The sequence below is a fragment of the Pseudomonas sp. NPDC078700 genome, assembly GCF_044542375.1.
Lineage (GTDB): Bacteria > Pseudomonadota > Gammaproteobacteria > Pseudomonadales > Pseudomonadaceae > Aquipseudomonas.
In genome coordinates this window covers 517186-631708 of sequence record NZ_JBITUI010000004.1, presented here as the reverse complement: position 1 = coordinate 631708, position 114523 = coordinate 517186, and the positions used below count along the sequence as shown (strand labels likewise).

The following is a 114523-nucleotide window of genomic DNA, read 5'->3' as shown; positions in this document are numbered from 1 at the left end:
AGGTGTTTTTAGTCGGCGTCGAAGAGGGCTTGTTCCCGCACAAAATGAGCCTCGAAGAGCCCGGGCGTCTTGAAGAAGAGCGCCGCCTGGCCTACGTCGGTATCACCCGCGCGATGCAGAAGCTGGTGATCAGCTATGCCGAAACGCGACGCCTATACGGCAGTGAAACCTACAACAAAGTCTCGCGCTTCGTTCGCGAGATTCCGCCTGCATTGATTCAGGAAGTACGCTTGTCCAACAGTGTCAGCCGCCCCTACGGCAGTAGCACTCAAGGCACGAGCAGCAGCTCAATGTTCGCGGGCAGTGAAATCCCGCAAACTGCATTCAGCCTCGGCCAGCGCGTGCGTCATGCACTGTTCGGCGAAGGCACCATCCTCAACTTCGAGGGTTCTGGCGCGCAGGCACGAGTGCAGGTGAATTTTGAAGATGAAGGCAGTAAGTGGCTGATGCTTAGCTACGCAAAATTAGACGCGTTATAAAAATAACCGTACACAGAGGAAACAATTGATGAATCGCCGCAACTTGCTCGGCGCTGCCGTCGCCTTATTTGCCGCCATGGGTTTGGCTGGCTGCAAAGAAGAAACCAAGGCCACTGCCGCAGAAACCAGCGCAACCGCACAGAGCTTCCACTGGAAGATGGTCACCGCCTGGCCAAAGAACTATCCAGGTCTGGGTACTGCTGCAGAGCGTCTGGCTGAACGGGTTTCGACCATGAGTAACGGCCGCCTGACCATCAAGGTTTACGCAGCAGGCGAGTTGGTTCCAGCCCTTGAAGTGTTTGATGCGGTCTCGCGCGGTACGGCTGAACTCGGTCATGGCGCAGCGTATTACTGGAAAGGCAAAGTACCGGCTGCACAATTCTTCACCGCCGTGCCCTTTGGCTTATCGGCCAGTGAAATGAATGCCTGGCTGAGCAAAGGCGACGGTCAAAAGCTCTGGGACGAAGCCTACGCCCCATACGGTGTTAAGCCCATGGTTGTGGGCAATACCGGCATGCAAATGGGCGGCTGGTACAACAAAGAAATCAATTCTCTGGACGACCTCAAAGGCCTTAAAATTCGTATGCCGGGCCTCGGCGGCGAAGTCCTCAGCCGCTTGGGCGCGACTACGGTGAACCTACCGGGTGGCGAAGTGTTCACCGCGCTGGAAACGGGTGCGATTGACGCGACCGACTGGGTCAGCCCCTATAACGATCTGGCATTCGGCCTGAACAAGTCAGCCAAGTACTATTACTTCCCAGGCTGGCAGGAACCACAAGCCGTGCTGGAGTTGCTGGCCAACCAGAAAGCCCTGGACAGCTTGCCAGAGGACCTGCGCGCGATCCTCACCGAAGCTACGTTGGCGGCGAATCAAGACATGATGGACGACTACGTTTATCACAACGCCACCGCATTGGTTGAACTGAAAAAACAAGGCGTACAACTCAAGCGCTTTCCCGATGAAGTACTCAACGCCATGAAGCAGGAATCCGGCAAAGTGCTGGACGAACTGGCCGGGCAAAGCGAGCTGAACACCCGCATCTGGAACTCGATGAAGGCCTTCCAGGAGCAAGTAACCCCCATGCACGAAGTGTCTGAAAAAGAGCTGTACGACTGGCGGTGATTGTTAGCCACCCTGCTCTCTTGATCTTATGACTAAAGAGCAGGGTTAAACCCAGTGCATGGCGGACAGGAAAGTCGCCCCCCTACATCCGAAGGGTGCGGCAACGCGAAGCTTGTCCCCCATGGCCGTACCGTCAGGCAGAAAAAAGCCGAAACACAGTCTCGCTAGCCATCGTGCACCCGCTGGCGCAGTATCCCGCGCATAGCTTAATGACTTGTTTATCACCAAGAGACACGCCCTAATGCAACGTTTTCTTAGCCTCGCCATGGTGCTGTGCATGGCCATGACTTTCAGCTTACACGCCGACGCCAAACGTTTTGGCGGTGGCAAATCGTTCGGTTCAGCGCCGAGCCATCAAACCCGTCAGGCTGCGCCACAGTCCCAGCCTAATGCCGGTGCAGCGGCTGCTGGGCGTCCTGGCGCGGCCGCAAGCGGTGCGTCTCGCTGGCTTGGCCCGTTGGCGGGTTTGGCGGCGGGCGGTTTGTTAGCCTCAATGTTTATGGGTGACGGCTTTCAGGGCATGCAGATCTTTGATTTTCTGATCATCGGCCTGATCGCCTTTATGATTTTCCGGTTTCTCGCTGCACGTCGTCAGGCAGCTCAGCCGCATACGGCAAATGGTGCACCAATGCAGCGTGAAACAGCGCAGGCCCAGCCTCCTGTAGCGTCGATCTTCGGCAACAAAGCCGCAGCCAGCCAACCGGCGATGAATGCACCTGCGTGGTTCAATGAACAGAGCTTTATTGCCGCTGGCCGCGAACACTTTATGAGCCTGCAACAACATTGGGATGCCAATGAAATGGCGCAGATCAGCGAGTTTGTGACCCCGCAGCTGCTTGAGTTTCTCAAGCGTGAGCGTGCTGAGATCGGTGATGCCTTCCAAGCCACCTACATTGACGATCTGAACGTACAGCTTGATGGCGTCGATGATCAGAGCGACAAAACCATCGCCACCCTGACATTCAGCGGTATCGCCAAAACTTCACGCTTCGATCAAGGTGAAGCCTTTAGCGAAAGCTGGCGTCTTGAGCGCACCACAGGTGATAACCAACCGTGGATTGTGGCGGGCATTCGTCAGAACGCATAACCCGCATTAGTTGCTCCAGCCCATTGAAGCGTTGCTGATGTAATGACCTTCAATGGGCGACAGCCCTCTCGGCAGCACGACTCTAGCCATCCAGCATGCTGAGTCGCGGCAAGCGACTCCGCTCTGACTTCAAGATTCACGCCTCTTGGCTAAATTGCCCGGGCAACTGGGCTGTTTGCTTGCGCTTGGCTACTGTATAAAGCGCGCATAAGGCGAAATTGCTAGTGCGATCCTCGCACAGCAACTTCACTGCTCGTTACCTACCGTCCAGGAGCCCGCCTGTGGAAGAAGTTATTGATCAACTACGCGAACTCAACGAACCGGTTCCAGTACCGCTGGAGCTGCCGGAAGAAGAGGTGTTAGTCGAAATCCAGGAGCAAATCCTGATTCACTTGCCCTTTGAGCTACGCGAGTTCCTGCTCAAAGTCAGCGATGTGGTGTATGGCCGTCTTGAACCGGTTACTGCAACTGACCCGCAATCCCACACCTACCTGCCTGAGGTTGCCTCTGTCGCCTGGTCCCTTGGTGTGCCTCGTGAGCTTGTACCGATCTGCGAAGATCGCGGCGATTACTATTGTGTAGAAGAAGATGGCACAGTAGTTCTTTGGGAACAGGACACTGAAGAGCTCAGCGAAGAAAACTGGGAGTCGGTTTGGCACTGGGTTCGCGATGTCTGGCTGGAAAGCTAATTGAGCTGAATCTGTGTGTGCAGGCGCAATAACGCGCCTGCTGTGATTGACACCAAAGCCTTTACACACCGATTATGTGTGAAATAACGAACGACACGTTCTAAATAGCGCTCACCGTAGAATAAATCCTCGGCAGGCTGAACAAGCGAGCAGACTAAAGCGTCTCAACTCACAGCCCTGCTGCATTATCGCTCGGCAAGCCGCTAGCGTACTTACAGCGCACAACTACGCTTAATGGAAGACTAATCAACACCTGCAAATCACCACTGGAGTTAGCCTTATGAGCACACCTGTCGTACTTATCACTGGCGCCGCTGGCGGACTCGGCCGGGCCATCGCCAAGCGCTTTTCACAAAGCCATTGGCGCGTGACAGCCACTGATGTCGACAAAAGTGGTTTGCATTCACTGAATACACTTGTGCCACTGGATTACAGTGCTACCGCAGACCTGCGTAGCGCGAAAAACTGCCATGAGCTGATCGCTGCCGTGCTTGCCAGTGCCGGCCGGATTGATGCGGTGATCAACGCCGCCGGTGTCTGGCGTGAAGGCCCGGTTGAAAAGTTTAGCGAAGACGATTTCGACCTAGTGTTGGGCGTTAATCTCAAGGCCGCTTTCTACATGGGCCAGGCCGCAACGCCGTATTTGAAAGAGAGCCGTGGTTGCATCGTCAATATTGCCAGCGATGCTGGCCGCCAAGCCTACCGTGGCTCAGCTGCCTACTGCGCGAGCAAGGCGGGACTGGTGATGCTAAGCAAGACCATGGCGCTTGAGCTCGCTGAGTTTGGCGTACGGGTCAATGTGGTGTCGCCCGGCGACATTGCCACCCCCATGCTCGACTATCAAGCAGAGCGCTACGGCAACGGTAACCCAAAGGCTTACAAGCGCGAATTACTGAGCCAATACCCTCAGGGGCGAGAAGCACGCTTCTTGCGTCCGGAAGAAGTCGCCGAAATGGTCTGGTTTCTCTGCCAGCCGGGAGCTGAAGCCATTACGGGCGCCGACATGGCCATCGACTTTGGCATCTCTGCCGGTAAGTGATGACGACCGCGTGCGTGTGTCTGCTCCTAGTCGTAGGTATTGCGCGTGCGCGGATACCTACTGACTATTGATTCAATCCTGCAATATGCTTGAATCACTTCCCTTTACCGATACGGACACTCAGCCAATGGTTCCCGGAAACGCACAATTGTCGATGACAGTGCTGATGACCCCTGACATGGCGAACTTCTCTGGAAAAGTTCACGGCGGAACGCTACTTAAATACCTTGATGAAGTGGCCTATGCCTGTGCCAGCCGTTACGCAGGTTGCTATGTGGTGACGCTATCGGTGGATCAAGTGACCTTCCGCGAGCCGATTCATGTCGGTGAACTGGTGACCTTCCTTGCCTCAGTCAACTTCACCGGCACCACCTCAATGGAAGTGGGTATCAAGGTGGTGACGGAGAATATTCGCGAACGCTCAGTCCGCCATACCAACAGTTGTTTTTTCACCATGGTTGCCGTCGACGACCATGGCCGCTCGATGAAAGTCCCGCCACGCCAACCTGAAACCACAGAAGAACAGCGCCGCTTTACCAAAGGCCAGCAACGCCGTGCAATCCGTCAGGAGTTGGAGCATCGCTACAAGCAACTTAATGAGCAAGGTTAACCACCGCGACAGACAACACCATGCCCGGCTGGCAAGATATAAGCCTGTAGACCTTGCACTGCGCAACTGGAGCTGACCATGCTGACCCTTGGCAATATATTCGTGCTGATGCTACTCGCCACTGCTGGCGCATGGCTTTGGCATGCCCATGGGTTACGTGAACGCACGCTGATATTGGTCAAACAGTACTGTGAAAAAGCGGATATCGAACTGCTTGATGAAAACGTCGCGTTTCGCAAAATCACCCTGCTAAGAGATGGCAAAGGGCGCAAACGTATTGCCCGCATTTATGGCTTTGAGTTCACCGTCACCGGCGAGCAACGGCATGCCGGTCAAGTCACCATGTTTGGCGCAAGCCTTGGCGGTATTGAACTCGCACCCCATCCGTTTCGCGAGCCTCAAACAGAACAGCCCCAGGTTGTGCGCCAACCGCCACAGGTGATTGAGCTCGATCAATGGCGCCGTGAGCACCGCCCACCCCCGCAATAACGCCAGGCGCGATCAGCCACCAGCAGCGAGCAAGAACTGGCTGACGCGCTCGGCACTGGCTTGCGGATACTCCTGCATAAAGCAGTGACCGCCCTCTACAACTCGCCCATGCACATGCGCGTTGCTGGCACATAAACGTGCCACCGACTTTGCCACAAATGGATAACTGCTGTGACCGTAAAGAACCTCGGTCGGAGTCTGTATTTTTGCCAGTGAAGACCATAAGCGCCGTGGATAAGAGCTGAAAATATCAGCCTCGCGACTCGGTCGGCATTTGAGCTCGACGCCATCATCGGTGTCTTTGAGTGCATGCGCGATATAAGCGTCTAATGACTGAGCGGTCCATCCTCGAAACATGCCTCTGCCTTGCAACAAGCCCTGTGCAGTGGCGCGGTCAGGCCAGACCTTGCGGCGCTTAACAGCTTTTGCAGCCATGCCGGTGCGACGACTCAGGCCAACGACATCCGACAGCGCCATGACCCCAATCATCGACGCCGAAAACAGCACCGGATCGAGCAATACAGCGCGTTTGAACAGTTGCGGGTATTGCGCCAGGATCAGGCTGGTCAGAACACCTCCAAAGCTGTGGCCCACGGCATAAAGTTGCGCATCAGCAAAGTGTTCGCGTCCGACACTATTCCATGCTTCGACCGCCAGTTCAGCGTTGCGATTCCAACCGTGGAAACGACCGCCGTGATCACTTTCACCGTGGCCCTGAGCGTCACACAACCACAGGTCGAAGTCCTCAGCCAGATACCCCAGCAGCGGTTCATACACACGGCCGCAATAACCATTGCCGTGAAGGAAATGCAGCACTGGCTTACCTGAAGGTTTGGTGTGCCAGCCACGCGTGGTAAAACTGCAAGAGTTTGCGTGGGACCAAGGTAACAACTGCATCGGCTACTGCCTCACTGATTCAAGCCTGCAGTTTAGCGACTCACCTCGGCCGGGTGAACCGCTTGCCAGGCGATCCTCGCCAAAGGGGTATCCGATCTAAGGTCCGCTATCGCTGATTCTCGAGACACAAAGACGCAGGCTATGGTCGAGCGCATCGATGTTCTGCGCCTGATTGAAGATCAATTCAATACGCGTGTCTTTACGCCAAGGGGATGGCTGCCAGTGGATTGGCTGATTATTGAGCGCGTTGGCAGATAACCAACCGGTGTCACTGTGCACAATCAATTTGGCGCGCTGCCACTGCAGTGCTGATATCCACTGCGTAAGACACGACAACTCAAACTGCTGGCTCGGATGCCAACGCCAGCCAATACTCCAAGCGTCTGCTTGAGCATGAACCTGCCGAATAGGCTGATCGTGCTCACGCCATATCTCAGTCAACGGCAGGGTTCCCTGCGGCAATATAACTGCACTGCCATCCTTGGAGGCCTGAGTGGAGAAGCCCGGTAATTGCTGTAATTGCAGCTGTGCTTGCTCAGTCCAGATCAACGGACGATCAGGTAGCCGGCTCTGCACCCGGGCTTTATCAGCGCCGCTCAAAGACTCGGACTTATTCAGCAGTAACAGCCCAGCATCACTCAAGACAGCCTGCTGACTTTCAGGCAACTCAATGCCTTGAGCCAGGCGTTGCGCATCAAGCACCAGCACAGGCATTTGCACGGCCAAAACACCTTGCCAAGGCACGGCGCGTAACTGCTCAAGCAACTGTAGTGGATGACCCAGGCCTGAAGGCTCGATAAACAGGCGGTGCGGCTTGGCTTTGCGCAACAAGCGCGCCAGCCCCACCTGAAACGGCACACCGTTAACGCAACACAAACAGCCGCCTGCAACTTCTCCGAGCGCAACGCCATCATCGTCAAGGGTTAACAAGGCTGCATCCAGACCGATTTGCCCAAACTCATTGATCAGCACTGCCCAACGTTCTGACGTTGGCTTTTGCTTCAACAACTCGCGGATCAAGCTGGTCTTGCCTGCTCCCAAGGGGCCTGCAATCAGATGCGTAGGAATGTTTTTCAGCATAATGTGGTTGAATCCAAACCCTGCATGAATACTTAACCATTATGCTCACGCTGACGCATAAAAGGCAGCGTGATAAAGTCACCCGCCTATTGATTCGGAGGTTTCAGATGCGTTGCCTAGCCGCCTTTTTGTTGTGCGCAGTATCCAGCGTGGCCTGGGGTGAGGCCTGTGTGGTGCATAGCCAGGCGGAGCGACTGGACGTCAAAGTCTGTCAGCAAAACCGCAGCATCCCCGAAAACTTGTTTCGCACCGGTTTTTGCAAACCAGAGCTAAAGGGCCAGAAAGTCGCTGTCGCCTTTGTCGAGCAATGCCCCGCTGGCGCTTATGGCATCTGCCGGAACTCAACCACGGGCGGCACACCGTACAAGCAAGACATTTACTACTACGGCGTGGCGAGCGACAGCGCATTCCTGAAGCCTTTTTGCGAGAAACAGAACAAAGGCGTGTGGATGGCCCGTTAAGCCTGTAATCAATTGGTCATGTCAGTTGTGTTTAATGCCCACAGGTACCAACACTCCCTGTGTCAGATCACGCGCTGGCGCATTTTAGGTGCTTAAGGCTGCTCATAAAGCAGCCTATTTTTTTGCCTGAAATTCAGTGCTCATGGAAGTTGGGTGACGCTTTTTTCACCCACCATTTGCGGCGGCGATATTCAGGGGTGTATGGGCCAGCGTATTGTCACTCCCGCCGGCTTTAAGCCACCTCTTCAAACCAGGGGCCAAATGGGTCGGGTAGCTGCAGCCATGCCTCACTGCCCAAAGCCATTTCGGCATCAGTCAGCAAACAGGCATCGAGTTCGGCATTGAGCTTTTGCAGATCAATGTTTTGTCCGATGAAGACTAACTCCTGGCGACAATCACCACAGCTGCTATCCCAGCTTTTCAGGATCGCCTGGGTTGAGTCATCATCGCTGGGCCATTGATTTTTAGGCACGAATCGCCACCAACGCCCGGCAAAACCATGGCGTAACAACCCTCCTGCTTGTGACCAGCTACCCGCCTCCTGAAACTTGCTGGCGAGCCAGAAATAGCCCTTTGAACGCAATAATCGGCCATTGGTCCATTCACCGCTGACGAACTCAAAGAACCTTTGTGGGTTAAATGGTCTGCGAGCGCGATAAACTGTCGAGACGATACCGTACTCTTCTGTTTCCGGGCTGTGTTGACCGCGCAACTCTTTCAGCCATCCGGGTGCCTGCGCTGCACGCTCAAAGTCGAAGCGCCCGGTGTTTAAAATTTTGTTTAGCGCTATGGCCCCCATGCTCATAGGTAAAATTTCAGCTTGGGTATTGAGGCCACGCAAAATCGCGGTCAGTTCTTCTCGCTCAGCTTGGCTAATCAGGTCCGTCTTGCTGATCAGAATTACATCGGCGAACTCGACCTGCTCCACCAACAGGTCAGTGATGGCTCGCTCATCCTCCTCACCCAATGACTCGCCACGGCTGGCAAGGCTTTCGGCTTGGTGAAAATCACTAAGAAAGTTAACCCCATCGACCACGGTGACGAGGGTATCCAGGCGCGCCAGATCGGCCAGACTTTGCCCTTGCTCATCACGGAACGTGAAGGTTTCAGCAATGGGCAGCGGCTCTGAAATGCCGGTGGACTCAATTAGCAAATAATCAAAACGACCATCACGGGCTAGACGTGCAACCTCCTCCAGCAGGTCCTCACGCAGTGTGCAGCAAATACATCCGTTACTCATTTCGACTAATTTTTCGTCGGCCCGATTGAGGCTGACATCGCGTTGAACCTCGCCGCCATCAATGTTGATCTCACTCATGTCATTGACGATCACCGCAACGCGCAGGTTTTCGCGGTTCTTCAACACATGGTTAAGCAAGGTACTTTTACCTGCTCCTAAAAATCCGGATAAGACAGTCACAGGTAGACGATTTGGCATGTTCTGGCTCCTCATGATTCAAGCTGACCTTTTGCGTCCAAAGTGCGCGCAAATGTCGGTCTTTCTAATAATGCATTATATGTTATAACATAACTATATCTAATCAGCAGCACGAAATACAGTATTGGGGCGAACCTTGGCAGGCACCCTCTGTAAAGCCTTGATTCATAGGGGTTCCACGTGGAACCAAGCTGTCTTAATGAATTATCTGCATGGACAGGCACGGCTGCCCCGCTGCTACAGAAACAAGTTAATTACAGGTTGAACAGGTGCTTGTTCTAGAATGTCTAGTGCCTACACAGGTAGCGCAGATGATGCTGCCTGTACTCAAGCCACCCGAAGCAAGAAGGACAATGCCGAGGTTTGCATGCAAGTTGAATTATTGGAAATACGTGACCACCTAAGTCGCTTCCCGCCGTTCGAAGGACTGCCGGATGAAAGCCTTGATGAGCTGGCACAAAATACCGAGGTTGGCTATTACAAAGCCGGCACTGACATTTTTACATTTGGTTCAGAAATCAAAGACTTACATTATGTCCGCAGTGGGGCTGTTGAGGTCTATCGACGTAGTGGGGAGCTTTATAATCGCCTGACCGAGGGCGATATATTTGGCCAGTTTGGCCTGCTGCGTAATCACAAAGTCCGCTTTCCTGCTCGGGCAATTGAAGACAGTCTGATTTACTTCATTTCTGGCCAAGTGTTCGAAAAACTCTGCGAGAACAACGATAGTTTTGCCGACTTTGTCGAAGCTGAAGGTCAATCTCGATTAAAAGCGGCGGTAAGTTCCCAGGGCAAGACCCATGATCTGATGAAGCTCAAGGTGCGCAAACTCGTCGACCGCCCCGCTGCGACAGTCGATATAAACGCAACAGTACGTGAAGCTGCACAAGTGATGGACGCGCATAATGTGTCCTCGGTGCTGGTAGTAGACCCGAATGTTGAGTGGCCAAACTCGCGCCTGACTTCAGTTGCCAATCAGGCAATGCACGTAATGGTTGGGATTATCACCGACCGCGATTTTCGGACCCGCGTTGTCGCCCAAGGCTTGTCAGCCGATACCCCTGTTACCGAAGTAATGACCAAAAACCCAATCACCCTGCAGTCAGATGACTCGGTGTTTGAAGCCATCCTGTGCATGCTGCGCAACAACATGCATCACCTACCGCTAGTCCATCGGCGTCGCCCTGTCGGTGTGGTCACCTTGGCTGACATCATCAAATACGAGTCGCAGAGCAGTCTGTATCTGGTCAACAACGTGTTCAATAAACAGTCTGTTGATGAGATGGAGAAGCTACTCCCCGATATCCGCGCGACCTTTATTCGCATGGCAAACGAAGATGCCAGCGCGCACATGATCGGCAGCGCAATGTCCGGTGTGGGCCGCAGCATTACCCAGCGCCTACTGGAATTGGCTGAACTGGACCTGGGGCCAGCGCCTGTGCCCTATAGTTTTATGGCGTTAGGCTCGATGGCGCGTGATGAACAACTGATTGTTACCGATCAAGATAACGCCTTGGTACTCGACGACAGCTTCGATGCGAAGTTGCATGATGAGTATTTCCTCAGGCTGGCGACCTTTGTCAGTGACGGCTTGGCCGCGTGCGGCTACTCCTATTGCAAGGGCGGCATCATGGCCACCAACAGTAAGTGGCGCCAACCTTTGCGAGTGTGGAAAGATTATTTCAACGACTGGATCGATAACCCTAATCCAGAGAAGCTGCTTAACAGCAGTATTTTCTTTGACCTCGACAGTATTTACGGTGAGGCAGAGCTGGTTGAAACGCTCAAAGACTTGCTCTCAGAACGCGCCAGCGAAAGCCCGGGCTTTCTTGCAGCACTGGCTCGCAATGCCTTGAACCGCACCCCGCCACTTGGTTTTTTCCGTCAGTTCGTAATGGAAACCGATGGCCAACAAAAGCATATCATCAACCTCAAAGGGCGCGGAACAGCCCCGCTAACCGACCTTATTCGTGTGCACGCCTTGGCTTGCGGCTCGAAAACCCAGAACTCGCTGGACCGCCTGGACGCTATCGCCGCTACAAAATTGATGACCCCGGAAGCTATTAGTCATCTGCGCTATGCCCTCGAATTTTTATCCTTGGTTCGGATCCGCCACCAAGCCCTGGCTCTGACCGAAGGCAAAGAGGCAGACAACTATATTGAGCCCGAAAAATTCTCATCAACAGAACGGCACAATCTCAAAGAGGCATTTCAAGTACTGAGCCAAGCACAAAATTTTATGCGTTTTCGCTACCCCTACAATGCGCCGCAAAAACCTAAACCGTCAGCACCCGATGGTAAATCTCGATGAGCGTATTTGTGCCTCGTCAAACGCCGCCAAAGATGCCAACCCCGCATTGGCAAGAGCAATTCCAGGTACTGGCAGATAGCGCCCGCGACCCAAGGTTGCAGCGGTTTTACAAGGCCGGTGCCGTCAATGCTGATACACCGCTTGAGGATGTGCAGTTACTCGCACTTGATGTCGAGACTACAGGCCTCGATGCGCAAAACCACTGCATCGTCAGCCTTGGTTTGATGCCGTTCAACCTCAAACGAATTGAGTGTCGCAAAGCTCAATATTGGGTGGTCAAGCCAAAGTCCGAACTGAGCAGTGAGTCCATTACCTTCCACCATATTACCCATTCAGACATCCGCTACGCGCCGCGCCTGGAACAGGTGCTGGGCGAGCTGCTGGAGGCCATGGCGGGTTCTGTAATGGTTGTGCATTACCGCAATATTGAGCGCTCATTTCTAAATCAGGCGCTGCAACAAGCCACTGGCGAAGGCCTGCAATTCCCCGTCATTGACACCATGGAGCTGGAGGCCAGAATTCATGGCAGCCAGCGCAAGCCGAGCTGGTGGGATCGTATACGGGGTCGCCAGCCAACCTCCATTCGCCTTGCTGACAGCCGTCTACGTTACAACCTGCCCCACTATCAGGCGCACCACGCCCTGACTGATGCATTGGCCACTGCCGAGCTCTTACAAGCCCAGGTTGCCACACATTACTCAGGACAAATCACCATTGCCGATTTGTGGAGTTAAACCTGCTTGGCTGAATCACCCCAGCAAAAATCGCCCATTAAAAAGGCGCCACCGTTACCGGGGGCGCCTGGGTACTTGAAGCTTTTTTCGCTTAACGCGGTTCGGACATCAAGCCTTTGACAATGGCAATACAGCCCACCAATAACACCAAGGTGAACGGCAGCCCCGTCGACACAGCCATGGCTTGCAGTGCGCCCAGCCCACCCCCGAGCAAGAGGGCAATTGCGACAACACCCTCGGTGATCACCCAGAACACGCGCTGCGGAACAGGTGCATTGACCTTACCGCCTGCGGTGATGGTGTCAATCACCAACGAACCGGAGTCCGATGAGGTGACAAAGAACACGATGACCAAGATGATGCCGATGAATGAGGTGATCTCTGCCAAAGGCAAATGCGCCAGCATGGCAAACAACTTCAGCTCAAGTGCGGCATCGATAACACCGGTAAAACCTTCATTCACAAACTGGCCAATTGCAGTGCCACCAAACGCCGTCATCCACAAAACCGATACCAACGATGGCACCAGCAGTACAGAGATCAGGAATTCGCGCACGGTACGACCACGGCTGACACGGGCGATAAACATACCCACGAATGGTGACCAGCTAATCCACCATGCCCAGTAAAACGCCGTCCAACCTTGGGTGAAGTTTGCATCCGCACGGCCGAACGGGTTCGACAACTGCGGCAGGTAAGTGGCGTACGCCGCCAGGTTGGTAAAGAAGCCCGTGAAGATCGCCAACGTCGGCCCGACCACAATGATGAAGCCAAGCAGCAGCAACGCCAGGCCCATGTTGATTTCGGAGAGGACTTTCACGCCCTTATCCAAACCGGCCAGAACAGACAGCAAGGCAATAGCCGTGATACCCACGATCAGCAGAACTTTGCTGGTGTCAGTAAGCGGCATACCAAACAAGTGATTAAGCCCTGCCAGCGCTTGTTCAGCACCCACACCCAAGGATGTCGCCAGGCCGAACAATGTGGCAAATACCGCGAGGATATCCACCAAGTGACCCGGCCACCCCCACACGCGCTCACCCAACAACGGATAAAAGATCGAGCGGATGCTCAGTGGCAGACCTTTGTTGAACGAAAACAGCGCCAGCGCCAGCGCCACAATCGCGTAGATAGCCCAAGGGTGCAGGCCCCAATGGAAAATGGTTGCCGCCATACCCAGCTTGGCGGCAGCTTGTGCATCACCCACTGCCCCGCCCAAAGGCGCCCAATCGGTGCGCACACCATCAGCCCCAACTGTCACACCAGCCATTGACGTATCGAAGTGGGTCATCGGCTCGGCAACACCGTAGAACATCAAACCGATACCCATGCCAGCAGCAAACAGCATGGAGAACCAACCGATGTAAGTGTAATCCGGCGTCGCCTCCTTGCCCCCCAAACGAACCTTACCCAGGGGCGAAACGATCAGTACCAGACAGAGCATTACAAAGATATTGGCAGCACTGAGAAAGAACCACGCCAAATGGTGTGTCAGCCAGTCACGCAAAGCGCTGAACAACGGCGAGACCTGATCCTGCAGTGCCAAGGTGAGAACCACGAACAACACAACTGCAAGCGCAGAAATGCTGAATACTTTGCCGTGGATATCTAGATTGAAAAAATATTTGCCGGTGATATTGTCTTGGCCAATTACGTAATCAGTATCGATCAGATTGGATTCACCAGATGGCGCAGGAATGCTGTCTAAGCGCTCTTCCTGCAAGGGCGTGTCATGCGAAGGGTCTTTCCCCATATTGAAATACTCCTTTTGTTACATCTCGCTGACTATTGATAAGGCTCCAATGCCTTCTTTCCCGATATAACAATACACCTCGACTTGCTGTGTCTGAGCGTCAGAGGGCGGCGCAAAAAGCGCTCCGAACTTGCGGCTGCAATAAGCCTCAAACGCATCAGACGACCCGGGAGAACCAACAAGTGTAACAGGTCGAGGCTACGGCTGCAGACGCCACACCCGCGAGCCCATTGGTGCAAGCCGAGCGAATAAGTCTTTTAACGCCTCATAATTACTGTAGCCGTGCTTTATTAATGCAGGGATATTTCGACAGGAATAAACATGGACATGGATATTGTTATTCCCGCGTTTATGACGTATTTACTCGCCGCGATTCATTTCTGCGGGCTAATTGCAGCCCTGCATGCGGTGCTTACCGTTAGAACATCTCAAGGCGCACTTGCATGGGCTACATCACTGGTTTTTATGCCTTATTTGACCCTGCTGCCTTACTTGGTTTTCGGCCGCAGCCGCTTTGATGCTTATGTAACGGCGCGGCGCGAAGCCGATACAGAGATGCATGCGGCCATGTCCAAGCTGAACTGGCGGCCTTGGGTAGAAGAAGCTGTATCAGCCAGTGAGTTACCCGTTTATCAACAGCTCAGAGCGCTACCGCGGCTGGGCGATATGCCGTGCCTAGCCAACAATCATGTGGCGTTATTGATCAACGGTGAAGCGACCTTCGCAGCAATTTTCAGTGCCTTAGCATCTGCGCAACAGGTCATTTTGATCCAGTTCTTTATCGTCAAAGACGATGATCTGGGTCGACGCCTGCGCGATGTCCTGCTTGAGCGCGCAGCCGCTGGGGTCAGTGTTTACTTTCTATATGATGGCATTGGCAGCCATGCCCTGCCCCGTCGCTACATCGACAGCTTGCGCGACGGAGGCGTGCAAATGCATGCATTCCCAACCGGAGGCGGCATCCTTAATCGCTTTCAGCTTAACTTTCGTAACCATCGCAAGATTGTGGTGATTGATGGCGAACGCGGCTTCATTGGCGGGCACAATGTCGGCGATGAATACCTTGGCAAAAGGCCACCGCTTTCCCCCTGGCGCGATACTCATATAGATATAAGCGGCCCTGTGGTTGCCTGCTTACAGGAGTCATTTGCCGAAGACTGGTACTGGTCAACCCGGCAGTTGCCACAGCTCCTATTGGCAGATGTGTTCAGCACTGATGGGGTGATGTGCAAGCTGATCACCAGCGGCCCTGCTGACGCTCAGGAAACCTGCTCACTGATGTTTGTAGAAGCCGTGCAATCGGCCAACGAGCGAATCTGGATCACATCGCCTTATTTCGTGCCTGATGAGTCGCTGGTATCGGCGCTGCGCCTAGCCGTGATTCGCGGCGTAGATGTCCGTATTTTGATTCCCTCACGGCGGGACCATCGCACTGTATTCGCCGCCAGTAACTTGTACGCCTTCGATGCCGTTCGCGCGGGGGTACGCGTGTTCCGCTACCAACCCGGATTTATCCATCAAAAAGTCATGTTGATTGATGATGTGGCCAGCGCCGTGGGCAGCGCCAACTTAGACAACAGATCATTCCGGCTTAACTTTGAAATCACCCTGCTAACCATCGACAAAGCCTTAGCCTTGGACGTCGAAAAGATGCTGCTCGAGGACTTTAGCAATAGCATTGAGGTACACAACGAAGATCGCAAGCACGTACACCGCCTGCAAAAGCTCGGTATGCGCATCGCCCGCTTGCTATCACCGATTTTATAGCCAGCGGCTTTACAGCATCCAGTCGATAGGCAGTAGCGACAAAAAGCCAACAGCCATACGCGCCCATAGACTGCTACCAGGCTCGGTCCCGTAGGTCACCTGCCGGGAGCCTCTTTGCTCAGTCCACTTCAGGTTTTCGTTTTCATCCAGGCTGACCTGATAGGCGCTATTCGGCAGGTCCCGGTCAAAGGCCGACTGAATATTTTGCGCCAAGACTGGGCTGTCGATGACAAAACCCAGTTCGGTATTCAGCTTGGCTGAACGTGGATCAAAATTAAACGACCCCACAAACGCCCGCTGACCATCGACGGCAAAGGTTTTGGCATGCAAGCTGGAACCACTACTGCCAAACAGTTTGTGTTTATCTGGCTGCCCATTGAGCTCTGACTGACGGCGCATCTCATACAGCTCAATGCCTGCCTTGAGTAAGGCTTTACGCGATTTGGCATAGCCTGCATGCACAGCCACAACATCTGTGGCCTCCAGCGCGTTGGTCAGGATGCGCACCTTAACGCCTCGCTTACTCATCTCGCTAAACGCGGCTACACCGCTTGCGGTCGGCACGAAGTAAGGTGAAACCAGTTCAACATGACGCGTCGGCTTAGCAATGATTGCACCGACTTTGTAGGTCAATAGCTGGGCTGGCTCAACTTTACCCAAGCCTTTTGCCGGGTCATCACTGACCATGCGCGTTTTCGCCCAAATCAACTCGAGCTGCCCATTGAGCAACTGGTTGATGAACTGCAATTGCTTTATCGCGGCCACATACTCAGTGGCCTTGGGGCTTTGTCTTAAGGTCTGCGCCGCAGTTGCAACGACGACACGCTCGGAGTGACTCGCGGGGGTAATCAAGCGATTGACCGGATAGGCCGAGTCACTGCTCCAGTAGCGGTCAAAATCGTCGGAAACCTGCTCAACCACCGGACCAACTGAAAGCACGTCGAGGTCGGCAAACAACACACCATCAGTCGCGCCAAAGTATTCATCACCCACATTGCGCCCACCAACGATGCTGGCCATATTGTCGGCAGTGAATGACTTGTTGTGCATTCTGCGATTAGCACGCGAGAAGTCGGTCAAAAACCCCAACCATTTGGCCGAGCGCGAAGGAAATGGATTGAACAACCGCACTTCAATATTCGAGTGACTGTCTAGCGCAGCCAATTGCGGATCAATACCCGACGTACCGTTATCATCAAGCAGTAAGCGCACCCTCACGCCGCGATCTGCAGCATCCAGCAGTGCTTGCAGTAACAGGGTGCCAGTGGTGTCGCCATGCCAAATGTAATATTGCACATCCAGCGTTCGTTGGGCCGCCTGAGCGAGTAATGCGCGCGCAGCGAAGGCATCTGCCGGGCTCGCCAGCGGATAAATACCCGATGTACCAAGGTGCGCCTCAGTCAGTGGCGTTATTGCCTTGCCCAGCTGGGTTTGTACCGCTTCGCTAGGCGGTAATGCGCTGGAATGGCTGCGCCCCTCCAATGAGGGCAATCCGCTGCAGCCGACGAGTAATGAGGCACACAAAGAAATACTCATAAAACGTATTCGCCGCCTTTTGTTATGGCTGAGGGTGAACAGTTGCTTGAGCGAAAAAAATGGATTCATTGAGCAAGCACAAAAAATTTCAGGAAAGACCCGCAAACGCAGGCTAGCAGCTTTTTTGCGCATAAAAAAAGCTCACCACCGGGGCGAGCCTTTGCACAACGATTGCAACTCGATTTTATTGCTGTGGTTTCAAGCCGCCGCAATCGGTGCCGACCCAGCGCGCGTTGGTTTGCATAGTGCCCTGCTGTTGCTTGCCCTGATTGTTAAAGGTGCTGGTGACGATGCTGGTGAATTGCTTGTCGTTAATGAAGCGCGTTTCACCTTGGCCCTTGGCTTGGGGGCAATCAAACTGGAACTTCCACATATTGTCAGAGCGCTCGGTGACCTCTTGCTTACAGCCTGACTGCTCTTGCAGTGGCAGCTGATCGGACTTCACCAGCGCCTCGCTCAAGCAAACCTGCACACCGTTATCCCCTAACTGCACACCTTGTTTAGCGAGCATTTGCTCCATCATTTCGCGTTGCTCAGGCGGCAAGGTTTTAAGCTTATTGATCATCACATCCATGGCCGGCATCTGTTGACCATCAACCGCCATATTGCTGGTACTGATTTCCCACAAGCCCGGCAATATGGGGGCTGCCGTGGCCAGCACCGGAGTGATGCTAAGGCCTAGCACCAAGGTTTTGATAAATCGCATGCGCATGGTTTGCTCCAGAAATCAGTCAGTAGTGATTGGGCAAGTTTAGTCGGCCTGAATCAATTAAGCCGACTCAGTTGTGACTTCTTGTTGATATATCTCAAACCCACGGGCTTGATAATTGTTCAGCGCGCTGGGGTGATCAAGCGTACAGGTATGTACCCAAACCCGCTTTACGCCTGGCCATGCCCAAGCAGACTGCAAAGCCTGGCTGAGCAACGGGCCGCCAAAGCCTCGTCCGAAGAAGTCTTCAACCAAGCCAAAGTAAAGAATCTCGACCTCACCGTCCGCGCTCATTTGCAATTCGTAATAGCCCGCAATTGCGCCTTGATAATATGCCACCCAAGTGCGGTGAAGATCACTGTTAATCAGCGCTTGCCACTGCTCGTCCGACCAGACCAGCTTGTCTGTCCACAACCAGGGGCCGCCGACCAATTGGTAGAGAAAACGATTGAACTGAAACTGCTTATGCTGACACTCGACGACATTCAACTCCGCGGGCAATGGCTTGGCGCGCACCTGCTCGGGGCTGAGCATCTGTAGGTAATAGGTGGTGTAGTTCACAATCAAATGCTCTTCAGGACTAATAACCGAGGCCATACTGCAGACGAACAAAACCCCCACAGGCAAAACCAAATGGGGGTTCTCTCCATCATACAGCCAGCACTTGTGGCACTGGGAGCAGGCTAACTAATTAACCCTTACCCCCACCTTTCGGTGCGGGGGAGTCGAGCTCACAACTCCAAAGTTCCAACGCGGGCTGGGACGCTTTTGGCGGGCCGAGCCATTCACTCGCAGAGTGACAACGCTGGTTAAAACACAGCTGATAATCCCCTGCCTCAGGGGTTCGCCCCAAGCGCAGAGGTTGTAAAGGCGCCATCTGGCGATGGTAGTGCCAGCTGCCTTCACGCAGTACGGCGTCATCCGGTATTTCCATACCGGCACCAGTACCCTTGACTCGCGCCTCACCGAGAACCAAGCCCTCGGCGGTGACGCGATAGTCTTCTTCCCAGCGGATGTGCTCGATGGTGTGCTTCCAGGCGAGGGTGAAGTCGCTCACAGGCAGTTGAGCCCATACCGCTCCAGCCAAGCCCATGCACAAACCAATCAAAGCGCAGCCACCGGCTTGTTGCGCGCACGCCACAAGTGCTGGGCTAAGAACACAGCAGCCAATCCAAAACCAATTTCATCACTGGCTGGAGTGGCCAGAATCAGGCTCGCACCCGCAGCAAAACCAAGCAGGCGCTCCCACCACGACAACTTAAAGTTAAGGAAGCCGGTAAACACCACACCCCACAAACCAATAGCTACAGCGGCTTTGACCAGGGCATAAATGATCGCCAGCCAGTTATCGCTCTGCATCATCAGAGCAGGGTCATAGACGGCCATAAACGGCACGATGAAACCGGCGATAGCAATACGAATGGCCCAGAGGCTGATCTTCAGGCCCTTCTCTTTGGCGATCGGCGCAGCAGCAAAGCACGCCAGCGCAACCGGCGGGGTCAGGTCAGCCATGATGCCGAAGTAGAAAACGAACATGTGCGAAACCACCAGAGGCACACCCAGTTCGAGCAGAGCAGGCGCAGCAATTGAGCTGGTGATGATGTAGTTGGGAATAGTCGGAATCCCCATGCCCAACACCAAACAGGTGAGCATCGTCAGCACCAGTGACAGGAACAGATTGTCCTGCCCGATCGCCAGAATATAACCCGCAAATGTGGAGGCCACGCCGGTCAGTGAAACCACACCGATGATCACCCCAACCAGCGCACAGGCAATACCCACCGGCACGGCATGACGCGCACCTTCAACCAACGCGTGCAAACACACCACCAATGTTTCGCGACCGCCCTTGATGAACCAGCATACCGCGACGAGCAGTGCCACAACGCCGAATACCACGGCAATGCCCATCTGGAAGAACCCCGCGCACAGCAGGCCCAGTGCCACCCAGAAGGCGATACGCAGGCCCACCGACGACACCCGCAGGATAATCGCCGAGCCGAGAATCACAATGGCGGTCAGAGCCAGACCTACCATGCCTGAATAGAGTGGCGTGCGACCCGAGAACAGCAGGTAAACCAGAATGAACAGCGGGATCAGCAGATACCAACGCTCTTTAACCGCAGCCCAAGGGTTCGGGCACTGATCTTTAGGCAACCCGTGCAGATTGGCACGGCGCGCCTCAAGGTGAACCATCCAGAACACCGAACCGAAGTAGAGAATCGCCGGTATCAATGCCGCTTTGGCCACTTCAAAGAACGGCACGTTGATGGTTTCAGCCATGATAAAGGCCACAGCGCCCATCACTGGCGGCATGATCTGGCTGCCCATGCTTGACGTCGCTTCAACGCCGCCAGCAAATGCTGGGCGATAGCCGAAGCGCTTCATCAGCGGGATAGTGAACTGGCCTGTGGTCACCACGTTGGCCACACCGGAGCCCGTGATGGTGCCCATGAGTGCAGAAGACACCACCGACACTTTAGCCGGGCCGCCCACCTTGTGCCCAAACAGGCCCATGGCGAAATCAGTGAACAGCTTGATCATCCCGGCTTGTTCAAGGAACGCACCAAACAGGATGAACAGGAAAATATAGGTCGCCGAAACATAGGTCGGAGTGCCGTACAGGCCTTCGGTGCCGTAGGCCAGTTGGTTAACTAACTGGTCGATGTCGTAACCACGGTGCATCAAATCGCCGGGCAAGTATTGGCCCAGCAGGCCATAGGCCAAAAACAGCGCACAGATGATGGGCAACGCAATGCCCATTACCCGACGTGCAGCTTCAAAAACCAACGCAATCAGGACCAGACCGACCACCATGTCCATCTGCGTCAGGTCGCCTGAACGATAGATCAGATCCGCCTCGAATACCCACTGATAAACCGCCGTGCCCATACCAGCCAAGCCCAGAATCCAGGCAGCGGGTTGCCAAGGCCGGCCTTTACCCGTCAGGGAGAAGCTTAGGAAAACGACAAGCAGCAAGAAGCCAACGTGAACAGCTCGCAGCACCTGGCTTGACACGGGGTGAAACGCCGCCGTGGTGATTTGAAAGATGGAAAACAGCAGCGCAACAAAAAATAGCGCTTTTGGCCATTCACTTGGATTTTCAGAAAGGCCTTGGTTGTTCTCACTCATGGCGATGACGCCCTCAATACGTAACGGTTGCGCAGAACCGCTAACAAAACCTACCGCTCCTTAGAGCACTGGTTTTATTAGCACCTCTGGTGCGCGAAGATCAGGTCGAAACTGACCGGGGCGAACACCTGTGCGCCCCGGCTCGTGATGGTTACAGCGCGCCGACTTCTTTGTAGTAGCGCTCAGCACCTGGGTGTAGCGGGATTGGCAGGTTCTTGGCTGCGGTTTCCAGCTTGATGTCCTTGGCCGCAGAGTGGGCATTGCTCAAACGCTTAAGGTTCTCAAACATCAGTTTGGTCATTTGATAAGCGGTTTCTTCAGAAACACCTTCATGGCTCACCAGGATATTGGTGATAGCAACGGTTGGTACGTCAGCATCTTGGCCGTCATAGGTGCCGGCTGGGATATTGGCTGGCTGGTAGGCGTCGTTACCAATCTTGGCAACTACATCAGCCGGAACCGAGACGAAGTTGATTGGCAAGGTAGCCGCCAGATCGCGAATAGCTGCCATGCCCAGACCCGAAGACTGCAGAGTGGCGTCCAATTGACGGTTTTTGATCAGCTCAACCGACTCGGCATACGGCAGAAACTCAACTTTGCTCATGTCTTCATAAGTCAGGCCAGCGGCCTTGAGGATTGCACGCGCATTGAGTTCAGTACCTGATTTCGGCGCACCCACCGAGATGCTTTTGCCTTTCAGGTCAGCCAAGGTTTTGATCCCTGACTCTTTGCTGGCAACGATCTGAATGTAGTTCGGGTAAGTACCGGCGATTGCCCGCAGCTTTTTCAGCGGCTTTTTAAAGCCCGCTTCTTCAACACCGTTCCAGGCATCAGCGACCGAGTCACCCAGCGCCAGCGCCAACTCACCGCGACCCGCTTCCAGCAGGTTCAGGTTTTCAACCGAAGCCTTGGTCGCCTGAACTGAAGTTTTCGAGCCTTCAATGCCGTTGCTGTAGATCTGCGACAGGCCAACACCAATTGGGTAGTAAACACCACTGGTGCCGCCGGTGAGGATGTTGATAAAGGTTGGGGCTGCCAGAACTGCAGTGCTTGCAGTCAAAGTTGCGGCAGCTGCGAACAGGCTTAAACGCTTGGTCAATCGCATGGATAAATCTCCGTCGTTGTTATGGCTTTATGCAGAGTTTTTCACTGTAGACGATACCCACCGCTCTGCGGTTGGCATGCGCCAGATCTTATTGGGGTGTCAGGTGAAAGCTTAGGCTGTCACGGGGCGTATTGCCCGGCGTACTGGAGGAGGTGCGCGATTGGCTCGCGAAAAGGGCAAGATAATTCATGGCAAACCTCGAGTCTTTCTTATTGGATTACCCGTAAACGGGATACAACGAAAACAGCTAAGTACAATCCACTGAATACAACTTAGCAGATGCCGTGCCAATGCATGAAAGCCCCACGCTAGAAGGGGTTTGATAAATCTGAAAGTGAATTTAGGCGACAATCCGCCGATAACCGATCATTAATCGGCGACAATCCGCCTATTCATCGTCCTGACTGCCTGCTGGCCGGTAGCTGCTGCGTTGTAAACCATGGCGCTGCATTTTCTCGTTGAGCGTACGCCGGGGTAGCTGAAGCAATTCCATGACTTGAGTAATATTGCCCTGACAGTGCAACAACGCGTTATGCAGGCATTGCGCTTCAAAGCTTTCCATCTGCTCAGCCAATGACTGACTGGCAAACGCCTCAACTGGCGCGCTCAAGCCCAAAGCATGGCGCTCAGCGGCGTTTATCAACTCACGCACATTGCCGGGCCAGTCATGGCCGAGCAGACGCGCAAGTTCAGTTGCCGGTAGTGGTAGCACCTCACGGCCATGACGCTGAGCAGCCTCTTGAGCAAAGTGTTCGAACAACAGCGGAATATCTTCTCGTCGATCGCACAGCGCCGGTATCTGCAGAGTTGCCACATTCAGTCGGTAATACAAATCCTCTCGAAAGCGACCCTTGCGTACTTCATCGAGCAGGTCAGGTTTAACCGCGCTAATAACCCGCAGATCCACTTGGATGCTGCGATTTGAACCCAGTCGTTCAAGGGTTTTCTCTTGCAGTACGCGCAAGAGTTTGACCTGCTGCGCCAGGGGTAGGCTTTCTATTTCATCCAAGAACAAAGTGCCGCCATCCGCATGTTCGATACGGCCAATGCGCCTACCTTGCGCACCGGTAAAGGCACCGCTTTCGTGGCCGAACAACTCACTCTCAAACAGATTCTCGGGGATCGCCGCGCAGTTCAGCGCGACAAAGGGCTTGCCCGCCCTTGCACTGAAGTCATGCAAGCAACGCGCAACCCGCTCCTTACCACTACCGGTCTCACCGCGAATCAGGATATTTACCGAGGTGCCAGCCAACTCAAGAATCTGCCGACGCAGGTTTTCCATCGGCCGCGACACGCCCAGCAACTGGCTTTCAATCCGGTCTTTATTGGCGAACTGCTGGCGCAGCTCACGGTTTTCGCAAACCAAGCGGCGTTTTTCCAGGGCGCGACGCACGCTGTCGAGCAGGCGCTCAGGGGTAAATGGCTTCTCGATGAAATCATAAGCGCCTTGGCGCAGGGCCTGTACAGCCATAGGTACATCGCCATGACCGGTGACCATAATCACCGGCAGATCACGATCAAGTTCGATGAGTTTTTCCAGCAGTTGCAGGCCGTCAGTGCCTGGCATGCGCACATCCGTGATGACGACGCCGGGAAAGTCCCGATCAACCAAAGCCAAGGCCTGGGTGGCGCTTGAGCACGTTTGCACACTGAAACCAGAAAGCTCTAACCACTGTTGCACGGCTTCGCGGATTGCTACTTCATCATCAACAACCAACACCTGACTGCTCATACGACCTCCAACTTGATCGCGCGCAGTGTAGCGTCATGAGCCTGACTTAGTAGTCTCGATTTGAACAAAGCGCCGAAAATGTGAGCCTCAAGCCTCTGGCGCAAGCGGCAGTTTCAAGGTGAATATTGCGCCAACCTTACTATTGGAAACCTCTAGCGTGCCACCTAACTCGCGCACGATGCCGTACGACACTGCCAAGCCCAACCCCAGTCCTTGGCCGACGGGTTTAGTGGTAAAAAATGGGTCGAATACATGGCTCAGGCTTTCTGCTGCAATACCGCCGCCATTGTCGGCGACCGTCAGTACGCACAGCTCAGCACACCGCTGAATAACCACGTCCAGCTGCGCATTTTCAGCTTCAGCCATGGCATCCAAAGCGTTATTAAGCAAGTTCAGCAATACTTGTTCAAGGCGGATTGCGTCACCCAGAACGTGCACGTTGTAATCTACTTGATTGAGAAGTTGCACATTTTCGCTGCGCATTCGCGGTGCTAACAGCTGCAGAGCCTGATCCAGCACCTCACCTAACTGCAAACGCTCACTAAGCCCAGCCGGTGTCTTGCGGGCAAAGGTCTTTAAATGACTGGTTAACGAAGCCATGCGCTCCAACAAACCATCAATACGTTGCAAACCCGCATACACATCCGTCTGGCGTCCACTGTCGAGAAGCAAGCGCAAACTGCCCAACTGCATGCGCATGGCGGTAAGGGGTTGATTAACTTCATGGGCCATTGCCGCAGACATTTGCCCCAAGGCGGCCATCTTCGCCGCATGCACTAAGCCATCCTGCGCCTCGCGCAACTCGGCCGTGCGCAGGCTGACCTCCCGCTCAAGCCGTTCGCGAATACTGGCTTGCAGGCGGTGGTTCTTGTGTCGTTGAAGCAGAAACAGCAGCAAAAACGCCAGGGTCATCCACACCCCCGCTGCCGCCAGTCGGTAACTGCGAACACTTTCAACCACAGTTTGCGGCTCAACCAACAGGAACAAATTCCAGCCTTCATCGGGCATTGGCTGGCTTTGCCACAGATAATCCTGGGCACCCTCCGGCCCATCGACCGTCCGCCACTGAGATTCAGGGTTAATTTGCAGGCGAAGCTTGCTCGGTAAAGGTTTTAGCGCTTGTTCGGCATATTTTCGCACCTCAACTAGCTCTTTTCGTGCCTGATCGCTCAGTTCACTCAATGTACGAAAGCGCCATGCTGGACGATTACTCAGAATAACGACGTTATAGGCATCAGCCACCAGCAGGATGCCCGACTGCTCGACCCATTCACGCTGCAACTCTTCAAGCTCCAGCTTGACCACCAAGACACCCAGTACTTGGCCATGGTCATCAAGCACCACGTGTGAGAGAAAATAACCGGGAATCCCCGTCGTAACCCCTACCGCAAAATAGCGGCCAGAGGACTGCTGTAATGCGTCGCGAAAGTAGGGCCGGAAGGCATAATTATTACCAACAAAGCTACTCCACTCACGCCAGTTACTGGCCGCCAAGGTGTCTCCCTCTGCGTTAAGCAGGTAAAGAACATTTGCCCCAGAGGCTCGATTCAGTTTTTCCAGTCGATGATTAAGCGCCGCACGCAGCAACAAGTCATCTGGCGAACTGAGCACCGCTTTGATGTCGCTATCCAGTGAGAGCACCTGTGGCACCGAGCTAAAACGCTCAACCAAGGTATGTATGGATTGCGCATAAAGTTTTAATTGGCCGCGCGCCTCGACGCTACGCTCCTGCCACGCGTGTTGCTGTGCATAGCGCCCAGCCAGCCACATGCTTGCTACCAAGCCGATGGCAATCAGCAGGACCGTAAAGCCGACGCGGTATCGAAGTAAAAAAGCGGGCATGCACCAATCATCTCAACAGGGTTGGCGCATAGTAAGGCAAACTCGCCGCTGGCGCTGTATCAGCAGCCGCGGCGACTGCCGACGATTATTGATAGATATCAGCACGCGACCAAGGCAAGTCGTGAGCGCCATCAGGCAGTGGTTTCACGGCCAAAATCTGATGCAGGTTCATCCAGCCTTGAGCAAAACCATAGGCACAGCCCGCCAGATACAAACGCCAAATCCGCAATGCTTGGTCTGGCACCATCTGCGCAGCTTTATCCAACTGCAACTCAAGCCTGTCACTCCAGAAGTTGAGGGTGCGTGCGTAATGCAGGCGCAGGCTTTCAACATCAACCACCTCCAAACCTGAATCACTCAAGGCAGCGCTCATGGTGGACAGATGAGGCAACTCGCCATGGGGGAAAACATACTTACCGATGAAGTCGCCGGCACCCAAGCCAACCGCACGGCCATCGGTATGGCGCGCGGTGATGCCGTGGTTCATCACCAAACCACCGGGTTTAACTGCGCCAAACAAGCACTGGCAATACTGCGCCAAATTGGCATAACCCACATGTTCAAACATACCGACGCTGACAATTTTGTCGAACCGGCCATCCTGAGGCAGGTCGCGGTAGTCCAGCAATTGCAAATCTACCTGTTGATCCAGACCTTGCTCTGTCACGCGCTGACGCGCCAGTTTCAGCTGCTCCGCACTGAGGGTGATACCGTAAACCTCTGCGCCAAACTCCCGTGCAGCAAGGCGTGACAGACCACCCCAGCCACAGCCAACATCAAGCAATTTGTCCCCAGGTTGCAGGCGCAGCTTACGGCACAACAAGCGCAGTTTGGCCAGCTGCCCTTGCTCCAGGGACTCGCTGCCGGTAGCAAAATAACCGCAGGAATAGACCATCTCCGGGTCGAGCCAGAGCGCATAAAATTCGTTGGATAAGTCGTAGTGGTAGCTTATGGCGGCGGCATCGGTGGCTTTGTCATGCAACTCATGCTCAACCTCTGCTGAACCATCATCAGGCATCAAGGCTTCACTGAGATCCACACCGATTTTGATGATGTCACTGATCTGGCCTTCCAGTTCTACACGACCCTCAACGTAGGCACCGCCCAGAACATCCAGACTAGGATTAGCCAGCTGCATGATCAAACTTGGGTCCTTGATAACCAAAGTAACGCGCGGCTGAGGGCCAAGATCTAGTTGTTTGCCGTCCCATAGTTTCAGGCGCAGCGGTAATTGCAGGCTACGTAATACCGGCGGTAGAGACTGAATCATGTGAACCTCCGCTTTTTGCTAACAACAAAAAGCGTAGTTCAGGTTAGGCGATATCGACTTGGTAGATAACAGGCTCACCCATGTAGCGTTGCAGGGTGCCATCAGCCAACCACTGACGGATCCAGGTAATGGCCTGGCCCATGGCGTTATCCCCCAAGGGCGCGAGATCAGCACAGAGCTCGGCAAAACTACCGCCCTGCACCGCCATTTTGTACAGCGCACTGGCTTCCTCAGGCCCAAGGGTCCGATAGCGGCTAATCAGGCCATCACGCCAAATCAAGCATACTGACCCCTGCTCTAGTGCGTGGCTGCCAGGAAACTCCGCGTCATCCTTGAGGGCGCGCCATAACGCCATCGTGTTGAAGCGCAGCGTTTGCCACTGCACGCTGGGTAACAGACGTGCTTGCAAGTTTGGCCACTCATCAGCCTGCAAGCTGGCCAACAGCGACTCTGTCAGCGGCTCACCTTCTGCTGCATCAAATGACAGGGTGAATGCCCATTCAAAACGCGCAAGCTCAGCCAAGGGTTCAGCTTGCTCAGGAATAAGATGGCCTTCAATAAACTCGGCAAAACGCGCGCCCAACCAACGCAAACTAAAGTGATCGGGTGGATAGGCGTTGATATACGCCAGCGCTAACGCATCAAACTCTTCATCGCCCATCCAGCCGTGTACAGCGGTGTAATCGCCACGCAGGGTTTCAATCAGTCGTGCACGATAGGCATTGTGATAAATCGCCAAGCCTAGTTCTACGTCGAGGTTCGGGCTGCCGACCAAAGTAGCGCGCAACTCAGGGTTGGCGACCGACTCAGCACCAAGCAAGTAGGCTTCAATCTCTTGCTGCCACTGACTCAGCCGCATAGTGACTCCGCCTGAAGGGCTTTGGCCCCTAGCTCGCGCGCTTTTTCCAACTCAGCCATCAACTCGGCAAAAGGTGGGTAGTGATCATCGCGCTCAATCATGGTCGCAACCGGACCCAGATGTTTAATGGTGCGCTCATAAAGCTGCCAAACAGGGTCACATACGGGGTGGTCATGAGTATCAATCACATAATTGCCGTAATCGGTATGCCCAGCCAAATGCAACTGGCGAATTTTATCCACAGGCAAGCTGGTGATGTAGGTCCATGGGTCAAAACCATGGTTGCGGGCACTGACGTAAACATTGTTCACATCCAACAGCAACTCGCAGCCAGTGATTGCTGTTAGCTCCGAAAGAAACTCCCACTCGGTAAATTTATCGCCCGCGCTGCGTATATAGGTTGAAGCATTTTCCAACACCAGAGGGCGCTCGATTACATCCTGCACTTGGCGCACTCTCGCCGCGACGTGATGCAAACTTTCATCGGTGAAAGGAAGAGGTAACAGGTCATGCAGGTGATGAGCATTACCCCGGCTCCAGCAAAGATGGTCAGAAATCCATTGCGGCTTAACCCGCTCTGCCAACTGCTTAAGGCGCTTGAGGTAATCAGGGTCCAGTTCATGTGGACCGCCAATCGACAGGGAAACCCCGTGCATGACAATTGGATAGTGCTCGGCGACCGCGTCCAGGTGATAAAGGGCTTTGCCGCCCTCAACCATAAAATTCTCAGAAATCACTTCAAACCAATCGACATCAGGTCGCTGCTCAAGGATTTCCTGATAGTAGGGAATTCGTAGTCCCAAGCCGTAGCCAAGACAGTCTGACTTAGCTGACATGCCAAGCTCCTTGGTTGGATCTGGAGAGTGTAGATTTACAGCGTCTAGATCCACAATGGCCAGATCCAAACAGAAAAACAGGGGCAGCCATCTGCCGATGGATGCCCCCTGCTACAGGATGCTTACTCGCCAACTTTACCTTTGGCAGCATTGCATTCAGCCAATGACATTGCTTTAAAGCCATGGCCCTTGCAGATGCCTTGACCTTTGCAAGCGTTTTCAGCGGTTTTGCAGTCATTCTGGCCTTTACAGGCGTTAACGCCATAGCAATGAACAGGCGATTCTTCTGCGACAACAACAGTGCTGGCCATGGTTGCAAACATGGTTGCAGCAGTGAACGCGATAGCAGCACCGGTTGCAGCAAGTGTAGTTTTGTTAGTCATGTGCACATCCTCGGATTGTTTGTAATATGCCCGTCGCACAACATTTGTGCGATACGACATATCACTAGAGAGGGATAGACCATATTCGTTACAGCGTCATTTAAAAATTGCAAAATCCAACTTTGACCTGCTACAGAACGTTGGATAGGCATACGCTTGTCGCTGCAGCCCCCGTCACCCAAACGCCCATCCCTTATACATCCTTGCTGAACTTATCCAACTACCTGCGCTCAGAGTAATAACTGCGTTTCTATCGCGAACGCCATGTGTAACAGCAATGAGACAGATCAATCTGCTGGCACCTAGTGTTTACGCAGTTCTGCTGAAGTTGTGGCATAACTGTTTCATCCATGAAACACCTCTTCTTAGCTCTGGCAAAGCTACGCAAAGCACGGACCCTCTTCGTAAATATGCCCCGCAGTGTCTCATCAATGAAACACTCAGCACCTCCCTGCTCACTGCATAAAACTCTAACCTCCTGATGTTTCTATAGAAATAAATTCCGGCACGACTCCTGCGAACCCTTCGCCACAAGCAACCGAAGTGTTGTTACTGCTAAGCACACAGCAAGGGATGTAGAAGGAATTTATGCCATGGAACCGAAAAACAGCTCAGGGCCATTACTTGCGCTCGCGCTAGTAATGCTTTCAAGCGTCTGCGCTACACCTGTACTCGCGCAGGACGGCATTATCGTACTGGGTCGCCAGGTTCAGCCACGCCTAGCAACGCACCCAACCGATATCCCAGACCCCAATCCAACGGTGGTCAATGCCAACATTTCCCGCCAAGTCGTCAGCACAGTTAATGGCAGCCTGAGCAGTGCGAACATGGGCGGCGAACTGGCTGACTCCGACTTTGCCAACATCACCACTGGTTCCAGCATTAATTCAATGGTTATGCCCAACGGCAGCCTTCCAGGTTTCAATACGCTCGGCACTGATCAATCTAACCACCAAGGCGCGACGAATACCGGCTCAGCGGGCCATTCAGGTGGCAACGCAGGCAGTGGTTTGGGCAACACCATCAACAGCACCGTGCAACGTGGTCTTGCCCCGCTGAACATGCTCACTGGAGGCCAGTGAGATGAAAAGCCTGCCATTGCTAATAGCCTTAGTTGTCTCTACCTCAGCGCTGGCCGATGGCGCGCTGGCACCAATGAGCCAGGCAACCATTGCCAACAGCGCCAGCCACTACGAGGGCGTTGTTTCGGTAAACCAGGCGGCGGGCGATTGGCAACAACAAAGCAATGCTAGAGCGCTGGCAATTGGTAACGGTGCCAGTGCTTCAACCTCGCAGACTCAAAGCCTGAACATCCAGAATATCGACCCCTCCCAAGCGGCCGGTGTAGCCATTCAGGCGGGCGCGTTTAGCGCGGGTAACGGCGTCCTCGGGATTAACCAATCCGCTGGGGCAGGAACTCAACAGGCCAATGCAATGAGTATCAGCGTTAGCTCCGGGCCCATCAGCTTGGATGACTCAGTGCTGTCGCAAAGCGTGGCCATTACACAAATCTCAGGAACAGTTGCACCCGCCACTGGGGAGCGACGCGTAGCAACCGATGACACTGCGTTTGTCGGGAGCCGTGGAGTGGTGCAATTGAACCAGAGTGCTGGGGTCGGGAACCGCATGGGGAACAACCTCAGTATCAGGGTGGCTGATTAGCCCTGAGCGCAACACAAGAGAGTAAGTCCTAAGTCCAACACAGCAAGGCAAGGAGATACACCATGAAAATCCAAATGGTAGTAACGCCGCTGGCAATCGCTTTGGCAGTCGCCATGGCAGCGACCTCAGCACACGCTGACTCAAAAAAAGGTAACAACAACTTCTGGATTCCTGAAACAGGCGCTTCGGCAACTGTTGACGATACCCAGATCATTAAAGGTAACAACGTACGCAACGAAGGCACTGAAAACGCTGCTGGCGTTGATGATGTTGGTGCGGGCGCCTCGGGTAACATCGGCGTCAACGTTGTTGCAGGTACCAACAACCAACAGGCCAACGCTGCAGCACTGGCCAGTGCTGATGCAAGCTTTGTGTTTGGCACCGCTGAAGCGTCAACCACTGTTAACCAGAAGTTGACTAACAACGACGTCAAAAATTTCTCCAACCCAAGCACTGCCGGGCTTACCAACTCGCTTAACGGCGCCAGTGGTAACGTCGGTGCCAACGTTGCATCTGGTACTTACAACCAACAGAAAAACGATATGGCTGCTGCCGTCTCTGCCGGCGCTTTCTCGACTGCCAGCAGCACAGCCACCCAGTCGATATCTGGCAACACCACCAACAACAATGCCACGCTTGATTATGGCAAAGAGAAAGTCACCTTGGGCATGGGCGCCATTGGGGGCTACAAAGGCCAATCTGACCAGATCGGCGACGTTTATCTCGACTCATGGCAAGGGGAAAAACATCCAGGTGCCAACAATACTGGCCACGTAGATCTGGATAGCAATGCCCAGGGCGCTAAGGACCTTAACGATGACGGCGGTGCACTGGCCTTCAACGAAGAGGGTGTGATCGGCCTGGTTGGTGTAGTCAGCGGTTATATCCCGGTAGTGGCCGGTTTCAACACTCCAGTGGTTAACACTGCTGTGCTGAGCGGCTCGCTGAACCGCGTTTCGGGTAACGTTGGTGTCAACGTGGCGGCAGGTGCTGGTAACCAGCAAAGCAACTCGCTGTCGATTGCTGCAGGTTGCACTTCGTGCCCAGCTGGCGGTACTGGCGGCGGCGAATCGCTTCGCTACTAAGCTAGCCCTGGAGGCTCCGGAAGTTTCGGAGCCTCTTTCTTTTCCAGGGACTGACTTATGCGCGCCCTTCTCGTTGTCCTGATCATGCTGATTTGCCCTGCATCCTACTCGGCTCAGCTGGGTTTTCCGGTACTACCGGGTGGTGCCTTGGCCTACAAGAAGGTCGAGAGTATTCGCGAACGACGCTTCAGCAACCTGATCGAACAGAAAACTGATTTCAGCTGCGGTGCTGCATCGCTGGCGACCATTCTTTATCAGGGTTATCGCTTTGATATCGACGAACAAACCGTGATTGAAGGGATGCTCCAACAAGCAGACCTCGACCTTGTTCGCAGCCAGGGTTTCTCGATGCTCGACATGAAGCGTTATGTAGAAGCCATTGGCTTACGCGCTCGCGGTTATCGCATTCCTGCTGAGCAACTTGAGCAAATTAAAATACCGGTGGTGGTTTTACTGGATGTACGCGGCTACAAGCATTTTGTAGTGCTGCAGAAAACCGAAGGCAATTGGGCCTACATCGGCGACCCGGTATTGGGTCACAAACGCTACAAACTGGATGAATTCAAAGAAGGTTGGAACGGTATTGTTTTCGCAGTGATTGGAGCTGGCTATGACCGCACCAATCCTTTAACAGAGCCGCCGCAGCCACTCACTGCGCGCAATCGCCTTGACCGCTTCAAGCCAGTAAATGATGCCGAGTTGATGGAGTTCGGTTTTATACAAAGTGACTTCTTTTAATGGAGCACGACATGAAGACTCAACTGTTTATGGCAACCTTTTGCCTTGTTGCCAGCCTGCCAATCCACGCCACAGGGCTCTTTGTCCCTGCAGAGCTGAGTGACCAGGAATTATCGCAACTGCGTGGCCGCTATGTACTGCCAGGGCGAATTGTTAATTTTGGTGTAACCATGGCCAGCACATGGCAAAACGCAAGCGGCCAGGTGCTGGGTGCCAAGGTCAATATGCAAATCCAGCAAAACATGCCCAAGCCAGTGTTCAACATCACTACCTTCAACGAAGGTAACAGTGATGCAGCTGCCGCGACTATCGCCTCTGGAATTGGAAATTCGCCAGCCACACCCAGTACGCCTACTCAAGGAACCGGCCAGCTAAGCGGCGGCAACAGCCTCAATGAGGTTCAGGGCGTTGTGCAATCAACTCGCTCAGCGGGTGATTTAAACACCAGCTACAACAACCTGAATATTGATGTCACCCATGGCAACAAGGCACCCGCAGTGATGCCTAGCTCACAGATAGTCAGCAATGTGCAACAGACCAGCGACATCGGCACTGTGAAAGTCAGCCCTATGGGCGGCGGCCTGCAACTGGCAATCGATGCCAATGGCCAGGGTGCGAGCCTGCAACAGCTCGGCGCTGGCGGCGCAGTGCAACGTACCGATATTTCTGGTTCACGGAACATCGTCACCAATTTCGCTGCGCTCAACGTCATGCTCAAAGAAAACATGCCGACGGCGAATGGTTTGAACTGCAACTGGAACCAACTTAACAATTTGCGTCCAACAGGGCTGTAAATATGGTCTAGGCTGGATTTGTTACTGACCTGAAACGGATGTCTTACCATGCCGAAGCACGTGTCTCTATGCTTGGTTATGTGTGCGACTAGCGTACTTGCTGCCCCCTCTTTGATGGCCGCTACCGACGCTGAAGTAGACGCATTAAAACAACAACTAGAATTACTCAAGCAACACTATGACGCACAACAAAAAGCTTTAATGGTACTTGAGCAAAGGCTCAAACAAGTTGAATCGCAGCCCGTGCAAAAACCACTGGTGCGCCCTATTCCTCCGACCGGTCGCAGCGAGACTGTGGCCAAGGCAGACAATAAAGCTGGAGAAGCGGGTTATGGCACCAGCCTGCAGGATGATGCCGCTCCCGCACGCAGCGTTGAGAATATCTACAACGAAGCCAGCGGATTTTTTGGCACGGGCACATTCAGCTTTGAAACAGGCCTGACTTACAGCCACTATGACAGCAGGCAATTGTTCCTCAATGGCTTCTTGGCTCTGGACACCATTTTTCTCGGCAATATTGGTGTCGACCAAATCAACTCTGACTCTTTAACCCTCGACTTGACTGGGCGTTACAACTGGCGCGACCGCTGGCAATTCGACCTGAACGTGCCTGTGGTGTACCGCGAGACCACATTTGAATCAGCTGGTGCAGGCGGATCAAGTACGTCTATCTCAGAAGAAACCGTAACCCGCGACCCAGAAATCGGTGATATCAGTGCCGGTATCGCTTATAAATTCCTGACTGAAACTGAAAGCCGGCCAGATGCGGTTCTGAGCCTGCGAGTCAAGGCACCAACAGGTAAAGACCCATACGGTATCAAGCTGCAACAGGTGCCTGGCAACGACAACCTAACCGTTCCGGAAGAGCTGCCTACAGGCAATGGCGTGTGGTCAGTCACTCCGGGCATATCACTGGTTAAAACCGTCGATCCAGCGGTGCTCTTTGGCAACCTGTCATACACCTACAACCTTGAAGAAGATTACAGCGACATCAGCTCAACCCGTGGGGTTAAACAACCGGGTACGGTGCAGTTGGGAAACTGGTTCCAGTTCGGCTTGGGCATGGCCTTTGCGCTGAACGAACGCATGAGCTTATCAATGTCCTACTCACAACTGCTCTCGCAGAAAAGCAAAGTCAAAGCTGAAGGTCAAAGCTTTCAATCAGTACCCAGTAGTGATGCCAATGCGGCGTATTACAACATCGGCATGACCTACGCAGTTGACCAAAACTTGAGCATCGTACCCAACCTCTCAATCGGCCTGACGCCTGATGCACCCGACTTCACGTTCAGCGTCCGCTTCCCTTATTACTTCTAACTAAAACTTATCCACAAGCGTGACCGGAATCTTTTCCGGGCACGCCTGTGCGACTAATATGCGGTAACTAGGTACACGGGCGAGGCGGTCGTGGATACACAAGGGATGCTCTGGGGATTGTTGTTTGGCTCAATCGGGCTGGGCTTTTTTATCTACGGCCGCAAGAACAGCAAAACCATGCCGTTTGTTTGCGGGCTAGGGTTGATGGTATTCCCTTATTTTATTAGCAATAACTGGCTGATGGTCGTGATCGGGCTCGCGCTGATGGCCCTGCCATACTTTGTCAGGCTTTAAGCGCAGGCCAGCTCAACGAATCTGATGCTTGTGCAGCAAGCGGTAAAATGTCGGCCGGGAAATGCCCAGGCCGCGCGCCGCTTGACTGCAGTTTTCCGGATACTTCGCCATGGCATCATTGAGCGCCTGAATCTCGGCTCGACGCTTGTAATCCTCCAGCGTGCCAAGCTGATCCATCAGCATGTTGCGTTGCTCAAGGCCAAGATCCTTGGCTTCTATCTGACGCCCTTCGGCCAGCACCAACCCTCGCCGGACTCGGTTCGCCAGTTCACGAACATTCCCCGGCCACCTGTGCTCAGTCAGCTGCTTCATTGCATCTTCACTGAAGCGCTTAGCCCGCCGACCTGTTTCAGCGCAATACAAGTTGGCAAAGTAGTTGGCCAACAGGGGAATGTCCGCCATACGTTCATGCAAAGCAGCCGTTTGCACCTGCAGTACATTGAGGCGGTAATAGAGATCTTCACGGAAGCTGCCAATATCGATCGCTGCTTCAAGGTCGATATGAGTTGCGGCCAAAACCCGGACATCAACAGATATAGGCTGGCTGCCACCCACGCGCTCGATTTGTTTCTCTTGCAGAAAGCGCAGCAAGTTTGCTTGTAATTCGAGGGGTAAATCGCCAATTTCATCGAGAAACAGAGTGCCACCGTCCGCCGATTCAATCCGACCGATTTTGCGTTGATGTGCGCCCGTAAACGCCCCTTTCTCATGACCAAATAGCTCAGACTGAATAAGGTGCTCAGGAATGGCTCCGCAGTTGATCGCAATAAAGGGTTTACCGGCTCGATTGGAGCGACGATGCAAAGTCCTTGCAACCAACTCTTTACCCGTACCGCTTTCCCCGCGAATCAATACGGGCGAATGGGTTGGTGCCAGTTTAGCCAGCAACTTACGCAGGTCTCGAATGGGTTTGCTCTGCCCCAGCAACTCATTTTCATGATCAACTATGATGCCGCTTTTGCGACCCCGTAACCTTGCCATACCATAGGCTCGGCCCAAGGTGACATGGACCCGGGACACGTCAAACGGCAAGGTGTGATAGTCAAAAAACCACTCACCGACAAACTCACCAATGGCATTAACCGAAGACAACAAATCAGGACTGAGCACTGCAATCCACTCAGTACCGCTTCGGCTTAAAAGTTGTTTGACCGCCGCCGGGCGACGCAGGTGCGATTCATTAAGCCGGATTAATCCGACATCACAACTACGCTCTTCCGCATGCTCAAGCATGCACCCTTCAACAGTCCACCCTGCCTCCCGAAGACTCGGTAACAGCGTGCGGCAATCATCACAAGGGTCTACAACTAAAAGGCGCCGTGGTGTACTCGTATCATTTAGCATAACTTTCCTTGACGCCAGAAAATTAACGTTTTTAATCAATGAGTTAGGCGCGAGTACAATTACCCTAGCAACGCTTTTGATGTCGGCTTGGAACAAATCACACTAAGGCGCTAGCGCTAAATAACTAGCAGATCAAAAACAGGGGGTTTAGCCCCTAACCCCCTGAAAAATCCTGCTATTTATGTGACACAGTTCCGCTAAGCCAAACCTTCAGCCAAGCCTCAATCGGCGCAAAACTTTAACTAGGCATCCAGCCTGATCAACTGACCCTAAGCCCCCTCAAGCCGATGAAAGCTTGGGCGAAGGTTATCCACAGCCCGTCGATAACCTCGCAGGTTTATCTGGCATGACGATCGGCACCACCGTTTACAAAGCAGCACCATCGGCTGGAGTTATATCAGGCTGATCGAAAGCAGTGAAAATGGCATCTACTGCTCACCGCGACGACAAAAAAGCATCACGCAGTCGCCCCGTATTCACGCCGATACTGAGTTTCACACCACTCAAAAGCCACGACTGAAACCTTATCCCAAGTGCCCAACGAGCTTAATCGTTGAGTGGGTCGATTCCGCACTGAGTAACCGCAGCGGTGAACAGCGGCTCGGATTACAAGCGCAGTCACTTGCACCTCACCCGCGCTAATCAAGCGCCTTGTTCAGCCCAGATATTCTGCTCTACCGTCGGCTGTTTAACGGATGCTAAACGTCGCAAGCTTGCTGCATTGTTTAATCGAGAAATCTGAACGCCGAAAATATCCACCAGACCTCAGCTATCACCGCCACAACTGCGAAACACAGGTGAAACAGCCTGTGCTTAACGCATGCAGCGACGATGCATAAGCTGCAGAGGCTGACCTGACGAAAAGGGTAGATAACCCCAAGCGCTAGGAAGTGCTCCATGCCTTTCATCATGGAGTCAAACATATCCATGATGAAAATTGAGCCAAGTAACGCGTAGAACCATCGTTGGCGCGAATGGAAATAATCTGCAAAGCCTAAGTACTCGCCCATGTGATCGGGAAATAGCAATGCAGAGGTGAAAAATATAAGCGCGGCATAGCCAAGAACGAAGAAATACTCCTCGAACTCCCAGTGTTCAACCCGGAACAGTGCGAATTCGAACCACCAGAAATGGATAACGAACAGTAAAAGAAAAGCGGTCCAGACAAGGTGCGGTAGATAAATCTGATGGAGCTCAGGGTGTTGGACGAATCTAGAAAGTCCGCTTAACAAGCGGGTGACGCTAAGACCCGTGACGACGCCAACCACGATGCGCACATGGACAAATGCTTGGGGATCAACAGCTGTCATTTCGCTGAGAGGCATCAAGCACTCCGGTCGTTGCGCTACTGTTCACTGCTATCAACGCTGGCCCCAGCATCAAAAAAGAAGCAAGTGAGGTGTTCTCGCAGCGTAGTTCAAAACCGACAGGTCGCTATGAAGCCTGTTGCGCTAAATTCTGGCTTGAGCAAAGAGCCCTATCCAACCCAGACTGGCCTACTGCTTAGCCAAGCGCGAAACTCAGGGCATGTGGATAAGTGAAGTTATCCACAGTGTAAATTCAATTTTGGCTGGAAAACCCACGAGAGTTTTCCGGCTGGTATTCGCGTTTTTACTCAACAGTCACGGACTTGGCCAAGTTACGTGGCTGGTCGACATCGGTGCCTTTGAGCACGGCAACGTAGTACGACAACAGTTGCAGCGGGATGGTGTAGAGGATCGGGGCCAGGGCGTCGTGGATGTGTGGCATGTTCACAACGTGGGTGCCTTCGCCGTTGCTCATTCCAGCTTTTTCATCGGCAAAGACAATCAACTCGCCGCCACGTGCTCGAACTTCCTGAAGGTTTGACTTGAGTTTCTCCAGCAGTTCGTTATTTGGTGCCACCGTGACCACAGGCATATCCGCATCTACCAAAGCCAATGGGCCGTGCTTGAGTTCGCCTGCTGGATACGCCTCAGCGTGAATGTAAGAAATCTCTTTGAGCTTCAATGCCCCTTCCATTGCGACCGGGTACTGCGCACCGCGACCCAGGAACAATGTGTGGTGCTTTTCGGCAAAGTGCTCGGAGACTTTCTCAACCACGGCGTCCATGGCCAATGCTTCACCCAAGCGGGTTGGCAGGCGGCGCAGTTCAGCAACTAGCTCGGCTTCTAGCTTGGCATCCAAGGTGCCACGTACGCGGCCCATGGCCAATGTCAGCAGCATCAGCGCGACCAACTGCGTGGTAAAGGCTTTGGTTGAAGCCACACCAATCTCGGGGCCAGCCAAGGTCAGCAAGGTCAGATCAGATTCGCGTACCAGTGAGCTGATGCCGACGTTACAAATTGCCAAGCTGGCCAGATAACCGCCTTGTTCAGGCGACAGGTGTTTGGCATTGCGCAGTGCCGCCAAGGTGTCAGCCGTTTCACCCGACTGCGAGATGCTGACAAACAGGGTGTCGGGCTGCACCACAACCTTGCGGTAACGGAACTCGCTGGCCACCTCGATCTGGCACGGAATACCGGCCAATTCTTCGAGCCAATAACGCGCCACCATACCGGCGTGATAGCTGGTACCGCAGGCGACGATTTGAATGTTTTTAACCTTGGCGAAAATGTCCGCAGCTTGCGGGCCAAAGGCTTGTACCAATACATGGTCTTCAGCCAGGCGGCCTTCCAAGGTACGCTGCACAACAGCTGGCTGCTCGTGGATTTCCTTGAGCATGAAGTGGCGATATTCGCCTTTATCAGCGGCCTCAGCACCTTCGTGATACTGCACCTGCTCACGTTTTACTGCTTGGCCGTCAACGTCCCAAATTTGCACTTCATCACGTTGAATCTCAGCGATATCGCCTTCTTCCAAGTACATGAAGCGGTCAGTCACTTGGCGCAGCGCCAATTGGTCAGAAGCCAGGAAGTTCTCACCAATGCCCAAGCCAATCACCAACGGGCTGCCACTACGGGCAGCAACAATGCGATCGGGTTGTTTGGCACTCATAACTGCCAAACCATAAGCACCGTGCAGTTGCTTGACCGCAAGTTTCAGCGCAGCCGTGAGGTCAGGTTCGGTCTTCATGGTGTGATCAAGCAAATGCACAATCACTTCGGTGTCAGTGTCCGAGCTAAAGCTGTAACCCAAGCCTTTCAGTTGGTCACGCAGGGCATCGTGATTTTCAATAATGCCGTTGTGCACAACGGCGAGCTGCTGACCGGAGAAATGAGGGTGTGCATTACGCTCACTCGGCGCACCGTGAGTTGCCCAGCGAGTATGGGCAATACCAACACGACCCGGCAGAGGCTCAGCCTTCAATGCCGCTTCAAGTTCACTGACTTTACCCACACGGCGGCGGCGATCAAGCTCGCCCGCTTCGTTCAGCAGTGCTACACCGGCGCTGTCATAACCGCGGTATTCGAGGCGCTTGAGGCCTTCAACCAGCACAGCGGTGATATTACGTTCAGCTACGGCACCGACGATTCCACACATAATTGTCTCCTTACGGCTCAATACTCGCGCAGATCAATTTGATCCCGCACGAAAGCAATTGGTCTCGAGCGTCTTGATTCAGGCGCTCATCAGTAATCAGGGTATGTACACGGGCCCAAGGCAATTCAAGGTTGGGAATCTTGCGGCCAATCTTGTCGCTCTCAACCATCACTATTACTTCGCGGGCTACCTCGGCCATGACTTGGCTCAAGCCCAGCAATTCATTGAATGTGGTTGTGCCGCGGGCCAAATCGATGCCATCGGCACCGATAAACAGCTGGTCAAAGTCGTATGAACGCAGCACCTGCTCGGCAACCTGGCCTTGGAAGGACTCAGAATGCGGGTCCCAAGTGCCGCCGGTCATCAACAGGACCGGCTCATGCTCCAATTCGCGCAATGCGTTTGCCACGTTCAGCGAATTAGTCATCACCACCAGACCCGGCTTACGGCCGAGCTCAGGAATCATTGCGGCGGTCGTGGTGCCGCTGTCGATGATAATTCGGGCGTGCTCGCGAATGCACTTAACCCCGGCACGGGCGATGGCCAACTTATAGCTCGATATCGGTTGGCTGACATCGACCATCAATTCTTGCGGCAACTGCACCGCACCACCGTATCGACGCAGTAATAGGCCGTTCTTTTCCAACGCGGCCAAGTCTTTACGAATGGTGACTTCAGAGGTCGAAAAGCGTTTGGCCAGTTCGTCCACGCTCACTTCACCCTGCTCGGTGAGCAAGGCAAGAATGGAATGACGACGCTGCGGGGTGTTGCGTTTCGACATGCTCTAAGTTTCGATTCGAAAGATAACGAAGGCAATCAAAACCTAATGAAGCTTTTAGGTCAAGCAAAACCACAAAAGGCCGCCAAACGGCAGCCCTTTGTTATGTTATCCACAGCCGAAACGAAACATAGTCGGACACCCGCTATTGAGAGGGTGAGTTAATCCCAATCCCGGTTCAGCTTGTAGATCAACTGGACGTGCGGATCATTCAAGCTCTCGTAACTGATACCTTCTTTATCAAGTCCATCAAGTCCCTCAATACCGCCAATGATTAAGGGCCACTCATCACGTCTCGTTATGCTAATGACATAAGGTGTCAGGTAGTTGTCAAGGTGGCCTTTACTTGGCTCGCGAATTTCGTCGCTAAGTGCCTGCAGATAGTCGCGTTTGTGAGTCCTCGACCAATCGATTGCGAATCCGGCTCGGTAACATAACTCCATGAATACCAGCAGAAGAGTTCGACCATTGCCGTCTAAAAAAGGATGTGCAAACGCCAGTTGGCCCATCACTTCGCCAAGCTTAATTTTGAACCTGTTCTTGTCTTTCGCGAGGTCGAAAGCATAATCGATAGCATGCCTGATGAGCTCGGGGCGTTCGAAGACGATGCTGTAAGGATCATTATCTGAACCCTTAAACACAGCTAGATGCGGAACTAGCTCATTTCTGTCTTTTCCCGCCCAAGGGTAAAACCCACTAAACAGAATCTTGTGGACCTCAAGCACGGCGTTGTAATTGAGAGATTTGCTTTTGGCTAGGTATGCCAAGGCCTCATCGATACTCAGCTCGAAGGCGAAATGCTCAGACTGTTTAACATCAGATGGACTTTTAAGGCCTTGAAAATTTTGCAAGTAGCCGGCAATTTCGAAATCGCCAAAAGGATCGAAACTCATGCGCTGAGCTTCTTGTTCAAACTCCTCTTTTCTATGAGGTAGCGTCCTTGAAGCGAAAGCGTTTCCCGTTTAGTCAAAACGCCTTTCCTGTTCAGGTTAATCAGCAACTGCTCTATGTAATCAAGCTCAACATCATCACCAGCAAGGCGAGTAATGTTCGAGGCCATGCGGCTCATTCCATCGCGCTCAGCGGTGACCTGGTGAACCTGAGCAAGCATGCGCACCTGTTCTTCGACACTAACAGTGGTGGTCTTGGTCATTAAAAGCCCTCCATTCACACCTCAATATAGCATCGCAGCCTATCCAGTGGTGCCAGAGCCTAATCTGCCAATGTAGCGGCAGAGTTCAGGCATGTGAATAGTCTGTTGTCCCTATAACAGACCATTCCAAGCAGATCGCTTGCTAGACAGTGTTGGTCAGCGAAGCAGCTCGATTTACTTCTTCGTCGGGCGCTTCCAGCCTTCGATATTGCGCTGCTTTGCACGGCCCACGGCTAAGTTATCCACAGGCACGTCGCTGGTGATAACCGAACCGGCACCCGTGGTGACACGATCCCCAAGGTTGACCGGTGCAACCAGCGCGCTGTTTGAGCCGATAAACACATCTTCACCGAGCACGGTTCGGTGTTTATTCACGCCATCGTAGTTACAGGTGATGGTGCCAGCACCAATATTAGTGCGCGCACCGACTTCAGCATCGCCCAAGTAGCTAAGGTGGCCAGCTTTAGCGCCTTCGCCCAGCACTGCGTTTTTCAACTCGACAAAGTTACCCACATGGGCTTTTTTGCCCAACACTGTACCCGGACGCAAACGTGCAAATGGGCCGCAATCTGCACCTTCGCCCACTTCAGCGCCATCGAGGTGGCTGTTGGCTTTGATGATTGCGCCTTTACGCAGCACGCTGTTTTTGATGATGCAGTTAGCGCCGATCTCAACGTTATCTTCGATCAGCACGTTGCCTTCGAGGATGACGTTGATGTCGATCATCACATCACGGCCCACGGTGACTTCGCCGCGCTGATCAAAGCGCGCAGGGTCACGCAGGGTCACGCCTTGGGTCATCAGCGCCCGAGCAGCGCGCTGCTGATAATGACGCTCAAGTTCGGCGAGTTGACGACGATCATTGGCGCCCTGTACTTCCATGGCGTCCAGCGGTTGCTCAGTGGCCACCACCAAACCGTCTGCGACCGCCATGGCGATTACGTCTGTCAGGTAATACTCGCCTTGAGCGTTGCTATTAGACAGACGTCCCAGCCAATCGCCCAGCTTGGTCGCTGGTACAGCGAGAATACCGGTGTTGCCTTCGTTGATAAGGCGCTGCGATTCGCTGGCATCTTTGTGCTCAACGATCGCTTCAACCTCGCCTGCTGCGTTGCGCACGATACGGCCATAGCCAGTTGGGTCATCGAGGCTAACAGTGAGCAGGCCGAGTTGCTGGTCATTGACCTGAAGCAGCAGGCGCTCAAGGGTGCTCTTCTCAATCAGCGGCACATCGCCGTAGAGAATCAGCACGCGATCGCTGGTCAAGGCAGGCAATGCTTGGGCGACGGCGTGACCGGTCCCCAGTTGTTCGGTCTGCATCACGAAGTTCAGATCATCTGCCGCGAGGCGTTCACGTACCGTATCGGCACCATGACCAATGACCACATGGATGCCTTGGGGGTTGAGTTCACGGGCGATGTCGATAACGTGACCGAGCATCGACTTGCCAGCAACCGGGTGCAGCACTTTAGGCAAAGCAGAACGCATGCGAGTGCCCTGACCTGCTGCAAGAATGACGATATCAAGTGACATAACGAAAGCTACCATTGGTTAAAGACGGAATTCCTTTCCATACACTGCATTGCGCAGTTTTTGGCGCAGCAAAGAAAAAGGGTAGCCTAGGCTACCCTTTTACTTATCTGCAAAAAAGTCTGACTGCGATTAGCCGCCGAACTTCTTACGCAATTGCTGGACCGTGCGCAGCTGAGCTGCCGCCTCGGCCAAACGAGCAGCAGCTGAGCCGTAATCGAACTCGGCACCTTGCTCGTGCAACGCTTTCTCAGCAGCCTTGACGGCTTCCTGAGCAGACGCTTCGTCAAGATCAGCAGCGCGCTGCACGGTGTCGGCCAAAACCTTAACCATGTTTGGCTGCACTTCAAGGAAGCCGCCAGAGATGTAGAACACCTCAGCTTCGCCGCCTTGCTTGATCAAGCGGATTGGACCCGGCTTCAGGTCAGTCAGTAAGGGCGCGTGGCCTGGAGTGATACCAATATCACCCAAGTTGCCGTGCGCAATTACCATCTCGACCAGTCCGGAAAACATCTCCGCTTCTGCGCTGACGATATCGCAATGGACTGTCATAGCCATAACCTTGCCTCAGTTTACAGCCTGGGTTTTATCCACAAGCTGATGCGCCCGTTGCCAGGCGCATAGGGTGATTACAGTTTCTTACCTTTCTCGACCGCTTCTTCAATGCTGCCGACCATGTAGAACGCTTGCTCTGGCAAGTGATCGTAGTCGCCCTTGAGGATGCCGCTGAAGCCTGCGATGGTGTCTTTCAGGGAAACGTATTTGCCTGGAGAACCGGTGAAGACTTCGGCCACGAAGAATGGCTGAGACAGGAAGCGCTGAATCTTACGAGCGCGGGATACCAACTGCTTATCGGCTTCGGACAATTCGTCCATACCCAGAATAGCGATGATGTCCTTCAGCTCTTTGTAACGCTGCAGTACGTACTGAACGCCACGCGCAGTGTCGTAGTGCTCCTGACCAATCACCTGCGGATCGAGCTGGCGAGAGGTGGAGTCCAACGGGTCAACTGCTGGGTAGATACCCAACGAAGCGATGTCACGGGACAATACGACGGTTGCGTCCAAGTGGGCGAAGGTGGTCGCCGGGGACGGGTCAGTCAAGTCATCCGCTGGTACGTATACGGCTTGGATCGAAGTAATCGAACCGGTCTTGGTCGAAGTAATACGCTCTTGCAGAACGCCCATTTCTTCGGCCAAAGTCGGCTGATAACCTACTGCCGACGGCATACGGCCGAGCAGTGCGGATACTTCAGTACCGGCCAAGGTGTAACGGTAGATGTTGTCCACGAAGAACAGAACATCACGGCCTTCATCACGGAACTTCTCAGCCATGGTCAGACCAGTCAACGCTACGCGCAGACGGTTGCCCGGCGGCTCGTTCATCTGACCGTAGACCAAGGCTACTTTGTCGAGAACGTTAGAATCCTTCATCTCGTGGTAGAAGTCGTTACCCTCACGAGTACGCTCACCCACACCGGCGAACACGGAATAACCGCTGTGCTCGATGGCGATGTTACGGATCAGTTCCATCATGTTTACGGTTTTACCAACACCGGCACCACCGAACAGACCAACCTTACCGCCTTTAGCAAACGGGCAGATCAGGTCGATAACCTTGATGCCTGTTTCCAGCAGTTCGTTGCTGCCCGCTTGTTCAGCGTAAGTTGGCGCAGGACGGTGAATGCCCCAACGCTCTTCTTCGCCAATCGGGCCAGCTTCGTCGATTGGGTTGCCCAGTACGTCCATGATACGGCCCAGGGTTTTAACCCCAACCGGTACCTGGATGTTTGTACCTGTGCTGTCAACGTCCAGGCCACGCTTGAGGCCTTCGGTCGAACCCATTGCAATTGTACGAACCACGCCGTCGCCCAGCTGCTGCTGAACTTCGAGGGTGGTTTCAGCGCCGACTACTTTCAACGCTTCATAAACACTCGGCACATGATCACGCGGGAATTCCACGTCGATAACGGCGCCGATGATTTGAACGATACGTCCGCTACTCATCTTTGGTTCCTCTGACTTTTTTCAACCGTTCTTGACAGTTGAACCGTTCTTAAACCGCGGCAGCGCCGCCGACGATTTCCGAAATCTCTTGGGTAATTGCTGCCTGACGCGCCTTGTTATAGATCAGCTGCAAATCACTGATCAAATCACCGGCGTTGTCGGTGGCGTTCTTCATTGCAATCATCCGTGCAGCTTGTTCAGCCGCGTTGTTCTCAACCACTGCCTGGTACACCTGCGACTCCACGTAACGCACCATCAAACCTTCTAGAAGCTCTTTGGCGTCGGGTTCATACAGGTAGTCCCAGTGATGCTTGAGCTCTTGATCCGGAGTCGCCACCAATGGAATCAACTGCTCCACTGTCGGCTGTTGCGTCATGGTGTTGATGAACTTGTTCGAGACCACGGACAAACGATCGATACGACCTTCTAGGTACGCATCGAGCATTACCTTAACGCTACCAATCAGATCATTGATCGATGGTTCTTCGCCCAGGTGGCTGATCGCAGCAACAACATTGCCACCAAAGTTACGGAAAAACGCCGCACCTTTGCTGCCAATCACGCAGAGATCAATCTCCACGCCTTGCTCGCGATTGCTCGCCATGTCTTTGACCAAAGCCTTGAACAGGTTGGTGTTCAGACCACCACACAGACCACGGTCACTGCTTACCACTACATAACCAACACGCTTAACTTCGCGCTCGATCATGAACGGGTGGCGGTATTCCGGGTTGGCGTTGGCCAGATGACCAATTACCTGACGGATACGCTCCGCGTAGGGACGGCTAGACGCCATGCGCATTTGTGCTCTGCGCATTTTGCTTACCGCCACCTTCTCCATGGCGCTGGTGATCTTCTGCGTGCTTTTGATGCTCGCAATCTTGCTGCGAATCTCTTTTGCGCCTGCCATTTGACACCTATCAGGTTAGCAAGCGAGGGCCGCTAAGCCCTCGCTGCGGCTTACCAGGTTTGGGTGGCTTTGAACTTCTCGATACCGGCCTTGAGGCTAGCATCGATTTCGTCGTTGAAGTCACCCTTCACGTTAATCTGCGCCAACAAGTCAGCGTGATCACGGTTGAAGTAAGCAATCAGGGCCTGCTCGAATGCGCCAACTTTGGCGACTTCGATATCCCGTAGGAAACCACGCTCAGCTGCATACAGCGACAGCGCCATGTCTGCGATAGACATAGGTGCATATTGCTTCTGCTTCATCAGCTCGGTAACGCGCTCACCGTGCTCAAGTTGCTTACGAGTGGCTTCGTCCAGGTCAGATGCGAACTGGGCGAAAGCCGCCAATTCACGGTACTGAGCCAGAGCGGTACGGATACCACCGGAGAGCTTCTTGATGATCTTAGTTTGAGCCGCACCACCTACACGGGATACCGAGATACCAGCGTTGACCGCTGGACGGATACCGGAGTTGAACATCGAGGTCTCAAGGAAGATCTGACCGTCAGTGATCGAAATCACGTTGGTTGGTACGAACGCAGAAACGTCGCCAGCCTGGGTTTCAATGATTGGCAGCGCGGTCAAAGAACCGGTTTTGCCAGTCACAGCACCATTGGTGAACTTCTCAACGTACTCTTCGGATACGCGCGATGCACGTTCCAGCAGACGGCTGTGGAGATAGAACACGTCACCTGGGTAGGCTTCACGACCTGGTGGACGGCGCAGCAACAGGGAAATCTGACGATAAGCCACTGCTTGCTTGGACAGATCGTCATAAACGATCAGCGCGTCTTCACCACGGTCACGGAAGTATTCACCCATGGTGCAACCGGAGTACGCAGAAATGTACTGCAGCGCTGGCGATTCAGAAGCCGAAGCTGCCACCACGATGGTGTTAGCCAGGGCGCCGTTCTCTTCCAGCTTGCGCACTACGTTAGCGATGGTCGATTGCTTCTGACCGATTGCTACGTAAACGCACTTAATGCCGCTGTTTTTCTGATTGATGATGGCGTCAACTGCCAAAGCAGTCTTACCGATCTGACGGTCACCAATGATCAGCTCACGCTGGCCACGGCCTACCGGGATCATGGCATCGACTGACTTGTAGCCAGTCTGTACCGGCTGATCAACCGACTTACGCCAGATCACGCCCGGTGCAACCTTTTCAACAGCGTCGGTAGCGACGTTGTTCAGCGGGCCTTTACCGTCGATTGGATTACCCAAGGCGTCAACAACACGACCCAGCAGTTCCGGACCAACCGGAACTTCGAGGATACGGCCGGTGCACTTCGCGCTCATGCCTTCTGCGAGCGTGGTGTATGCACCCAGTACGACTGCACCTACGGAGTCTTGCTCCAGGTTCAGTGCCATACCGTAGACGCCACCCGGGAACTCGATCATTTCGCCATACATAGCATCGGCGAGACCGTGAATACGCACGATACCGTCAGATACGCTGACGATAGTGCCTTCGTTTCGGGCTTGGGAAGAGACGTCGAGTTTCTCGATACGTCCCTTGATGATTTCACTTATTTCGGAAGGATTGAGTTGCTGCATAGCTCTGCTGCCCCTTCAAACTCAAGATTTCAATGCTTCGGCCAGTTTCGCGATTTTACCGCGAACTGAGCCATCGATAACCAGGTCGCCGGCGCGAATGATGACACCCCCTATCAGGGCGGCATCCTCCGCGGCGTGCAGACGCACTTCTCGACCGAGCCGTGCACTGAGAACCTTGGCGAGTTTGTCTTGCTGTTCGTCGTTCAACGCAAAAGCACTGGTCACATCAACGTCTATCGACTTTTCCTGTTCGGCTTTATACAGCTCGAACAGCTCAACGATTTCCGGCAACAAAGCCAGACGGTCGTTTTCAGCCAATACGTGGATGAAATTGCCTACTTGGGCGTCAAACTTGTCACCACACACTTCAATAAAAGTGGTGGCCTTGTCTTTACTCGTCAAACGCGGGGCCTTGAGCACGCGCTGGATGGTATCGTCTTGCGATACCGCAGCAGCCAGGCCGAGCATGGCTGACCAATTGGCCAGTTGCTGGTGGGCCTGGGCGTACTCAAAGGCAGCCTTAGCGTAAGGTCGGGCCAACGTGGTCAATTCTGCCATGATCGCGCCCTCGCTTAAATTTCCGCTGCCAGTTTAGCAACCAGCTCCGCATGCGCGTTTTGGTCGATCGAAACACCCAAGATCTTCTCAGCGCCGCCGACAGCCAGAGCACCCACTTGGGCACGCAGCGCGTCTTTAACACTGTTCATTTCTTGTTCGATCTCAGCCTGAGCTTGAGCCTTCACACGGTCAGCTTCGACGTGAGCCTGTTCACGGGCTTCGTCGACAATCTGGGTACCGCGTTTCTTGGCTTGCTCAATAATTTCTGCTGCCTGTGTTTTAGCTTCGCGCAGTTGTTGACCCGCTTTCTCTTGGGCCAACTCCAAATCACGAGCTGCACGGTTGGCAGCGTCCAGACCTTCTGCGATCTTCTTTTGACGTTCTTGCAGAGCAGCGATGACCGGAGGCCATACGTACTTCATGCAGAACATCACGAAGATGAAGAAGGCAACGGCCTGGCCAATCAGGGTTGCATTAATGTTCACGCCAACACCTCGCTCGTTCGTTGTCTATCACACCGTATCACTCGAATTAACGAGTGATTAGCCTGCGATTTGACCAACGAAAGGGTTCGCGAAGGTGAAGAACAGTGCAATACCAACACCGATCATGGTCACGGCGTCGAGCAAGCCGGCGACGATGAACATTTTCACTTGCAGCATTGGAACCATTTCTGGCTGACGCGCAGCGCCTTCCAGGAACTTGCCGCCCAGCAGGCCGAAACCAATGGCAGTACCAAGGGCGCCCAGGCCGATTAGCAGAGCAACAGCGATCGCAGTTAAACCAACTACAGTTTCCATTTTTCCTCCCGACTTTTATGTCGTATTGGTTAAGTGTTTCTAAGGTTAAGCGGTAAAGCTAAATCGTTTGTCCAGCATGCCCTCACGGGCGTCCACCAACATCCCGCGCACCGTGTTTATACGGTGCGCTAAGGCTATTAGTGGTTGTCTTCGTGAGCCATCGACAGGTAGACGATGGTCAGCATCATGAAGATGAACGCTTGCAGCGTGATGATCAGGATGTGGAACACAGCCCACGCCCAGCTCAGGGCAACGCCCAAAGTGCTGAGCAGGAGCATGCCACTGCCGAACATCACGGCAATCAGAATAAAGATCAGTTCGCCGGCATACATGTTACCGAACAGACGCAGTGCCAGAGAGATTGGCTTAGCGATCAACGTTACGAACTCAAGCAAGAAGTTCACCGGAATCAACAGCGCTTGAACCAGAATGTTCTTGCTGCCGAATGGGTGCAGGGTCAGTTCGCCGATAAAACCGCCAATACCCTTAACTTTAATGCTGTAGAAAATGATCAGCGCAAACACAGACAAGGCCATGCCCAGTGTCGCGTTTGGATCGGTGGTTGGTACCACACGGAAGAACATATGCTCGTCACCGGCAATTTTCTGCGCCAGAACGGGCAGGAAATCAACTGGCACCAAGTCCATCAAGTTCATCAGGAAGATCCAGACGAAGATGGTCAAAGCCAAAGGTGCGATCAGCATGTTACGGCCATGGAAGGTGTCTTTGACACTGCCATCGACAAACTCGATCAGCACTTCAACGAAGTTCTGCAAGCCGCCAGGTTGGCCGCTGGTAGCACGTTTGGCTGCCATGCGGAAAATAAGAATAAAAACCAGACCAAGAACCACGGACCAACCCAAGGTATCCACGTGGAATGCCCAGAAGCCCATTTCTTTAGCTTGTTCTGCTGTGTGAGCGAATCCCCAATCACCTGTAGGCAGTTTCCCAAAAGTCAGGTTCTGCAAGTGGTGCTGGATGTAGCCCGAAGCGGTTTGCTCTGCCATGTTTGCCTCAAACGCCCTAAGGTCTCAAAAGTCTTGTTCTCGTTAGCAGGGGTGAAAACCAGTTGACCAATTGGGTCAGAAGGAAAATGCTGAAGACCGCCAGCGCATCCAATGGCTTCACACCTGCAAACGTCAGTGCAAATAGCACTGCCGTTAGAATTAATTTGCCCGCTTCACCGGCATAAAAAGACCGGACTATGGCTTGAGCAGCCCTGGCACCAGAAAACCGGAACGCCTTGTGGGCAAAATAAACATTCGGCAGCCATGCAATCAGGCCGCCGCACAATCCGGAATATCCGGAGACGCTACCCCGCCACTGCCAAAGAACAGCAGCCGCGATCAATACAACCATCAGTTGGACAACAAGCACCGGAAACACCGGTAGACGATGGAACGGCAGGCGATTCGGCGTGCGAACTTCCATCATTGCTTTCCTGAAATCTGACGTTTTACGTCAACAGCCCATGAACTAAGACTTGGCATAGTTTGTGCCGTCGAAATGCGCGCAGAGTATAGGGGCGCAAGCGCCCCCATTCAACTGTCAGGTAGTGATTTCCGACTAGTGCTACATTTTCAATTGTTTCAGCGAATGTGAGCGAGCACACCTTGCAGCTCATCGAGCGAGCTGTAGCGGATGACTAATTGGCCTTTGCCCTTCTGCCCGTGCTTGATTTGCACCGGAGAGCCTAGCCGCTCGGCGAGGCGTTGCTCAAGGCGACTGATATCGGGGTCAACCTTGGCGACTGATTTAGGCTGTTCTTTAGTGCTCAACCACTGACGAACCAAGGCTTCAGTTTGGCGCACGGTGAGGCCGCGTGCGACAACATGTCGCGCCCCCTCAACCTGCTGCTCAGCCGGTAGACCGAGCAATGCACGGGCATGGCCCATTTCCAGGTCACCGTGGGAAAGCAGCGTTTTGATCTCTTCTGGCAAAGCAATCAATCGCAGCAAGTTGGTGATTGTCACCCGCGACTTACCCACAGCTTCGGCCACTTGTTGTTGCGTCAGCTGGAATTCTTGCTGCAGACGTTGCAGGGCCATGGCCTCCTCAATCGGATTGAGGTCTTCACGCTGAATATTCTCAATCAGCGCCATGGCGATGGCAGCTTCATCGGCCAGTTCACGGACCATAGCCGGAATCGTGTCGAGGCCAGCTTGTTGGCTGGCACGCCAGCGACGTTCGCCGGCAACAATTTCAAAACGGCCTTGTGCGACTGGGCGCACCACAATGGGCTGCATTACGCCGTGGGATTTAATCGATTGTGCGAGTTCTTCAAGGGCAGCAGGGTCCATGTCACGGCGCGGCTGGTATTTACCCCGCTGAACCAGGTCTAACGGCAGGTACTGTAATTCGCTGCTATCGACCTTTGCCGCTTCTTCCTGCAATGCGTCGACACTGGTGCCACCCAGCAGTGCATCCAAGCCTCGTCCCAGCCCTCGTTTCTTGGCGGCCATGCAGAAATTCCTTATGCAGTAACTGTTCGGGCGCGTGAACGCTGACGGCGAACCAATTCGCCCGCCAGTGCCAAATAAGCGATGGCACCCCGCGATTGCTTGTCATAGACCAACGCCGGCATGCCATAGCTTGGAGCTTCGGCTAAACGCACATTGCGCGGGATTACAGTTTGGTAAAGCAGGTCACCAAAATGTTCCTTAAGCTGAGCAGAAACATCGTTGGTCAAGCTGATGCGCGGGTCATACATGGTGCGCAAAAGCCCTTCAATTTTCAGGGTCGGATTGAGTAGTTTGGCGATGCGCTGAATGCTGTTAACCAGATCACTCAGGCCCTCTAGCGCATAGTACTCACACTGCATCGGAATGATTACACCGTCGGATGCGACCAAGGCGTTAACCGTGAGCATCGACAAAGACGGTGGGCAATCAATCAGAATGTAATCGTAATTCTCGCGGATCGGCGCTAAAGCGTTAAGCAGGCGGCTCTCCTTCATTTTCATTTCGAGCAGACCCACTTCAGCAGCGGTCAGGTCACGGTTGGCTGGCAGCAGTTGATAACCGCCATGTTCCGAGAACTGCATGGCTTGACCCAGATCGCTCTCGCCAATCAACACATCGTAGATCGAGTGTTCGAGTCCGTGTTTATCCACACCACTGCCCATAGTGGCGTTGCCTTGCGGGTCCAGGTCGATCAATAGCACCCGGCGCTTGGTTGCAACCAGTGAAGCAGCCAGATTCACGCAGGTGGTGGTCTTGCCCACGCCGCCTTTCTGGTTAGCTATTGCGAATACTTTTGCCATGCTGCGTTCCCCTTAGACCGAGCGACGCAGTATCAACAGATGCCGCTGGCCTTGGCAACCGGGAACCTTAAGAACATGCGTTTTAATCAGCGTAAAATCGGTTGGCAATTCTTGCAGCTCATCATCCGGATGGACACCTTTCATGGCCAGCCACTGGGTTTTGTCGTCACCAAGATGGCGAGTCCAGTCAGAAAAATCTTTGAGCGAACTAAATGCCCGCGAGCTAATTCCGCTGAACGGTTGCTCAGGTGTGAATCCTTCAACGCGGCTGTGGATAACTTGCAGGTTTGCCAACTTAAGTTCGAGTTTAACCTGGGTCAGAAAACGGGTTTTCTTGCCGTTAGAGTCGAGCAGGGTAAATTGCTTGTTGGGGAACAGGATCGCCAGCGGAATCCCCGGCATGCCGCCGCCACTGCCAACATCCAACCAGTTATCCCCAGCCTCATGGACATAAGGCGCAACGCTCAGGCTATCAAGTAAATGCCGGGAAACCATTTCGTCCGGGTTACGCACCGCCGTCAGGTTGTAAGCCTTGTTCCACTTGATCAACAGTGCCAGATACGCCATCAACTGGGCTTGTTGCTCAGCCGAGACTTCAACACCCAGTTCAATTGCGCCTTGAGCCAATTCTGCAGCATGACCTTCGGTCACCAATGACGATCCCCCTGAAATCAAGCGCTCTGCTCCAACTGCTTACCGGCTCCGCGTTTTTTAAGGTTAATCATCAACAGCGAAATTGCCGCTGGGGTGACACCCGGAATTCTTGATGCCTGACCGAGGGTTTCTGGTCGCGAGTCGCCTAGCTTGTGCTGGATCTCTTTGGACAGCCCAGAAATCGTCGAATAATCGATATCCACAGGCAACTTGACGTCTTCACTGGCACGCAGTCTTGCGATTTCATCTTGCTGGCGGTCGATGTAACCGGCGTACTTGGTTTTGATCTCAACCTGCTCAGCCACTTGCGGGTCCAAAGCACCGCCACCCGTAACGTCTACCAGCCCAAGGTAATCAATTTCCGGGCGCGACAGCAGGTTAAGCAGATTGTATTCGTGAGTCAGTGGCGTGCCGAAGCGCTCAGCTACTGCATCGCCTTGCGGCGTGTTTGGTCGCACCCACGTGCTTTTCAGGCGCTGCTCTTCCTGAGCGATTGCCTCACGCTTGGTTTCAAACGCAGCCCAACGCTGATCATTGACCAGGCCCAGTTCGCGGCCCTTTTCAGTGAGGCGCAGGTCGGCGTTGTCTTCACGCAGGATCAAACGGTACTCCGCGCGTGAAGTGAACATGCGGTACGGCTCTTGGGTACCCAAGGTGATCAGGTCGTCGACCAATACGCCAATGTAGGCTTCATCGCGACGCGGACACCAGGAGTCCTTGCCCTGCGCACGCAGCGCAGCGTTTGCACCTGCGAGCAAACCTTGTGCACCGGCTTCTTCGTAGCCGGTAGTGCCGTTGATTTGTCCAGCAAAGAACAACCCGGCAATCACTTTGGTTTCCAAGCTGTATTTCAAATCACGCGGATCGAAGTAGTCGTATTCGATGGCATAACCTGGGCGCACGATGTGGGCGTTTTCCATGCCGACGATAGAGCGAACAATCTGAATCTGCACGTCGAATGGCAATGAAGTGGAAATGCCATTTGGATACAGCTCATGGGTATTGAGGCCTTCAGGTTCGATAAAAATCTGATGGCTTTGCTTATCGGCAAAACGATGAATTTTGTCTTCGATAGACGGGCAATAGCGTGGGCCAACCCCTTCAATCACGCCTGAATACATCGGCGAGCGATCTAAGTTGGCTGCAATAATCTCGTGTGTACGCGCATTGGTATGGGTGATCCAGCAACTGACTTGTTGCGGATGCTGTTCTTTCGAGCCCATGAACGACATCACTGGAATTGGCGTATCACCGGGTTGCTCAGTCATTACTGAAAAATCTACAGAGCGCCCATCAATGCGTGGTGGTGTGCCGGTTTTCAGGCGACCAACGCGCAGCGGTAATTCACGCAGACGCTGCGCCAATGCAATTGAGGGCGGATCACCGGCGCGACCACCGGAATAATTTTGCAGACCTATGTGGATAAGTCCGCCCAAGAATGTGCCGGTGGTTAAGACCACTGAGTCTGCGAAGAAGCGCAAGCCCATCTGTGTCACCACGCCTTTAACTTCATCGTTCTCAACGATTAAGTCATCAGCAGCCTGTTGAAAGATCCACAGGTTTTCTTGGTTTTCTAGGGTTTCGCGAATGGCCGCTTTGTACAGCACGCGATCAGCTTGTGCTCGGGTTGCACGAACGGCTGGGCCTTTACGGCCATTTAGCACACGAAACTGAATTCCACCTTTGTCAGTGGCTTCAGCCATGGCGCCGCCGAGTGCATCAATTTCCTTTACCAGATGGCTTTTACCAATCCCACCAATCGCAGGATTGCAACTCATCTGGCCGAGGGTTTCCACGTTATGGGTCAGCAGCAGAGTTTTCACACCCATGCGTGCAGCTGCAAGCGCAGCTTCGGTGCCGGCATGACCACCGCCGATAACGATCACCTGAAAACGGGAAGGGAAATCCACCACGCACCTCGTGTTTGTTCTGAACGCTCGCGTTCTGAAATGGGGGGCTTTTGATACGAGACTGACAGTGAGTCAGGCATAGAAAAGCTAGCTAGCCGATAAGTATAGGCAGTTAGGCGTGGGTAAAGAAGTCTTTTGCACAAAAAATAGCCAATCGGTCAGCGCTTTTATATGGGATTTCACTTAGGTACGAAGCGGTCGGTTAATAAAAATATAAAAGAAAGAATTTTTAAAGATCTTTATTTTTATGTTTATAAAGTAGGGCATCGATTTCTGTGGATACATTCATACAGGCCTTTACTCATCAACTGTACAGCGATGTATGGATCTGTGTGGAGCCTGGATTCAAACTGTCAGATAACAGTCATTATGCTGTGGATTAAACAGTGTGTTATCCACAACCTGGTTTATGCTCAGCTTTATCACCGGGTTATCGACTGGGCTCAGGTAGGGTTTTCCACAGGGTTTATGCACAGTGCTTTATTCTGTGGATTGAACCCTACAGGCTCCAAATTTAGTGGTTCTTAGTGAGGTATAAATAAGCTGTTGAGATAGAAACCGCCGACCATCAACAGCACAAATAAACTTGCAGCCAACAACATGGGCTTGAATCCCGCTTTTTTAATAACACGCCACTGGGTCTGGCTGCCTAGAGCCGCCATGGCCATGGCTAGGGTTAATTGGCTAAGGAGTTGCAGGCTGTGGATAACCTGGCTAGGCAAGGCAACCCAACTGTTGATGCAGGCTGCAGCAATAAAACCGAATACGAACCAAGGTACTGTGATTTTGGCCTTGGTTTGCCCACTTGATTGTTCATCACGAAAGAGCAATGTGCTCAGAATGAGAATGAAGGGTGCCAGCAGCATCACTCTGATCAGCTTGACCACCACGGCAGACTGCAGCGCCTCGCCTCCTACAGAGTCGCCTGCTGCCACAGCTTGGGCTACCTCATGAATGGTGCTGCCGATGTAGATGCCAAAGTTATGTTCAGTCATGCCGCTGAAGTGAAATATCAGTGGATAAATAAACATGGCCAAGGTGCCGAACAGCACCACGGTGGCTACAGCAATGGTCACGTACTGCTGTTTGGCTTTGAGCACCGGTTCACTGGCCAGGACTGCTGCTGCGCCACAAATTGCGCTCCCTGCAGAGATAAGCACCGCCATATCGCGTGGCAAGCCAAAGAGTCTTATCCCCAGCCAGGTACCCAATAACAAAATGCTGGTTGTGACTGTGATATCCAGCACTACCGCTTGCCAGCCGACCTGCACGATTTGTTGAAAGCTCAAGCTGAAGCCAAACAGGATGATGCCGGTGCGTAGCAACCGCTGTTGGCAGAACCTTGTGAATAACTTTTCCCGCTGGCTAGGTTCAGCCAGGTTGAAATGCCCGTAGATGGCACCCAGCAATATGGCCAAGGGTAAGGCACTCAGCCCAAAATGGCTGATGGCAGGTATTTGCGCGAGCAGTAAGGCGCTGATGGCGATAACTGGTAGGGCGATTAGTGTGCGCATGGGATTCACTTCTATCCATAACAATTGCTATGGACGACATACTCAACCAAGGCTAATGTTAATAAAAACGCATATTTCTTATCCTGTGCATAAGTAAAACCGAACGATGAGCATAAGTTTAAGGCAACTTAAAATTTTCGAAGCTACAGCTCGCTTAGGCCGTTTGACTGCAGCAGCAGATGACCAGGCCATCAGTCAGTCTGCGGCGAGCCAGGCCTTGCGCGAGCTGGAGTCAGGCTTGGGTTATCAGCTGTTCAATCGGGTAGGCCGAGAGTTGCTGATCACTGATGCTGGTCGTGAAGCCTTGCCCAAAGTCGGGCTTATATTGCAGACCTTAAATAACCTTATACACAGCCCAAGTGATGCCATCAGTGGAACCTTACGTGTTGCTGCCAGCCTTACCATAGCCAGTTATTTACTGCCCAAGCTGCTCAGCAGTTTTATCCACAAGCACAGTGAGGTTGATCCTGATGTACGCATCAGTAATACCGAGGAAGTGATAAGCGCTGTTGAAAAGGGACAGGTGCATTTGGGGTTGATCGAAGGACCGGCCTTGCACAGTCAACTGTGCATAACTCCCTGGTGCGAAGATCAGTTACAGGTGTTCTGCCGCCCAGATCATCCGCTGGCTGCTGTGGGTAAGTTATCGGCCGAGCAAATATGCGAACAACGCTGGGTATTGCGAGAACCCGGTTCGGGTACTCGGGCGGTATTTGATGCTGCTGTGCAGCAAGTCTCTGGCCAAGTGAAACTTGCGCTGGCGTTGAATCGTCAGGAGGCAATCAAACAATCGGTTAAAGCAGGGCTCGGAATTGGTTGTTTGTCCGGGTTGTCTATTGCTGATCAGGTGGCGGCGGGTGATTTAGTCATACTGCAAACACCGCTGGAGTTGCGCCGGCGTTTCTCCTTGATTACCCAGCCACTGCATGAAGGAAACGGCTTAGCCCAGGCTTTTATTATCCATTTGCAGCAAAGCATCAAGCCTGTGGATAACTGAATAGTTTGCGACCGCACACAATTATTTACCTATACAAAAGCTCGAGAAAATCCGACCCAGCAGGTCGTCAGAGCTAAATGCACCGGTAATCTCACCCAAGGCCTGTTGGGCGTGGCGTAAGTCTTCAGCAAGTAGCTCACCTGCGCCTGCAAGGGTGAGCTGTGCATAACCATGATCGAGATGAGCCTGGGCTTGATGGAGTGCATCGAGGTGCCTGCGTCGGGCGCTGAAGCTGCTTTCCGAGGTCTGTTGATAACCCATGCAGGCCTTGAGGTGATCACGGAGTAAATCTAAACCCTCGGTCGATTTCGCTGACAAGCTAATCGTGACGTGGCCATCATCACTGACTTCAAGTGCCACCGGCTCATCACTCAAGTCAGCTTTGTTGCGGATCAAGGTGACTTTTGCCGGGTCTGGGCGCAGGTCGAGAAACTCTGGCCACAGCATAAAGGGGTCTGCGGCTTCTGGCGCAGTAGCATCCACCACCAATAATATTCGGTCTGCTTCAGAAATCGCTTTGAGCGCGCGCTCAACACCAATTTTTTCCACATGGTCGTCGGTGTCTCGAAGGCCAGCAGTGTCGACCACATGCAACGGCATGCCATCTATGTGGATATGTTCGCGCAAGACATCCCGCGTGGTGCCAGCAATTTCGGTAACGATAGCCGCCTCACGGCCAGCCAACGCATTGAGCAAGCTTGATTTACCTGCATTGGGCCGCCCGGCAATAACTACCGTCATGCCGTCTCGCAGTAATGCGCCCTGGCCAGCTTCGCGAACTACATCGAGCAAATCAGCGCGGACTTGTTGCAGCAAGCTGAGGACATGCCCATCGGCGAGAAAATCGATCTCTTCCTCAGGGAAGTCGATTGCTGCCTCCACGTAAATTCGCAGACCAATCAAACGCTCTGTTAAGTTATGCACACGACGTGAGAACTCACCTTGCAAGGAGCGTAAGGCGTTTCGGGCAGCCTGTTCTGAGCTGGCTTCAATCAAGTCGGCAATGGCTTCAGCCTGAGCCAGGTCAAGTTTGTCATTTAGAAAAGCGCGTTCGCTAAACTCACCGGGCCTTGCTAAGCGCGCGCCCAGTTGTACACAGCGGCGCAGTAGTAGATCGAGCACCACAGGGCCACCATGGCCTTGGAGTTCGAGTACATCTTCTCCGGTGAATGAGTTAGGCCCCGGAAAGTACAAAGCCAAACCTTCATCAAGCACGGTTTCTGCATCGCTGTAGAAAGGCCCATAGTGCGCATAACGAGGCTTTAACACACGCTGACAAAATGCCTGTGCCATTGCCCCGGCCAGTGGTCCGGATACCCGAACGATGCCAACGCCACCACGACCTTGGGCGGTGGCAACTGCTGCAATGGTTTCACCGGCTACTTGCATGCTTATCTCCGAAATCTTATCCACAGCCAACATAGCAAAACGCCCCTGAAGAGGGGCGTTTTGTTTGCAGCTTAGCCAATAACGTTTAGCTACTTGGCTTCAGCTGCCTTCGTTGCGGCTTCAATCTTGCGTGTAATGTACCACTGCTGCGCAATCGACAAGCAGTTGTTCACAACCCAGTACATAACCAGACCGGCAGGGAACCAGAGGAAGAAGAAGGTGAAGATGATTGGCATCATTTTCATCACTTTTGCCTGCATCGGATCCGGCGGTGTCGGGTTCAGCTGCTGCTGAATGAACATCGAAGCGCCCATGATGATCGGCAGAATAAAGAACGGGTCTTTAATCGACAGGTCAGTAATCCAGAACATCCACGGGGCTTGGCGCATTTCCACGCTTTCCAGCAGTACCCAGTAAAGCGCAAGGAATACCGGCATCTGGACCAAGATAGGCAAGCAACCACCCAAGGGGTTGATCTTCTCTTTCTTGTACAGCTCCATCATGCCCTGAGACATTTTCTGGCGATCGTCACCAAACTGTTCTTTCAGTGCAGCCATTTTTGGCGCAACGGCACGCATGCGCGCCATCGACTTGTAACTGGCGGCTGACAGCGGGAAGAACAAGGCCTTGATGCAGCAGGTCAGAATAATAATTGACCAGCCCCAGTTACCCAGAATGCTGTGGATATGTTGCAGCAACCAGAAGATAGGTTGAGCGATAAACCACAGAATGCCGTAGTCGACAGTCAATTCCAGACCTGGTGAGAGGCTACCCAAGTATTTCTGGATTTTTGGGCCAGCATACAGGGTTGCGCCAATTTCACCGGTGCTACCCGCAGCAACGCTAACCGCTGGGCTGGTGTAACCGATGATGTAGTTACCTTGGCTGTCTTTGCGCGTCTGAATAACGTTGCTTTCGCTCTGATCCGGCACCCAAGCGGTGACGAAATAGTGCTGCAACCATGCAATCCAGCCACCGTTAACGGTTTCTTTAACGGGTTTCTTGTCGATGTCTTTCATCGACACTTTTTGATAAGTCGAATCAGGAGTCGACATGGCCGCGCCCAGATAGGTCGCAGTGCTGGTCGCAGTTGTTTTCGACGGATCATCGCTGTTGTCGCGCTTGAGCTGGGCAAACATGTTGCCGCTCCACGCTGCACCGCTCTGGTTGTCGATCAGGTATTTAACATCAACCTTATACGACGACGGATCGATACAACCTGGCTTCTTGAGCATTTGCTCTTTAGCCGAACACTCAGGATTCAAGCCACGCTTGAAGGTATAGCGCTTGATGTAGTTAACGCCGCTTTCGCTGAGCGTCAGGTCAACCACCAATTGCTCTTGGCCGTCGGCCAATTCGTAGCTCTTCTGCGCACTGCTCCACAATGCACGACCGCTGGATTTATCCGGTGCATTGCTGCCAATCAGGCCGCTTTGCGCCAAATACGTACGCTCATTGCCGTTATCAAACAGCTGGAAAGGCACGTCCGGACGATCTTGGCGACGTGGATACTGAGGCAATGTCAGTTGTACAACATCACCGCCACGTGGGTCGATTGCCAAGTTCAGCACATCAGTCTTAACCCGGATCAGATCATTGCTTTTGGCAATCTGAGTGGTGTCAGGCTTAAGTTGTGCGGTATTGGCAACAGCAGGGATATCACCAGCGCTGGTGTTCTCAGCGACAGGGGTATCGGGCAGATCGGCGGAGGTGTTGGAAGTTACTGTCGTATTCTGAGTCGGGTAGTCAGCTTGACCATAGTCTTGGTTCCACTTAAGAACCATCGTATAGGACACGACTGCCAGGGCGACGATCAGGATCGAGCGTTTGATATCCATGATTATTCGGCCATCGAAGAGGTACGGGATTTATTCGCAGGAGGAACCGGATCGTAGCCGCCGGAATTCCATGGGTGGCAGCGACCTAACCGACGCACGGTCAGCCAGCCGCCACGTATGACGCCATGTTGTTCAATGGCCTCATACGCGTAGCAAGAGCAGCTTGGATAAAAGCGACAATGACTCGCCATCAGTGGGCTGATGGCGTAACGGTAAAACTGGATTGGAGCTAGAGCCAGCTTACGCATTGGGTTTGTCACTCACCCCAGAAGGGACGGCTACTTCAGGGCTGGGTTTGCTGCGGGCAAGGCGCTTCCAGAGTTTATTGAACTGCTGTGCAAGTTCAACATTCTCTAAATCGCCCAGGCCCTTACGCGCCACAACCACGATATCCCAACCGGTCAGGTTATCCTGACTCTGGCGGAATGTTTCGCGGATCTGGCGTTTAAGGCGATTGCGCTCAACAGAGAGCTTTACGCTCTTTTTACCGATCACCAAGCCCAAACGGGGATGATCTAGGTCGTTGTTGCGCGCAAGCAGCAGGACATTTCTACCCGGAACTTTACCGCTAGGGGAGTCGAAGACTGCCTTGAATTGCCGGGGAGTTAGCAAACGCTTATCCCGGCTGAAGCCTCGACTCACCACAAGACAGAAAAATTAAACGGCGAGACGAGCACGGCCCTTGGCGCGGCGACGCGACAGGACAGCACGGCCGTTCTTGGTAGCCATGCGAGCACGGAAGCCATGGGTGCGAGCGCGTTTGATGGTGCTTGGTTGGAAAGTGCGTTTCATGGTGTGTTACCTGGTTGATCGACAACGGGCCGGAATGGCCCCCGTTTTAAGAGACCGGCGATTGTAGAGAAACAAGAGGGATAGGTCAATTTCCAACCAGCATGTCTTTTACATTGAGTTGCTTAGAGATAAATAAAGAGAAGAGATTATTTAAAGATCTTTAGATATGTTTGTAATGATTAGGCAGGTTATCGTCTGTGGATAAGTAATTCAACACCTTGAGAGCAGCAGGTTACAGCGGATGACAAGGCTGTCGAGAAACCGTGCTGCAACTGTGTGCTTGCAGCGCATAAGCTGAGGATGAAACCGTTATTTATCCACAGGCGCAGTTATCGAGTGCTTATGCTCAGGCTTATCCCGAGGGCTGATGATTAGTTATCCACAGAGTTTTTGCCATCCCGCTTGCCGCTTGGTTTTTCCAATAAGGCATTGATTTTATATAGCCACTGGCATTTTTACGTGTGGATAACTCAGCGCCTGACGGCTACAATAGCGACTGATTTTGCCTCACCGCCTTTCGATCTTAGGGGATGTCAGTGTCTGTGGAACTTTGGCAGCAATGCGTAGAACTTCTACGTGATGAGCTGCCTGCTCAGCAATTCAACACTTGGATTCGTCCATTGCAGGTCGAAGCCGAAGGCGACGAGCTTCGTGTGTACGCGCCAAACCGCTTTGTACTTGATTGGGTTAACGACAAGTACGTGACCCGCCTTCTTGAATTGCTTTCAGAGCGTTCCGAGGGGTTAGTGCCTGCGCTGTCCTTATTAATAGGTAGCAAGCGTAGCTCCAAGCCGCGAGCAGTCACTGTGCCGACACCTTCACCGGTATCATTGGCTCCTGTGGCCGCAGAGGCACCCGTTCAAGCTCAGGCTGCTGCGCAACCGGCTGTACAGGTCAATCCTGAGCGTTCGCGCTTTGATGGCTCCGCCAATGCTACGCCTGCGGCACAGCCTCCCCGCACTGAACGTGCCGTGCAGGTTGAGGGTGCGTTAAAGCACACCAGTTATCTGAACCGTACCTTTACCTTTGATAACTTTGTCGAGGGTAAATCCAACCAGCTGGCTCGCGCGGCTGCTTGGCAGGTGGCCGACAATCCAAAGCATGGTTACAACCCGTTGTTCCTTTATGGCGGCGTAGGCCTGGGTAAAACCCACCTTATGCACGCTGTGGGTAACCACCTGTTGCAGAAGAATCCTAATGCCAAGGTTGTGTACCTGCACTCCGAGCGTTTTGTCGCTGACATGGTTAAAGCCTTGCAGCTCAACGCAATCAACGAGTTCAAACGATTCTATCGCTCTGTTGATGCGCTGCTGATTGACGACATTCAGTTCTTTGCTAAAAAAGAGCGCTCCCAAGAAGAATTCTTTCATACTTTCAATGCCTTACTTGAAGGTGGCCAACAGGTTATCCTGACCAGTGACCGGTACCCCAAAGAGATCGAAGGGCTTGAAGAGCGTTTAAAATCGCGTTTCGGCTGGGGCTTGACCGTAGCGGTAGAACCACCTGAGCTGGAAACACGTGTAGCGATCTTGATGAAAAAGGCTGATCAAGCCAAAGTCGACTTGCCTCACGATGCTGCATTCTTTATTGCTCAGCGTATTCGTTCTAACGTGCGAGAGCTTGAAGGTGCGCTAAAGCGTGTGATTGCACACTCGCACTTTATGGGCCGTGACATTACGATTGAGCTTATTCGTGAGTCATTGAAGGACCTGCTTGCGCTGCAAGATAAGCTGGTCAGTATTGATAATATTCAGCGTACGGCGGCTGAGTACTACAAGATAAAAATTTCTGATCTGCTGTCCAAACGTCGTTCGCGCTCGATTGCGCGTCCGCGACAGGTGGCCATGGCATTGTCGAAGGAGCTGACCAACCACAGCTTGCCTGAAATTGGTGATGCCTTTGGCGGTCGCGATCACACCACTGTATTGCACGCATGCCGTAAGATTGCTGAACTAAGGGAATCCGACGCGGATATCCGCGAGGACTACAAAAACCTGTTGCGCACACTGACAACTTAATTCGCAACTCCACAAGGCAAGGGACTAGACCATGCATTTCACAATTCAACGCGAAGCCCTGTTGAAACCTCTGCAACTGGTCGCAGGCGTCGTGGAACGCCGCCAGACCTTGCCGGTTCTGTCGAACGTGCTGCTAGTAGTTGAAGGCCAGCAGCTGTCGCTGACCGGTACAGATCTCGAAGTCGAGCTGGTTGGCCGAGTAACGCTGGAAGATGCTGCTGAGCCAGGTGAAATCACTGTACCAGCACGTAAACTGATGGATATTTGCAAAAGCTTGCCGAGCGATACGTTAATCGACATACGTGTTGATGAACAAAAGCTTTTGGTAAAAGCTGGACGCAGTCGCTTCAGCCTTTCTACTTTGCCAGCCAATGACTTCCCAACTGTTGAGGAAGGCCCAGGATCGCTGACTTTCGACTTGGTACAAAGCAAACTGCGTCGTTTGATTGAGCGCACCAGTTTTGCCATGGCCCAGCAGGACGTTCGTTACTACCTGAACGGTATGCTGCTTGAGGTGCAAACTGGCATTCTCCGCGCCGTCGCTACAGATGGTCATCGCCTGGCTATGTGCTCGATGCAGGCTGAAATCGACAATGTTGAACGTCATCAAGTCATTGTTCCACGTAAAGGTATCCTCGAACTGGCTCGCCTGCTGACTGAGCAAGACGGTGTTGTCAGCATCGTCTTGGGTCAGCATCACATTCGTGCGACAACCGGCGAGTTCACCTTTACCTCAAAGCTGGTTGACGGCAAATTCCCAGACTACGAACGAGTTCTGCCACGTGGTGGTGACAAGGTGGTGGTTGCTGATCGCCAGGGCCTGCGTGAAGCCTTCAGCCGTACCGCCATTCTGTCTAATGAAAAGTACCGAGGCATTCGTCTGCAACTCGCCGCTGGATTATTGAAAATTCAGGCCAACAACCCAGAGCAGGAAGAAGCCGAAGAAGAAACAGCAGTTGAATACGACGGTAGCGCTTTGGAAATAGGTTTTAACGTAAGTTACTTGCTGGATGTTTTGGGCGTTATGACAACGGATCAAGTTCGTCTGATTCTCTCAGACTCCAACAGCAGCGCCTTGGTCCAGGAAGCTGATAACGACGATTCCGCTTACGTCGTAATGCCGATGCGTTTGTAATTCGTAAATGTCCCTAAGCCGCGTCAATGTCACCGCGGTGCGAAATCTGCACCCGGTGACACTCTCTCCTTCCCCCCGTATCAACATTCTCCACGGCGCTAACGGCAGCGGTAAAACCAGCCTGCTTGAAGCCATCCATCTGTTAGGCCTCGCGCGCTCTTTTCGCAGCACTCGTCTTCTTCCGGTTATTCAATACGATCAACCCACCTGTACGGTTTTTGGGCAGGTTCAGTTAGCTGATGGCCGACAAACCAATCTAGGTGTTTCACGCCAGCGCCAGGGCGATTTTAAAATTCGTATTGATGGTGAGAATGCCCGCAGCGCAGCACAGCTCGCAGAAGCCTTGCCCCTGCAGTTAATCAATCCGGATAGTTTCCGTTTACTTGAAGGTGCGCCGAAAGTACGACGGCAGTTTCTGGATTGGGGAGTGTTCCACGTGGAACCTCGATTTTTACCCGCTTGGCAGCGCCTGCAGAAGGCGTTAAGGCAGCGGAACTCATGGCTCCGACATGGTACACTTGACGCCGCGTCTCAGGCGGCCTGGGACCGCGAGCTGTTCTTGGCGAGTGATGAGATAGATGCCTACAGGCGAGCCTATATACAGGCTCTCAAACCGGTATTTGAACAAACGCTGAGTGAGTTACTTGAGCTCGAAGGTTTGAGTCTCAGTTACTACCGGGGCTGGGATAAAGATCGTCAGCTTATAGATGTGTTGACCTCTACCCTACCCCGTGACCAACAGATTGGTCATACGCAGGCAGGCCCTCAGCGAGCCGATCTTCGCTTGCGTTTGAATGGACACAATGCGGCTGACATTCTTTCAAGGGGTCAGCAAAAATTAGTTGTTTGTGCCTTGCGTATAGCACAAGGCCATTTGGTTGATCAGGCAAAGCGTGGTCAGTGTATTTATCTAGTGGATGACTTGCCGTCAGAACTCGATGAACACCACCGACGAGCGCTTTGTAAGTTATTAGATGATTTGAACTGCCAGGTGTTTATCACCTGTGTAGACCATGAATTGTTGCGGGAAGGCTGGCGCTCGGATACGCCAGTTGCAATGTTCCACGTGGAACATGGCAGTATCACCCAGACCCACGACCACCAGGAGTGAAGGCATGAGCGAGAATCAAACGTACGACTCCAATAACATCAAGGTCTTGAAAGGCCTTGATGCCGTACGCAAACGACCTGGTATGTACATCGGTGATACCGACGATGGCAGCGGCCTGCACCATATGGTGTTCGAGGTGGTCGATAACTCTATCGACGAAGCGCTGGCAGGCCATTGCAGCGAAATCACTATTATTATTCACCCTGATGAATCGATCACCGTCCGCGATAACGGCCGTGGCATTCCGGTCGACGTTCACAAGGAAGAAGGTGTTTCGGCTGCTGAAGTTATCATGACCGTGCTGCACGCAGGCGGTAAATTCGATGACAACAGCTACAAGGTTTCCGGCGGTTTGCACGGTGTCGGTGTTTCAGTAGTAAACGCACTGTCTAAAGAATTGGTAATGACCATTCGCCGTGCGGGCAAAGTTTGGGAACAAACCTATGTACATGGCGTGCCTCAGGCACCTATCGCGCCTGTAGGCGATACCGACTCAAGTGGTACACAGATTCATTTCAAGCCTTCTGAAGATACCTTCGCCAACATCCACTTTAGCTGGGATATTTTGGCCAAGCGTCTGCGCGAATTGTCTTTCCTGAACTCGGGCGTGGGCATCATGCTCAAAGACGAGCGCACAGCGAAGGAAGAGTTGTTCAAGTACGAAGGCGGTTTGCGCGCATTCGTTGAATACTTGAACCACAACAAAACAGCGGTTAACCAAGTATTCCACTTCACCGTGCAACGCGATGACGGCGTTGGTGTTGAGGTTGCTCTACAGTGGAATGACAGTTTCAACGAGAACCTGTTGTGCTTCACTAACAACATTCCGCAGCGCGATGGTGGTACTCACCTTGCTGGCTTCCGCTCTGCCCTGACCCGTAACCTCAATGCCTATATTGAGCAAGAAGGTCTGGCCAAGAAGCACAAGATTTCAACCACCGGCGATGATGCCCGTGAAGGTTTGACTGCAATTATTTCGGTCAAAGTGCCGGATCCAAAATTCAGCTCGCAAACCAAAGACAAGTTAGTCTCCTCCGAGGTTAAAACCGCAGTTGAACAAGAGATGGGTAAATACTTCTCTGACTTCCTGCTGGAAAACCCGAATGAAGCTAAAGCCGTTGTCGGCAAGATGATCGACGCAGCACGCGCCCGTGAAGCCGCGCGTAAAGCCCGTGAAATGACTCGCCGTAAAGGTGCTTTGGATATCGCAGGTTTGCCGGGCAAGCTCGCTGACTGCCAAGAGAAAGACCCAGCGCTATCCGAACTCTACATTGTGGAAGGGGACTCCGCGGGCGGTTCTGCTAAGCAGGGCCGTAACCGCAAGACTCAAGCAATCCTGCCACTTAAAGGTAAGATTCTGAACGTCGAAAAAGCACGCTTCGACAAGATGATTTCATCCCAAGAAGTGGGCACACTGATCACCGCACTTGGCTGTGGTATTGGCCGTGATGAATACAACATCGACAAGCTGCGCTATCACAACATCATCATCATGACCGATGCTGACGTCGACGGTTCGCACATTCGTACCTTGCTGTTGACCTTCTTCTTCCGTCAATTGCCAGAGCTGGTTGAGCGTGGCTACATCTATATCGCTCAGCCGCCTTTGTACAAGGTCAAAAAGGGCAAGCAAGAGCAGTACATCAAAGACGACGAAGCCATGGAAGAATACATGACTCAGTCAGCCCTTGAAGATGCCAGCCTGCACGTTAACGAGAATGCGCCAGGCCTCTCAGGAGAGTCTCTGGAGCGTTTGGTTAACGACTACCGCCTTGTGATGAAGACCCTTAAGCGTTTGTCGCGCCTGTACCCTCAGGAGCTCACTGAGCACTTCGTTTACCTGCCCGGTGTTAGCCTTGAGCAACTGGCTAATAAAGCCATGATGGAAAGCTGGTTGGCGCAGTTTGAGACACGTTTGAAGACCACTGAAAAATCTGGTCTGGTATACAAGACCCGTTTGCATGAAGACACCGAGCGCCATTTATGGGTCCCGGAAGTCGAACTGATCTCACACGGTAACTCGAGCTACATCATCTTCAACCGCGACTTCTTTGGCAGTAACGATTACAAAACCGTTACCAGCTTGGGCGACCAGCTCAACAGCCTGTTAGAAGATGGTGCTTACGTACAACGTGGTGAGCGCAAGAAGCCGGTCTCAACCTTTAAAGAAGCCTTGAATTGGCTGATGACCGAAAGCACCAAGCGTCACAGCATCCAGCGATACAAAGGTCTCGGTGAGATGAACCCTGACCAGCTCTGGGAAACCACCATGGACCCAGACGTACGCCGCATGCTGAAAGTGCGTATCGAAGACGCCATTGCTGCTGATCAAATCTTCAACACACTTATGGGTGACGAAGTAGAACCGCGCCGTGACTTCATCGAAACCAACGCCTTGGCAGTGTCCAACCTCGACGTGTGATTTTTTGTAGGTGGGCAAAAATTAGTAGCTAGACACAAACCCCAGTAGAACGCGTATCTGCTGGGGTTTTTCTTTGCTGGATTTTGGCTTTAGGCAGGTGCTGGTGGATTATGGGTAGTTGATCGTTACGACATATGAGCCTGTTCGAATCGTCTCTCCGGCAGCGTCAATCAACAGGTACTCAGAAATATGCGGCTCGTCTTTGGTGATCGGCCGGGTGCGGACGCTATAGTTATTTGCAGCTGTAGACTTGATAAGTGGCCCTACTGCTTCCACCGCAAGATGCTCCTGCCCCATCGTTGAAGAACATCCATGCAATCTCAAGGTGAGATTGGTTGATACTTCCGCAAAGCATGGGGGCTCAACGATAGTGCCTGTGATTTGGATTGCGCTTGAAATCGATGCAGGGACTACAGAGCATGGAGCAACTAACAGGCATAGTCCAAGCACCAACGCCTTCATGTTCATTTAAGCGACTCCTTAGGTTTACTAAGAAGTGAGTCGTCAGCCTGAGCAAATACTTGAGAAAAAAATACCTAGGGTTATGCAAAACCAACTTTTGGTTGGGGGCAGAGATCGCAGATTAATCTGAGACACCCACAATCTATGAAGATCTAAAGCAAGGCGCTTGAGGGTGTCTCTTGAGGGGGATTGCTTAAAGTACTTACAGGGGCTGTTCCGGCGTTGAGGCTACAGCGCCCTCTTTCAAGCAACCGATATCTCGCTGGGCTTGGCTGACCCAGGCGAAAGCCCGGTCGTTGAGTTCGGCGATGGCGCGGGGGCCAGTGCCTTCGGCATGCATCGGCGCGCCAATGATGACCTGAATAGTGCCCGGCTTCTTACCCCAGCCTTCTTTTGGCCAGTACTTGCCGGCGTCGTGGGCAATCGGCAACACCGGTAAATTGGCGTTAACCGCAAGGGATGCACCGCCGCGTGAGAACTTGCCAATTTGCCCGGTTGGGATGCGCGTGCCTTCAGGAAATACCAGTACCCAGCAGCCAAGTTTGAGTCGCTCATGACCCTGTTTCGCAAGCTGCTTGAGCGCGGCCTTGGGGTTGCTGCGGTCGATTGCAATAGGCTTGAGCATGGCCATGGCCCAGCCGAAGAATGGCACGTACAACAGCTCACGCTTGAGTACTTGGCTGAGCGGCTCAAACAAGGCTGAAAGAAAGAACGTCTCCCAAGTGCTCTGGTGCTTGGAGAGGATTACACAAGGCGTTTCTGGGATATTCTCTAGGCCTTTGACTTCGTATTTGATACCGACCATGGCACTGGTTAGCCAAACTGCAAAGCGGCACCAGTTCTGGTTAACGAAGCGGTAACGCGCGCGAAATGGCAAAAACGGCACGATAAAGAAACTTAGGGTGCACCAGAGAAATGAACTGGTTGCCAGCAGGATGTAGAAGCAGAAAATATTGATGGCCCGCAGTATCGACATAAATGCATTTACCGTCGCGGGCAAGCCGCGTTTTATTGATTGAGTAGTTGCCTAGCAACTGCTGCTAGATCATCGAATATTAAGGTATTGGCAGGTAATCCTTTGGCCAGTGTGCGCTCGCCTTTGCCGGTTTTTACTAAAACGGGCTGACAATCGACGTTTGTGGCCGCTTGCAGGTCACCACTGCTATCACCCACGAACCATACGCCCTTTAGTTCTACCGCATAATGCTCGGCAATGCTGTGGAGCATGCCGGGTTTTGGTTTACGGCAGTTACAACCTTCGTCTGGACCATGCGGGCAATACATGATCAAGCCGATTTCACCGCCCTGCTCTGCCACAAGTTGGCGCATGCGTTGATGCATGGCATCAAGTTCAGCCATGCCATAGTAGCCGCGGCCAATGCCTGATTGATTGGTGGCCACAGCAATGGTCCAGCCAGCTTTGGATAAGTCAGCAATGGCCGTGATCGAACTGGGGATGGGAATCCATTCTTCAACGGATTTTATATACGCATCGGAGTCATGATTGATCACTCCGTCGCGGTCAAGAATGAGTAGCTTCATGGCGCATCTCTCAGGTGTTTTAAGCATCGCCACGCGGTATGGTTGCCAAGGCAACCACTACCGCGTGGCTAACAGGCATCAGCTCAGCGCTGAGATGTCTGCAACACCGAGGAACAAACCACGCAGCTTAGCCAGCAAGGCATAGCGGTTAGCACGAACGTTGGCATCTTCAGCGTTGACCAAAACGGTCTCGAAGAAGCTGTCTACAGGTGCGCGCAGCGTCGCCAGCTTGGCCAGCGCTTCGTTGTACATCCGTGCTTCAGCCAGCGGCTGTACAGCCTGCTCAGCTTGCTGAATCGCTGCGTTAAGGGCGAACTCGCTTGGCGTGTCGAAGTAATGCGCAGCGATGCTCTTGGCGATGTTGCCATCGGCTTTGCTAAGCAGGTTCGATACACGCTTGTTGGCTGCTGCGAGTGCTTCCGCCTCAGGCAGTTTGCGGAACGCTTGCACCGCTTGTACACGCTGGTCGAAGTCGAGTGGCGATACAGGGTTCACGGCGCGAACGGCCTGGTAAACCGCAACCTCAACACCTTGGTCCTCATAGCGAGCACGCAGACGGTCGAAGATAAACTCCTGCACCTGCGCAGTAAGGCCAGCTGGTTTGATTTTGCTACCGAATTGCTTGATCGCAAATTCGACGGCATCCGTTACATCCAACTCAAGTTGCTTCTCGATCAAGATGCGCAGAACGCCTAACGCGGCACGACGCAGTGCGTACGGGTCTTTGCTGCCGGTTGGCAGCATGCCAATACCGAAGATGCCCACCAGTGTGTCGAGCTTGTCTGCCAACGCAACCGCAGCGCCTGTCAGTGTGCTTGGTAATTCGGCACCCGCGCCGCGCGGCATGTACTGCTCATTAAGCGCCAAGGCAACGTCTTCGGCCTCACCGTCATGCTTGGCGTAGTAGTAGCCGGCGATACCCTGCATTTCTGGGAATTCGCCAACCATTTCACTGGCCAAGTCGCATTTGGACAGCAAGCCCGCCCGCCCTGCTCGCTTGGCATCGCCACCAATTTTTTCGGCGATGTAAGCAGCCAGTGCCGATACCCGCTGGGCTTTGTCGTAGACCGAGCCCAGCTGAGCTTGGAATACCACGTTAGCAAGACGCTGGTTAAAGGTTTCGAGTTTTTGCTTTTTGTCTTGCTTGAAGAAGAACTCAGCATCGGTCAGGCGTGGACGCACCACCTTCTCGTTACCCGAGATGATTTGCGTCGGGTCTTTGCTTTCGACGTTGGCCACGGTGATAAAACGCGGCAGCAATTTGCCCTCAGCATCGAGCAGGCAGAAGTACTTCTGGTTGTCCTGCATGGTGGTGATCAACGCTTCTTGCGGCACGTCAAGGAAGCGCTCTTCAAAGGAGCACACCAACGGCACTGGCCACTCGACCAACGCGCTGACTTCATCGAGCAGCGCAGGCGGCACGATTGCAGTACCGTTTTGTTCAGCAGCGAGTTGCTCGATACGCTTGCTGATTTGCTCGCGACGCTCGGCAAAGTCAGCGACTACATAAGCTTTGCGCAGGTCTTCGGCATAGTTAGCTGGTGCGCTGATTGCAACGTCAGTGTTGTGATGGAAACGGTGGCCACGGGAAACGCGACCAGCTGTTTGCGCAAGGATCTCGCAATCGAGCACGGTATCGCCAAACAGCATCACCAGCCATTGGCTTGGACGGACAAACTCGGTGCGCCGTGCGCCCCAGCGCATGCGCTTGGGAATCGGCAGGTCATTGAGTGAAGTTTCGACAATTTCAGGCAACAGTTGCGCGGCCTTTTTACCGGCAATGGTCTGGCTGAAGCGCAGCTTAGGCCCGCTGGCATCTATTTCAGACAGGTCCACGCAGCACTTGTTGGCGAACCCCAGTGCCGCTTGAGTCGGGTTCCCCTCGGCGTCGAATGCGGCTTTAACCGGCGGGCCGTCAAGGTTCATGACGCGGTCAGGTTGCTCTGTGTCGAGTTGCTCAACCAGTACTGCTAAACGACGTGGCGCAGCGTAGTAACGGGCTTTGGCGTAGTTCAGGCCGGCAGCCTTGAGGCCTTTTTCAATCCCGGACAAGAACGACTCGCCCAGGTTTTTCAGGGCTTTTGGCGGCAGTTCTTCAGTGCCCAGTTCTACCAGAAAGTCTTGTGCACTCATTCTGCTGCCTCCAGCTTAGCCAGTACTTCATCACGCAATTCAAGGGTGGCGAGCGGGAAGCCGAGCTTGGCCCGAGCTTGCAAGTAGCTTTGGGCTACGGCGCGAGCCAGTGCCCTTACACGCAGGATGTATTGCTGACGCGCCGTTACCGAGATCGCCCGGCGCGCATCGAGCAAGTTGAAGGTGTGCGATGCCTTGAGCACCATTTCATAGGTCGGCAGCGGCAACTCAAGCTCGATCAGGCGGTTGGCTTCAGACTCATAGAAGTCGAACAGCTCAAACAGTTTTTCAACATTGGCGTGCTCGAAGTTATAGGTCGACTGCTCAACTTCGTTCTGGTGGAACACGTCGCCATAGGTGACTTTACCGAATGGGCCATCAGCCCATACCAGGTCATACACCGAGTCAACGCCCTGGATGTACATGGCTAGGCGCTCAAGGCCGTAGGTGATCTCGCCCGTTACCGGATAGCACTCAATGCCACCGACTTGCTGGAAGTAAGTGAATTGGGTGACTTCCATACCGTTGAGCCAGATTTCCCAACCCAGACCCCAGGCACCCAGTGTTGGCGACTCCCAGTTGTCTTCAACGAAGCGAATATCGTGCACCAGTGGGTCAATACCAATGGCTTGTAGCGAACCCAGATACAACTCCTGAAAGTTCTCCGGGTTTGGTTTCAAGACCACCTGAAACTGGTAGTAATGCTGAAGGCGGTTTGGGTTCTCACCGTAACGGCCATCAGCCGGACGGCGGCTGGGCTGCACATAGGCGGCGTTCCAAGTCTCAGGACCGATGGCACGCAAGAATGTAGCGGTGTGGAAAGTGCCAGCACCGACTTCCATATCGTATGGCTGCAAGACAACGCAGCCCTGCTCTGCCCAGTATTTCTGTAGGGCGAGAATCAAATCTTGGAAGGTGCGCACGGCAGGCGTAGTCTGGCTCACGAAAAATTCACCTGTTTTGGCTGCGACAGAAAGGGCGGGAGTATACCGCAAAGCACGTAGCCTAGACTCGCTGCGGGGGTGTTGATTTTACCCGGTAGCGCTGCTCGCGACGAAACGTCAACTGACCCAAGGGATTGCCTTATGACGCGTTGTTTCTGGTGTTCTGAAGATCCGCTGTACATGGCCTACCACGATGAAGAATGGGGGGTGCCCTTAACTGACCCCGATAAACTCTTTGAGTTGCTGATGCTTGAGGGTTTTCAGGCCGGCTTGTCATGGATCACTGTGCTGAAAAAGCGTGAACGCTATCGCCAAGTGCTGCATGGCTTTGACGTAAAACGCCTTGCCACGTTGACTGATGATGAAATTGAAGTGCTGATGCAAGACCCCGGCATCGTGCGTAATCGCCTTAAGCTCAAGGCGGTTCGGCAAAATGCACAGGCTTGGCTGAAGCTCGATGACCCGTCCAACTTCCTCTGGTCCTTTGTCGGGGGTAAGCCGCTGGTCAATCATTTCAGCGAGCGAGGCCAAGTCCCCGCCATTACTCCGCCAGCCGAAGCCATGAGCAAAGCCCTGAAAAAAGCAGGGTTTAACTTTGTCGGGCCAACCATTTGCTATGCCTTTATGCAGGCCAGCGGCATGGTGATGGATCACACCACAGACTGCTTTCGTTACACCCAGCTGACTAAAGCCTGAGTCGTAAATAAGCGTGCGGCTGTTTAGGGCGGTACAATAGCTCTTTTGATCTCAGGGGAGTGGCCTGTGGAGAAGTTCAAAGGTGCACTGGTTGTAGGCTTTCTGCGCTTGTTTGCCCTGCTGCCATGGCGTGCAGTGCAAGCGACCGGTGCGGCAATCGGCTGGTTGATGTACAAGCTGCCTAACGGCTCTCGTGAAGTCGCCAGCACTAACCTGAAGAAGTGCTTTCCGGAGTTGGATGACGCTGCGCATCAGAAACTACTCGCTGATGCCTTGCAGGGCATCAGCCAAACCCTGACAGAAAGCGCCTGCGCATGGATCTGGCCGGCGCAGAAGTCGCTTGGTTTGATCCGAGAAGTTGAAGGCCTTGAAGTGCTTGAGCAAGCCCTTGCTTCAGGAAAAGGCGTGGTTGGTATCACCAGCCACTTGGGCAACTGGGAAGTGCTTAATCACTTCTATTGCTCACAATGTAAACCAATCATCTTTTATCGCCCGCCTAAGCTCAAAGCGGTGGATGACTTGCTGCAGAAGCAGCGCGTGCAAATGGGTAATCGCGTAGCCGCCTCGACCAAAGAGGGAATCCTCAGTGTGGTAAAAGAGGTTCGCAAAGGCGGATCAGTGGGAATTCCAGCGGACCCGGAGCCGAGTCTTTCCAGCGGTGTATTCGTACCCTTTCTGGGAACTGTGGCCCTGACAAGCAAGTTTGTGCCTAACATGCTCACCGGCGGCAAAGCAGTTGGTGTGTTCTTGCACGCGCTGCGCCTTGATGACGGCAGCGGCTACAAAGTGATTCTGGAAGCGGCACCCGAAGCGATGTACAGCGAAGATATTACGGTGGGTGTGGCTGCGATGAGTGAAGTTATTGGCCGCTATGTACGGGCTTATCCGAGCCAGTACATGTGGACCATGAAGCGCTTCAAAAAGCGTCCTGAGGGCGAAGCCAAGTGGTACTGACGGCTCTTTCATGAAGGTGAAAAGGCGCAAGTAGAGCGCCTTTTTGCATTTAGCGACTGGCCATTCTTGGCTTTTAAGCTATTAAGAAGGGCAAACATATATAAATTGAGGGTTGCCAGAACAATGTCGAACAACCGCCAGCATCCGCGTACCACGATGAAGTGCATGATCAAAATCAGTCACCCCAGTTTTGGTGATGTTGTGGCGCAGACTCGCGATCTCTCCGACGGTGGTGTCTATGTGAAGCACGACGATTTGCTCGCGCTAAAACTAGGCGATCAGGTCAGCGGTCAAGTCCAGGGAATGCCGATTGAAGCACCTGTATTGCAGATGGTAGTGACCCGTGTTGATGCAGAAGGTGTGGGACTACGCTTCGTCACCGAATGACCAACTATCAGTAAATCGCTTAAAACCTATCTTGTGAGTCAAGTATTGGTTAGAATACGCCGCGCTGCATAACGCGTGGCGTTCTAGAAATGGGTTCCCTCACCCCATAAACTTAAAAAGGCTCACATGAACACGACTTTGACTTCGATTCGCCGACCGGCTTTGGTTGCGCTAATCGCCTTTCACATCCTGATTATCATCGCCAGTAACTACCTGGTGCAGTTGCCGATCACTATTTTCGGCTGGCACACCACCTGGGGCGCATTCAGCTTTCCGTTTATTTTTCTCGCCACAGACCTGACTGTACGTCTGTTGGGCAAGGCCCCGGCACGTAAGGTTATTGCGCGGGTTATGCTGCCAGCGCTGATTGCCTCGTATGTTGTCTCAGTGCTGTTTAAAGACGGCGCATTCTCAGGCTTTGCTGCCTTGCAGGAATTCAACGTATTCGTCGGTCGCATTGCCTTGGCCAGTTTCTGCGCTTATGTGCTGGGCCAATTGCTGGACATTCAGGTATTCGACCGCATGCGCCGACTGCGCCAGTGGTGGGTCGCTCCGACTGCCTCAACGATTCTGGGGAATCTGCTCGACACCTTTGTGTTTTTCTCCATTGCCTTTTGGCAAAGCAGCGATCCCTTCATGGCGGAGCATTGGGTCGAGATCGCCAGCGTCGACTATGCGATCAAACTGACGGTGAGCCTGGTGCTGTTTGTGCCGCTCTATGGTGTTTTGCTCGGTGCTATTGCCCGCTTACTTCAAGGGCGTGCAGCAGTAGCGAACTAGGCAAGCATCGAAAAAGCCCGGCGCGGGGAAACCATCGCCGGGCTTTTTCGTGACTGATTGAGGCTCAAGACGGGCTGTTTTGCTTATCCAGCTTGCGCAAAAACACGCCCATTTCCCTCTCGGCTTGCTTATCACCATGGGCTTGAGCAGCGGTTATGCCCTGCTCCCATGCCATGCGTGCGGCTTCAGGCTGGTCGCTATTGAGCAACGCCTTGCCCAGTAGCTTCCAAGCGGCTGAGTACTTGGGGTCTAGCTCAACACAGCGTTGCAAATGCTCGGCCGCCATTGCTGGGTCACCGGCATCGAGGTAACCCTTACCCAAACCGAAGCGCAGCAGTGAGTTATCCACACCCTTGGCGAGCATTTTTTCCAGTGACTCAAGCATACGACCTCTTGCCGTCAGGCACAGTTATCCACAGCGGGTCAGAAGAAGGTCAGCCCGACCTGGAACAAGCTCTCTGCATCGCGGATGTACTTCTTGTCGACCAAGAACAAAATCACATGGTCGCCGCTCTGGATCATGGTGTTGTCGTGGGCGATCAGCACTTCCTCATCACGAATGACCGCGCCGATGGTGGTGCCCGGTGGCAGGTTTATATTGCCGATCTCGCGCCCAACCACTTTGCTCGACTTGGCGTCGCCGTGGGCAATCATTTCGATTGCCTCTGCAGCGCCGCGGCGTAGTGAGTGCACGCTTTCGATATCGCCACGGCGTACGTGGGTGAGCAAGGTGCCGATGGTTGCCAGCTGTGGGCTGATGGCGATATCGATATCACCGCCCTGAACCAGATCAACGTAGGCCGGGTTGTTGATAATGGTCATCACCTTGCGTGCGCCCATGCGTTTGGCCAACAAGGACGACATGATGTTGGCTTCGTCGTCGTTGGTCAGCGCGAGGAAGATGTCAGCATCATTGATGTTTTCTTCGACCAGTAAATCACGATCAGAGGCGCTGCCCTGCAGGACAATGGTGCTGTCCAGGGTTTCCGAGAGATAGCGGCAGCGCGCAGGGTTCATCTCGATAATCTTGACCTGATAGCGACTTTCGATGGCCTCTGCCAGGCGTTCACCAATATGGCCTCCCCCGGCAATAACGATCTTCTTGTAGCTGTCTTCAAGGCGGCGCATCTCGCTCATTACGGCACGGATATGCGCTTTGGCGGCGATGAAAAACACCTCATCGTCCGCTTCGATAATGGTGTCACCCTTGGGCATGATCGGCCGGTTACGACGGAAAATCGCAGCAACGCGGGTGTCGACGTTAGGCATGTGTTCGCGCAGTTGGCGCAGCTGTTGGCCCACTAGCGGGCCGCCGTAATAGGCTTTGACTGCGACCAGCTGTGCTTTGCCTTCAGCGAAGTCGATAACCTGCAGCGCGCCTGGGTATTCGATCAGGCGCTTGATGTAGTTGGTGACGACCTGCTCAGGGCTGATCAGCACATCAACGGGAATGGCTTCATTGTCGAACAGGCCACTGCGGGTCAGATAGGCCGCTTCGCGCACGCGGGCAATCTTGGTCGGCGTATGAAACAAGGTGTAGGCGACCTGACAGGCGATCATGTTGATTTCGTCGCTATTGGTCACGGCGACCAACATGTCGGCATCTTCGGCTCCCGCCTGACGCAAAACAGTTGGGAATGAGCCGCGGCCTTGTACGGTGCGAATATCCAGGCGATCACCCAGATCACGCAAGCGGTCGCCGTCCGTGTCGACCACTGTGATGTCATTGGCTTCGCTGGCCAAGTGTTCTGCCAGTGTGCCGCCAACCTGCCCGGCACCAAGAATGATGATTTTCATCGGATTCCTTCCTCAGCCGCGGGGTGTCGCGGCGATCTTGATCAGCTTGGCATAGTAAAAACCGTCATGACCATCTTCTTGTGCAAGCAATTGGCGGCCATGGGGCTGTGGCAGGCCAAATGGCCCGGCAATATCGAGTTCGCGTGCGCCGGGTGTGCGCGCCAAGAAGGCTTCGATCACCTGGGTGTTTTCTGTCGGTAAAGTCGAGCAGGTTGCGTAAAGCATAATGCCGCCGACCGCCAGAGTTGGCCACAAAGCATCGAGCAACTCGCCCTGCAAGGTTGCCAGCGCGGGGATATCGTCTGCTTGACGGGCGATTTTGATATCGGGATGGCGGCGGATAACGCCAGTCGCTGAACAGGGTGCATCAAGCAGAATGCGCTGGAAGGGCTGACCGTCCCACCACTTATCCACAGCCCGGCCGTCGGCAGCGATCAATTCGGCATCTAACTTCAAGCGGGTCAGATTTTCGCGCACTCGCACCAGGCGTTTGGGCTCCAGATCAATGGCCACAACGCCTGCCAGCGCTGGCTCGGCTTCGAGAATGTGGCAGGTTTTGCCGCCCGGTGCGCAGCAAGCATCAAGCACTCTCTGGCCCGGCGCGAGATCGAGCAAGTCGGCAGCCAGCTGCGCAGCTTCATCTTGCACGCTAACCCGGCCTTCAGCGAAACCGGGCAAGGTGGTGACGTCGCAGGCTTGGCTCAGGCGAATGCCATCGCGGCTGAAGGTACAGGCCGTGGATTCAATCCCTGCCGCTTGCAGTTCTGCCAGGTAAGCATCACGACTGCCATGACGCCGATTGACTCGCAGTATCAAAGGTGGATGGGCATTATTGGCGGCGCAGATGGCTTCCCAGTGTTCCGGCCAAAAGGCTTTAAGGGATTTTTGCAGCCAGCGTGGATGGGCAGTACGCACCATCGGGTCGCGCTGCATTTCGGCCAATAACGGCTCGGCCTCACGCTGGGCGCGGCGCAACACGGCATTGAGCAGGCCTTTGGCCCAGGGTTTTTTCAGTTTATCGGCGCAGCCTACGGTTTCACCCAGTGCAGCATGTGCTGGAATGCGCGTGTAGAGCAGTTGATAAAGGCCAACCAGCAGCAGGGCTTCAACGTCTTTATCCGCCGCTTTAAAAGGTTTTTGCAGGAGTTTCTCGGCCAACGCCGATAACCGCGGCTGCCAACGCGCAGCCCCAAAGGCCAGCTCTTGAGTAAGGCCACGGTCGCGTGGCTCAACCTTATCCAACTGCGGCGGCAAGCTACTGGCTAACGAGGCCTTGCCAGAAAGCACAGCACTCAGTGCGTTGGCGGCGGCGAGACGCGGATTCATCGGTGAGCCCTCATCAAACCAGTACCGCGCCAACGCTGAATTGGTCGCGGCGGCTGTTGTACAGGTCAGCGAAGCCGAGTGCTTTACCGCCTGGCAATTGCAGGCGTGTGAGTAGAAGCGCGCCAGTGCCACACGCTACGGTCAGGCCTTGCTTGCTGGCGTCGAGGATTGTTCCAGGCACCCCATTGCCTTCACTGCACTCAGCGCTGAGCACCTTGATCGGCGCTCCATTGAGGGTGCTGTGACAGATTGGCGTCGGGTTGAATGCCCGAATCAGGCGTTGCAACTCATCAGCAGGACGCGTCCAGTCGATGCGTGCTTGTTCCTTGTTGAGCTTGTGCGCGTAGGTGGCCAGGCTGTCGTCTTGGACTTCACCAACCAGCGTGCCTGCGGCTAAACCGTTAATCGCCTCAAGCACTGCAACGGGACCGATACTGGCAAGGCGATCATGCAAACTGCCACCGGTGTCATCGTCACTAATTGCGGTATTCACCTTGAGTAGCATTGGGCCGGTATCGAGCCCTGCTTCCATCTGCATCACGGTTACGCCGGATTCAGCATCGCCGGCCTCAATCGCCCGCTGGATCGGCGCAGCGCCTCGCCAGCGTGGCAGCAATGAGGCATGGCTGTTGATGCAGCCTAAGCGCGGGGTGTCGAGTACCGCTTGCGGCAGGATCAAGCCGTAGGCGACCACCACCATCAGGTCTGCTTGCAGGTCAGCCAACTGTGCTTGGGCGTCGCTGTCGCGCAGGGTTTGGGGTTGAAACACCGGTATTTCATGTTGCAAGGCGAGTTGCTTGACCGGGCTCGGCATCAGTTTTTGCCCGCGCCCGGAAGGTCGATCAGGCTGGGTGTACACAGCGACGATCTGGTGCTCAGTGCCAAGCAACGCTTTGAGGTGTTCGGCGGAAAATTCCGGGGTGCCAGCAAAAATGATGCGTAAAGAGTCAGTCATAAGGTCTCGTCAAGCTCAGGCAAGTGGCACTTGTGCCCTCGCCTGGCAGCAATAAAAAGGCTTGCCGCAGCAAGCCTTTGAGTGTCGTCGATCAAGCTTGTTGGCGGTGCTGCTTTTCAAGCTTCTTTTTAATCCGGTCACGTTTGAGCGTAGACAGGTAATCGACAAACAGTTTGCCGTTCAGGTGGTCGCACTCGTGCTGAATGCACACGGCGAGTAAGCCTTCGGCAATTAGCTCGTAGGGTTTGCCATCGCGATCAAGGGCTTTGACCTTAACTTTTTGCGGGCGGTCGACATTCTCGTAAAAACCGGGAACCGACAGGCAACCTTCCTGATATTGATCCATCTCTTCGGTCAGCGACTCGAACTCGGGGTTGATAAAAACCCGTGGTTCAGAGCGATCTTCAGACAGATCCATAACCACCAAACGCTTATGAACATTGACTTGCGTGGCAGCAAGACCGATACCTGGCGCTTCGTACATGGTTTCGAACATGTCGTCGATTAGCTGACGCAAAGCGTCATCGACTACGTCCACTGGTTTAGCAATGGTGCGTAAACGTGGATCAGGAAATTCGAGGATGTTTAATATCGCCATATGAGTTGTGTGATGCACTTGTGGAATAAAGTCAAAATCCGCTGCTAAGATGATGAGCAGCATGGAAAAGCGGCCTATTGCCGCATTTCTATTGGGGTTAGGTTGCAGCGCTAGGGCGCTTCACAGAAGACACATAATAAAGGGATTCACCGCATGAGGAAATCACTACTCGCTATGCTGCTACTTGCAGTTAGCGGTTTGGCCCAGGCAGATGTGCAACTAAAGGACGGTCATCCGGATCGTTACACAGTGGTCAAGGGCGATACTCTATGGGATATCTCCGGTAGATTCCTGCGTGAACCCTGGAAGTGGCCAGAGATTTGGCACGCTAACCCACAGGTCGAAAACCCGCACCTGATCTACCCTGGCGATACGTTGAGTCTGGTTTATGTCGATGGTCAGCCACGTTTGGTACTTAATCGTGGGGCATCACGCGGCACCATCAAACTGTCGCCAAAAGTGCGCAGCACGCCAATGGCTGAAGCGATTCCGGCAATTCCGCTCGAAGCCATCAACAGCTTCTTGCTGTACAACCGCATTGTTGATGATCCAAAAGATTTCGAGCGTGCGCCTTATATCGTTGCCGGCGATGCCGAGCGCGTTGTGAGTGGCGCGGGTGACCGTATTTACGCACGCGGTAAGTTCAGCACCGCGACCCCGAATTACGGGATTTTCCGTCAGGGTAAAAGCTATTTCGATCCTGAAACCAAAGAGTTTCTAGGGATCAATGCGGATGACATCGGTGGTGGTGAGATTGTTGCCGAAGAAGGTGACATTGGCACCATGGAGCTACGCCGCAGCACCCAAGAAGTGCGCAATGGCGATCGTCTGTTTGTTAACGAAGAACGGGCAATCAACTCGACATTTATGCCGAGTGAGCCTGCGGGTGATGTCAAAGGCTTGATCATCGACGTACCGCGTGGGGTCAATCAGATCGGCCAGTTTGATGTGGTGACTATCAACAAGGGCGTCCGTGACGGTCTGGTTGTGGGGAACGTGCTCGCCGTCTACAAGACGGGTGAAACCGTACGTGACCGCGTAACAGGCGACTCGGTGAAAATTCCCGACGAGCGCGCAGGTTTGATGATGGTGTTCCGCACCTACAATAAGCTCAGCTACGGCTTGATCTTGCATGCCAGCCGCAACCTGGCGGTACTCGACAAAGTGCGTAACCCGTAACATCCAAAGGCCCAGTATTTACTGGGCCTTTAAGCCATACGCATAGGCGTATGGCGCGACCGATCAAGGATGATCAGTATGTCGCCACACCTTAGCTCAAAGGCTGCGCCCTCTCCTGCCGAACTCGAAGCACGCATCCGTTTGCATTGCCTGCCTGAACTCGGACCTAAACGTTTCCATAAACTGCTCAGTGCCTTCGACTCAGCCTCCTCTGCGCTCAGTGCACCCGCCTCTGCCTGGCGTGCGCTTGGTTTGCCGCAAGCCAGCAGTGATGCCCGGCGCAATAGCGATGTGCGTGAGCAGGTCGGTGCCACCTTGCATTGGTTGGATGAGCCTGAAAATCAACTGATCATGTGGGACTCAACTCAGTACCCGGCACTTTTGGCTGAGCTCAGTGATGCGCCGCCGTTGTTATTTGCTAGGGGTGATGCCGGCTTGCTGGAGCGGCCGCAATTAGCCATGGTTGGCAGCCGCCGTGCATCAAAACCCGGCTTAGCCACGGCGCAAAGTTTTGCCAGGCACTTGGCAGCGGGTGGTTTTGTTATCACCAGTGGCTTGGCCTTGGGGATTGATGGCGCAGCGCATCAGGGTGCGCTGGACGCACAGGGTAAAACGGTTGCAGTGTTAGGCACTGGCTTGCAGCACATCTACCCTGCCCGACACCGTCAACTGGCTGCCGATATCGTCGCGGGTGGCGGTGTGCTGGTTTCAGAATTACCCCTGAACAGCCCCGCTCATGCGAGTAACTTTCCCAGACGCAATCGCATCATCAGCGGCTTATCTCTGGGTGTATTGGTGGTTGAAGCCAGCCCCTCAAGTGGTTCGTTAATCACGGCACGTCTGGCCGCCGAGCAAGGCCGCGAGGTGTATGCGATTCCCGGTTCAATTCATCATCCGGGTGCCCGTGGTTGTCATCAATTGATTCGCGACGGTGCGACTCTGGTTGAGAGCATTGAGCATATTCTCGAGGCATTACGTGGTTGGCAGCATGGCGCTGTATCTGTTGAGCCTGCAGTGCTGGTCAGCCACCCTTTGCTCGACCTGTTATTCGCCGCGCCGCAAAGCAGTGAAGCCTTGGTGGTTGCCAGCGGTTGGCCGCTATCACAAGTGCTCGCAGCATTAACCGAGCTTGAGTTGGAGGGCCGCGTCAGCTGCGACGCTGGTCGTTGGTATGCAATATAGGACGCGCGAACACAGCAAAACGCCAACAGCATTTGGCATTTTCTGCAAAACCTTCCGGGATTCCGTAGGGATTCCTTAGTCAATTATTATCCGGCTTAGATACACTGCGCAGCATGAGTTAAATGGAGCACGATGGATGGTCAATAACTGGCAGGTACGGCAAGCCGCGCGGGTGGTGTTGCAAGGGGGCGTTATTGCCTATCCGACTGAGGCTGTCTGGGGGCTGGGTTGCGATCCCTTTGATGAATTGGCGGTTGCGCGCCTGCTGGCGCTGAAAAATCGGCCGATGCATAAAGGCCTGATTCTGGTCGCCGACAATATTCGGCAGTTCGATTTCTTGATTGAAGACTTGCCCGATATCTGGCAAGACCGCTTGGCCAGTATGTGGCCGGGGCCGACCACCTGGCTGGTGCCCCATCAGGACCGTTTACCTGAATGGATTACTGGCGAGCACAACAGTGTTGCCCTGCGTGTCAGCGATCACCCGCTGGTGCGTGAGCTCTGTGCCCTCACCGGCCCGCTGGTTTCAACATCCGCCAACCCTGCTGGTCGTCCTGCGGCGCGCAGTCGTTTGCGCATTGAGCAGTATTTCCCCGGCCAGCTCGACAAAGTGTTGAATGGCGCTTTGGGTGGCCGCAAGAATCCGAGTCTTATTCGCGACTTGATCAGTGGCGACGTGGTACGCCCTTCCTAAGAGAGCCACTCGCTCAGTTGCCTGAGCGAGTGCGATTACATGGGCTACGGCAACAAAATCGTCGAGCCAGTGGTTTGGCGGGCGCTCAAGGCAATTTGTGCCTGCGCGGCTTCTGCCAAGGCATAACGTTGGCTGATCTCAACCTCCAGCTTGCCACTGGTGATCATGTCGAAGAGCTCATCAGCCATGGCCTGTAGGCGCTCAGGGGTGTCGGCGTAATGCGCCAGGGTTGGCCGGGTGACAAACAACGCGCCTTTTTGCGCCAGAATCCCCAGGTTCACTCCGCTAACTGCGCCTGAGGCGTTGCCGAAGCTAACCAGCAACCCGCGCGGGGCTACGCAGTCGAGCGAGGTTGCCCAGGTGTCTTTGCCGACACCGTCATATACCACTGGGCACTTCTTGCCATCTGTGAGTTCGAGCACGCGCTCGGCGACATTCTCATGGCTGTAGTTGATGGTGGCCCAGGCGCCCTGCTGCATCGCTCGTTCGGCCTTTTCTTCGGTGCTGACGGTGCCGATAAGCTTGACGCCCAGCGCCTTGGCCCACTGGCAGGCGAAAGAGCCAACACCGCCTGCGGCGGCATGAAACAGAACGGTTTCGCCGCCTTGCAAGGCAAAGGTCTGGCGCAGCAAGTACTGCACAGTAAGGCCTTTGAGCATGACCGCAGCAGCTTGCTCAAAGCTGATTGCGTCAGGCAACTTCACCAGTTTACCGGCAGGTAATACATGCAGTTGGCTGTAAGCCCCCAGCGGCCCTGTGGCGTATGCGACGCGATCACCCACTTGAAATTGAGTGACGCCCTCGCCGAGTGCCTCAACGATTCCTGCACCCTCAGTGCCCAAGCTCGATGGTAAGGCCGGTGGCTGATACAGACCGCTGCGGAAATAGGTGTCGATAAAGTTAAGGCCAATGGCCTTGTTCTGCACGCGAACTTCACCGGCACCCGGTGCGGCAGGTTGATGGTCAACAAACTCGAGGACTTCTGGGCCGCCGTGACTGCTAAATTGTATGCGCTTGGACATTCCTGGCTCCGTATCAAAGTTATTTGTTAGTTGCCTAATGATGCACCTGGACGCATGTTTTGGCATCCGTTGAACGCCATCTATCGTCGAATTGACTCGAGTCAACTGCGATCACTGGGGTGCAAATGGTATGCTGGCCGCCGATTTCGTCGCACAACCAAAGTCGTGTGGCTTAACCCGCTTTTCAAGGTGGCTCCGTGAGTGATCGTACTGAGGCCGTAAAAGCCTATTTGCTTGATCTGCAAGACCGTATTTGTTCAGCCCTGCAAGCTGAAGATAGCAGCAGTCAATTCATCGAAGATGCCTGGCAGCGTCCGGCCGGCGGTGGTGGTCGCACGCGGGTAATCGAGAACGGTGACTTGATCGAAAAAGGTGGGGTCAACTTTTCTCATGTATTCGGCACCGGCCTGCCACCTTCTGCCAGTGCCCATCGTCCAGAGCTTGCAGGTCGCGGTTTTGAGGCCATGGGTGTGTCGCTGGTGATCCACCCCAATAACCCCCATGTACCGACGTCACATGCGAATGTGCGGTTTTTCATTGCCGAGAAAGAAGGTGAGGAAGCGGTCTGGTGGTTTGGTGGCGGTTTTGATTTGACCCCTTATTACGCCAACGAAGAAGACTGTGTGCACTGGCATCGCGTTGCGCAAAAGGCTTGCGAGCCGTTCGGCGCTGATGTCTATCCGCGTTATAAGGAATGGTGTGATCGCTACTTCCACATCAAGCACCGCAACGAGCCGCGGGGCATCGGCGGGCTGTTCTTTGATGATTTGAATGAATGGGACTTTGACACCAGCTTTGCCTTCTTGCGTGCCATCGGCGATGCCTACCTTGAGGCCTATTTGCCTATCGTGCAGCGCCGCAAGGCCATGGCATACACTGAGCAACAGCGCGAGTTTCAGGCGTTTCGCCGGGGTCGCTATGTTGAGTTCAACCTGGTCTACGACCGTGGCACGCTGTTTGGCTTGCAGTCCGGTGGGCGCACCGAGTCGATCCTGATGTCGCTGCCGCCCCATGTGCGCTGGGGCTATGACTGGAAAGCTGAGCCGGGTACCGAAGAAGCGCGTTTGACTGAGTATTACCTGACCGACCGAGACTGGCTGGCCAGCGCTTGAACATTATCGGGCAAGGACGCATCACCGCTTTGCTGGCAGCCTTAGCGCTGCTAGCGGGTTGTTCGACGGCTCCGCCAAGAGATCAAAACAACCTGTGCAATATTTACCGTGAGTACCCTGATTGGTACGAAGACTCGCTGGATATGCAAGACGCCTATGGCACGCCGATGAATGTGGCGATGGCAATTATCAAGCAAGAAAGCAGCTTTGTTGAGGATGCTTTGCCGCCCCGGGCGTATTTGCTCTGGGTGATTCCGTGGGGACGGGTCAGTTCGGCATACGGTTATGCACAGGCGCAGGATCCTGTTTGGGGTGAGTATAAAGACCAGACGGGCAACGGCGGCTCGCGTGACGATTTTGAAGATGCGATCATGTTTGTCGGCTGGTATACCAACGTAACGCAGCGCACGTTGGGCGTGTCTAAGTGGGACGCGTACAATCAGTACTTGGCCTATCACGAAGGACGCGGCGGCTATAGCCGCGGCACCTATCGCAGTAAGCCCTGGTTGATGCAAGTCGCGCGAAAAGTCGAACAGCAAGCAAAGAACTATGGCTGGCAACTGAAACAGTGCCGGGCCGAATTGGAGAGCAATCGCAGTTGGTGGTAACCCTTTTCTGCGTGATTGACAGACGTTAACAGCGGCACAAGCAAGGATTTCAACATGGACCGTTACGGCGTATTCGGTAACCCAATCGGCCACAGCAAGTCGCCTTTGATTCACAGGTTGTTTGCCGAGCAAACCAATCAACAGCTGAGCTATGAGAGCCTGCTGGCACCCCTCGATGGTTTTAGTGAGTTTGCCCAAGCGTTCTTCAGTGAAGGTAAAGGTGCCAACGTTACTGTGCCGTTTAAAGAACAGGCATTTGCTCTGGCAGACAGCTTGTCTGCGCGGGCCAAGCGCGCGGGTGCAGTTAATACGTTGAAGAAGCTGTTAGACGGCACGCTGGTGGGTGATAACACCGATGGAGCCGGGTTGGTGCGCGATCTGCAGATCAATGCCGGGTTCTTTCTGCGGGGTAAACGCATTCTAGTCTTGGGCGCTGGCGGCGCGGTAAGGGGCATTATCGAACCCTTTATGGCTGAACAGCCAAACAGCCTGGTTATCGCCAATCGCACCGTAGAAAAGGCCGAACATTTGGCCCGGCAGTTCGCTGATTTAGGTCCAATTGTGGCCAGTGGTTTTGATTGGATTGATGCTCCGGTAGATTTGATAGTCAACGGCACATCCGCCAGCTTGGCAGGCGACGTGCCGCCAATTGCAGGCAGTTTGATCAAGCCCGGTCACACGGTTTGCTATGACATGATGTATGGCAATGAGGCCACCGCGTTTAATCGTTGGGCCGCCGAACAGGGTGCTGCTCGTACCATTGATGGTTTGGGGATGTTGGTCGAGCAAGCTGCCGAAGCGTTCTTTGTGTGGCGCGGTGTGCGCCCGTCAACTGCGCCGGTTCTGGCTGAGCTACGACGCTTGCTGGCGCAGTGAAGCCTGCCGCCATTGGCTTAGTCTTCGAACACCACCGGGCACTGCTCCGCGCCCTCTAACTTCTGGATCTCTTCGATTACCTGTGGCCGGGCGCGGCGTATGATCAAATTGCGCTTTTGCCCGCGCAGGCGCCTGGCTTCTTGATGAAGCATCTCAATCCCGGCGTAATCAATAAAATTGACGTGGTGGGCATCAATAATCACCCGCTCGCCACGGCTGCGCTGAATGATCTGCTGCAGGTAGTGGCACGCGCCAAAGAAGATCGAACCTTCAACGCGCAATAATTCTTCATCACCGTCTTGCCAGAACTTCACCCTCGGTTGGGAGGTGCGTTTCAGGTAGAAAAACAGCGATGCCAGGACGCCGGCATAGATTGCCGTCTGCAACTCCATTATCAAGGTTGCAGTCAGGGTTAAGAGCATCACCAAGAACTCGGAACGGCTGACCCGATAGAGCGCTTTAACCCCAGCGATATCCATTAAACCCCAGCAGATCAGCAGAATGCCTGCTGCCATACAGGGCAGTGGTATGTGCTCAATCAACTGTGCCCCGAACAACGCAAACAGTCCCACCAGAATGGCCGAGAACACCCCGGCCAGCGGCGAGCGTGCGCCCGCCTGAAGGTTCAGGGCCGAGCGGGTAAATGAGCCTGCCGACAGCGAGCCAGAGAACCATGGGCCAATGATGTTCGATAAGCCTTGGGCGCGGACCTCTTGGTTGGCATCCAGGAACTGTTGTGATTTGGTCGCCAGCGAGCGGGCAATCGATAAGCTGGTGACTAGCCCGAGCATGCCGCACGCAATGGCTGCCGGAAGCAATTGCAGCACGCTTTCAAGGTCAAAATCGAGCACCACCAGTGGCGGCAGTTTGCCTTCGAATGCACTGACCAAGGTGATATGCCCGAGTTGCTGCGGCAGAGCGACTACCGCGAGGCTGCCGGCTACCAGGCTGATCAGCAGCGCCGGTCCACGGGGCCAGAACTGTTTGCATACAAGGCTTACAGCAATGGTGAATGCCGCCAGTGCCACCGAGCGCCAGTCACTCTCACCGAGGTGTTGGCCAATATTAACCAGTGAACTGAGGGCGGTTTTCTGGCTGGGAATATCGATGCCGAGCAGGTTGGGCAATTGCCCCAGTGCAATGACCAAGGCAGCACCCAAGGTAAAGCCCAGTACAACAGAATGTGAGACAAAGTTGACCAGTGCGCCAAAGCGCATCAGCCCAAGCGCCCACTGGAACAGTCCGGCGATAAAACTTAGCAGCAGGATCAGGGCGATAAAGTCATCGCTGCCAGGTTTGGCCAGTGGGCTGACGCTGGTGAACAAGACAATCGAGATTGCCGCCGTTGGCCCACAGATAAGATGCCATGACGAGCCCCAGAGTGAGGCAATAATTACCGGCACAATGGCTGCGTAAAGACCGTACTCGGGCGGCAGCCCGGCAATCAGTGCGTAAGCGATGGATTGTGGCAACGCCAGAATTGCGCCAGTCAAACCCACCAATGCGTCATTGCTCAAGGTTTCCCGGCTGGTGCTCGGCAGCCAGCGCAGAAACGGCAACAGGCTTTGCAAGCTGGGTCGGCGCATTCGCATCAGCGGAATCTGACGTCTGAGTTGCAGTGCATGGCAAACAGGGCCCCAAACAACTTATTGATGCGCATCAGTATGGCGTATTCCGGTGCAGCGAGTGGTGTTCGAATACATGGAATGTTAAATCGGCGACGGGCCTTGATGATTTAGGCCCGTCTGCTGAGTAAAGGATTACAGCTTGGCTTGCACCGCTTTAAGGCCATCGCCACCGTCGAGTGTTTTAACCCCGTCGAGCCAGCCTTTGACCACTTCGGGATTAGCGCTCATCCAGGCTTTGACCGCTTCAGTGTTGCTCGCTTGCTTGCTCAGGACTTTATCCATCACTGAGTTTTCCATCTCTTGAGTGAAGCTTAGATTGCTCAACAGCTTGCCAACATTTGGGCACTGCTGTGCATAACCCTTACGTGCGAGGGTGTTCACGCTTCCTGTTTCACCGAAGTAAGCTTCTCCACCCTTGAGGTATTTCATGTCGTACTGCACGTTCATCGGGTGCGGCGTCCAGCCGAGGAAGACGACGAATTGGTCGCGTTTTACTGCGCGACCAACCTGCACCAACATGGCTTGTTCGCTGGACTCAACCAGTTTCCAGTCCTTGAGGTTGAAGTCGTTGGTATCAATCATCTTGCGGATCGACTCGTTACCCGGTGAGCCAGAAGCGATACCGTAGAGCTTATGGTCGAACTTATCGGCAAACTTGTTCAGGTCAGCGAAGGTTTTCACCCCGGCGTCATAGGCGTAGGTCGGTACTGCCAGTGTGTATTCTGTGCCGCTGAGGTTTTGCTTGATGTTGTCGACTTTGCCATTGGCAACAAACTTGTCGTAGTTGCTCTGCTGGGCTGGCATCCAGTTGCCCATAAAGACATCAACCTGACCTTTTTGCAGGCCGGCGAAGATGATAGGTACTGCCAAGGTTTGAGTTTTGCTTTCATAACCAAGGCTGTCGAGGATAAAACTGGTGACGCCATTGGTTACGGCAATATCACTCCAGCCCGGATCACCTAGCTTTACTGTACTGCAGTTTGCGTCCTCTGCTTGGGCACCGATGCTAGCGGCCAATAACAGGCTACCTGCGAAAATGGGTGTGAGTGTTTTCATGCCTTCTCCTTTTTTATGGTTTTTCCTGCGTCAGCATTTAGCTGACGACAGGCAGTGATGGCAGTTCAATTTGATTTGGAAAAAGTCCTTGTTTGGTTTGTTATGCACCGACTTGAGGGTAACGTGCGCGCCGCTCGAGGTCGTCAAGGTCAATGTGGTTGCGCATATACTGCTGGCTGGCGTCGACCATCGGCTGGTGATCCCAGCTCTTGAGCTTGCCTTGGTTGAGTGCCTGCGCAACCAAGCGGCGGCGTCGTTGGCTGGCTAAGGTGGCACTGTGGATGGCCGGAATATCCCATTGGTTCCATGCTTCCTGAAGCAAACCTGAGAGTACCGCCTCATGGTCTTTGCTGTTGGCTAGGTTTTCACGTTCCAGTGGATCATTGCGTACATCGAACAGCATCAGCGGGTCGACTTCCGAGAAAATCAGTTTGAAGTCGCCACGGCGAATCATCATCAGCGGGCTGTTAGTGCCTTCAGCCATGTATTCGCCTAAGACGTGGTCGTGGCCAGAGCCGGTTTCCAGGTGTGGGAGCAGGGAGCGGCCATCGAGTGCTAAGTCTGGATTGACCTGGCCGCCCGCCAACTCGACGAAGGTCGGCAGTAAATCCATGGTTGAAACCGATTGGCTGATTCGCCGCGCGGCAAAGCGCTTGGGTGCGTGGATCAGCATGGGCACACGGGCAGACATTTCGTACCACTGCATTTTGTACCACAGGCCTCGCTCGCCGAGCATGTCCCCGTGATCGCCGGAAAAAACAATGATGGTGTTGTCGCCCAGGCCGCAGTCTTTGAGGGTTTTCAGTAACTTGCCGATGTTGCTATCGATATAACTGCAAGCCCCGTAATAGGCGCGTCGGGCATCTTTGATTTTGTCTTCTGGCAGGGGTTTATCCCAGAGGTCGATCACCTTCATCACGCGTTGTGCGTGGGGGTCTTGCTGATCCTGCTCGATAAACTGCTTAGGTAGATCAATATCGACGCCCTCGTACAGGTCCCAAAATTCGCGGGTTATGGTGTAGGGGTCATGGGGGTGAGTCATCGACACGGTCAGGCAGAAAGGTTGGTCTGCACCTGCGCGCACATGGTCGTATAAATATTGTTGGGCTTTAAATACCACCTCTTCGTCAAAGTCGAGTTGGTTGGTGCGCACACAAGGCCCGGCTTGCATCACCGACGACATGTTGTGGTACCAACTGAGGCGCTCATCGGGGGCATCCCAGTTTACCGACCAGCCGTAATCGGCCGGATAGATATCGCTGGTAAGGCGTTCCTCAAAGCCATGTAGCTGGTCTGGGCCACAGAAGTGCATCTTGCCCGACAAGGCGGTGCGATAACCCATCAAGCGCAAATAATGCGCATAGGTCGGCACATCAGCGGGCAGGTCTGAGGCGTTATCGTATGCGCCGATTTTGCTCGGCAATTGACCGCTGACCAAGGTAAATCGCGACGGCGCACACAAGGGGCTGTTGCAGTAGGCGGAGTCGAAAACCACTGCGGATTCAGCCAACTTCATCAGGTTCGGCATTTTAATCTGCGACTTGGCATCGTGCAGCGGAAGGATTGGCGCGGCCATTTGATCGGCCATGATGAAGAGAATGTTGGGTGCTGTCATGGCGGCCGGTATTCCATATATAAAATTTATGCGACATTGCTGTATCTATAATCAAGCCAACAAAAACTGGGGTAAACCCATATCAAACACATAGCTTGGATAACTTCAGCTTATGTATAACCGCTTCAATGACTTGTCTTTGGATGTGCTGCGGGTGTTTGAGTCCGCTGCCCGGCAGCTAAGTTTTACCGCTGCAGCCTCTGAGTTGGGCACCAGTCAGCCAGCCATAAGCCAGCAGATCAAACGCCTTGAACAGCGCTTGCATGTCCGGCTGTTTGACCGCGTGTACCGGGGTATTGTTCTGACCGAAGCCGGTGAGCATTTAATGCATTACGTGCAGGATGGTCTCAGTACCCTTGATGCGGGGCTGCAAGCGGTGACCTCGCAGCAGCAACATGAGGTGCTTCAGGTGGCAACGGACTTTGCCTTTGCCGCTTACTGGTTGATGCCGCGGCTAAAGCGCTTTAATCAGTTGTATCCAGAAGTGGATGTTAGCCTGCTCACGGGTGAACGGGATCTGGGAGCCTTATCCGCCGAAATTGATGTGGCAATTGTGTTTGGCGATGGCCGTGTGAAGAATGGCCAGAGCAAGCTGTTGTTTGCCGAAGAGGTTTACCCGGTATGCAGTGCGCAACTGCTCAAAGGCCATGCTCAACCGTTAACCTCAGCCATGTTGGCGCAATTACCTTTGTTGCATTTGCGCCCTGAAAGCCGTGCCAGCTGGTTGGATTGGCAAGGGTTGTTTACCGCTTTGGGGATTGTTGAAACGCCGAGCCCGGGCAGTCTGCGTTTTGACAACTACACTCTGTTGATCCAAGCAGCCATTGCCGGGCAAGGTGTGGCGATTGGCTGGCGTTATTTAGTCGATGAACTGCTTGAGCAGGGTTTGTTGTGTCGTCCCTGCGAAGGCGAAGCACGAACAGCGTTGGGCTATTATCTGGTGCTGCCTGAACGTAAACGCAGGCAACGCATAACCCAGCAGTTTGTGGACTGGCTACAGGGCGAGTTGGCCGCTGCTTAAACGTCCTTTGCTGACGAAAGGTAGGAACGTCATGAGGGATGGGGGCTCCAAGAACCCCAGATGAATTCCGTATACTTAGCGCGCTTGAACCTTGGGTTCAGGCTCTCTTCAACTTGCTCAGTGAGCTTCTCTTGAAAATTCGTCATTCGATAGTCAGTTTGTTGCTGGTATGCAGCAGCGTTGTAGCTACATCAAATGTGCAGGCTGCGAGCAAAACCACTGCTCGCCAGGAACTTGCGGCGGGCAGTGCATTGTTGGTCGATTTAAATACCAACAAGGTGCTCTACTCAAGTAACCCCAACATGATTTTGCCCATCGCCTCGGTGACCAAGCTGATGACCGCTGTGGTCACCCTGGACGCCAAATTACCGATGGATCAGATGCTCGACATCAATATTGCCGACACTCAGGAAATGCGTGGTGTGTTTTCACGGGTGCGCGTTGGCAGTGAAGTCAGCCGCCGGAATATGCTCCTGCTGGCGCTGATGTCATCTGAGAACCGTGCAGCAGCGAGTCTTGCCCACCATTACCCTGGTGGTCAGACGGCATTTATCGCCGCCATGAACGCCAAAGCGCGAGCACTGGGCATGAAAAATACCCATTACGTCGAACCGACGGGCTTGTCGCCGCATAACGTTTCGACGGCAACGGATTTGGTGCTGCTGCTCAAGGCCACGCGTAATTATCCACTGCTCAGTGAACTGAGTACTTCGGACGATAAAACCGTGGCGTTTCGTAAACCCAACTACAGCCTGGGCTTCCGTAACACCAATGGCTTGGTACGCAAAGCCAACTGGGATGTTAAGTTGACCAAAACCGGCTACACCGATGAAGCGGGCCATTGCTTGGTGATGCGCACGGTGATGAACAAGCAACCGGTGGCTTTTGTGGTGCTCGATGCATTTGGCAAATACACCCACATGGCCGATGCCAATCGCTTGAAGAAGTGGATGGAAACTGGCGCTATTACTCCTGTTCCCCCTGCCGCCATCGCGTATCGTCAGCAAAAGCAGGCGCAGCGCCAGATGCAAGCAACACGCTAAAAGGCTCCACGGGTGAGCAAGCGCAGCTTGTCTACCAAAGGCTGAAGCAAGGACGCGAATACCCGCAGCCACAGAGGCGAACAGAAAGTAAAAAGGCCAGCCCGGTTAACCGAGCTGGCCTTTTTAGTGTGCATCGTCAGTGTTTAGGCGAGCGCGGGTTGCGGCTCTGGCTCGCGTCGACGACGCTGCAGCCAGATCACCAAGGCGAACAGCAACAGCCCTGGAATCCACATCAGCTCTTTCTGCCAGTTCTCCGTCGGTGCGCGCACCAGCATTATCTGCTGGTCGAACTCAAGGCCCGCTTCAGCGGCGGGACTACCGAATGTGACGTTGTCGATCAGCACCTTGTCGCCATCCATATAGGTTTGCAGGCCCAGATTGGCCAAGCGCTCCTCGCCGGTCGCGCCTTGTGGCACAGGCAGCAGGATGGAGAACTCACGGGCATCACCCACAGCATCTTCACCGCGAATACGCATGCGCAGTTTACTGCCGGGTTCAACATTGGCCAGCGATTGCGAAAGCTCGGTTGGCGCGATAGTGCGATACGGATCATGCACGATGTCCATCCAGAAGCCGGGACGGAACAAGGTGAAGGCTACCAGTAGAAGCAGAATGCTTTCGTACCAGCGACTCTTGACCAGGAAGTAACCCTGGGTGCCAGCCGCGAATATCAACATGGCGCCCGTTGCGACAACAAAGATCAGCACGCCGTGCCAGAAGTCGACATTGATCAACAACAGGTCCGTGTTGAAGATGAACAGGAAGGGCAGCGCTGCCGTTCTGAGGCTGTAGTAGAAGGCGGTGATACCGGTCTTGATCGGGTCGCCCTTGGACACGGCAGCCGCTGCGAACGAAGCCAAACCCACTGGCGGTGTTACATCAGCCATGATGCCGAAGTAGAAGACGAACAAGTGCACAGCAACCAGCGGCACGATCAAGCCGTTTTGCTGGCCAAGGGTGACCACCACGGGGGCGAGCAGGCTTGAGACCACAATGTAGTTAGCCGTGGTCGGCAAGCCCATGCCCAGGATCAAGCTGAAGACGGCGGTCAGAACCAGCATCAGCAGCAGGTTACCCATCGACAGCAGTTCAACCAGATCAGCCAGAACCAAGCCAACACCGGTTTGCGAAACCGCACCGACGATGATGCCGGCAGCCGCAGTGGCAATACCAATACCAATCATATTACGTGCGCCCGCGATCAAGCCTTCGCGCAAGTCGATCACGCCATCTTTGAAGGTGCCGTGGTCATGGGTGCCATCGGTACGCAGCCAGCTCAGCAGTGGGCGTTGAGTCAGCAGGATAATGGTTAGCATGACGCTGCCCCAGAAGGCAGACAAACCGGGCGACAGACGCTCGATCATCAAGCACCACACCAGCACCACCACCGGCAGCAGGAAGTGCAGGCCGCTGAGCAATACCGCACGGGTTTTAGGCAGTGTTTCCAGAGGCGCATCAGGGTCCTCTGGCGGCAGCGGGGCAACGCTCGCAGCAATCTTCAACAGGCCCAGATAAACCACTGCCAACAGCACACCAATGCCGGGTAGGGCATATTCGCCCAGTGCAGGTTTAAGCCAGCCCAGACCGTAATAAACCACCAGGGATATTCCGGAAATCAAGGCAACGCCGAACGCAAAGCCGGTGATACGGCGCAACCAAGGTTTAGGCACATGGCCGCCGATTGGCTGTAGACCCAGTTTCAGCGACTCAAGGTGGACGATGTAGAGCAGGGCGATGTAAGAGATTGCAGCAGGCAAAAACGCGTGCTTGATGATCTCAACATAGGACATGCCGATGTATTCGACCATCAGAAACGCCGCTGCACCCATCACCGGCGGCATGATCTGGCCATTAACCGAAGAAGCCACTTCAACAGCCCCGGCCTTCTCTGCGGAGAAGCCAGTGCGCTTCATCATTGGAATGGTAAAGGTACCGGTGGTCACCACGTTGGCGATTGAGGAGCCTGAAATCATCCCGGTCAGGCCGGATGCCACAACCGCTGCTTTAGCAGGGCCGCCACGCAAGTGGCCGAGCATGCTGAATGCCAGTTGAATGAAGTAATGACCAGCCCCGGCACGTTCGAGCAAAGCGCCGAATAGTACAAACAGGAAAACGAAGCTGGTAGAAACCCCCAAGGCGATACCAAACACGCCCTCAGTGGTGATCCACTGGTGGTTAGCCATTGCACTAAAGCTGACACCGCGATGCGCCAACAGGCCCGGCATATATGGGCCAGCCAGACTGTAGACAAGAAACAGCAAGGCGATAATTGCCAGCGGCGGGCCAAGGGCTCGACGTGTGGCTTCGAGCAGCAACGGAATACCAATGCACGCCGTAACCAAGTCAGCGGTGGTTAAACTGCCGGGGCGTTGTGCCAATTGTTGATAGAAAATAAATAGGTAGGCCGCACTGGCTGCTGCAATCAGTCCCAAGGCGATATCAACTGCCGGGACATAATCACGCGGTGACTTTTTAAAGGCCGGATAAGCCAGAAACGCCAAGAGCAAGGCAAATGCCAGGTGAATCGCTCGGGTTTCAGTATCGTTAAGCACCCCAAAACCGAAAATGAATGGCAGCGGCGACGCAATCCAGAGCTGGAACAGTGACCACAACAGGGCTAAGCCTGTGATGACTGTCGCCATCGCTCCAATTGGCAAGCGCGCACCAACATCCTGGGCAATCAGTTCTTCAGTGGATAGTTGTTTTTCATCCATGGAGTGGAACCTGCTTTGAAGAATTCATAAACAGCAAAGCCCGCAGCCATTAGCTAGCGGGCTTGCTTCACATAAGGCTAGTTCAGTTACGCGTACTTCACGAATGAAGGAAACCTAACTAAAGCGTGTCTGCCTACCTCTCGAGGTGGGCAAACACCGGCTAATTACATCCAGCCGCGCTCTTTGTAGTAACGGATAGCACCTTCGTGCAGAGGAGCGGTCAGGCCAACTTTGATCATGTCTTCTTCTTTCAGGTCGGCAAATGCAGGGTGCAGACGTTTGAAGCGATCAATGTTGTCGAAGACCGACTTAACCAGCTGATAGACCACTTCTGGGTCAGCTTTAGCGGTGGTCGAAAGAACGGCTTTACCACCAATCGACTGAGTTGGGGCGTCGTTGCCTTTGTACATCCCGCCTGGGATCTCAGCTTTGGTGTAATAGGTTTTCTCAGCCAGCAGCTTGTCGATGTCTGGGCCAGATACGGGAACCAGTACAGCGTCAGTGGTGGTGGTCGCTTCTTGGATCGCACCGTTGGGATGACCGACAAAGTAAGTCATCGCGTCGATGTTGTTGTCACCCAATGCGGAGGCCTGCTCAGCAGGTTTGAGCTCAGCTGCCAGCGAGAACGCCGACTTGTCCCAGCCTTTAACGCGCATGATTTCTTCAAGGGTGTCACGCTGACCGGAACCTGGGTTGCCGATATTGACGCGCTTACCTTTGAGGTCATCAACGGTTTTGATGTTGGCATCGCGACGCGCCAAGATGGTGAAGACTTCACTTTGCAGGGAGAACACGGCACGGATGTCATCCATCGCACCTTCAGCTTCAAATGGCGGTAAGCCTTTGAGTGCTTTGTACTGGTGATCAGACTGCATAATGCCGAAGCTGAACTCACCACTGCGCAAACCATTTACGTTCGCTACGCCGCCGCCACTGGCAGGTGCGTTGCACTTGATGCCGTGGTCCGCATTGCCACGGTTAACAAAACGACAAATGGACTGACCAGCGACGTAATAAACGCCGGTTTGGCCACCAGTGCCAATGGTGATGAATTTATCTTCGGCCTGCGCTGCGCCACTCAAAGTAATGCCTGTGAGTGCTGCTGACAGAACCCATGCTAAGGATTTGCCTTTCATGGGGAGTTCTCCTTTCTTGGTTATTGTGATCCCTCTAATGCCTTTTGAGCATAGCGGAAGGATGGAAGTTTAACCGTTCTAGAGCACCTTGCACGGGGCAATTCATTTCTGGGCTTTTTTGGAGCGAACGTCCAACAAAAGAACCAGAGCTGCGGCGTTGAGCAGGTCATTGTTATTTGGGCTATCGCAAAGCACCCGCATTGGGCAAAATCCCCGGCATGAACAATTCCTCCGTTAACCACCCACATGCTTCCGTCAGCGCCAGCATTACCTTAGCCGTGCTGCATGCGGCTGTGCGCCTTGGCCTAGACCGTGAGGCGCTATTGGTTAACTGCGGCCTCACTGAAGCACAGCTTCTGGACCCCGATGCCCGTGTTCCTTTCACTGTTCAGGAGCACCTCTGGCAGTTGCTTAGCAGTGGTTTGCCGCTGGCTGAGCCCGGGCTGGCTGTTGGGATTAATTTGGCACCTGGGCCGTTCAGTGTGCTCGGCTACCTGTTGCAAAGCAGTCAAACCCTGAACGATGCGCTCAAAGCCGGCATGCGTTATCAGCGTTTGGTGGGTGAGGGTGGCGAGATGCATCTGCAGGAGTTGGCAGAAGGCCTGCAAATACAATATCGCCCCTTGCATCCAAGTCTTCCGGCTACGCGTACACGGGTTATGGCACTGATGGCATGCTGGGTACAGATGTTTGATCCGTTACTTGAGGACTTTCATCTGCGCTGTGCACAGTTTGCCCATGCTCAGCCTGAAGACCTTGGCCCTTATCAGGACGTATTTGCCTGTGACTTGCAGTTTAACTGCGCCGAGTACGCGGTTGTCGTGCCCCATGCGCTGCGCACTGCCAACTTAATTCAGGCCAACCAACCCTTACAGGATTTACTCCGTCAGCATGCTGAAGCCCTGCTTGCACGCTTACCTAGCCAGGGCTTAAGTACCCGGGTGGTGGCGTTATTGGGGGAGCAGTTGGCCCACGGTGAACCCCACCGTGGTGAGCTGGCCCGTGCCCTGAACCTGAGTGAACGCACGCTGCAACGGCGTTTAGCCGATGAAGGTTGCAGCTATCAGCAATTGCTCAATGATACCCGTCGGCAACTCGCGGAACGGCATTTGAGCAGCGGTAAGCTGCCGGCTGCCGAAATCGCGCTGCTACTGGGCTACTCCGAACCGAGTGTATTTTTTCGAGCCTTCCGCCAATGGACTGGTTTGACCCCCGGCGAGTATAGGGCTCAGCACAACAAGCCGAGCTGATCAGCCGCTATTTGGCCAAGCCGATGCCCTGGGCCTTGATAAAGGCAAGAAATGCCTCACGACTGGTATAGCGTGGGGTGTAGCCAAATATTTGTTTTAGACGGGTATTGGCCAGCACCGGGCGATAACGCAGAAAGTCTAATTGTTCAGGCCCATACTGACTGAGCCCCAAGGGTTTAAGAATACCCAGCACGCTTTTAATCAACAGCGCTGGCAAGGGGCGATAGGGTTTACCCAACAAATCGGCAATGTCGCGTAGGGTCAACGCTCCATCACCGGCTAGGTTGAAAATCCCTTCAGCTTGTTTTTCCAAGCCCTGGCAGATGATGTTGACCACATCCTGATCCCAGATAAACACGAAACGGCTATCGCTACCCAGCACGCCAAGAACTGTACGTTTATTGAACAGATCAGTGATTTGGTTGTTCATTTGTTTGCCGAGAATGGTTCCCGAGCGCAGCACCAGCTGTTTGAGTTGTGGGCTTTTAGTACGTGCCTGCGCCAGCATGATTTCAACTTCACGCTTATGCTTGGCATAAGCGAAGTGCTGATGACCTCGCAGAGGCTGATCCTCATCTATCCATTCGGCATTATCCTGGGAGTAGCCATAAGCTGCGCCCGAGCTGGTGATAATCAACTGCTGGACCGCTTCGCTAACAGCCGCGTCGATAATTGTGCGAGTGCCGCCAACATCAATGATTTTTAACTGTTCGTCGGTCATGCCACGTGGCGGGGTCACCACCGATGCGAGGTGAACAATCGCGTGTGGTTTCCAGGCCGATATACAGACTTTGACCTCTCGCGACTTACTGATGTCCAACTGCAGGAGTTCGACATTCATTCCCACACCTTTGCGATTCTGTGGGCGAATATCTGCTGCGATGAGCGTCCAGTCCGGGTGTTGAACCGATAGCTGGTGCAACAACTGCTGACCGATAAAACCAGCAGAGCCGGTTATTAAAACGCGCATAACACTCTCCAAGGATGCACAATTATGACTCACCGCGACAGCTATCCATTGCTGAAGAATGGGTTGTTCAGCAATACAGACTAGCCATAGCGAGCAAAGGAGGCAGTGACAATTTTAGCCAGCGCAAGTGGCGAATCGCGACGCGAGCGTTATGCAGGTATGCTGATGGTGAGTGAGTTAGGGGGGCTTCATGGCGAAAACGTTTTTATTCAGCCTTATCGCTGGTTTCTGGCTATTTGCAAGCAATAGCGCCAGTGCCGAGGACTATCTCCAGGCTGAGGGATACACGCTTGAAAACGGCTTGCAGTTACTACTTAAGCCGACCGCTGAGCATCAGCACGTTTCAATCCGACTAATTGTCGGGGTCGGTTTCGACAATTTCTCCTGTGTCGATAAAGAACTCCCGCACCTGCTTGAACACCTGCTTTTCAGCGGTATCAATAAGCACGACGAAATCGATCTCGAAGCGCAGATGCAAGCCTTGGGTGGCGAGTGGAATGCCTACACCCGCGACACCGACACTACTTTTGTGATCGAGGCCCCTGCTAAAAACCAGCGGGCGGTGCTTGACCTGCTACTTGCCAGCCTGACCCAGAGCCATTTCACCGAAAAAAAGCTTGAGGCTGCGAAAAAGGTTATCGAGCACGAGAACGGTGGTCACTACTCAAACTTGCAGCGTCTTATCGACCAGCAAAACCTCAGCCGCGAAGCCAATCAGCAATTAGCCGTTGAGCTGGGTTTGGCCTGTGTTGAGAAAAATAACGTGAGCCAACTCTCCCTGCAGCAAGTTAAGCAACTGCAAAGCGATTGGTATGCTCCAAACAATATGACCCTGATTGTTGTGGGTGGACTGGATCCACGCTTACCGGCTTATCTCGACCGCCAATACGGTTCGATCGCGGCGCACGACTTGCCCCAAGCCATAGAGCTGCCCCAAGTCAGTCGTAAAGCTGAGCCTCGCCGTGAGTTGATCACCCGTTTAGTCGGTGAAAACGCGAGTTTGCATTGGATTTTTCCGGAGCCCTGGGTCGGGGCCAATGACTACGAGGTCTGGGAGCTGATCAGCGATTACATCGACTGGAAACTCTATGAAACCCTGCGCATTGAACGCAACCTCAGTTACGGCCCGAGCTCTGAGCGCAATGTGTTTGGCAGCACCAGTTTTTTCAGCCTCAATGGCACGCTGGAGCGCGGTGATCTTGATGCTGCAGAACAGGCCTTGCGTGAGTTAGTTGGTCAGCTAAAGAAAGACGGGCTCGATGAGAAGACCTTCTTGCGGTTACAGGCCGCCGCAGTCGCTAAACAAGACTGGGGTGTGCAGGGCAACAGTGCTATTGCAGATTACTACTGGGGTTCGCTTGCCGATTACGAGAATGGCCGTTTCAGTGATCCCGGCAAGCGCCTCAAAAAGGTGACCTTCAAACAAGCCAACAAAGCCCTGAAGCAGTTGCTTGAACCGCAAGGTTATATTCGTATTGAGAAACCTTTGCTAACCGCCAACGGTCTCTATTTCAGCTTGGCTGGAATTGCCGGTTTGATCTTGCTCGCGTTTTTCGTCGGGCGTTTGAGCAAGCACTCAAATTGAGCTGGCGCATTGCCTTTAATGAGCCAGACTCAATAGCGTAGCCGGTGCTGTGCAACTGGCGTGTAGCTGAGTATTCTGCACGCCAAATACTCGTCTGAATGGACCCAGGCATCTTAGAGGCGGTTAGTGGCCTCATTATTTCTGCCGATGTGACCCTTAATGCTCGCCTGGATGAACCGCCTTAACCCACTCATTGCCCTGGCCCAACGCCATCCGGGTATCATTGCGATTTTTGGTTTTTGCTCCGGGGTCGCCAGTTTCTTTTTGGTTAAGCGTCAAGCTGAGTTAGCTCAGGTACTGGCGCTGGTGATGTTGATCAGTTGGGTGTGGCTGGCGCTGGAAAACCTTTTGCGCGAGCAAGTCGCGAAATGGTTTGGCATTGAAATTCCGCAGCCATTGCTGCGCTATGCCACCCAGATGATTCACCAGGAAAGTCTGTTTTTTGTCCTGCCATTCTTTTGGATTACCACAACCTGGAACAGCGGGCAGATGCTGTTTAGTGGTGTGTTAACCCTTGCAGCCTTGGTTTCGATCATTGACCCGCTGTACTACAAATGGCTGGCTGGGCGGCGCTGGCTGTATCTGATTTATCACACCATGACCCTGTTCGCGTTACTGCTGACAGCGCTGCCGATTGTGTTCAAGTTAACCACTGAGGAAAGCTACGAGTTGTCGCTGGCGATTGCCGCGGTGCTGTCATTTCCGAGCTTGATGGGCATCATCACCTACCAGCGCTGGTGGCGTGGTTTGCTGCTGGTTGTCGCGACCTTGGTATTGGCAGGGGCAGGTTGGTTAGCCCGAATTTGGGTGCCGCCTGCAACCTTGTGGCTCAATGAAGTGGCAGTGACTACGCAGTTTGATAATCAGGAGCGTGCGCCGGGTAAAAAGCTGCTTCATCTGAATGTCAGTCAGTTGAGGGGCCAGGGCTTATATGCTTACACCGCAATCAACGCGCCCCGCGGTCTTAATGAGCGGATCTATCACGTGTGGCGGCACAACGGCCATGAAGTCGACCGCATAGCCTTGGATATCCATGGCGGGCGGGAGAAGGGGTATCGGGCCTGGACACACAAACAGAATTTCCCAGAAGACGCCGTGGGCAAGTGGCAGATTCAAGTCCTGACTGAGGTGGGGCAGATGATTGGTGTACTGCGTTTTGAGGTGATGCCCTAAAACTACTGCGCTAGGTATTACGGCGTTAAAAAGCTGCCCACAGCCTCCGGCTGAATGCATTTTGGTATGGCAGCCATCGCTGTGGCAGCCATTGCTGTGGCAGCCATCGCTGCGGCCCCTAGCCTGTAAGACAAGGTCGTCAGAGCAGCACTTTTATGACGTCTCTGACTCGGTAAACACCAAGCGATTGCCGAACGGATCGTGCAGGGTCATATCCCGAGAATCCCAGGGTGTGGTCTCGATGCCCGGTCGGGCGTTGCCATACTGTTTAGCCAATAGCAGTTGCTGGTAAGCATCCAGCTCCGAGGTTTCGATACGCAGTGCCGCGCCCGGGCAGCAATCGCCATGATGTTCCGAAATATGCAGGATGCAGCCATCTTTTGAGACTTGCATATACAGCGGCAAATCCTCACTGAAGCGATGTTCGAAATCGAGGGTGAAGCCAAGGAAGTCGAGATAAAACGCTTTGGCCTTGCTTTCATCAAAGCTACGTAAAATCGGTATTGGCTGCTGCAATTTCATAGCCGCTCCAGGGTGATTATCCAAAGAACCAATAACATACGCTAATGGCCGCAATTACGCCGGCCAGCTCAGCCAGCAAGGCGCAGCCAACGGCGTGGCGCACCCGTTGAATACCTACTGCGCCAAAGTACACAGCGACCACATAAAAGGTCGTTTCGGTGCTGCCTTGAATCGTCGCGGCGATCAGTGCCGGGAAGCTGTCGACGCCCTGGCTTTGCATGGTTTCAATCAGCATGGCGCGCGCTGCGCTGCCAGAAAAGGGTTTGACCAGGGCTGTGGGAAGCGCCTCGACGAACCGCGTGTCCCAACCTGCATAGGTGAGTAACCAGCGGATGCCATCAAGGCCCATATCCAGAGCTCCCGATGCACGTAACACCCCGACTGCACAAAGCATCGCCACCAGATACGGCAGCAGGCTTTTGGCGACATCGAAACCTTCTTTTGCGCCCTCTACAAACTCTTCGTAGACCGCCACTTTTTTGTAAGCGCCCAACACTAGAAACAGGAGCACCACACCAAATAAGGTGAGGTTGCCGACCAGAGATGACAACGCTGCCAATGCGGTTGCAGTCATACCGCCGAGCACCGCCATAAAGCCACCGAGCAGCAGCGCAGCAGGCACCAGATAAGCCAGCACCACAGGGTCCCACACCCGCAACCTTTGCATGACTGCCACAGAAAGCAAGCCGACCAGGCTCGAAGCGCTGGTGGCTAACAATATCGGCAAGAACACCAGTGTCGGATCAGGCGCGCCCTGTTGCGCGCGATACACAAAGATAGTCACGGGCAACAAGGTCAATGAGGATGCATTAAGCACCAGAAACAAGATTTGCGCATTGCTGGCCACGGTTTTGCTCGGGTTGAGCTCTTGCAGTGCGCGCATGGCCTTGAGGCCTATTGGCGTGGCTGCGTTATCCAGGCCGAGGCCGTTAGCGGCAAAGTTCATGGTGATTAAACCGAGGGCAGGGTGGCCCCGTGGTACTTCAGGCATCAAGCGCGCAAACAAGGGACCGAGCATCCGCGCCAAGGCATCGACCAGCCCGGCTTTCTCGGCGATTCGGAGCATGCCTAGCCACAGGGTCAAGGTGCCAAACAGCACGATCATCACTTCGACCGATAACTTGGCCATGGCGAACAGGCTTTCGACCATCGCCGCGAATACCGCAGGATCATCACCTATCAGCCAGCGCGATAAACCGGCGACAGCAGCCACGATAAAAAAACTTAGCCACAGGCCATTGAGCATGCTGGGTCTCCCTTGTTCAGTGCGCGAATGATAACGCGCCTTGAGGGCGACAGGGTCAGCATATTAGAACTTGGTAAGAGAGGGGGTAGCGGCTGGCGCTGTGATCAGCGCCTTAGCCTGCATTGCCGCAGAGCACGGCATGCGCGAGGGTTTAGTACCAGTTTGGATCTTTCTTGAGCTGCTCGTTGAGCATCTCTTTTATGCCTTCATCGGGCTCGCCTAACCACTCTTGAGTGGCGTACTTGCTCGGTGCTTTGTCTTTTGGCAATGCCTCAGGCAGTTGCACATAAAGTGCGTATGCGCTGTCTTTGTCCCAGCTGAAGGCAACATACAAGCGCTGAGTGGCACAGTTTTGTTCTGGGCATATTTGACCTACCAAGAACTTGTCACCATCTTCTTCAAGCGCTTTCATCGGCGGTGCAACACCGTCGAGATTCATGATCCACTCGGGTAAACGCTCTTGATCTTCAACTAGATCCTGCCACGTTTCTTGGTACTGCGGATCAGATTTGAGCAGCTCGTTCAGATGAAATTCGGTATCAGTATCAGCGGCCAAGGCCGCTGCACTACCACCTAACAACAGGGTGGCAGTGAGCGTCTTGAGAACGTTCATAGTGGCTCCTTTTTTCATGTGCTTAATCCTCAGTGCTTGACCTTAAAGGTCAGCCCCGCGGACGACGGCCCATAATGAACGACACAACAAAGAGCACCAGGAACACAATGAATAGGATCTTGGCGATACCTGTTGCAGTGCCTGCGATACCACCGAAGCCCAGGACTGCAGCGACAATGGCGATGATCAGAAAAGTAATTGCCCAGCTTAACATGGCGTATCTCCTTGGTTTTAATGGGTCTTGCGGTACATCAGTTGTTTCAAATCAACCACTTGCAGTTAATACATTGCAGAGGTTGTGCCAGTCTTGGAAAAAAATAAAATCTAATAAAAACAACAACTTAAAAATATAATGTAAGACTTGATGCGTGCATCCTGCATGGTTGGTTTAATCGTTCAGGCTTTTTGCACGATTTAAGTGGAGCGTCCTTGCTCCCCCATCACACAGCGTCGATTACTTCATCGACTGCTTCAGGTTGCGCATGCGGTCATGGCAAGCACGCACTTTTGGCATCTCTACAGCCAGCAGCGCTTTTACATCGGGCTCTGCATCTTCTAGGGCATCTTCAAAGGCATGCAGGATGCGGTCTTCGGCTTCTTCGAGTTGAGCAACGTAAGTCGCCTCTTCATCACTCGATAAGGTGGCACGTGCGTCAGCGTAAACTTCACGCATCTTGCCCATAATGGTGCCGCCGGTTGCTGGCGTTTTATCGTTAGCGGCAACCTTTACGGCCAGCGCTTCGATGATCTGTGTTTTTACGGTTGAAAGGTCACGGAACATGGTCTGCAAACGGACATCTTTAACTTCAGTGATCGCATGCTCGTAAAAGTTTTTACCGTCACGGGTGATTTCGATCAGTTCGTTCAGCTGTGCTGTTTTAGTGCTCATGGTGTATCTCCTTCCATTTGGCAGCTGACCGGATGGCCAGCGCCTAAAATCCGCACCTGTCGGTGCCGAAACTTGAATTAACCTTCGATACGCAGGGCGTCGCCATCAACACCGCGTACACCGCGGATGTCGCGCGCTGTTTCAACTGCAAGGCTCTTGGCCGCAGTGCTCAATACCGTGCCGCTCAACTTGACCACACCATCATTGGTCTCAACGTTGATCGCAAAGGCATCAAGGTTGCGGGTGTAGACGAAACTCGATTTAACTTTGCTGGTAATCCAGGCATCGCTGATTGCCGCGCTGGCATCATTGGCAGCGTTCTGCGCTTCGGTTGCGGTGCTGTCGGCCTGACTAATGCTCAGGTGGTTGAACACCTCACGGACACCTTCAGTGTTGGCTGCCAAACGTCCAGCCAATTCCTTCGCGGCTGGGGTTTGTGCGTTACCGCTCAGGGTTACTGCGCCTTCTTCGGTTTTAACGCTGATATCCAAGCCTTCGGTGTTGGTGTTCCACAACAACTTGGACTTCACCGTAGCGGTGATACCCGCATCATCTAAACGGCTGGCCAAGGCCTGTGAGTCTTTGCCTTTAGGCTTAACTTTGTCGTCGATCTTGAGTTGGTTATCGACTTTTTCAATGCCCTTGATGCTCAGTGCAACCTGCTCAGCAAGGTCGCGTTCAACGCTGCTTTCAACGGTACCGGTTAGAATTGCAGTGCCGTTTTCAACCTCGTTGTCGATGCTGAAAGGGTTGAGGTGGCGGTTAAGTGCCATGGCGGTCCAGATCGAGCCCTCTTGGCGTGCTTCGCTCAGTTGTTGACTGATGTCAGTCTCTGCAGCATTGGCTGCCATCGGAGTCAGGGCAAATATGCCGACTGAAGCCGTTGCCAATACTAGAGTTTTCAACTTATGCATTTTGTTCCTCCACGCTCTGTGTTCATGCAGTCCGCGTTAAGCGGTTGATGGAGGGAATATCGCAAGCGCTGTGCCAGCTTTTATAAAAATATTTAATTGTTTAAAAACAATAACTTAAAGTGCAAATAGACAAGATGCCAGCATGCAGGGTGCAAGATATCGTCATACTTGCCGTGCAACTTGCACGATTTCTTATTGACTAACTTATGCACACATTGGATCGGAGCCATAAATGGACGCAGTTGAAGTAAAAAGCGGTCGAATTTTGTTAGTTGATGATGAGTCGGCAATTCTCCGGACCTTCCGTTACTGCCTTGAGGATGAGGGCTATAGCGTTGCCACTGCCAGCAGTGCTGCACAGGCTGAGTCGTTGCTACAGCGACAGGTGTTTGATGTGTGTTTTCTCGATTTACGCCTGGGTGACGATAACGGTCTGGATGTACTCGCCTTGATGCGCGTGCAGGCGCCGTGGATGCGCGTTGTGATAGTTACCGCGCACTCGGCGATTGATACCGCTGTTGATGCCATGCAAGCGGGCGCAGCTGATTATCTGGTCAAGCCTTGCAGTCCAGAGCAGTTGCGGTTGGCCGCGGCTAAACAGCTGGAGGCCCGGCAGTTGGCTGCACGTCTTGAAACCCTTGAAGGCCAGGTACGCCAACGCAAGACCGAAATAGACTCCAGCAGCCCATCGATGATGGCGGTGTTGGAAACTGCCCGGCAGGTGGCCGTTACCGACGCCAATATTCTGATCCTCGGTGAGTCGGGCACCGGTAAAGGTGAGCTGGCCCGCGCCATTCACGGTTGGAGCCGACGGGTTAAAAAGAATTCGGTGACGATTAACTGCCCGTCCTTGACGGCCGAGTTAATGGAAAGTGAGTTGTTCGGCCATACCAAAGGGGCATTCACCGGGGCCAGCGAGAGCACCCTGGGTCGGGTTAATCAAGCCGATGGCGGCACCCTGTTCCTTGATGAGATTGGTGACTTCCCACTCAGCCTTCAACCCAAGCTGCTGCGCTTTATTCAAGACAAAGAGTACGAGCGTGTGGGGGACCCGGTAACACGTCAGGCCGATGTGCGAATTGTGGCGGCCACCAACCTTAACTTAGATGAAATGGTTCGAGAGGGGCGCTTTCGTGAGGATTTGCTCTATCGGCTTAACGTCATCACCTTGAAGCTGCCAGCATTGCGTGAGCGTACCGAAGATGTGTTGACCTTGGCCGAGCGCTTTCTGGCTCGTTTCGTAAGTGACTACGCCCGACCAGCGCGGGGCTTCAGTGATGAGGCGCTGTCTGTACTCGCCAACTATCCGTGGCCCGGCAATATCCGTGAGTTGCGTAACGTCATTGAGCGCGCGAGCATTATTTGCCAAGAAGAATGGGTGCAGGTCATTCACCTGGGTTTGACCGAAAATAGTAACAATCAAGCGCCGCGTGTTGGTGGTGCAATGAGCCTGGAGCAGTTGGAAAAGAGTCACATTGCTGCCGTAATGGCCAGCAGCGAAACCCTTGACCAGGCCGCCAAATCATTGGGAATTGACGCCTCAACCCTGTATCGCAAACGCAAACAGTACGACCTATGAAGCTGCGCACTCGGCTATTTATCAGTGGCAGTGCGCTACTGACCGTGGCGCTGATTGGCTTGATTCTGGGGATGGTCAGCGTCTGGCAGATCACCCGTGTGCAAAACCAAGCGATGAGTCGCAATCTCGACATCATCGATGCGACCATTGGTTTTCGTCAGGAGATGGGCACACAAGTGATCTTGCTGCTTGAGGATGAGTTGGATCCTCTGGCGATTAGAGATTCCGACATCCGTTTTCGCAGTTGGCTGGCCAAGGCCAAGCGAAATAGTATGAACGCTGAGGACCGTCGGGCGATTGCTGAAATTGCGAGTGCTTATGCGAAGTTCGGCAGATTGCTCGACTCACCCGCAAACGTGCGCCGCAATTTGTTGCATGACGATGAGTTTACCCGGGCCCTGCAAAGTCTTCGTGACCATATCAACATCGTGCAATTGCGTTACGTCGAAGCGGTCCAACATGCCCAGGCAGCGTCTAAAGAGCGCGCCACTGTTGTCACTGCGCTGCTGGGGTTGATCGGCCTTGCCTTGCTGGTCATTGGTTATATAACCGCGCATAGCATCGCCAAACGGGTCGCCCAACCAATTGAGTCGCTGGCCAGTGCCGCTGACCAGATTGGCCAAGGTGATTTACAGGTTTCATTGCCCCAGTCTGCAGTTGCTGAGCTTGCTGCATTGAGTCGGCGCTTTGGTCTGATGGCCGATTCCCTGCGCCAGTTTAATAACAGCAATATTTCCGCGCTGATGGCTGAGCAGCAGCGCCTACAAGCGGTGCTCGACAGCATTGATGACGGCTTGCTGATGTTTGATCGCAATGGATTGCTTGCGCACTACAACCCGGTCGCTGGACGCCAGCTTGACTGGAACAATCAACACATTGGTGAAGGCCTTGATCAGGCCATGCAAAAGCAGGGCTTGGATGAGCAAATACAGCGAGTGCTACAAGGTAAAACCCTCAAGTCTGCCATTGATGATCTGCAGATTGTTGCTCACGGTGAACAGCGGCTGCTGAGCTACAGCCTGACGCCGGTGACACAGGAGCAGGGTGATATTCTCGGGGCCGTGATGGTGCTGCGTGATGTCACTAAGCAGCGCGCCTTTGAGCGTGTACGTAGCGAGTTTGTGCTGCGCGCCTCCCATGAGCTGCGCACCCCAGTGACCGGCATGCACATGGCGTTTGCCCTGCTCCAGGAGCGGCTCAAATTTGATCCGCAATCACGCGAAGCAGACCTGACGCAAACGGTCGACGAGCAAATGCGGCGTCTGGTCGACTTGATTACCGATTTGTTGAATTTCTCACGTTACCAAAGTGGTGTGCAGAAGCTAGAGCTTGCGCCTTGCAACTTGGTTGATTTGGTTAGTCAAACCGAGCAGCGCTTCGCCAGCGAAGCGGCTGAAAAAGGCATTAATTTGTTGTGCGAGGCAGATGATGACTTGCCCGAGGTGCCCCTGGACCGTGGTCAGATTGATCGCGTTCTGGATAACCTCATGGTTAACGCGCTGCGTCATACAGCTGCTGGCGGTGAGATTTTGTTGAATGTCCAGATTGAAGATCAGACCTTGATCATCTGTGTCAAAGACGACGGAGATGGTGTGTTGTTTAGTCAGCAGTCACGAATATTTGAACCCTTCGTGCAAGTTGGCAAACGCAAGGGCGGCGTGGGCCTGGGACTGGCGTTGTGCAAAGAAATCGTGCAACTCCATGGGGGCCATATCAGCCTTGAGTCGAAGCCAGGAGAAGGGGCGCTGTTTTGCATCAACCTGCCGATTATCTCACTGGAAGAATGAACGGCTAAAAAAAAGCCGAATACCCACTGCGGGGGTATTCGGCATCTAGGAAAAATAGCGGCTCATCCTTAAGCCGCAAATCAACTAATGTTCAGCGCAGCACCGGGTCAAACTTAAACCGTCGGCCCAAGGCCAGAGCAACGGTTGAAGCGCAAAGCGACAGCGCAAATGTGCACTTAAGTACAGCACTGCTCTGGGCACCGGAAAATAAATCCAGGAGCAAGACGGTACCGCTCAACAGGGTTAGAACCAGTAATCCCAATGCAGTCTTTGACATAACGCCTCCGGTTGCTACGCACACAAACAAATTTTCGATCAGCGCGCTTTAAGCCGACGCCGAAAATACAATGGTTAAAAGACTTAGAACGGTTAGAACACCCAACGCTGGTTAGCGTCAGCTGTCAGATCCACCAGCGATGGTGTTGGTTGCTCATCAGTATCTGCTGCAGGGGTGTACGCTGCTGTGCGGGTAGCAGAGTTAGCGAATGTCTGATGTTCAAATGTTGGAACTGGCTGGGTTTTGATCTGGGCGGTCTGGTGAGCGCCGGTATCAATTGTTGGAGCTGTGGATGCAACTGCGCCGCTGATTACAACTGCTGCAGCACTTAGCAAGTTCAATACAGTATTCATCGCAGTGGCACCCTATTCGTTTGATATTTTAATGATATAGGGTGCTTTGCAGGTGGCGTGCCAATTAGTTTGCTATTAAAAAGTCTTTATAAATCAACTAGTTATGTATTTTATATGAGTTGCCTAAATTGCAGTCTGCACGATTGCTATTTGCTATCATTGCAAATTGCACGGTCGCCCTTGGTTTTGCCGTATCGCTCAGCTATCACTGGGTGAAGTGCTTGCCTGCAAGGGTAGCGTTACAGCAAAGGTGGAACCTTCACCCTGGGTGCTCTTCACGCTGATCTGGCCCTGATGTGCGGTTATGATTTGCTCAGTAATAAACAAACCAAGGCCCAACCCCTGTGCAGAGTGGTTCGCGTTGACACGTTCAAACTGCTCAAAGATGCGCTGTTGGTCTTGTTCGGAGATGCCAACGCCGTGATCTTGAATCTGCAAATAGGCCTGTTGGGAATCGGCGAAAACACGTACATCAATCGGCTTCTTAGCGCCATAACGCATGGCGTTGGTCAGCAGGTTTATTATGACTTGCTCAAGCCTGAAGGCATCCCAATGGCCGACAATCCCGGGTGTAATTTCAGTGCTGAGCACGCAGCCAGCTTCACTCATTTGCGTGCTGTAGCGTTCAAGTACATGCTCTACTAAAACACCCAGATCAACCTGAGCGGGTCGGATTGATAATTTGCCAGTACGAATGCGTGAAACGTCGAGAATGTCTTCGATCAAGCGAATAAGACTGGTTATTTGTCGCTCGTCGCGGCTCGTCATGGCCTGCAAACGGTCGACGGTAAATGCTTGCATATTGCCATTTGCAAGGTGCATTTTGCGCAGTTGAGTGTCGAGAATCAGGCCATTGAGCGGGGTGCGCAGCTCATGGGAAACGATCGACATAAAGTCATCGCGCATGCGCACGGCAAGCTTGAGTTCTTCCTGAGCGCAACGCAGTTCATTGAGTAGAGTTTCTTGCTCGCGGCGGCTTTGTTCCAGCGCCCTGACCTGAATATTGATGGCTTGGCGTTGACGGTCAAGGTCAACGAATACGGCGACCTTGCTGGTCACCGCCTGTACATCTAAAGGCTTCTGCAGGAAGTCTACAGCGCCGGTCTCATAACCTTTAAAGGCATAGTTGAGTTCACGCCCGGCGGCGCTGACAAAGACGATTGGGATGTTCTTGGTTTTTTCGGTGCCGCGCATCAACTCGGCCAGTTCAAAGCCGTTCATTGCAGGCATCTGCACATCAATGATAGCCAAGGCAAATTCGTGCTGGAGCAACAAGCTCAGTGCTTGTTCACCACTGTTGGCGTGAAAGATCTGTCGCCCATCGCCACGAATCAGGGCGTCGAGGGCCAGCAGGTTTTCTGGGATGTCATCAACAATCAGTAATTTTGTTTCGATCTTGCTTAGCATGCGTGTGCTGCTTCCATTTCAACGAGCAGTGCTCGAATATCCGCCAACCGGGCAACTACATCTGGCTGGTGCAACGCCAGTGCCGCCATCGGCATGGTAGGTACATGTGCATCCTGCGGGTCTTGGACGACGGTAAAACCACCCCGTTGTTTGATTGCCGCCAAGCCTGAAGCCCCATCCTGGTTGGCTCCAGTTAACAAAATACCTGCCAGCCCAGCGCCATAGGCATCAGCTGCCGACTCAAAAAGAAAATCAATTGAGGGGCGGGAAAAATACACCGGCTCCTCACGGCTAAATGAAAAACTGCGGTCTGTTTCAACCGATAAATGATAGCCCGGTGCAGCAAAATACAAAGTGCCAGACTGCAATTGTTCATGGTTTTCCGCTTCTTTAGCCGGTAAACCCAGGCGTCGGCCCAAGACTTCTGCAAGCATGCTTTGGCGGTTGTCTGGCAGGTGAATAACCACGGCGATGGGCAAACTAAAACGAGCAGGCAAGTCGGCAAATATCGTCAACAAGGCGCTGACACCCCCCGCAGATGCGCCCACGACCAGCGCTTGAATAGCGACTGGGTGCGCGGCCAGGGCCCTTTGCCAATTATCTTCTGTCATAGTTTGCGAAAGACCCGCTCGGACCGGCTCAGGGCTTCAAAGCTGCGCGCATAAGCAGAGAAGTCGATGCTTTCCTTACTGCCTAGGCCTAGAAAACCGCGGTGGCACAGCGACTCATGGAACAGGCCGAATGCTCGATCTTGCAGGGGCTTGTTAAAGTAGATCAGCACATTGCGACATGACACTAAATGGGTTTCGGCAAACACGGTGTCAGTGGCGAGGCTGTGGTCTGCGAAGGTGACATTGGCGCGCAATGATTTATCGAAAATAACCCCGTCATAGGCGGCTGTGTAATAGTCCGAAAAGGCCTTGAGTCCGCCCGCTTGTTGGTAATTTTCGGTGTAGCTGCGCATGTTTTCCAGGCTGAAAATGCCACGTTCGGCTCGCTCCAGCGAGACGGGGTTTATGTCAGTCGCATAGATTATTGAGCGCTCAAGCAAACCTTCTTCCTTGAGCAATATGGCCATGGAATAGACTTCCTCCCCCGTGCTGCACCCGGCAATCCAGATTTTCAGGGATGGATAGGTTCGCAGAATTGGCATCACATTCTGGCGCAGGGCCATAAAGTAACTTGGGTCGCGGAACATCTCACTGACTGGAATGGTTAGGTATTGCAGCAACTGCATAAACACACCCGGTTCATGCAGCACTTTTTCTTGCAGTGCAGAAATACTCTGGCAGTTGAACTGGATGAGCGCATGGCGCACGCGGCGCTTGAGCGAAGCCCCGGAGTAGTCGCGAAAATCGTAATTGTATTTGAGGTATATCGCCTCAATCAGCAGGCGCAACTCAATATCGCGGGTACGCTCAGGGGCCATCAAATGCGTTCCAGTTTGGGCATCCATACCCGGATCAAGGAGAACAAACGGTCGAGATCAATCGGCTTGGCCAGATAGTCATTGGCACCGGCGCGCAAGCAACGATCCTGGTCGTCTTTCATGGCTTTGGCGGTCACCGCGATAATTGGCAGTTTGCGCCAGCGTGGGTCTTTGCGAATAATTTCGGTGGCTTCGTAGCCGTCCATTTCCGGCATCATGATGTCCATCAGCACCAGATCGATGTCATCAATCTGGTTGAGCTTTTCAATGGCTTCACGGCCGTTACAACCCACCTCCACCACGGCGCCTTTTTGCTCAAGGGCGCTGGTCAGGGCGAAGATATTGCGCACATCATCATCCACCAGCAGGATGCGCCGCCCTTCAAAGACTTTGTCCCGGTTACGTGCAGTTTTGAGCATGGTTTGACGCTCGGTGGACAATTGCGACTCGACCTTGTGCAAGAACAGCGTCACTTCATCAAGCAGCCGCTCAGGTGAGCGTGCGCCTTTGATGATGATCGACTTGGAGTACTTCATCAGGTCGGCTTCTTCATCGCGCGTCAAGTTGCGACCGGTATAGACAATGACCGGTGGGAAGGCGCGAATATCCTCGGCAGACATGCGTTTGAGCAGTTGGTTGC

111 protein-coding genes (2 of these 111 running past the window's edge) are annotated in these 114523 nt (G+C 53.7%); 40 read left to right on the top strand and 71 right to left on the bottom strand.

The annotated features are described in order from the left end of the window. The 7 genes from uvrD to ACIGCM_RS17040 all read left to right on the top strand — a co-directional run. Positions 1–479 carry the final stretch of a DNA helicase II gene (gene uvrD / locus ACIGCM_RS17070; RefSeq protein WP_397503253.1) on the top strand. The gene continues 1711 nt to the left of window position 1, outside the view, so the window shows 479 of its 2190 coding nt (coding positions 1712–2190); its start codon lies off the left edge, out of view; its stop codon occupies positions 477–479. 28 nt (positions 480–507) lie between these two features. Next, positions 508–1602 (top strand): TRAP transporter substrate-binding protein, encoded by a 1095-nt coding sequence (locus ACIGCM_RS17065; RefSeq protein WP_397503252.1) that lies wholly within the window; start codon positions 508–510, stop codon positions 1600–1602. Between the two features lie 241 nt (positions 1603–1843). Beyond that, positions 1844–2689 (top strand): Tim44 domain-containing protein, encoded by an 846-nt coding sequence (locus ACIGCM_RS17060; protein WP_397503251.1) that lies wholly within the window; start codon positions 1844–1846, stop codon positions 2687–2689. A gap of 281 nt (positions 2690–2970) precedes the next feature. Further along, on the top strand, positions 2971–3378 hold the full coding sequence (locus ACIGCM_RS17055; protein WP_397503250.1) for an SMI1/KNR4 family protein: 408 nt from the start codon (positions 2971–2973) through the stop codon (positions 3376–3378). A gap of 280 nt (positions 3379–3658) precedes the next feature. Continuing rightward, the gene (locus ACIGCM_RS17050; RefSeq protein WP_397503249.1) at positions 3659–4417 is read left to right on the top strand and encodes an SDR family NAD(P)-dependent oxidoreductase; all 759 of its coding nucleotides are present in this window, start codon (positions 3659–3661) and stop codon (positions 4415–4417) included. 127 nt (positions 4418–4544) lie between these two features. Beyond that, complete coding sequence (locus ACIGCM_RS17045; protein WP_397503331.1) at positions 4545–5027, top strand: acyl-CoA thioesterase; 483 nt, start codon at positions 4545–4547, stop codon at positions 5025–5027. Between the two features lie 78 nt (positions 5028–5105). Beyond that, complete coding sequence (locus ACIGCM_RS17040; RefSeq protein WP_397503248.1) at positions 5106–5516, top strand: DUF3301 domain-containing protein; 411 nt, start codon at positions 5106–5108, stop codon at positions 5514–5516. 12 nt (positions 5517–5528) lie between these two features. Here the strand turns inward: ACIGCM_RS17040 and ACIGCM_RS17035 are convergent, their stop codons facing one another. Beyond that, positions 5529–6413 (bottom strand): alpha/beta fold hydrolase, encoded by an 885-nt coding sequence (locus tag ACIGCM_RS17035; protein ID WP_397503247.1) that lies wholly within the window; start codon positions 6411–6413, stop codon positions 5529–5531. Between the two features lie 96 nt (positions 6414–6509). Continuing rightward, a complete protein-coding gene (locus ACIGCM_RS17030) occupies positions 6510–7493 on the bottom strand; it encodes a CobW family GTP-binding protein (protein WP_397503246.1) in 984 nt (327 codons plus the stop codon). Positions 7494–7600: 107 nt separating this feature from the next. Here ACIGCM_RS17030 and ACIGCM_RS17025 point away from each other — a divergent pair, with 107 nt between their 5' ends. Then, positions 7601–7954, top strand: coding sequence for an NADH:ubiquinone oxidoreductase (locus ACIGCM_RS17025; RefSeq protein WP_397503245.1), 354 nt, complete (start codon positions 7601–7603; stop codon positions 7952–7954). Positions 7955–8186: 232 nt separating this feature from the next. On the opposite strand, the gene zigA is transcribed toward ACIGCM_RS17025, so the two are convergent. Beyond that, a complete protein-coding gene (gene zigA, locus ACIGCM_RS17020) occupies positions 8187–9392 on the bottom strand; it encodes a zinc metallochaperone GTPase ZigA (protein ID WP_397503244.1) in 1206 nt (401 codons plus the stop codon). A 367-nt stretch (positions 9393–9759) separates the two neighbouring features. Here zigA and ACIGCM_RS17015 point away from each other — a divergent pair, with 367 nt between their 5' ends. Further along, positions 9760–11703: a DUF294 nucleotidyltransferase-like domain-containing protein gene (locus tag ACIGCM_RS17015; protein WP_397503243.1), complete on the top strand. Its 1944-nt coding sequence runs from the start codon at positions 9760–9762 to the stop codon at positions 11701–11703. Continuing rightward, a complete protein-coding gene (locus ACIGCM_RS17010) occupies positions 11700–12437 on the top strand; it encodes a 3'-5' exonuclease (RefSeq protein WP_397503242.1) in 738 nt (245 codons plus the stop codon). The genes ACIGCM_RS17015 and ACIGCM_RS17010 overlap by 4 nt, the downstream gene beginning before the upstream one ends. A 91-nt stretch (positions 12438–12528) precedes the next feature. Here the strand turns inward: ACIGCM_RS17010 and ACIGCM_RS17005 are convergent, their stop codons facing one another. Continuing rightward, a complete protein-coding gene (locus tag ACIGCM_RS17005) occupies positions 12529–14190 on the bottom strand; it encodes a BCCT family transporter (protein ID WP_397503241.1) in 1662 nt (553 codons plus the stop codon). Positions 14191–14517: 327 nt separating this feature from the next. On the opposite strand from ACIGCM_RS17005, the gene cls reads away from it, so the two are divergent. Then, positions 14518–15957 carry a cardiolipin synthase gene (gene cls, locus ACIGCM_RS17000; protein ID WP_397503330.1) on the top strand — a complete coding sequence of 480 codons (1440 nt, stop codon included), beginning with the start codon at positions 14518–14520 and terminating at the stop codon, positions 15955–15957. A 9-nt stretch (positions 15958–15966) separates the two neighbouring features. Here cls and ACIGCM_RS16995 read toward each other — a convergent pair whose 3' ends face one another. The 12 genes from ACIGCM_RS16995 to ACIGCM_RS16940 form a co-directional block, all read right to left on the bottom strand. Further along, positions 15967–17493: a phospholipase D family protein gene (locus tag ACIGCM_RS16995; protein WP_397503240.1), complete on the bottom strand. Its 1527-nt coding sequence runs from the start codon at positions 17491–17493 to the stop codon at positions 15967–15969. A 184-nt stretch (positions 17494–17677) separates the two neighbouring features. Next, the gene (locus tag ACIGCM_RS16990; RefSeq protein ID WP_397503239.1) at positions 17678–18205 is read right to left on the bottom strand and encodes a DUF3617 domain-containing protein; all 528 of its coding nucleotides are present in this window, start codon (positions 18203–18205) and stop codon (positions 17678–17680) included. A gap of 57 nt (positions 18206–18262) precedes the next feature. After that, positions 18263–18799, bottom strand: coding sequence for a GNAT family N-acetyltransferase (locus ACIGCM_RS16985; protein WP_397503238.1), 537 nt, complete (start codon positions 18797–18799; stop codon positions 18263–18265). Between the two features lie 94 nt (positions 18800–18893). After that, positions 18894–19310: a DUF1850 domain-containing protein gene (locus ACIGCM_RS16980; RefSeq protein WP_397503237.1), complete on the bottom strand. Its 417-nt coding sequence runs from the start codon at positions 19308–19310 to the stop codon at positions 18894–18896. After that, positions 19307–21334 (bottom strand): TRAP transporter permease, encoded by a 2028-nt coding sequence (locus ACIGCM_RS16975; RefSeq protein WP_397503236.1) that lies wholly within the window; start codon positions 21332–21334, stop codon positions 19307–19309. Before ACIGCM_RS16975 ends, ACIGCM_RS16980 begins: the two co-directional genes overlap by 4 nt. 151 nt (positions 21335–21485) lie before the next feature. After that, on the bottom strand, positions 21486–22439 hold the full coding sequence (locus ACIGCM_RS16970) for a TAXI family TRAP transporter solute-binding subunit (protein ID WP_397503235.1): 954 nt from the start codon (positions 22437–22439) through the stop codon (positions 21486–21488). 388 nt (positions 22440–22827) lie between these two features. Beyond that, the gene (locus ACIGCM_RS16965; RefSeq protein ID WP_397503234.1) at positions 22828–24171 is read right to left on the bottom strand and encodes a sigma-54-dependent transcriptional regulator; all 1344 of its coding nucleotides are present in this window, start codon (positions 24169–24171) and stop codon (positions 22828–22830) included. Positions 24172–24258: 87 nt separating this feature from the next. Continuing rightward, positions 24259–26013, bottom strand: a complete 1755-nt coding sequence (locus tag ACIGCM_RS16960; protein WP_397503233.1) for an ATP-binding protein — start codon at positions 26011–26013, stop codon at positions 24259–24261. 85 nt (positions 26014–26098) lie between these two features. Then, complete coding sequence (cfaB, locus tag ACIGCM_RS16955) at positions 26099–27283, bottom strand: C17 cyclopropane fatty acid synthase CfaB (RefSeq protein ID WP_397503232.1); 1185 nt, start codon at positions 27281–27283, stop codon at positions 26099–26101. Positions 27284–27326: 43 nt separating this feature from the next. Continuing rightward, positions 27327–28142 (bottom strand): putative DNA-binding domain-containing protein, encoded by an 816-nt coding sequence (locus tag ACIGCM_RS16950; protein WP_397503231.1) that lies wholly within the window; start codon positions 28140–28142, stop codon positions 27327–27329. Continuing rightward, on the bottom strand, positions 28133–28978 hold the full coding sequence (locus ACIGCM_RS16945) for a DUF692 domain-containing protein (protein WP_397503230.1): 846 nt from the start codon (positions 28976–28978) through the stop codon (positions 28133–28135). The genes ACIGCM_RS16950 and ACIGCM_RS16945 overlap by 10 nt, the downstream gene beginning before the upstream one ends. A gap of 122 nt (positions 28979–29100) precedes the next feature. Continuing rightward, positions 29101–29361, bottom strand: a complete 261-nt coding sequence (locus ACIGCM_RS16940) for a hypothetical protein (RefSeq protein ID WP_339489095.1) — start codon at positions 29359–29361, stop codon at positions 29101–29103. A 593-nt stretch (positions 29362–29954) separates the two neighbouring features. On the opposite strand from ACIGCM_RS16940, the gene ACIGCM_RS16935 reads away from it, so the two are divergent. The 7 genes from ACIGCM_RS16935 (at position 29955) to ACIGCM_RS16905 (ending at position 35251) form a co-directional block, all read left to right on the top strand. Further along, positions 29955–30443, top strand: a complete 489-nt coding sequence (locus tag ACIGCM_RS16935; protein ID WP_397503229.1) for a hypothetical protein — start codon at positions 29955–29957, stop codon at positions 30441–30443. A 1-nt stretch (position 30444) separates the two neighbouring features. After that, positions 30445–31023: an adhesin gene (locus ACIGCM_RS16930; RefSeq protein WP_397503228.1), complete on the top strand. Its 579-nt coding sequence runs from the start codon at positions 30445–30447 to the stop codon at positions 31021–31023. A 62-nt stretch (positions 31024–31085) separates the two neighbouring features. Next, entirely contained in the window at positions 31086–32108 is a 1023-nt protein-coding gene (locus tag ACIGCM_RS16925; protein WP_397503227.1) for a hypothetical protein, read from the top strand. Between the two features lie 57 nt (positions 32109–32165). Beyond that, complete coding sequence (locus ACIGCM_RS16920) at positions 32166–32846, top strand: C39 family peptidase (protein ID WP_397503226.1); 681 nt, start codon at positions 32166–32168, stop codon at positions 32844–32846. Positions 32847–32857: 11 nt separating this feature from the next. Further along, complete coding sequence (locus ACIGCM_RS16915; protein WP_397503225.1) at positions 32858–33640, top strand: hypothetical protein; 783 nt, start codon at positions 32858–32860, stop codon at positions 33638–33640. A gap of 48 nt (positions 33641–33688) precedes the next feature. After that, positions 33689–34957 carry a transporter gene (locus tag ACIGCM_RS16910; protein WP_397503224.1) on the top strand — a complete coding sequence of 423 codons (1269 nt, stop codon included), beginning with the start codon at positions 33689–33691 and terminating at the stop codon, positions 34955–34957. A gap of 90 nt (positions 34958–35047) precedes the next feature. Beyond that, entirely contained in the window at positions 35048–35251 is a 204-nt protein-coding gene (locus ACIGCM_RS16905) for a hypothetical protein (RefSeq protein WP_397503223.1), read from the top strand. Between the two features lie 12 nt (positions 35252–35263). Here the strand turns inward: ACIGCM_RS16905 and ACIGCM_RS16900 are convergent, their stop codons facing one another. The 21 genes from ACIGCM_RS16900 to ACIGCM_RS16800 all read right to left on the bottom strand — a co-directional run bounded on the left by ACIGCM_RS16900 (position 35264) and on the right by ACIGCM_RS16800 (position 56727). Continuing rightward, entirely contained in the window at positions 35264–36595 is a 1332-nt protein-coding gene (locus ACIGCM_RS16900) for a sigma 54-interacting transcriptional regulator (protein WP_397503222.1), read from the bottom strand. 725 nt (positions 36596–37320) lie between these two features. Further along, entirely contained in the window at positions 37321–37920 is a 600-nt protein-coding gene (locus ACIGCM_RS16895) for a hypothetical protein (protein WP_397503221.1), read from the bottom strand. Between the two features lie 286 nt (positions 37921–38206). Continuing rightward, positions 38207–40057 (bottom strand): glutamine--fructose-6-phosphate transaminase (isomerizing), encoded by a 1851-nt coding sequence (glmS, locus tag ACIGCM_RS16890; protein WP_397503220.1) that lies wholly within the window; start codon positions 40055–40057, stop codon positions 38207–38209. A 10-nt stretch (positions 40058–40067) separates the two neighbouring features. After that, positions 40068–40838 carry a DeoR/GlpR family DNA-binding transcription regulator gene (locus tag ACIGCM_RS16885; protein WP_397503219.1) on the bottom strand — a complete coding sequence of 257 codons (771 nt, stop codon included), beginning with the start codon at positions 40836–40838 and terminating at the stop codon, positions 40068–40070. 158 nt (positions 40839–40996) lie between these two features. Then, positions 40997–41728 (bottom strand): Fic family protein, encoded by a 732-nt coding sequence (locus ACIGCM_RS16880; protein ID WP_397503218.1) that lies wholly within the window; start codon positions 41726–41728, stop codon positions 40997–40999. Next, on the bottom strand, positions 41725–41988 hold the full coding sequence (locus ACIGCM_RS16875) for a hypothetical protein (protein WP_397503217.1): 264 nt from the start codon (positions 41986–41988) through the stop codon (positions 41725–41727). The genes ACIGCM_RS16880 and ACIGCM_RS16875 overlap by 4 nt, the downstream gene beginning before the upstream one ends. Before the next feature lie 174 nt (positions 41989–42162). Continuing rightward, positions 42163–43521: a bifunctional UDP-N-acetylglucosamine diphosphorylase/glucosamine-1-phosphate N-acetyltransferase GlmU gene (glmU, locus tag ACIGCM_RS16870; RefSeq protein ID WP_397503216.1), complete on the bottom strand. Its 1359-nt coding sequence runs from the start codon at positions 43519–43521 to the stop codon at positions 42163–42165. Positions 43522–43650: 129 nt separating this feature from the next. After that, the gene (locus ACIGCM_RS16865; protein WP_339489115.1) at positions 43651–44076 is read right to left on the bottom strand and encodes a F0F1 ATP synthase subunit epsilon; all 426 of its coding nucleotides are present in this window, start codon (positions 44074–44076) and stop codon (positions 43651–43653) included. Between the two features lie 71 nt (positions 44077–44147). Further along, a complete protein-coding gene (gene atpD, locus ACIGCM_RS16860; protein ID WP_397503215.1) occupies positions 44148–45524 on the bottom strand; it encodes a F0F1 ATP synthase subunit beta in 1377 nt (458 codons plus the stop codon). 49 nt (positions 45525–45573) lie between these two features. Then, positions 45574–46434, bottom strand: a complete 861-nt coding sequence (atpG, locus tag ACIGCM_RS16855; protein ID WP_397503214.1) for a F0F1 ATP synthase subunit gamma — start codon at positions 46432–46434, stop codon at positions 45574–45576. A gap of 50 nt (positions 46435–46484) precedes the next feature. Then, positions 46485–48029 (bottom strand): F0F1 ATP synthase subunit alpha, encoded by a 1545-nt coding sequence (gene atpA / locus ACIGCM_RS16850; protein WP_397503213.1) that lies wholly within the window; start codon positions 48027–48029, stop codon positions 46485–46487. A gap of 21 nt (positions 48030–48050) precedes the next feature. Next, positions 48051–48587 carry a F0F1 ATP synthase subunit delta gene (locus tag ACIGCM_RS16845; RefSeq protein WP_397503212.1) on the bottom strand — a complete coding sequence of 179 codons (537 nt, stop codon included), beginning with the start codon at positions 48585–48587 and terminating at the stop codon, positions 48051–48053. A gap of 14 nt (positions 48588–48601) precedes the next feature. Further along, a complete protein-coding gene (locus ACIGCM_RS16840) occupies positions 48602–49072 on the bottom strand; it encodes a F0F1 ATP synthase subunit B (RefSeq protein WP_397503211.1) in 471 nt (156 codons plus the stop codon). Between the two features lie 57 nt (positions 49073–49129). Next, positions 49130–49387: a F0F1 ATP synthase subunit C gene (atpE, locus tag ACIGCM_RS16835; protein ID WP_003097235.1), complete on the bottom strand. Its 258-nt coding sequence runs from the start codon at positions 49385–49387 to the stop codon at positions 49130–49132. A 137-nt stretch (positions 49388–49524) separates the two neighbouring features. Continuing rightward, positions 49525–50394 (bottom strand): F0F1 ATP synthase subunit A, encoded by an 870-nt coding sequence (atpB, locus tag ACIGCM_RS16830; RefSeq protein ID WP_397503210.1) that lies wholly within the window; start codon positions 50392–50394, stop codon positions 49525–49527. 16 nt (positions 50395–50410) lie between these two features. Then, positions 50411–50818, bottom strand: a complete 408-nt coding sequence (locus tag ACIGCM_RS16825; protein WP_397503209.1) for a F0F1 ATP synthase subunit I — start codon at positions 50816–50818, stop codon at positions 50411–50413. A 158-nt stretch (positions 50819–50976) separates the two neighbouring features. Continuing rightward, complete coding sequence (locus ACIGCM_RS16820; protein WP_397503208.1) at positions 50977–51849, bottom strand: ParB/RepB/Spo0J family partition protein; 873 nt, start codon at positions 51847–51849, stop codon at positions 50977–50979. A gap of 11 nt (positions 51850–51860) precedes the next feature. Then, complete coding sequence (locus ACIGCM_RS16815) at positions 51861–52649, bottom strand: ParA family protein (protein WP_397503207.1); 789 nt, start codon at positions 52647–52649, stop codon at positions 51861–51863. 12 nt (positions 52650–52661) lie between these two features. Beyond that, on the bottom strand, positions 52662–53321 hold the full coding sequence (gene rsmG / locus ACIGCM_RS16810) for a 16S rRNA (guanine(527)-N(7))-methyltransferase RsmG (RefSeq protein ID WP_397503329.1): 660 nt from the start codon (positions 53319–53321) through the stop codon (positions 52662–52664). After that, on the bottom strand, positions 53321–55213 hold the full coding sequence (gene mnmG / locus ACIGCM_RS16805) for a tRNA uridine-5-carboxymethylaminomethyl(34) synthesis enzyme MnmG (RefSeq protein WP_397503206.1): 1893 nt from the start codon (positions 55211–55213) through the stop codon (positions 53321–53323). Before mnmG ends, rsmG begins: the two co-directional genes overlap by 1 nt. A gap of 524 nt (positions 55214–55737) precedes the next feature. Beyond that, positions 55738–56727 carry a YeiH family protein gene (locus tag ACIGCM_RS16800; protein WP_397503205.1) on the bottom strand — a complete coding sequence of 330 codons (990 nt, stop codon included), beginning with the start codon at positions 56725–56727 and terminating at the stop codon, positions 55738–55740. A gap of 106 nt (positions 56728–56833) precedes the next feature. On the opposite strand from ACIGCM_RS16800, the gene ACIGCM_RS16795 reads away from it, so the two are divergent. Beyond that, positions 56834–57724: a LysR family transcriptional regulator gene (locus ACIGCM_RS16795; protein WP_397503204.1), complete on the top strand. Its 891-nt coding sequence runs from the start codon at positions 56834–56836 to the stop codon at positions 57722–57724. 21 nt (positions 57725–57745) lie between these two features. Here the strand turns inward: ACIGCM_RS16795 and mnmE are convergent, their stop codons facing one another. From mnmE to rpmH, 5 genes are all read right to left on the bottom strand, one after another. Further along, positions 57746–59113 carry a tRNA uridine-5-carboxymethylaminomethyl(34) synthesis GTPase MnmE gene (mnmE, locus tag ACIGCM_RS16790; RefSeq protein WP_397503203.1) on the bottom strand — a complete coding sequence of 456 codons (1368 nt, stop codon included), beginning with the start codon at positions 59111–59113 and terminating at the stop codon, positions 57746–57748. A gap of 89 nt (positions 59114–59202) precedes the next feature. After that, entirely contained in the window at positions 59203–60951 is a 1749-nt protein-coding gene (gene yidC / locus ACIGCM_RS16785; protein WP_397503202.1) for a membrane protein insertase YidC, read from the bottom strand. A gap of 2 nt (positions 60952–60953) precedes the next feature. Next, positions 60954–61199, bottom strand: coding sequence for a membrane protein insertion efficiency factor YidD (gene yidD, locus ACIGCM_RS16780; protein WP_397503201.1), 246 nt, complete (start codon positions 61197–61199; stop codon positions 60954–60956). Continuing rightward, a complete protein-coding gene (rnpA, locus tag ACIGCM_RS16775; protein WP_339489139.1) occupies positions 61192–61593 on the bottom strand; it encodes a ribonuclease P protein component in 402 nt (133 codons plus the stop codon). Before rnpA ends, yidD begins: the two co-directional genes overlap by 8 nt. Before the next feature lie 15 nt (positions 61594–61608). Then, on the bottom strand, positions 61609–61743 hold the full coding sequence (gene rpmH, locus ACIGCM_RS16770; RefSeq protein WP_003213577.1) for a 50S ribosomal protein L34: 135 nt from the start codon (positions 61741–61743) through the stop codon (positions 61609–61611). A gap of 536 nt (positions 61744–62279) precedes the next feature. On the opposite strand from rpmH, the gene dnaA reads away from it, so the two are divergent. From dnaA to gyrB, 4 genes are read left to right on the top strand one after another with little or no spacing between them, the layout of a single operon-like run. Then, a complete protein-coding gene (gene dnaA, locus ACIGCM_RS16765; protein ID WP_397503200.1) occupies positions 62280–63761 on the top strand; it encodes a chromosomal replication initiator protein DnaA in 1482 nt (493 codons plus the stop codon). 31 nt (positions 63762–63792) lie between these two features. Then, the gene (gene dnaN, locus ACIGCM_RS16760) at positions 63793–64896 is read left to right on the top strand and encodes a DNA polymerase III subunit beta (protein WP_397503199.1); all 1104 of its coding nucleotides are present in this window, start codon (positions 63793–63795) and stop codon (positions 64894–64896) included. Between the two features lie 7 nt (positions 64897–64903). Next, a complete protein-coding gene (recF, locus tag ACIGCM_RS16755; RefSeq protein ID WP_397503198.1) occupies positions 64904–66007 on the top strand; it encodes a DNA replication/repair protein RecF in 1104 nt (367 codons plus the stop codon). A gap of 4 nt (positions 66008–66011) precedes the next feature. After that, positions 66012–68429, top strand: coding sequence for a DNA topoisomerase (ATP-hydrolyzing) subunit B (gene gyrB / locus ACIGCM_RS16750; RefSeq protein ID WP_397503197.1), 2418 nt, complete (start codon positions 66012–66014; stop codon positions 68427–68429). Positions 68430–68537: 108 nt separating this feature from the next. On the opposite strand, the gene ACIGCM_RS16745 is transcribed toward gyrB, so the two are convergent. The 5 genes from ACIGCM_RS16745 to glyQ all read right to left on the bottom strand — a co-directional run bounded on the left by ACIGCM_RS16745 (position 68538) and on the right by glyQ (position 73510). Then, positions 68538–68897, bottom strand: coding sequence for a hypothetical protein (locus tag ACIGCM_RS16745; protein ID WP_397503196.1), 360 nt, complete (start codon positions 68895–68897; stop codon positions 68538–68540). Between the two features lie 196 nt (positions 68898–69093). After that, positions 69094–69867, bottom strand: coding sequence for a lysophospholipid acyltransferase family protein (locus ACIGCM_RS16740; protein WP_397503195.1), 774 nt, complete (start codon positions 69865–69867; stop codon positions 69094–69096). A gap of 32 nt (positions 69868–69899) precedes the next feature. After that, positions 69900–70433, bottom strand: a complete 534-nt coding sequence (gene gmhB / locus ACIGCM_RS16735) for a D-glycero-beta-D-manno-heptose 1,7-bisphosphate 7-phosphatase (protein ID WP_397503194.1) — start codon at positions 70431–70433, stop codon at positions 69900–69902. A gap of 78 nt (positions 70434–70511) precedes the next feature. After that, complete coding sequence (gene glyS / locus ACIGCM_RS16730; protein ID WP_397503193.1) at positions 70512–72566, bottom strand: glycine--tRNA ligase subunit beta; 2055 nt, start codon at positions 72564–72566, stop codon at positions 70512–70514. After that, on the bottom strand, positions 72563–73510 hold the full coding sequence (gene glyQ / locus ACIGCM_RS16725; protein WP_397503192.1) for a glycine--tRNA ligase subunit alpha: 948 nt from the start codon (positions 73508–73510) through the stop codon (positions 72563–72565). The genes glyS and glyQ overlap by 4 nt, the downstream gene beginning before the upstream one ends. 141 nt (positions 73511–73651) lie before the next feature. Between glyQ and ACIGCM_RS16720 the strand changes: the two genes are divergently transcribed. The 4 genes from ACIGCM_RS16720 to ACIGCM_RS16705 all read left to right on the top strand — a co-directional run bounded on the left by ACIGCM_RS16720 (position 73652) and on the right by ACIGCM_RS16705 (position 76327). Then, positions 73652–74206 (top strand): DNA-3-methyladenine glycosylase I, encoded by a 555-nt coding sequence (locus tag ACIGCM_RS16720; RefSeq protein WP_397503191.1) that lies wholly within the window; start codon positions 73652–73654, stop codon positions 74204–74206. 66 nt (positions 74207–74272) lie between these two features. Next, positions 74273–75160 carry a lysophospholipid acyltransferase gene (locus ACIGCM_RS16715; protein WP_397503190.1) on the top strand — a complete coding sequence of 296 codons (888 nt, stop codon included), beginning with the start codon at positions 74273–74275 and terminating at the stop codon, positions 75158–75160. Between the two features lie 123 nt (positions 75161–75283). Then, positions 75284–75547, top strand: coding sequence for a PilZ domain-containing protein (locus ACIGCM_RS16710; protein WP_397503189.1), 264 nt, complete (start codon positions 75284–75286; stop codon positions 75545–75547). Between the two features lie 126 nt (positions 75548–75673). After that, the gene (locus tag ACIGCM_RS16705) at positions 75674–76327 is read left to right on the top strand and encodes a 7-cyano-7-deazaguanine/7-aminomethyl-7-deazaguanine transporter (RefSeq protein ID WP_397503188.1); all 654 of its coding nucleotides are present in this window, start codon (positions 75674–75676) and stop codon (positions 76325–76327) included. Between the two features lie 64 nt (positions 76328–76391). On the opposite strand, the gene ACIGCM_RS16700 is transcribed toward ACIGCM_RS16705, so the two are convergent. The 5 genes from ACIGCM_RS16700 to def form a co-directional block, all read right to left on the bottom strand. Beyond that, positions 76392–76712: a tetratricopeptide repeat protein gene (locus tag ACIGCM_RS16700; RefSeq protein ID WP_397503187.1), complete on the bottom strand. Its 321-nt coding sequence runs from the start codon at positions 76710–76712 to the stop codon at positions 76392–76394. Positions 76713–76750: 38 nt separating this feature from the next. Beyond that, positions 76751–78124, bottom strand: coding sequence for a Trk system potassium transporter TrkA (gene trkA, locus ACIGCM_RS16695; protein ID WP_397503186.1), 1374 nt, complete (start codon positions 78122–78124; stop codon positions 76751–76753). Between the two features lie 12 nt (positions 78125–78136). After that, positions 78137–79450: a 16S rRNA (cytosine(967)-C(5))-methyltransferase RsmB gene (gene rsmB / locus ACIGCM_RS16690; RefSeq protein ID WP_397503185.1), complete on the bottom strand. Its 1314-nt coding sequence runs from the start codon at positions 79448–79450 to the stop codon at positions 78137–78139. Between the two features lie 13 nt (positions 79451–79463). Beyond that, the gene (gene fmt / locus ACIGCM_RS16685) at positions 79464–80405 is read right to left on the bottom strand and encodes a methionyl-tRNA formyltransferase (protein ID WP_397503184.1); all 942 of its coding nucleotides are present in this window, start codon (positions 80403–80405) and stop codon (positions 79464–79466) included. A gap of 91 nt (positions 80406–80496) precedes the next feature. Then, positions 80497–81003, bottom strand: a complete 507-nt coding sequence (gene def, locus ACIGCM_RS16680; protein ID WP_397503328.1) for a peptide deformylase — start codon at positions 81001–81003, stop codon at positions 80497–80499. Positions 81004–81156: 153 nt separating this feature from the next. On the opposite strand from def, the gene ACIGCM_RS16675 reads away from it, so the two are divergent. The 3 genes from ACIGCM_RS16675 to ACIGCM_RS16665 all read left to right on the top strand — a co-directional run bounded on the left by ACIGCM_RS16675 (position 81157) and on the right by ACIGCM_RS16665 (position 84058). Further along, positions 81157–82182 carry a LysM peptidoglycan-binding domain-containing protein gene (locus ACIGCM_RS16675; protein ID WP_397503183.1) on the top strand — a complete coding sequence of 342 codons (1026 nt, stop codon included), beginning with the start codon at positions 81157–81159 and terminating at the stop codon, positions 82180–82182. 78 nt (positions 82183–82260) lie between these two features. Next, positions 82261–83364: a DNA-processing protein DprA gene (gene dprA, locus ACIGCM_RS16670; protein WP_397503182.1), complete on the top strand. Its 1104-nt coding sequence runs from the start codon at positions 82261–82263 to the stop codon at positions 83362–83364. Between the two features lie 136 nt (positions 83365–83500). Further along, positions 83501–84058: an L-threonylcarbamoyladenylate synthase gene (locus ACIGCM_RS16665; protein WP_397503181.1), complete on the top strand. Its 558-nt coding sequence runs from the start codon at positions 83501–83503 to the stop codon at positions 84056–84058. 44 nt (positions 84059–84102) lie between these two features. On the opposite strand, the gene ACIGCM_RS16660 is transcribed toward ACIGCM_RS16665, so the two are convergent. After that, the gene (locus tag ACIGCM_RS16660; RefSeq protein WP_397503180.1) at positions 84103–85080 is read right to left on the bottom strand and encodes a quinone oxidoreductase family protein; all 978 of its coding nucleotides are present in this window, start codon (positions 85078–85080) and stop codon (positions 84103–84105) included. A gap of 197 nt (positions 85081–85277) precedes the next feature. Between ACIGCM_RS16660 and hemF the strand changes: the two genes are divergently transcribed. From hemF to aroE, 3 genes are read left to right on the top strand one after another with little or no spacing between them, the layout of a single operon-like run. Continuing rightward, the gene (hemF, locus tag ACIGCM_RS16655; protein ID WP_397503179.1) at positions 85278–86192 is read left to right on the top strand and encodes an oxygen-dependent coproporphyrinogen oxidase; all 915 of its coding nucleotides are present in this window, start codon (positions 85278–85280) and stop codon (positions 86190–86192) included. 5 nt (positions 86193–86197) lie between these two features. Continuing rightward, on the top strand, positions 86198–86800 hold the full coding sequence (locus tag ACIGCM_RS16650; RefSeq protein ID WP_397503327.1) for a hypothetical protein: 603 nt from the start codon (positions 86198–86200) through the stop codon (positions 86798–86800). A gap of 54 nt (positions 86801–86854) precedes the next feature. Next, positions 86855–87676: a shikimate dehydrogenase gene (gene aroE, locus ACIGCM_RS16645; RefSeq protein ID WP_397503178.1), complete on the top strand. Its 822-nt coding sequence runs from the start codon at positions 86855–86857 to the stop codon at positions 87674–87676. Between the two features lie 17 nt (positions 87677–87693). Here aroE and ACIGCM_RS16640 read toward each other — a convergent pair whose 3' ends face one another. The 3 genes from ACIGCM_RS16640 to betC form a co-directional block, all read right to left on the bottom strand. Beyond that, positions 87694–89262 (bottom strand): SulP family inorganic anion transporter, encoded by a 1569-nt coding sequence (locus tag ACIGCM_RS16640; RefSeq protein WP_397503326.1) that lies wholly within the window; start codon positions 89260–89262, stop codon positions 87694–87696. A 174-nt stretch (positions 89263–89436) separates the two neighbouring features. Beyond that, positions 89437–90360 carry a choline ABC transporter substrate-binding protein gene (gene choX, locus ACIGCM_RS16635; RefSeq protein ID WP_397503177.1) on the bottom strand — a complete coding sequence of 308 codons (924 nt, stop codon included), beginning with the start codon at positions 90358–90360 and terminating at the stop codon, positions 89437–89439. A 100-nt stretch (positions 90361–90460) separates the two neighbouring features. Continuing rightward, positions 90461–91975 carry a choline-sulfatase gene (gene betC, locus ACIGCM_RS16630; RefSeq protein ID WP_397503176.1) on the bottom strand — a complete coding sequence of 505 codons (1515 nt, stop codon included), beginning with the start codon at positions 91973–91975 and terminating at the stop codon, positions 90461–90463. Between the two features lie 112 nt (positions 91976–92087). Between betC and ACIGCM_RS16625 the strand changes: the two genes are divergently transcribed. Both ACIGCM_RS16625 and pbpG read left to right on the top strand, forming a co-directional pair. Further along, positions 92088–92996, top strand: coding sequence for a choline sulfate utilization transcriptional regulator (locus tag ACIGCM_RS16625; protein WP_397503175.1), 909 nt, complete (start codon positions 92088–92090; stop codon positions 92994–92996). Between the two features lie 131 nt (positions 92997–93127). After that, a complete protein-coding gene (pbpG, locus tag ACIGCM_RS16620; RefSeq protein ID WP_397503174.1) occupies positions 93128–94039 on the top strand; it encodes a D-alanyl-D-alanine endopeptidase in 912 nt (303 codons plus the stop codon). Positions 94040–94182: 143 nt separating this feature from the next. Here the strand turns inward: pbpG and ACIGCM_RS16615 are convergent, their stop codons facing one another. Together ACIGCM_RS16615 and ACIGCM_RS16610 are read right to left on the bottom strand one after the other, a co-directional pair. Continuing rightward, positions 94183–96753: a TRAP transporter permease gene (locus ACIGCM_RS16615; protein WP_397503173.1), complete on the bottom strand. Its 2571-nt coding sequence runs from the start codon at positions 96751–96753 to the stop codon at positions 94183–94185. 164 nt (positions 96754–96917) lie between these two features. Then, on the bottom strand, positions 96918–97889 hold the full coding sequence (locus tag ACIGCM_RS16610) for a TAXI family TRAP transporter solute-binding subunit (protein WP_397503172.1): 972 nt from the start codon (positions 97887–97889) through the stop codon (positions 96918–96920). Positions 97890–98107: 218 nt separating this feature from the next. Here ACIGCM_RS16610 and ACIGCM_RS16605 point away from each other — a divergent pair, with 218 nt between their 5' ends. Continuing rightward, on the top strand, positions 98108–99139 hold the full coding sequence (locus ACIGCM_RS16605; RefSeq protein ID WP_397503171.1) for an AraC family transcriptional regulator ligand-binding domain-containing protein: 1032 nt from the start codon (positions 98108–98110) through the stop codon (positions 99137–99139). A 7-nt stretch (positions 99140–99146) separates the two neighbouring features. On the opposite strand, the gene ACIGCM_RS16600 is transcribed toward ACIGCM_RS16605, so the two are convergent. Beyond that, on the bottom strand, positions 99147–100109 hold the full coding sequence (locus ACIGCM_RS16600) for an SDR family oxidoreductase (protein WP_397503170.1): 963 nt from the start codon (positions 100107–100109) through the stop codon (positions 99147–99149). 190 nt (positions 100110–100299) lie between these two features. Between ACIGCM_RS16600 and ACIGCM_RS16595 the strand changes: the two genes are divergently transcribed. Further along, on the top strand, positions 100300–101694 hold the full coding sequence (locus tag ACIGCM_RS16595; RefSeq protein WP_397503169.1) for a M16 family metallopeptidase: 1395 nt from the start codon (positions 100300–100302) through the stop codon (positions 101692–101694). Positions 101695–101853: 159 nt separating this feature from the next. Continuing rightward, complete coding sequence (locus ACIGCM_RS16590; RefSeq protein ID WP_397503168.1) at positions 101854–102867, top strand: DUF5924 family protein; 1014 nt, start codon at positions 101854–101856, stop codon at positions 102865–102867. Positions 102868–103020: 153 nt separating this feature from the next. On the opposite strand, the gene ACIGCM_RS16585 is transcribed toward ACIGCM_RS16590, so the two are convergent. From ACIGCM_RS16585 to ACIGCM_RS16560, 6 genes are all read right to left on the bottom strand, one after another. Next, entirely contained in the window at positions 103021–103389 is a 369-nt protein-coding gene (locus ACIGCM_RS16585) for a glyoxalase superfamily protein (protein WP_397503167.1), read from the bottom strand. Positions 103390–103405: 16 nt separating this feature from the next. Then, complete coding sequence (locus ACIGCM_RS16580) at positions 103406–104635, bottom strand: nucleoside recognition domain-containing protein (RefSeq protein ID WP_397503166.1); 1230 nt, start codon at positions 104633–104635, stop codon at positions 103406–103408. Positions 104636–104786: 151 nt separating this feature from the next. Next, positions 104787–105248, bottom strand: a complete 462-nt coding sequence (locus ACIGCM_RS16575; protein ID WP_397503165.1) for an inhibitor of vertebrate lysozyme family protein — start codon at positions 105246–105248, stop codon at positions 104787–104789. 49 nt (positions 105249–105297) lie between these two features. After that, positions 105298–105462 carry a DUF1328 domain-containing protein gene (locus ACIGCM_RS16570; protein ID WP_087514897.1) on the bottom strand — a complete coding sequence of 55 codons (165 nt, stop codon included), beginning with the start codon at positions 105460–105462 and terminating at the stop codon, positions 105298–105300. Positions 105463–105702: 240 nt separating this feature from the next. After that, positions 105703–106137: a PA2169 family four-helix-bundle protein gene (locus ACIGCM_RS16565; protein WP_397503164.1), complete on the bottom strand. Its 435-nt coding sequence runs from the start codon at positions 106135–106137 to the stop codon at positions 105703–105705. Positions 106138–106214: 77 nt separating this feature from the next. Next, positions 106215–107051, bottom strand: a complete 837-nt coding sequence (locus ACIGCM_RS16560; protein ID WP_397503163.1) for a BON domain-containing protein — start codon at positions 107049–107051, stop codon at positions 106215–106217. A gap of 232 nt (positions 107052–107283) precedes the next feature. Between ACIGCM_RS16560 and algB the strand changes: the two genes are divergently transcribed. Both algB and ACIGCM_RS16550 read left to right on the top strand, forming a co-directional pair. Further along, a complete protein-coding gene (gene algB / locus ACIGCM_RS16555; protein ID WP_397503162.1) occupies positions 107284–108630 on the top strand; it encodes a sigma-54-dependent response regulator transcription factor AlgB in 1347 nt (448 codons plus the stop codon). Next, positions 108627–110417 carry a KinB sensor domain-containing domain gene (locus tag ACIGCM_RS16550; RefSeq protein WP_397503161.1) on the top strand — a complete coding sequence of 597 codons (1791 nt, stop codon included), beginning with the start codon at positions 108627–108629 and terminating at the stop codon, positions 110415–110417. The genes algB and ACIGCM_RS16550 overlap by 4 nt, the downstream gene beginning before the upstream one ends. Before the next feature lie 91 nt (positions 110418–110508). Here the strand turns inward: ACIGCM_RS16550 and ACIGCM_RS16545 are convergent, their stop codons facing one another. The 6 genes from ACIGCM_RS16545 to ACIGCM_RS16520 all read right to left on the bottom strand — a co-directional run. Further along, on the bottom strand, positions 110509–110694 hold the full coding sequence (locus ACIGCM_RS16545; protein ID WP_397503160.1) for a PA3371 family protein: 186 nt from the start codon (positions 110692–110694) through the stop codon (positions 110509–110511). A 92-nt stretch (positions 110695–110786) separates the two neighbouring features. After that, on the bottom strand, positions 110787–111047 hold the full coding sequence (locus ACIGCM_RS16540; protein WP_397503159.1) for a hypothetical protein: 261 nt from the start codon (positions 111045–111047) through the stop codon (positions 110787–110789). Between the two features lie 198 nt (positions 111048–111245). After that, positions 111246–112454, bottom strand: coding sequence for an ATP-binding protein (locus ACIGCM_RS16535; protein ID WP_397503158.1), 1209 nt, complete (start codon positions 112452–112454; stop codon positions 111246–111248). Further along, complete coding sequence (locus ACIGCM_RS16530; protein WP_397503157.1) at positions 112448–113065, bottom strand: chemotaxis protein CheB; 618 nt, start codon at positions 113063–113065, stop codon at positions 112448–112450. The genes ACIGCM_RS16535 and ACIGCM_RS16530 overlap by 7 nt, the downstream gene beginning before the upstream one ends. Beyond that, complete coding sequence (locus tag ACIGCM_RS16525; protein ID WP_397503325.1) at positions 113062–113883, bottom strand: CheR family methyltransferase; 822 nt, start codon at positions 113881–113883, stop codon at positions 113062–113064. The genes ACIGCM_RS16530 and ACIGCM_RS16525 overlap by 4 nt, the downstream gene beginning before the upstream one ends. Further along, on the bottom strand, positions 113883–114523 hold the 3' portion of the coding sequence (locus ACIGCM_RS16520; RefSeq protein WP_397503156.1) for a response regulator. 2863 nt of this gene lie beyond the right edge of the window; only the last 641 of its 3504 coding nucleotides appear in the window; its start codon lies beyond the right edge, outside the window; the stop codon is at positions 113883–113885. The genes ACIGCM_RS16525 and ACIGCM_RS16520 overlap by 1 nt, the downstream gene beginning before the upstream one ends.

Excerpts from the sequence above, each read along its gene's own strand:
- ACIGCM_RS16675 (WP_397503183.1), top strand. The coding sequence starts at position 81,157 with ATGAGGAAATCACTACTCGCTATGCTGCTACTTGCAGTTAGCGGTTTG.
- ACIGCM_RS16600 (WP_397503170.1), bottom strand. The coding sequence starts at position 100,109 with ATGCGCGTTTTAATAACCGGCTCTGCTGGTTTTATCGGTCAGCAGTTG.
- ACIGCM_RS16660 (WP_397503180.1), bottom strand. The coding sequence starts at position 85,080 with ATGTCCAAGCGCATACAATTTAGCAGTCACGGCGGCCCAGAAGTCCTC.
- ACIGCM_RS16705 (WP_397503188.1), top strand. The coding sequence starts at position 75,674 with ATGAACACGACTTTGACTTCGATTCGCCGACCGGCTTTGGTTGCGCTA.
- aroE (WP_397503178.1), top strand. The coding sequence starts at position 86,855 with ATGGACCGTTACGGCGTATTCGGTAACCCAATCGGCCACAGCAAGTCG.
- algB (WP_397503162.1), top strand. The coding sequence starts at position 107,284 with ATGGACGCAGTTGAAGTAAAAAGCGGTCGAATTTTGTTAGTTGATGAT.
- atpE (WP_003097235.1), bottom strand. The coding sequence starts at position 49,387 with ATGGAAACTGTAGTTGGTTTAACTGCGATCGCTGTTGCTCTGCTAATC.
- ACIGCM_RS16740 (WP_397503195.1), bottom strand. The coding sequence starts at position 69,867 with ATGTCGATACTGCGGGCCATCAATATTTTCTGCTTCTACATCCTGCTG.
- ACIGCM_RS16595 (WP_397503169.1), top strand. The coding sequence starts at position 100,300 with ATGGCGAAAACGTTTTTATTCAGCCTTATCGCTGGTTTCTGGCTATTT.
- ACIGCM_RS16540 (WP_397503159.1), bottom strand. The coding sequence starts at position 111,047 with ATGAATACTGTATTGAACTTGCTAAGTGCTGCAGCAGTTGTAATCAGC.
- ACIGCM_RS17065 (WP_397503252.1), top strand. The coding sequence starts at position 508 with ATGAATCGCCGCAACTTGCTCGGCGCTGCCGTCGCCTTATTTGCCGCC.
- ACIGCM_RS16535 (WP_397503158.1), bottom strand. The coding sequence starts at position 112,454 with ATGCTAAGCAAGATCGAAACAAAATTACTGATTGTTGATGACATCCCA.
- ACIGCM_RS17035 (WP_397503247.1), bottom strand. The coding sequence starts at position 6,413 with ATGCAGTTGTTACCTTGGTCCCACGCAAACTCTTGCAGTTTTACCACG.
- yidD (WP_397503201.1), bottom strand. The coding sequence starts at position 61,199 with ATGCGTAAGCTGGCTCTAGCTCCAATCCAGTTTTACCGTTACGCCATC.
- ACIGCM_RS16815 (WP_397503207.1), bottom strand. The coding sequence starts at position 52,649 with ATGGCAAAAGTATTCGCAATAGCTAACCAGAAAGGCGGCGTGGGCAAG.
- ACIGCM_RS16565 (WP_397503164.1), bottom strand. The coding sequence starts at position 106,137 with ATGAGCACTAAAACAGCACAGCTGAACGAACTGATCGAAATCACCCGT.
- ACIGCM_RS16960 (WP_397503233.1), bottom strand. The coding sequence starts at position 26,013 with ATGCCCGCTTTTTTACTTCGATACCGCGTCGGCTTTACGGTCCTGCTG.
- ACIGCM_RS16875 (WP_397503217.1), bottom strand. The coding sequence starts at position 41,988 with ATGACCAAGACCACCACTGTTAGTGTCGAAGAACAGGTGCGCATGCTT.
- ACIGCM_RS16825 (WP_397503209.1), bottom strand. The coding sequence starts at position 50,818 with ATGGAAGTTCGCACGCCGAATCGCCTGCCGTTCCATCGTCTACCGGTG.
- fmt (WP_397503184.1), bottom strand. The coding sequence starts at position 80,405 with ATGACTGACTCTTTACGCATCATTTTTGCTGGCACCCCGGAATTTTCC.
- cls (WP_397503330.1), top strand. The coding sequence starts at position 14,518 with ATGGATATTGTTATTCCCGCGTTTATGACGTATTTACTCGCCGCGATT.
- ACIGCM_RS16930 (WP_397503228.1), top strand. The coding sequence starts at position 30,445 with ATGAAAAGCCTGCCATTGCTAATAGCCTTAGTTGTCTCTACCTCAGCG.
- ACIGCM_RS16585 (WP_397503167.1), bottom strand. The coding sequence starts at position 103,389 with ATGAAATTGCAGCAGCCAATACCGATTTTACGTAGCTTTGATGAAAGC.
- glmS (WP_397503220.1), bottom strand. The coding sequence starts at position 40,057 with ATGTGTGGAATCGTCGGTGCCGTAGCTGAACGTAATATCACCGCTGTG.
- ACIGCM_RS16935 (WP_397503229.1), top strand. The coding sequence starts at position 29,955 with ATGGAACCGAAAAACAGCTCAGGGCCATTACTTGCGCTCGCGCTAGTA.
- ACIGCM_RS16640 (WP_397503326.1), bottom strand. The coding sequence starts at position 89,262 with ATGCGCCGACCCAGCTTGCAAAGCCTGTTGCCGTTTCTGCGCTGGCTG.
- ACIGCM_RS16945 (WP_397503230.1), bottom strand. The coding sequence starts at position 28,978 with ATGTCAGCTAAGTCAGACTGTCTTGGCTACGGCTTGGGACTACGAATT.
- ACIGCM_RS16990 (WP_397503239.1), bottom strand. The coding sequence starts at position 18,205 with ATGCGCATGCGATTTATCAAAACCTTGGTGCTAGGCCTTAGCATCACT.
- ACIGCM_RS16545 (WP_397503160.1), bottom strand. The coding sequence starts at position 110,694 with ATGTCAAAGACTGCATTGGGATTACTGGTTCTAACCCTGTTGAGCGGT.
- ACIGCM_RS16575 (WP_397503165.1), bottom strand. The coding sequence starts at position 105,248 with ATGAACGTTCTCAAGACGCTCACTGCCACCCTGTTGTTAGGTGGTAGT.
- ACIGCM_RS16615 (WP_397503173.1), bottom strand. The coding sequence starts at position 96,753 with ATGGATGAAAAACAACTATCCACTGAAGAACTGATTGCCCAGGATGTT.
- ACIGCM_RS16970 (WP_397503235.1), bottom strand. The coding sequence starts at position 22,439 with ATGCGATTGACCAAGCGTTTAAGCCTGTTCGCAGCTGCCGCAACTTTG.
- ACIGCM_RS16605 (WP_397503171.1), top strand. The coding sequence starts at position 98,108 with ATGAACAATTCCTCCGTTAACCACCCACATGCTTCCGTCAGCGCCAGC.
- recF (WP_397503198.1), top strand. The coding sequence starts at position 64,904 with ATGTCCCTAAGCCGCGTCAATGTCACCGCGGTGCGAAATCTGCACCCG.
- ACIGCM_RS16525 (WP_397503325.1), bottom strand. The coding sequence starts at position 113,883 with ATGGCCCCTGAGCGTACCCGCGATATTGAGTTGCGCCTGCTGATTGAG.
- ACIGCM_RS16625 (WP_397503175.1), top strand. The coding sequence starts at position 92,088 with ATGTATAACCGCTTCAATGACTTGTCTTTGGATGTGCTGCGGGTGTTT.
- def (WP_397503328.1), bottom strand. The coding sequence starts at position 81,003 with ATGGCGATATTAAACATCCTCGAATTTCCTGATCCACGTTTACGCACC.
- ACIGCM_RS17010 (WP_397503242.1), top strand. The coding sequence starts at position 11,700 with ATGAGCGTATTTGTGCCTCGTCAAACGCCGCCAAAGATGCCAACCCCG.
- trkA (WP_397503186.1), bottom strand. The coding sequence starts at position 78,124 with ATGAAAATCATCATTCTTGGTGCCGGGCAGGTTGGCGGCACACTGGCA.
- ACIGCM_RS16845 (WP_397503212.1), bottom strand. The coding sequence starts at position 48,587 with ATGGCAGAATTGACCACGTTGGCCCGACCTTACGCTAAGGCTGCCTTT.
- glyS (WP_397503193.1), bottom strand. The coding sequence starts at position 72,566 with ATGAGTGCACAAGACTTTCTGGTAGAACTGGGCACTGAAGAACTGCCG.
- ACIGCM_RS16950 (WP_397503231.1), bottom strand. The coding sequence starts at position 28,142 with ATGCGGCTGAGTCAGTGGCAGCAAGAGATTGAAGCCTACTTGCTTGGT.
- zigA (WP_397503244.1), bottom strand. The coding sequence starts at position 9,392 with ATGCCAAATCGTCTACCTGTGACTGTCTTATCCGGATTTTTAGGAGCA.
- ACIGCM_RS16800 (WP_397503205.1), bottom strand. The coding sequence starts at position 56,727 with ATGCGCACACTAATCGCCCTACCAGTTATCGCCATCAGCGCCTTACTG.
- gyrB (WP_397503197.1), top strand. The coding sequence starts at position 66,012 with ATGAGCGAGAATCAAACGTACGACTCCAATAACATCAAGGTCTTGAAA.
- choX (WP_397503177.1), bottom strand. The coding sequence starts at position 90,360 with ATGAAAACACTCACACCCATTTTCGCAGGTAGCCTGTTATTGGCCGCT.
- ACIGCM_RS16910 (WP_397503224.1), top strand. The coding sequence starts at position 33,689 with ATGCCGAAGCACGTGTCTCTATGCTTGGTTATGTGTGCGACTAGCGTA.
- dnaN (WP_397503199.1), top strand. The coding sequence starts at position 63,793 with ATGCATTTCACAATTCAACGCGAAGCCCTGTTGAAACCTCTGCAACTG.
- ACIGCM_RS17050 (WP_397503249.1), top strand. The coding sequence starts at position 3,659 with ATGAGCACACCTGTCGTACTTATCACTGGCGCCGCTGGCGGACTCGGC.
- rpmH (WP_003213577.1), bottom strand. The coding sequence starts at position 61,743 with ATGAAACGCACTTTCCAACCAAGCACCATCAAACGCGCTCGCACCCAT.
- ACIGCM_RS16610 (WP_397503172.1), bottom strand. The coding sequence starts at position 97,889 with ATGAAAGGCAAATCCTTAGCATGGGTTCTGTCAGCAGCACTCACAGGC.
- ACIGCM_RS16885 (WP_397503219.1), bottom strand. The coding sequence starts at position 40,838 with ATGTCGAAACGCAACACCCCGCAGCGTCGTCATTCCATTCTTGCCTTG.
- dprA (WP_397503182.1), top strand. The coding sequence starts at position 82,261 with ATGTCGCCACACCTTAGCTCAAAGGCTGCGCCCTCTCCTGCCGAACTC.
- ACIGCM_RS16570 (WP_087514897.1), bottom strand. The coding sequence starts at position 105,462 with ATGTTAAGCTGGGCAATTACTTTTCTGATCATCGCCATTGTCGCTGCA.
- ACIGCM_RS17030 (WP_397503246.1), bottom strand. The coding sequence starts at position 7,493 with ATGCTGAAAAACATTCCTACGCATCTGATTGCAGGCCCCTTGGGAGCA.
- ACIGCM_RS17060 (WP_397503251.1), top strand. The coding sequence starts at position 1,844 with ATGCAACGTTTTCTTAGCCTCGCCATGGTGCTGTGCATGGCCATGACT.
- ACIGCM_RS16985 (WP_397503238.1), bottom strand. The coding sequence starts at position 18,799 with ATGGCCTCGGTTATTAGTCCTGAAGAGCATTTGATTGTGAACTACACC.
- betC (WP_397503176.1), bottom strand. The coding sequence starts at position 91,975 with ATGACAGCACCCAACATTCTCTTCATCATGGCCGATCAAATGGCCGCG.
- ACIGCM_RS17005 (WP_397503241.1), bottom strand. The coding sequence starts at position 14,190 with ATGGGGAAAGACCCTTCGCATGACACGCCCTTGCAGGAAGAGCGCTTA.
- ACIGCM_RS16865 (WP_339489115.1), bottom strand. The coding sequence starts at position 44,076 with ATGGCTATGACAGTCCATTGCGATATCGTCAGCGCAGAAGCGGAGATG.
- atpB (WP_397503210.1), bottom strand. The coding sequence starts at position 50,394 with ATGGCAGAGCAAACCGCTTCGGGCTACATCCAGCACCACTTGCAGAAC.
- ACIGCM_RS16530 (WP_397503157.1), bottom strand. The coding sequence starts at position 113,065 with ATGACAGAAGATAATTGGCAAAGGGCCCTGGCCGCGCACCCAGTCGCT.
- ACIGCM_RS16720 (WP_397503191.1), top strand. The coding sequence starts at position 73,652 with ATGACGCGTTGTTTCTGGTGTTCTGAAGATCCGCTGTACATGGCCTAC.
- ACIGCM_RS16965 (WP_397503234.1), bottom strand. The coding sequence starts at position 24,171 with ATGAGCAGTCAGGTGTTGGTTGTTGATGATGAAGTAGCAATCCGCGAA.
- ACIGCM_RS16820 (WP_397503208.1), bottom strand. The coding sequence starts at position 51,849 with ATGGCCGCCAAGAAACGAGGGCTGGGACGAGGCTTGGATGCACTGCTG.
- ACIGCM_RS16900 (WP_397503222.1), bottom strand. The coding sequence starts at position 36,595 with ATGCTAAATGATACGAGTACACCACGGCGCCTTTTAGTTGTAGACCCT.
- ACIGCM_RS16665 (WP_397503181.1), top strand. The coding sequence starts at position 83,501 with ATGGTCAATAACTGGCAGGTACGGCAAGCCGCGCGGGTGGTGTTGCAA.
- ACIGCM_RS16995 (WP_397503240.1), bottom strand. The coding sequence starts at position 17,493 with ATGAGTATTTCTTTGTGTGCCTCATTACTCGTCGGCTGCAGCGGATTG.
- ACIGCM_RS16710 (WP_397503189.1), top strand. The coding sequence starts at position 75,284 with ATGTCGAACAACCGCCAGCATCCGCGTACCACGATGAAGTGCATGATC.
- atpD (WP_397503215.1), bottom strand. The coding sequence starts at position 45,524 with ATGAGTAGCGGACGTATCGTTCAAATCATCGGCGCCGTTATCGACGTG.
- ACIGCM_RS16580 (WP_397503166.1), bottom strand. The coding sequence starts at position 104,635 with ATGCTCAATGGCCTGTGGCTAAGTTTTTTTATCGTGGCTGCTGTCGCC.
- ACIGCM_RS16915 (WP_397503225.1), top strand. The coding sequence starts at position 32,858 with ATGAAGACTCAACTGTTTATGGCAACCTTTTGCCTTGTTGCCAGCCTG.
- ACIGCM_RS16560 (WP_397503163.1), bottom strand. The coding sequence starts at position 107,051 with ATGCATAAGTTGAAAACTCTAGTATTGGCAACGGCTTCAGTCGGCATA.
- ACIGCM_RS16975 (WP_397503236.1), bottom strand. The coding sequence starts at position 21,334 with ATGAGTGAGAACAACCAAGGCCTTTCTGAAAATCCAAGTGAATGGCCA.
- atpG (WP_397503214.1), bottom strand. The coding sequence starts at position 46,434 with ATGGCAGGCGCAAAAGAGATTCGCAGCAAGATTGCGAGCATCAAAAGC.
- ACIGCM_RS17015 (WP_397503243.1), top strand. The coding sequence starts at position 9,760 with ATGCAAGTTGAATTATTGGAAATACGTGACCACCTAAGTCGCTTCCCG.
- ACIGCM_RS16700 (WP_397503187.1), bottom strand. The coding sequence starts at position 76,712 with ATGCTTGAGTCACTGGAAAAAATGCTCGCCAAGGGTGTGGATAACTCA.
- rsmB (WP_397503185.1), bottom strand. The coding sequence starts at position 79,450 with ATGAATCCGCGTCTCGCCGCCGCCAACGCACTGAGTGCTGTGCTTTCT.
- ACIGCM_RS16925 (WP_397503227.1), top strand. The coding sequence starts at position 31,086 with ATGAAAATCCAAATGGTAGTAACGCCGCTGGCAATCGCTTTGGCAGTC.
- ACIGCM_RS16745 (WP_397503196.1), bottom strand. The coding sequence starts at position 68,897 with ATGAACATGAAGGCGTTGGTGCTTGGACTATGCCTGTTAGTTGCTCCA.
- yidC (WP_397503202.1), bottom strand. The coding sequence starts at position 60,951 with ATGGATATCAAACGCTCGATCCTGATCGTCGCCCTGGCAGTCGTGTCC.
- ACIGCM_RS17045 (WP_397503331.1), top strand. The coding sequence starts at position 4,545 with ATGGTTCCCGGAAACGCACAATTGTCGATGACAGTGCTGATGACCCCT.
- ACIGCM_RS16795 (WP_397503204.1), top strand. The coding sequence starts at position 56,834 with ATGAGCATAAGTTTAAGGCAACTTAAAATTTTCGAAGCTACAGCTCGC.
- gmhB (WP_397503194.1), bottom strand. The coding sequence starts at position 70,433 with ATGAAGCTACTCATTCTTGACCGCGACGGAGTGATCAATCATGACTCC.
- ACIGCM_RS16880 (WP_397503218.1), bottom strand. The coding sequence starts at position 41,728 with ATGAGTTTCGATCCTTTTGGCGATTTCGAAATTGCCGGCTACTTGCAA.
- ACIGCM_RS17040 (WP_397503248.1), top strand. The coding sequence starts at position 5,106 with ATGCTGACCCTTGGCAATATATTCGTGCTGATGCTACTCGCCACTGCT.
- mnmE (WP_397503203.1), bottom strand. The coding sequence starts at position 59,113 with ATGCAAGTAGCCGGTGAAACCATTGCAGCAGTTGCCACCGCCCAAGGT.
- ACIGCM_RS17025 (WP_397503245.1), top strand. The coding sequence starts at position 7,601 with ATGCGTTGCCTAGCCGCCTTTTTGTTGTGCGCAGTATCCAGCGTGGCC.
- ACIGCM_RS16590 (WP_397503168.1), top strand. The coding sequence starts at position 101,854 with ATGCTCGCCTGGATGAACCGCCTTAACCCACTCATTGCCCTGGCCCAA.
- glmU (WP_397503216.1), bottom strand. The coding sequence starts at position 43,521 with ATGTCACTTGATATCGTCATTCTTGCAGCAGGTCAGGGCACTCGCATG.
- ACIGCM_RS16550 (WP_397503161.1), top strand. The coding sequence starts at position 108,627 with ATGAAGCTGCGCACTCGGCTATTTATCAGTGGCAGTGCGCTACTGACC.
- ACIGCM_RS16920 (WP_397503226.1), top strand. The coding sequence starts at position 32,166 with ATGCGCGCCCTTCTCGTTGTCCTGATCATGCTGATTTGCCCTGCATCC.
- cfaB (WP_397503232.1), bottom strand. The coding sequence starts at position 27,283 with ATGATTCAGTCTCTACCGCCGGTATTACGTAGCCTGCAATTACCGCTG.
- ACIGCM_RS16895 (WP_397503221.1), bottom strand. The coding sequence starts at position 37,920 with ATGCCTCTCAGCGAAATGACAGCTGTTGATCCCCAAGCATTTGTCCAT.
- atpA (WP_397503213.1), bottom strand. The coding sequence starts at position 48,029 with ATGCAGCAACTCAATCCTTCCGAAATAAGTGAAATCATCAAGGGACGT.
- ACIGCM_RS16940 (WP_339489095.1), bottom strand. The coding sequence starts at position 29,361 with ATGACTAACAAAACTACACTTGCTGCAACCGGTGCTGCTATCGCGTTC.